General features: G+C 70.0%; 79 protein-coding genes and 6 pseudogenes (2 of these 85 running past the window's edge). 42 read left to right on the top strand and 43 right to left on the bottom strand.

Going from position 1 to position 115,343, the window contains the following annotated elements:
• The 5 genes and pseudogenes from OG700_RS35745 to OG700_RS35725 all read left to right on the top strand — a co-directional run.
• Positions 1-741: the 3' portion of a DeoR/GlpR family DNA-binding transcription regulator gene (locus OG700_RS35745; RefSeq protein WP_405622218.1), read on the top strand. Its footprint begins 90 nt before the window's first position; only the last 741 of its 831 coding nucleotides appear in the window; the start codon falls outside the window, past its left edge; the stop codon is at positions 739-741.
• The gene (locus tag OG700_RS35740; protein WP_405620948.1) at positions 738-1,235 is read left to right on the top strand and encodes an SRPBCC family protein; all 498 of its coding nucleotides are present in this window, start codon (positions 738-740) and stop codon (positions 1,233-1,235) included. Before OG700_RS35745 ends, OG700_RS35740 begins: the two co-directional genes overlap by 4 nt.
• A 171-nt stretch (positions 1,236-1,406) precedes the next feature.
• Positions 1,407-3,383: a hypothetical protein gene (locus OG700_RS35735; protein ID WP_405620946.1), complete on the top strand. Its 1,977-nt coding sequence runs from the start codon at positions 1,407-1,409 to the stop codon at positions 3,381-3,383.
• Between the two features lie 125 nt (positions 3,384-3,508).
• Complete coding sequence (locus OG700_RS35730; protein ID WP_405620944.1) at positions 3,509-3,667, top strand: hypothetical protein; 159 nt, start codon at positions 3,509-3,511, stop codon at positions 3,665-3,667.
• Positions 3,664-3,846: pseudogene (locus OG700_RS35725) on the top strand (SRPBCC family protein); the annotation flags it as partial. The gene OG700_RS35730 and the pseudogene OG700_RS35725, both read left to right, overlap by 4 nt.
• 144 nt (positions 3,847-3,990) lie before the next feature.
• On the opposite strand, the gene OG700_RS35720 reads toward OG700_RS35725, so the two are convergent.
• Positions 3,991-5,100 (bottom strand): PLP-dependent cysteine synthase family protein, encoded by a 1,110-nt coding sequence (locus OG700_RS35720; protein WP_405620942.1) that lies wholly within the window; start codon positions 5,098-5,100, stop codon positions 3,991-3,993.
• Between the two features lie 291 nt (positions 5,101-5,391).
• On the opposite strand from OG700_RS35720, the gene OG700_RS35715 reads away from it, so the two are divergent.
• Entirely contained in the window at positions 5,392-5,709 is a 318-nt protein-coding gene (locus tag OG700_RS35715; protein ID WP_405620940.1) for a hypothetical protein, read from the top strand.
• Positions 5,710-5,890: 181 nt separating this feature from the next.
• The gene (locus OG700_RS35710; protein WP_405620938.1) at positions 5,891-6,421 is read left to right on the top strand and encodes an ATP-binding protein; all 531 of its coding nucleotides are present in this window, start codon (positions 5,891-5,893) and stop codon (positions 6,419-6,421) included.
• Positions 6,422-6,434: 13 nt separating this feature from the next.
• Here the strand turns inward: OG700_RS35710 and OG700_RS35705 are convergent, their stop codons facing one another.
• Positions 6,435-7,865 carry an amidase gene (locus tag OG700_RS35705; RefSeq protein WP_405620936.1) on the bottom strand — a complete coding sequence of 477 codons (1,431 nt, stop codon included), beginning with the start codon at positions 7,863-7,865 and terminating at the stop codon, positions 6,435-6,437.
• A 132-nt stretch (positions 7,866-7,997) separates the two neighbouring features.
• On the opposite strand from OG700_RS35705, the gene OG700_RS35700 reads away from it, so the two are divergent.
• A complete protein-coding gene (locus tag OG700_RS35700) occupies positions 7,998-8,648 on the top strand; it encodes a TetR/AcrR family transcriptional regulator (RefSeq protein WP_405620934.1) in 651 nt (216 codons plus the stop codon).
• Between the two features lie 261 nt (positions 8,649-8,909).
• Here the strand turns inward: OG700_RS35700 and OG700_RS35695 are convergent, their stop codons facing one another.
• Both OG700_RS35695 and OG700_RS35690 read right to left on the bottom strand, forming a co-directional pair.
• Positions 8,910-9,770: a YhjD/YihY/BrkB family envelope integrity protein gene (locus OG700_RS35695; RefSeq protein WP_405620932.1), complete on the bottom strand. Its 861-nt coding sequence runs from the start codon at positions 9,768-9,770 to the stop codon at positions 8,910-8,912.
• 183 nt (positions 9,771-9,953) lie between these two features.
• Positions 9,954-11,177 (bottom strand): ROK family protein, encoded by a 1,224-nt coding sequence (locus OG700_RS35690; RefSeq protein ID WP_405620930.1) that lies wholly within the window; start codon positions 11,175-11,177, stop codon positions 9,954-9,956.
• Between the two features lie 76 nt (positions 11,178-11,253).
• On the opposite strand from OG700_RS35690, the gene OG700_RS35685 reads away from it, so the two are divergent.
• Positions 11,254-12,573, top strand: a complete 1,320-nt coding sequence (locus OG700_RS35685) for an MFS transporter (RefSeq protein ID WP_405620928.1) — start codon at positions 11,254-11,256, stop codon at positions 12,571-12,573.
• 179 nt (positions 12,574-12,752) lie between these two features.
• A pseudogene (locus OG700_RS35680) lies at positions 12,753-13,159 on the top strand (nitroreductase/quinone reductase family protein).
• 77 nt (positions 13,160-13,236) lie between these two features.
• On the opposite strand, the gene OG700_RS35675 reads toward OG700_RS35680, so the two are convergent.
• Positions 13,237-14,622, bottom strand: a complete 1,386-nt coding sequence (locus tag OG700_RS35675) for a geranylgeranyl reductase family protein (protein ID WP_405620926.1) — start codon at positions 14,620-14,622, stop codon at positions 13,237-13,239.
• 148 nt (positions 14,623-14,770) lie between these two features.
• Here OG700_RS35675 and OG700_RS35670 point away from each other — a divergent pair, with 148 nt between their 5' ends.
• The gene (locus OG700_RS35670) at positions 14,771-16,135 is read left to right on the top strand and encodes a dipeptidase (protein ID WP_405620924.1); all 1,365 of its coding nucleotides are present in this window, start codon (positions 14,771-14,773) and stop codon (positions 16,133-16,135) included.
• A 205-nt stretch (positions 16,136-16,340) separates the two neighbouring features.
• Positions 16,341-17,084, top strand: a complete 744-nt coding sequence (locus OG700_RS35665) for an MBL fold metallo-hydrolase (RefSeq protein WP_405620922.1) — start codon at positions 16,341-16,343, stop codon at positions 17,082-17,084.
• Here OG700_RS35665 and OG700_RS35660 read toward each other — a convergent pair.
• On the bottom strand, positions 17,025-18,071 hold the full coding sequence (locus tag OG700_RS35660) for an NUDIX domain-containing protein (RefSeq protein WP_405620920.1): 1,047 nt from the start codon (positions 18,069-18,071) through the stop codon (positions 17,025-17,027). The two genes, OG700_RS35665 and OG700_RS35660, sit on opposite strands and share 60 nt — an antisense overlap.
• Before the next feature lie 229 nt (positions 18,072-18,300).
• Between OG700_RS35660 and OG700_RS35655 the strand changes: the two genes are divergently transcribed.
• Positions 18,301-18,477 (top strand): hypothetical protein, encoded by a 177-nt coding sequence (locus tag OG700_RS35655; RefSeq protein ID WP_405620918.1) that lies wholly within the window; start codon positions 18,301-18,303, stop codon positions 18,475-18,477.
• Between the two features lie 30 nt (positions 18,478-18,507).
• On the opposite strand, the gene OG700_RS35650 is transcribed toward OG700_RS35655, so the two are convergent.
• The 4 genes from OG700_RS35650 to OG700_RS35635 all read right to left on the bottom strand — a co-directional run bounded on the left by OG700_RS35650 (position 18,508) and on the right by OG700_RS35635 (position 22,980).
• Positions 18,508-19,482 carry a carbohydrate ABC transporter permease gene (locus OG700_RS35650; RefSeq protein WP_405620916.1) on the bottom strand — a complete coding sequence of 325 codons (975 nt, stop codon included), beginning with the start codon at positions 19,480-19,482 and terminating at the stop codon, positions 18,508-18,510.
• Positions 19,479-20,396: a carbohydrate ABC transporter permease gene (locus OG700_RS35645; RefSeq protein ID WP_405620914.1), complete on the bottom strand. Its 918-nt coding sequence runs from the start codon at positions 20,394-20,396 to the stop codon at positions 19,479-19,481. The genes OG700_RS35650 and OG700_RS35645 overlap by 4 nt, the downstream gene beginning before the upstream one ends.
• Before the next feature lie 3 nt (positions 20,397-20,399).
• The gene (locus OG700_RS35640; RefSeq protein ID WP_405620912.1) at positions 20,400-21,758 is read right to left on the bottom strand and encodes an ABC transporter substrate-binding protein; all 1,359 of its coding nucleotides are present in this window, start codon (positions 21,756-21,758) and stop codon (positions 20,400-20,402) included.
• A gap of 238 nt (positions 21,759-21,996) precedes the next feature.
• Positions 21,997-22,980, bottom strand: coding sequence for an ROK family protein (locus tag OG700_RS35635; RefSeq protein ID WP_405620910.1), 984 nt, complete (start codon positions 22,978-22,980; stop codon positions 21,997-21,999).
• Between the two features lie 197 nt (positions 22,981-23,177).
• Here OG700_RS35635 and OG700_RS35630 point away from each other — a divergent pair, with 197 nt between their 5' ends.
• The gene (locus OG700_RS35630; RefSeq protein WP_405620908.1) at positions 23,178-24,221 is read left to right on the top strand and encodes a LacI family DNA-binding transcriptional regulator; all 1,044 of its coding nucleotides are present in this window, start codon (positions 23,178-23,180) and stop codon (positions 24,219-24,221) included.
• A 153-nt stretch (positions 24,222-24,374) separates the two neighbouring features.
• Here the strand turns inward: OG700_RS35630 and OG700_RS35625 are convergent, their stop codons facing one another.
• Positions 24,375-25,154, bottom strand: coding sequence for a TetR/AcrR family transcriptional regulator (locus OG700_RS35625; RefSeq protein ID WP_405620906.1), 780 nt, complete (start codon positions 25,152-25,154; stop codon positions 24,375-24,377).
• Between the two features lie 103 nt (positions 25,155-25,257).
• On the opposite strand from OG700_RS35625, the gene OG700_RS35620 reads away from it, so the two are divergent.
• The 8 genes from OG700_RS35620 to OG700_RS35585 all read left to right on the top strand — a co-directional run bounded on the left by OG700_RS35620 (position 25,258) and on the right by OG700_RS35585 (position 33,752).
• A complete protein-coding gene (locus OG700_RS35620) occupies positions 25,258-26,313 on the top strand; it encodes a polyamine ABC transporter substrate-binding protein (protein WP_405620904.1) in 1,056 nt (351 codons plus the stop codon).
• Between the two features lie 38 nt (positions 26,314-26,351).
• Positions 26,352-27,287, top strand: a complete 936-nt coding sequence (locus OG700_RS35615) for an ABC transporter permease (protein ID WP_405620902.1) — start codon at positions 26,352-26,354, stop codon at positions 27,285-27,287.
• 3 nt (positions 27,288-27,290) lie between these two features.
• Positions 27,291-28,100, top strand: coding sequence for an ABC transporter permease (locus OG700_RS35610; protein ID WP_405620900.1), 810 nt, complete (start codon positions 27,291-27,293; stop codon positions 28,098-28,100).
• Position 28,101: 1 nt separating this feature from the next.
• Positions 28,102-29,325, top strand: coding sequence for an ABC transporter ATP-binding protein (locus tag OG700_RS35605; protein WP_405620898.1), 1,224 nt, complete (start codon positions 28,102-28,104; stop codon positions 29,323-29,325).
• Between the two features lie 105 nt (positions 29,326-29,430).
• Positions 29,431-29,856, top strand: a complete 426-nt coding sequence (locus OG700_RS35600) for a cupin domain-containing protein (RefSeq protein WP_405620896.1) — start codon at positions 29,431-29,433, stop codon at positions 29,854-29,856.
• 20 nt (positions 29,857-29,876) lie between these two features.
• Positions 29,877-30,992 carry a hypothetical protein gene (locus OG700_RS35595; protein ID WP_405620894.1) on the top strand — a complete coding sequence of 372 codons (1,116 nt, stop codon included), beginning with the start codon at positions 29,877-29,879 and terminating at the stop codon, positions 30,990-30,992.
• A gap of 57 nt (positions 30,993-31,049) precedes the next feature.
• A complete protein-coding gene (locus OG700_RS35590) occupies positions 31,050-32,201 on the top strand; it encodes a M24 family metallopeptidase (RefSeq protein ID WP_405620892.1) in 1,152 nt (383 codons plus the stop codon).
• A 150-nt stretch (positions 32,202-32,351) separates the two neighbouring features.
• The gene (locus OG700_RS35585) at positions 32,352-33,752 is read left to right on the top strand and encodes an NAD(P)/FAD-dependent oxidoreductase (protein ID WP_405620890.1); all 1,401 of its coding nucleotides are present in this window, start codon (positions 32,352-32,354) and stop codon (positions 33,750-33,752) included.
• On the opposite strand, the gene OG700_RS35580 is transcribed toward OG700_RS35585, so the two are convergent.
• The 4 genes and pseudogenes from OG700_RS35580 to OG700_RS35565 all read right to left on the bottom strand — a co-directional run bounded on the left by OG700_RS35580 (position 33,749) and on the right by OG700_RS35565 (position 37,644).
• Positions 33,749-35,047, bottom strand: coding sequence for a DUF6986 family protein (locus OG700_RS35580; protein ID WP_405620888.1), 1,299 nt, complete (start codon positions 35,045-35,047; stop codon positions 33,749-33,751). The two genes, OG700_RS35585 and OG700_RS35580, sit on opposite strands and share 4 nt — an antisense overlap.
• A gap of 178 nt (positions 35,048-35,225) precedes the next feature.
• A complete protein-coding gene (locus tag OG700_RS35575) occupies positions 35,226-36,188 on the bottom strand; it encodes an electron transfer flavoprotein subunit alpha/FixB family protein (RefSeq protein ID WP_405620886.1) in 963 nt (320 codons plus the stop codon).
• 78 nt (positions 36,189-36,266) lie between these two features.
• On the bottom strand, positions 36,267-37,067 hold the full coding sequence (locus tag OG700_RS35570; RefSeq protein WP_405620884.1) for an electron transfer flavoprotein subunit beta/FixA family protein: 801 nt from the start codon (positions 37,065-37,067) through the stop codon (positions 36,267-36,269).
• A 197-nt stretch (positions 37,068-37,264) separates the two neighbouring features.
• A pseudogene (locus tag OG700_RS35565) lies at positions 37,265-37,644 on the bottom strand (TlpA family protein disulfide reductase).
• A gap of 391 nt (positions 37,645-38,035) precedes the next feature.
• On the opposite strand from OG700_RS35565, the gene OG700_RS35560 reads away from it, so the two are divergent.
• A complete protein-coding gene (locus tag OG700_RS35560; RefSeq protein WP_405620882.1) occupies positions 38,036-38,761 on the top strand; it encodes a lysophospholipid acyltransferase family protein in 726 nt (241 codons plus the stop codon).
• A gap of 63 nt (positions 38,762-38,824) precedes the next feature.
• Here OG700_RS35560 and OG700_RS35555 read toward each other — a convergent pair whose 3' ends face one another.
• From OG700_RS35555 to OG700_RS35540, 4 genes are all read right to left on the bottom strand, one after another.
• On the bottom strand, positions 38,825-39,517 hold the full coding sequence (locus tag OG700_RS35555; protein ID WP_405620880.1) for a B3/4 domain-containing protein: 693 nt from the start codon (positions 39,515-39,517) through the stop codon (positions 38,825-38,827).
• A gap of 83 nt (positions 39,518-39,600) precedes the next feature.
• A complete protein-coding gene (locus tag OG700_RS35550) occupies positions 39,601-40,680 on the bottom strand; it encodes a threonine aldolase family protein (protein ID WP_405622216.1) in 1,080 nt (359 codons plus the stop codon).
• Positions 40,677-41,462, bottom strand: a complete 786-nt coding sequence (locus OG700_RS35545; protein ID WP_405622214.1) for an SDR family NAD(P)-dependent oxidoreductase — start codon at positions 41,460-41,462, stop codon at positions 40,677-40,679. Before OG700_RS35545 ends, OG700_RS35550 begins: the two co-directional genes overlap by 4 nt.
• Before the next feature lie 89 nt (positions 41,463-41,551).
• A complete protein-coding gene (locus tag OG700_RS35540; protein WP_405620878.1) occupies positions 41,552-42,931 on the bottom strand; it encodes a DUF6421 family protein in 1,380 nt (459 codons plus the stop codon).
• A gap of 260 nt (positions 42,932-43,191) precedes the next feature.
• On the opposite strand from OG700_RS35540, the gene OG700_RS35535 reads away from it, so the two are divergent.
• Complete coding sequence (locus OG700_RS35535) at positions 43,192-43,875, top strand: glycerophosphodiester phosphodiesterase (protein WP_405620876.1); 684 nt, start codon at positions 43,192-43,194, stop codon at positions 43,873-43,875.
• A 36-nt stretch (positions 43,876-43,911) separates the two neighbouring features.
• Here OG700_RS35535 and OG700_RS35530 read toward each other — a convergent pair whose 3' ends face one another.
• Positions 43,912-44,472, bottom strand: a complete 561-nt coding sequence (locus tag OG700_RS35530) for a GNAT family N-acetyltransferase (RefSeq protein WP_405620874.1) — start codon at positions 44,470-44,472, stop codon at positions 43,912-43,914.
• A 308-nt stretch (positions 44,473-44,780) separates the two neighbouring features.
• Positions 44,781-45,428 carry a hypothetical protein gene (locus OG700_RS35525; protein ID WP_405620872.1) on the bottom strand — a complete coding sequence of 216 codons (648 nt, stop codon included), beginning with the start codon at positions 45,426-45,428 and terminating at the stop codon, positions 44,781-44,783.
• A gap of 379 nt (positions 45,429-45,807) precedes the next feature.
• On the opposite strand from OG700_RS35525, the gene OG700_RS35520 reads away from it, so the two are divergent.
• The 7 genes from OG700_RS35520 (at position 45,808) to OG700_RS35490 (ending at position 52,451) form a co-directional block, all read left to right on the top strand.
• Complete coding sequence (locus tag OG700_RS35520; protein WP_405622212.1) at positions 45,808-46,407, top strand: DUF5134 domain-containing protein; 600 nt, start codon at positions 45,808-45,810, stop codon at positions 46,405-46,407.
• A 177-nt stretch (positions 46,408-46,584) separates the two neighbouring features.
• Complete coding sequence (locus OG700_RS35515; RefSeq protein ID WP_405620870.1) at positions 46,585-47,520, top strand: M56 family metallopeptidase; 936 nt, start codon at positions 46,585-46,587, stop codon at positions 47,518-47,520.
• Positions 47,521-47,558: 38 nt separating this feature from the next.
• Positions 47,559-48,269, top strand: a complete 711-nt coding sequence (locus OG700_RS35510; RefSeq protein ID WP_405620868.1) for a phosphatase PAP2 family protein — start codon at positions 47,559-47,561, stop codon at positions 48,267-48,269.
• Between the two features lie 19 nt (positions 48,270-48,288).
• Complete coding sequence (locus OG700_RS35505) at positions 48,289-48,984, top strand: HAD family hydrolase (RefSeq protein ID WP_405620866.1); 696 nt, start codon at positions 48,289-48,291, stop codon at positions 48,982-48,984.
• Positions 48,985-49,087: 103 nt separating this feature from the next.
• Positions 49,088-50,026: an LLM class flavin-dependent oxidoreductase gene (locus OG700_RS35500; RefSeq protein ID WP_405620864.1), complete on the top strand. Its 939-nt coding sequence runs from the start codon at positions 49,088-49,090 to the stop codon at positions 50,024-50,026.
• A 198-nt stretch (positions 50,027-50,224) separates the two neighbouring features.
• Positions 50,225-51,595 carry a M14 family metallopeptidase gene (locus OG700_RS35495; protein ID WP_405620862.1) on the top strand — a complete coding sequence of 457 codons (1,371 nt, stop codon included), beginning with the start codon at positions 50,225-50,227 and terminating at the stop codon, positions 51,593-51,595.
• A gap of 214 nt (positions 51,596-51,809) precedes the next feature.
• Positions 51,810-52,451: a TetR/AcrR family transcriptional regulator gene (locus OG700_RS35490; protein ID WP_405620860.1), complete on the top strand. Its 642-nt coding sequence runs from the start codon at positions 51,810-51,812 to the stop codon at positions 52,449-52,451.
• Here OG700_RS35490 and OG700_RS35485 read toward each other — a convergent pair.
• Entirely contained in the window at positions 52,427-53,926 is a 1,500-nt protein-coding gene (locus OG700_RS35485; protein ID WP_405620858.1) for an LVIVD repeat-containing protein, read from the bottom strand. The genes OG700_RS35490 and OG700_RS35485 overlap by 25 nt on opposite strands.
• Positions 53,927-54,116: 190 nt before the next feature.
• Here OG700_RS35485 and OG700_RS35480 point away from each other — a divergent pair, with 190 nt between their 5' ends.
• A complete protein-coding gene (locus OG700_RS35480) occupies positions 54,117-54,791 on the top strand; it encodes a DUF305 domain-containing protein (RefSeq protein ID WP_405620856.1) in 675 nt (224 codons plus the stop codon).
• An 18-nt stretch (positions 54,792-54,809) separates the two neighbouring features.
• Here OG700_RS35480 and OG700_RS35475 read toward each other — a convergent pair whose 3' ends face one another.
• Positions 54,810-55,370, bottom strand: a complete 561-nt coding sequence (locus OG700_RS35475) for a DUF6214 family protein (RefSeq protein ID WP_405622210.1) — start codon at positions 55,368-55,370, stop codon at positions 54,810-54,812.
• 323 nt (positions 55,371-55,693) lie between these two features.
• Between OG700_RS35475 and OG700_RS35470 the strand changes: the two genes are divergently transcribed.
• The 3 genes from OG700_RS35470 to OG700_RS35460 all read left to right on the top strand — a co-directional run bounded on the left by OG700_RS35470 (position 55,694) and on the right by OG700_RS35460 (position 59,529).
• Entirely contained in the window at positions 55,694-57,121 is a 1,428-nt protein-coding gene (locus OG700_RS35470) for an FAD-dependent oxidoreductase (RefSeq protein WP_405620854.1), read from the top strand.
• 202 nt (positions 57,122-57,323) lie between these two features.
• Positions 57,324-58,250 (top strand): aldo/keto reductase, encoded by a 927-nt coding sequence (locus OG700_RS35465; RefSeq protein ID WP_405620852.1) that lies wholly within the window; start codon positions 57,324-57,326, stop codon positions 58,248-58,250.
• Between the two features lie 193 nt (positions 58,251-58,443).
• Positions 58,444-59,529 (top strand): WD40/YVTN/BNR-like repeat-containing protein, encoded by a 1,086-nt coding sequence (locus OG700_RS35460; RefSeq protein WP_405620850.1) that lies wholly within the window; start codon positions 58,444-58,446, stop codon positions 59,527-59,529.
• A 206-nt stretch (positions 59,530-59,735) separates the two neighbouring features.
• On the opposite strand, the gene dpgC is transcribed toward OG700_RS35460, so the two are convergent.
• From dpgC to OG700_RS35410, 10 genes are all read right to left on the bottom strand, one after another.
• Positions 59,736-61,028: a (3,5-dihydroxyphenyl)acetyl-CoA 1,2-dioxygenase DpgC gene (dpgC, locus tag OG700_RS35455; RefSeq protein ID WP_405620848.1), complete on the bottom strand. Its 1,293-nt coding sequence runs from the start codon at positions 61,026-61,028 to the stop codon at positions 59,736-59,738.
• A complete protein-coding gene (gene dpgB / locus OG700_RS35450) occupies positions 61,025-61,696 on the bottom strand; it encodes an enoyl-CoA-hydratase DpgB (protein ID WP_405620846.1) in 672 nt (223 codons plus the stop codon). Before dpgB ends, dpgC begins: the two co-directional genes overlap by 4 nt.
• A complete protein-coding gene (dpgA, locus tag OG700_RS35445; RefSeq protein WP_405620844.1) occupies positions 61,690-62,859 on the bottom strand; it encodes a 3,5-dihydroxyphenylacetyl-CoA synthase DpgA in 1,170 nt (389 codons plus the stop codon). The genes dpgB and dpgA overlap by 7 nt, the downstream gene beginning before the upstream one ends.
• A gap of 52 nt (positions 62,860-62,911) precedes the next feature.
• Positions 62,912-65,353 (bottom strand): aminotransferase class I/II-fold pyridoxal phosphate-dependent enzyme, encoded by a 2,442-nt coding sequence (locus tag OG700_RS35440; protein ID WP_405620842.1) that lies wholly within the window; start codon positions 65,351-65,353, stop codon positions 62,912-62,914.
• A complete protein-coding gene (gene hppD / locus OG700_RS35435; protein WP_405620840.1) occupies positions 65,350-66,375 on the bottom strand; it encodes a 4-hydroxyphenylpyruvate dioxygenase in 1,026 nt (341 codons plus the stop codon). Before hppD ends, OG700_RS35440 begins: the two co-directional genes overlap by 4 nt.
• Before the next feature lie 42 nt (positions 66,376-66,417).
• Complete coding sequence (locus OG700_RS35430; RefSeq protein WP_405620838.1) at positions 66,418-67,692, bottom strand: MBL fold metallo-hydrolase; 1,275 nt, start codon at positions 67,690-67,692, stop codon at positions 66,418-66,420.
• A gap of 311 nt (positions 67,693-68,003) precedes the next feature.
• Complete coding sequence (locus OG700_RS35425) at positions 68,004-68,501, bottom strand: cold-shock protein (protein WP_405620836.1); 498 nt, start codon at positions 68,499-68,501, stop codon at positions 68,004-68,006.
• Between the two features lie 437 nt (positions 68,502-68,938).
• A complete protein-coding gene (locus tag OG700_RS35420; RefSeq protein ID WP_405622207.1) occupies positions 68,939-70,084 on the bottom strand; it encodes an IS701 family transposase in 1,146 nt (381 codons plus the stop codon).
• 371 nt (positions 70,085-70,455) lie between these two features.
• Positions 70,456-71,877, bottom strand: coding sequence for an IS1380 family transposase (locus OG700_RS35415; protein ID WP_405608350.1), 1,422 nt, complete (start codon positions 71,875-71,877; stop codon positions 70,456-70,458).
• A 102-nt stretch (positions 71,878-71,979) separates the two neighbouring features.
• On the bottom strand, positions 71,980-73,065 hold the full coding sequence (locus tag OG700_RS35410) for a prephenate dehydrogenase (RefSeq protein ID WP_405622205.1): 1,086 nt from the start codon (positions 73,063-73,065) through the stop codon (positions 71,980-71,982).
• 710 nt (positions 73,066-73,775) lie between these two features.
• Here OG700_RS35410 and OG700_RS35405 point away from each other — a divergent pair.
• From OG700_RS35405 to OG700_RS35385, 5 genes are all read left to right on the top strand, one after another.
• Positions 73,776-74,168 carry a transposase gene (locus OG700_RS35405; protein ID WP_405620834.1) on the top strand — a complete coding sequence of 131 codons (393 nt, stop codon included), beginning with the start codon at positions 73,776-73,778 and terminating at the stop codon, positions 74,166-74,168.
• Between the two features lie 843 nt (positions 74,169-75,011).
• The gene (locus tag OG700_RS35400) at positions 75,012-76,091 is read left to right on the top strand and encodes a ParB N-terminal domain-containing protein (protein ID WP_405620832.1); all 1,080 of its coding nucleotides are present in this window, start codon (positions 75,012-75,014) and stop codon (positions 76,089-76,091) included.
• 448 nt (positions 76,092-76,539) lie between these two features.
• Positions 76,540-77,559, top strand: coding sequence for a transcriptional regulator (locus tag OG700_RS35395; RefSeq protein WP_405620830.1), 1,020 nt, complete (start codon positions 76,540-76,542; stop codon positions 77,557-77,559).
• 208 nt (positions 77,560-77,767) lie between these two features.
• Positions 77,768-79,645: a molecular chaperone HtpG gene (gene htpG, locus OG700_RS35390; protein WP_405620828.1), complete on the top strand. Its 1,878-nt coding sequence runs from the start codon at positions 77,768-77,770 to the stop codon at positions 79,643-79,645.
• Positions 79,646-79,710: 65 nt separating this feature from the next.
• Positions 79,711-80,367: a response regulator transcription factor gene (locus OG700_RS35385; protein WP_405620826.1), complete on the top strand. Its 657-nt coding sequence runs from the start codon at positions 79,711-79,713 to the stop codon at positions 80,365-80,367.
• Between the two features lie 75 nt (positions 80,368-80,442).
• On the opposite strand, the gene OG700_RS35380 is transcribed toward OG700_RS35385, so the two are convergent.
• A complete protein-coding gene (locus OG700_RS35380; protein ID WP_405620824.1) occupies positions 80,443-81,252 on the bottom strand; it encodes an alpha/beta fold hydrolase in 810 nt (269 codons plus the stop codon).
• A gap of 13 nt (positions 81,253-81,265) precedes the next feature.
• A complete protein-coding gene (locus OG700_RS35375; protein WP_405620822.1) occupies positions 81,266-82,858 on the bottom strand; it encodes an MBL fold metallo-hydrolase in 1,593 nt (530 codons plus the stop codon).
• Between the two features lie 302 nt (positions 82,859-83,160).
• Between OG700_RS35375 and OG700_RS35370 the strand changes: the two genes are divergently transcribed.
• Both OG700_RS35370 and OG700_RS35365 read left to right on the top strand, forming a co-directional pair.
• Positions 83,161-83,376 (top strand): MbtH family protein, encoded by a 216-nt coding sequence (locus OG700_RS35370; protein ID WP_405620820.1) that lies wholly within the window; start codon positions 83,161-83,163, stop codon positions 83,374-83,376.
• Between the two features lie 401 nt (positions 83,377-83,777).
• The gene (locus OG700_RS35365; RefSeq protein ID WP_405620818.1) at positions 83,778-85,016 is read left to right on the top strand and encodes a sensor histidine kinase; all 1,239 of its coding nucleotides are present in this window, start codon (positions 83,778-83,780) and stop codon (positions 85,014-85,016) included.
• Positions 85,017-85,028: 12 nt separating this feature from the next.
• On the opposite strand, the pseudogene OG700_RS35360 reads toward OG700_RS35365, so the two are convergent.
• From OG700_RS35360 to OG700_RS35325, 8 genes and pseudogenes are all read right to left on the bottom strand, one after another.
• Positions 85,029-99,623, bottom strand: a pseudogene (locus OG700_RS35360) (amino acid adenylation domain-containing protein); the annotation flags it as partial.
• A gap of 123 nt (positions 99,624-99,746) precedes the next feature.
• The gene (locus OG700_RS35355) at positions 99,747-101,609 is read right to left on the bottom strand and encodes a condensation domain-containing protein (protein ID WP_405620816.1); all 1,863 of its coding nucleotides are present in this window, start codon (positions 101,607-101,609) and stop codon (positions 99,747-99,749) included.
• Between the two features lie 86 nt (positions 101,610-101,695).
• Positions 101,696-102,652, bottom strand: coding sequence for an AMP-binding enzyme (locus OG700_RS35350; protein ID WP_405620814.1), 957 nt, complete (start codon positions 102,650-102,652; stop codon positions 101,696-101,698).
• Entirely contained in the window at positions 102,574-105,357 is a 2,784-nt protein-coding gene (locus tag OG700_RS35345; RefSeq protein WP_405620812.1) for a condensation domain-containing protein, read from the bottom strand. Before OG700_RS35345 ends, OG700_RS35350 begins: the two co-directional genes overlap by 79 nt.
• 337 nt (positions 105,358-105,694) lie before the next feature.
• Positions 105,695-108,985: pseudogene (locus tag OG700_RS35340) on the bottom strand (amino acid adenylation domain-containing protein); the annotation flags it as partial.
• On the bottom strand, positions 108,915-111,245 hold the full coding sequence (locus tag OG700_RS35335; RefSeq protein WP_405620810.1) for an AMP-binding protein: 2,331 nt from the start codon (positions 111,243-111,245) through the stop codon (positions 108,915-108,917). The gene OG700_RS35335 and the pseudogene OG700_RS35340, both read right to left, overlap by 71 nt.
• A pseudogene (locus OG700_RS35330) lies at positions 111,238-114,969 on the bottom strand (amino acid adenylation domain-containing protein); the annotation flags it as partial. The gene OG700_RS35335 and the pseudogene OG700_RS35330, both read right to left, overlap by 8 nt.
• A 333-nt stretch (positions 114,970-115,302) precedes the next feature.
• On the bottom strand, positions 115,303-115,343 hold the 3' end of the coding sequence (locus OG700_RS35325; protein WP_405620808.1) for an AMP-binding protein. Its footprint extends 502 nt past the window's final position; only the last 41 of its 543 coding nucleotides appear in the window; its start codon lies off the right edge, out of view; the stop codon is at positions 115,303-115,305.

The raw sequence follows: 115,343 nt of genomic DNA, 5'->3' as shown, positions 1-115,343 counted from the left end.
CTGACGCGCAAGCTCAACGTCTCGGACATGACGGTCCGCAGGGACCTCGACGCGCTCGCCCGCCTCGGCGTCATCGAGAAGGTGCACGGCGGCGCCGTACCGGTGGTCGATGCGAGTACGCACGAGCCGGGCTTCGAGGCCAAGTCGGAGCTGGAGTTGAGCGCCAAGGAGGACATCGCGCGGGCCGCGGCGGCCATGGCGGTGCCCGGCCGGGCGATCGCGCTGTCGGGCGGCACCACCACGTACGCGCTGGCGCACCATCTGGTGGACGTACCCGATCTGACGGTGGTGACGAACTCGGTGCGGGTCGCCGACGTGTTCCACGCCGCGCAGCCCGCCGGGACGTCGGGCGGTCAGCGCGCGGGCGCGGCCACCGTCGTACTGACGGGAGGGGTCCGTACGCCGTCGGACTCGCTGGTGGGGCCGGTCGCCGACCAGGCGATCCGCTCGCTCCACTTCGACGTGCTCTTCCTGGGTGTGCACGGGATCTCCGCCGAGGCCGGTCTGTCCACGCCGAATCTGGCGGAGGCGGAGACGAACCGCCGTTTCGTGCGTTCGGCGCGCCGGGTGGTGGTCGTGGCCGACCACACCAAGTGGGGCACGGTGGGCCTGAGTTCGTTCGCGACGCTGGATCAGGTCGACACCCTGGTGACCGACGCGGGGCTGTCCGCCGAGGTGCGCGAGGAGATCATGGAGCATCTGCCCGGCCTGGTGGTGGCCGGGGAATCGGCGGACCGGTGACCGTCTTCCGTATCGCACGGCGTACGGCGCTGCCCGCCGACGAGGCCTGGCGGCGGATCACCGACTGGCCGGCGCACGGGCGCCGGGTGCCATTGACGCGGATCCGGGTCGAGACGCCGGGACCGACCGGCACCGGGACGGTGTTCGTGGCGCGTACGGGGCTCGGGCGCGTGCGGTTCGACGACCCGATGGAGATCGTCCGCTGGGAGCCGCCCGCACCGGGGAGCCCGGGGCGCTGCCGGCTGGAGAAGCGTGGCCGGGTGATCACGGGCTGGGCCGAGATCGAGGTGACACCGGCGTCGGCGCGGGAGACCGGGGAGACCTGGCAGATTGGTCAGACGGACTCCGGAGCCGACGGCCGCACCGTGGTGTGCTGGGCCGAGGAGTTGCGCGTCAGCTTCCTGCCGCGCTTCCTCGACCGGGTGACGGCGCGCACGGGACGCGTCGTCTTCGGCCGCGTCGTCGACGGCCTTCTGCGTGGTCAGGAGCGCTGAGCACCCTCAACACCGGCCACAAGCAGGACGGTTGCCCGACGACTGCCCGACTGCCCGGGTGTCCGGGTGCCCGGGTGCCCGGGTGCCCGGGTGCCCGATGTGACGTTCGCACGATTCACTCGTTTACCCGTCGAGTGACCGCGCATCCGCACATCGGAAGGCTGAGCCTCGATGCCGACACACCGGCGAGCGACCGACGACACCCTGCCGGGGAAGCGCCCCGGCGTCGACGAGGCGGAGGCCGCCCTTGTCGAGCACTATCCACGGCTCGTACGGCTGGCCTATCTCACCCTCCCGCCAAGTCTCGGCCGCCACCGGCGAGTTCTGACCGCGCACGCCGTGGTCCAGCGGGTCCTGCCCCGCTCGCGCAAGGGTGACGCCTCCTCCCCCGTGCCCGCGCAGCGCGGTACGACGGGCGCCGCCTTCGCCTGGATGCGTGAACGGGTGGTCCGGGACGCCCTCGACAGGGACGGTCGCCCCCGCAGCCGGCGCGCGTTGGTAGCCCGGTGGCTGCCGCAGCTGCCCGCCGTCGTGGGGCTGCGGCTCTTCCCGCGCGCCGGTGGCGGCGACGAACTGGCCCTGGACCAGGCGCTGTTCGCGGTCGGCTCACCGGCCCGCGCCGCGCTGGCCCTGCTGGTGCTGGAGGGCATGGCGGCCGCCGAGGTCCGTGCGCTGCTGACGGCGGCCGGGGTACGGGACCCGGCGGGCGCGCTGCGGACCGCCGAGCGGCTGGCGTCCGAGCGCGGCGGCAGGACCGAAGCGCTGCTGGGCGCACCGGAGTTCGACCCGTGCACGGTGCAGACCCGGCCGACGGATCTGCTCCGGCGGCGGCATCGTCGGCGCGTGGCCGGCGCGGCGACCGTGGTGGTGGCGCTGGCGTGTTCGGTCCTGATCGCCATGCCCGGCCACGACGCGCGGGAGCCGACCGCCGTCGCGGGCAGGGCCGACGGCGCGGCCCTCGCACGGGCGTTGGACCCGGCGCTGCTGGAGCGCGCGAGCGGCGACGCGTGGTCCGACACCTCGCGGGTGGACTTCTCCGTCTGGCCGGCGCGCGGTGACCGTACCGGCGATCCGGCGCTGCTGGAGCGGGCACTGCGGGTCTGGGGCAAACCGGGCCCGGCCGTCCGGATCTCGGCCACCACGGGCACCGGCACCGTGCCGCCCGCCGCGCCGCCCCGGCTGCTGTACGCGGGCGAGGTCGGCGGCGCCGCGGTCGTCCTGCTGCACGACGGGCAGCGGGTGGCGCGGTACGCCGAGCCGGTGTCGGGTGACGGCGCGCCGGCGCTGGACTTCGCCCGTACGGACGACGCCGATGTGACGACGGCCGCCGCCGTGGTCGTGAGTCGCGGTCCGGACGGCGTGCGCTATCTCCTCGCCCCGTGGATCGCCGAGTCCACGACACGGGATCTACTGGCGCCCGAAACGCCCGATACGCCCGCCGATGACCTCGACGTGTCGCAGGACGGTGTCACCGGTCCGGTGCCGTCGCCGTCGCCGGGCGGCGACTGCTCGTCCTGGCCGGTGCTGCGACTGCGCTCGTCGGAGAAGATCGTGGAGCGGCACGCGTTCCTCGTCACCGATCTCGGTGATCTCTCGCCGGCGCATCTGACATACACACCGCTGCCCGGCACCGGCGCGCCCGCGCGTCAGCCGCGCGAGGCGACCGGCGGTGCGGCGCTGGCGAGTTGGGCGCGTACGGCGTGCTCGCTCAGGAGCCTGCGGGGATCGGGTGTCCGCGCGGTCAACAACTGGGCCTTCGCCGAACAGAAGCTGCCCGAGACCGGCGCGCGGTCCACCTGGGTGTGCACGCGGGCCGACTCCTGGCGGGGACCCGGCCGGATCATGGTGCAGTTCCAGCAGCCCGCCTCGTCGCCCGTCGAACCGAGCACGGTGGTGGCGCAGGACCGTGACACGGCGTCGTGCAGCAGGTTCGGCCAGCATGTGCTGGCCGGGACGCGCTGGAAGGCGCCGTCCGGTACGTGGTTCCTGCTGGCGGCGGGCAGCCGGGACGTCACGCGCATCACGGCCACGGGCGGTGTCCGGGCGGACGAGCCGGTCAGGACGCTGGCGGTCCGGGCGCCTCGGGAGAGTTCCGTGGACCTGACGGGGCGGCTGGCCGACGGCCAGGAACTCCGGTCGGTGCGCTGACCGGGCCGGCCACGGGCACGGAGCCGGGGGTGTGCGGGGGGGCTGCGGTGACGTGCGGCGCCTCCGCGCCATATATCGGCGGGGCCGCCACGTACGCCCGTCGATCTCCTGGGACGGTGATGCTCATGACGAATCGTCAGATGCGGTCCGTGGAGCTGGAGTTCGCCGAATCGGCGCCGGTCCGGCTGGTGTTCACCGCCGAGGTGGCCGCGCCGCCCGCCGGCAGTGAACCGGGCGCCGGCCGTGAACCACCGAGGCGTGGCCCCGGTGGTTCACGGCGATGAGCGCGGCGCGGGCGACACCCGGCGGCCGTGGGGTCCGCCCCAGGATGGGCGGTTCGTTCACGGAGACGGACCTGGTGGCCGAGCCGGGGATCCGCTGCGCGTACCGCGTCGACCGGACGGCCGCGCCCGGACCGCACGCCCTGCTGGAGGACTGGCGGCTGACACCCGCAGGCACCGGCACGCCGGTGCGCTGGACGTTCGCGGCGGACGGCAGCCGGCCCTTCCGCGTCTTCCTGCCGATGTTCCGCCCGGGAAGGGCGCGCACGTTCAGTGTGTGTCGATGCGGCGGCTGGACCGCAGGCTCGCCACCTAGGGTCTGTCGGTCAGTCGGACCAGACGCCGGTGCGCAGGAAGTCCTCGATCGTGCCGGTGTACGGCGCGATGTCGATGCCCTGCGCGACGAGCCAGTCGTCGGAGTAGTACTTGTCGAGGTAGCGGTCGCCCGGGTCGCAGATCAGTGTCACCACACTGCCCTTGCGGCCGTCGGCCACCATCTCGGAGACGATCTTCAGCGCGCTCCAGAGGCCGGTGCCCGTCGAACCGCCCGCCTTGCGGCCGATGTTCCGCTCCAGCACGCGTACGGCGGCGATGCTCGCCGCGTCCGGCACCTTCATCATCCGGTCGACGGCTCCGGTCACGAAGCTCGGCTCCATACGCGGTCTGCCGATGCCCTCGATGCGCGAACCGCGGTCACTGGACGCCTGAGGGTCGCAGTGGGTCCACCCGTCGAAGAAACAGGAGTTCTCCGGGTCCGGGACACAGACCATGGTGTCGTACTGCGTGTAGCGCACATAGCGGGCGATGGTCGCCGACGTGCCGCCGGTACCGGCCGTCGCGACGATCCACGCGGGCTCCGGGTAGCGCTCCAACCTCAGTTGCTGGTAGATCGATTCGGCGATGTTGTTGTTGCCGCGCCAGTCGGTGGCCCGCTCCGCGTAGGTGAACTGGTCCATGTAGTGGCCGCCGGTTTCGGCGGCGAGATTCGCCGCCTCCGCGTACATCCCGCGCGAGTCGTCCACGAAGTGGCAGCGCCCGCCGTGGAATTCGATCAGCCGGCACTTCGCGGGGCTGGTGGTGCGCGGCATCACCGCGATGAACGGCACACCGATCAGCTTCGCGAAGTACGCCTCCGAGACCGCGGTCGAGCCGCTGGACGCCTCGATGACGGGCTTCTCGGGGCGGATCCAGCCGTTGCAGAGCCCGTACAGGAACAGCGAGCGGGCAAGCCGGTGTTTGAGGCTGCCGGTCGGATGGGTGGACTCGTCCTTCATGTACAGGTCGATGCCCCACGAATCGGGCAGCGGGAAGAGCAGGAGGTGGGTGTCGGCCGAGCGGTTGGCGTCGGCCTGGACCTTGCGTACGGCCTCTTTGAGCCAGGCCCGGTACGCGGGGTCACCGCGGTTCACGTCGATGGTCTGCTGCCGCTGCGTCATGCGCGTCGTCCCCTGTCCCGCCGGTGCCGTGTCCGCCGGTGCCCGCCCGCTCCGGTCACCGGTGGGGCACGGGCGCAACAGTAAGCCCTCGACCTGCGCAAACCGTGCCTTTGGGGATCCATAGCCGCGCCTTGGACACCGGGGCCGCCGGGCTCCGGGCACGGGCGTGACGGGCTCCGGGCACGGGTCGTGAGGGGTCGCGCGGGGCGGCTGGGGAGGTCGCTCTGGCGCCCACGCGCCGAGTTGTGCAGACTTCCCTACAGGGAACAGCACGGAGGGGGCGGATCAGCCATGGCGGAACCGGAGTTCAGCGCGAGTGGCGTCGAGATAGAGCGCTGGCCCCGCTCGCTCACGAAGGCGGGCCGGGTACTCATCCAGGACGGCAGGCTGGCGCTGCTGACCAGCTACGGACGGGTCATCGACAGCGCGCCGCTGCGGGCCGTGCAGGCGGCGAAGCCATGGTTCCGGGGGGACGACAGCACGGTGGCGACCGTGAACGGCACGCGCTACCGGCTGACCATGGGCCGGGGCGGCCGGCGGCCGGAGGGCAGAGTGCTGGCCGGCCGTTTCCTGGAGACCGTACGCAGGGCGGGGGCGGCGAAAACCTGACCTCGGGCGCCGCGAGTTGCGGTCCCGTAGCGGGTGGTTCACTCTGGTGTACATCACTCAGGGTGAACCGGTGGTGACGCTGCGATCCAGCCCCGCCGGGCAAGACAGCGGCGAGCCTCGCGAGTGAGCTGCTGGATTTTGATCCATGCCTTCTTCCGGACTCAATCGGGGAGTCGCAGCCGTGATCAGCCAGCCAAGCAGGCAGTGCACGGTGGAGCTCCAGGCCCTGCCGTCGCGGATCCGTCAGGTCCGCAGAATCGTTTCCGCGCAATTGCGCTACTGGCAGCTCGACCCACTCATCGACCAAGCGGCGCTCGGCGTGACCGAGCTGCTCACCAACGTCCACCGGCACGCGCAGCCGGACAAGATGTGCACCGTCGACATCGAGTTGCTGCTCGACCGCCTCACGGTCTCGGTCCACGACCACGACCCGCGCCTGCCGACCATCAAGGAGGCCGATCCGCTCGACGTGTGCGGGCGCGGTCTCGCCCTGATCGACGCGGTCAGCGAGAGCTGGGGCGTGCGCGCGGAGGGCGACGCGGGGAAGGTCATCTGGTTCACGCTCCCCGCCCCGTCGGCCGCCGTTCCGCCCCGGAATCCGGTGTACGGCGCGACGACCGACGGCCCCTTCTCGTACGGCTCCTTCGCGGGGATCCGGGCCGTGGCCGGGGAGCGCGAGCAGACCGCCGCCCGGTCGGCCGTCGTCGGCTGACCGGACCAAGGGCTCAATAAGCCCGGTCTCCCACACGCGGGTCGACCGGTGTGAGAACGCCGAGCCGGTCCTCGATCGCCTGGGCCGCGCCCAGGCACAGGTCCTCCCGGAACGCGCGCCCGACAATCTGCACTCCACAGGGGAGCCCGTCGACCATCCCCGTCGGTACGGCCACACCGGGCACGCCCACGAAGCTGGTCACGCTGCACAGCCGCATCCCCGACCCGACCCGGTCCCTACCTGACCTGTCACGCGACTCCAGGCCCGGCTCGACCGGTGGCTCGGTGAAGACCGGGCCGAGCAACAGCGGGTATTCGTCGAGGAATTCGGCCCATGAGCGGCGGATGTTCATCCAGGTGCCCATCAACTTCACGAACTCGTCCACGCTCGCGGGCGGGGTCTGCTCCATCATCATCTCGATATAGCGGTCCCCGCCCCCGCCGAGCAGCTCGCGTACCACCGGCCAGGTCGGGGCGAACTCAGTCACAGTGATCCGGCCGTACGCCTCAAGGGCCTCGTCCAGCCGCGGCACGTCCCCCACCTCGCGCACGTCGTACCCGGCGTCGCGAAGCGCGTCGGCCGCGGTCGCGACGGCTCCGCGAACCGTGGGATGGACGCCGTGCCCGCCAGGGTCCGCCACGACCGCGATCTTCACGCGCCCGGGGAGCGGTTCGCCGTATGCGGGCACCGGCACGGCGCGTGGGTCTCGCGGATCGGTCCCGGCCAGCACCTCGTAGACAAGCCGAAGATCGCCCACACTCCGGGCCAGCGGGCCGTCGGTGACCAGTATCTGGGACGCCGGTCCGGGGTCGTCCGGGCCGAAAGCGCGGTGGTCGGCAGGGAACCGGCCCGTGGACGGCTTCAGCCCGGCCACACCACAGAACTGGGCCGGGATGCGCACCGATCCACCGGAGTCGTTGCCGAGCCCGAGCGCCGCCATGCCCGTGGCCACGGCCACCGCGTCGCCCCCGCTGGAGCCGCCCGGGGTCCGGCTGCGGTCCCACGGGTTGACCGTGTCGCCGAACAGCTCGCTGCGTGTGTGCATCCCCGCAAGGATCATGGTGGGGATGTTGCTGTGCCCGATGGGGATGGCCCCGGCCGCGCGCAGCCGCGCCACCGGGGGTGCGTCGGCCGACGCCACCAGATCACGGAAGCGCACCACACCGAACGTGGTCGGCACGCCTTCGATCGCGGTGCTCTCCTTCACCGTGAAGGGCACGCCGGCGAGCGGTCCCAGCGTTTCACCGGCCGCCCGCCGGCGGTCCGTCTGTGCCGCGGCCTCACGTGCGCGCTCCGCCAGGAGCTGGGTGACCGCGTTCACCTGCGGGTTGACCTCGGCGATGCGATCCAGGTGGCTGTCGACCAGTTCGACAGCTGAGACTTCTGCGCTGCGCACAGCCTCCGCCTGCGCGGCGGCTGTCATCTTCCACAGGGCGTCCGGCATGACTCTTCCCTTCTCATCCACGTACCGATGCGGTTGCATCGGAACTTGAACCGTACCCCTTGAATCGATACGAGCGCATCGCATAAAGTGCCGAGAAGACAGAGCGCCGCGAAACAGGGAGCAGACCGGGGCATGCCAAGGCAGGTGGATCACGCAGGCCGACGTCGCCTTATCGCCGAGGCCGTCTGCCACCTCGCCGACGAACGCGGGCTGGAGGGTGTGACCCTTCGCGACGTCGCGGCCCGCGCGCAGGTGTCGATGGGCGCCGTTCAGCGGTGCTTCCGTACCAAGGAAGAGATGCTCGTGTTCGCTCTCGGGCACATCAGTGAGCGGATCATGGAGCGCGTACAAGCCCGCCTGGTCAGGAGCCCGGCCCAGTCGGCCGGTACCGCCCTGGGGCACGCGGCCGCCGAGATCTCACTGCTTCGGGAGGAGCACCGCGCCGAGGCCAGGGTCTGGCTCGCCTTCGTCGCGCAGGCGGCTGTCAGCAAGGTGCTCGCAAGGACGCTGAAGGCGAACTACGCAACCCTGCAGGAGGCGTTCACCCACCTCATCTCGGAAGCCGGCGAGGGCGCCGACCGTGCCGTGCCACTCGATCCGCAACGCGAGGCCCGCACTCTCCTGGCCCTCGCGGACGGCCTCACCACGCACGTCCTCATCGGACACCTCACCCCGCAAGAGGCACACGACGTCCTCCACGCACACCTGGCCGGACTCTGGGAGCAACCAGTTCGGCCTCCTCGCACCGCCTCGAACCTCCCGAACCGCTCGACCGCACACTGACCCACCTGCACCATCAGGGTTGCCGACCGCACAGCCTCTCCCTTCCCCGGGCTCACCACTTCCGTGTGGACCGGCCGAGCCGCGTGAGGCGAGGAAGCGACAGGCGTATCGGGCTGCCCGCGTACAGCGTCGGCCGTCGCCGGGGGCGAGCAGGCCGGCGACCTCGGCGATCGCCTCCGGGGCCGGGCTTGCGATGGGTGATGGACACCGGCCGCGTACGGCCCTTGAGCGGGCGGGACAGGCCCCCTTGGGGCGTACCGCTCAGGTCTCGTCCAGATCTTTCAGACGCCGGAACACACGGCCTTCGTGGGCGAGACGGCCCACCAGCGCCCCTCCGTAGACGACGAAGCCGACGCCGACGAGCCAGGACTGGAGGACCAGGACCGTCCCGAAGGGGCCGTAGGTGACGGCGCTGGAGGCGATCAGCGGCGAGAAGACGAGCTGCGAGAAGCCCCGCAGGCCGAGCAGGCCGAGAGTGGTGGCCACGGCGCCCGGCAGCAGCGCCTTCCAGCGGACGCGCCCGCCGAGCAGGACCCACTGGGCGAACCAGAAGAAGAGGAACGTGCCGATGACGTCCAGCACGACGACCGTCAGCGGGCCGGTGACATCGCCGGAGGGGGACGGCGTGTTGACGAAGCCGAGCAGCGCGGCGACCAGCACGGCGAGGAAGACGACATGGCGCCACATGGTGTGCCAGCGCGCAGTGGGCAGCTCCCACACCTTCTCGTAGCCGGTCTGCACGGCGGAGCCGAAGGTCAGTCCGAAAACCGCGAGCGCGGCGAGACCGAAGGCGGTGGTCCGTTGAAGTGCCGTGTCGGGCACCCCGAACAGCCGCTCGACCTGGAGCTGGGACTCCTGGGTGACGCCGATGGCCTGGCCGAGCCAGCGCGCGAAGCCGTGACCGCTGTCGGGCTGGGCCGCCGCGACCAGCACCAGCACCGGGACGAGAGTGAGGAACCCGAGCGCCGCGAAGCCCATGGCCCGGTGCAGCAGTTCCATCTCGCGCCCGCGGGTCCAGGCGAGCCCGACCGGCGAGACGCGCAGCCGCCGGTCCAGGCGCTGGAACCAGCGTGGCGGAGACGGTGGGGGCGGCGGCTCGGTGCCGGACGACTTCTCGGTCATACGGGGTGACCTACCCGCGATGGTCTGGCGGGCCGTCAACGGTGCGGCCGGACGGGTGGTCGGACGGTGTTTGGACGGCGTTTGGACGGGTGGCCGGGTCCGGATGGCCGACTCAGGCGGCGGGTCAAGGCCGGCACCGGCGGTCGGCGTCGGGGTCGGCGGTCAAGGTCCGGCCCGCTCAGGTCAGGTCAGCGCGGCCAGGGGGTCGTCCAGGACCGGCTGCCAGGCCAATTCGGCGGCGCCGACCAGGCTGTTGTGGTCCAGGGTGCACGCGAGGATCGGCACGCTGCCGCTGCGCCCCCACAGGCTGCGGTCGGCGACGACGGCGCGCAGCCGGGCGGGGTCGGCGTCGAGCAGTTCGCGGTGCAGGCCGCCGAGGATGACGCGGTCCGGGTTGAGGATGTTGACCAGTCCGGCGAGCCCTTGGCCCAGCCGGTCGATGAGTTCTTCGGCCGCCGCCCGTACGGACCGGTCGCCGTACTCCCCACGGAGCAGGTCGCGCGACTGCTGGAGCAGGGACACCTCGGGGCCGGGGTCCCGGCCGGCCGCGTCGAGGAAGGCGAGCGGGTCGGTCTCGACGTCGAGACAGCCCCGGCTGCCGCAATGGCAGGGCCTGCCCTCGGGGTTGACGGTCAGATGGCCGACTTCGAGGGCGAGTCCCGAACTGCCCGTGTGCAGACGGCCGTCGACGACGAGCGCGCCGCCGACGCCGCGATGTCCCGTGGCGACACAGAGGAGTTGGCCGGCGCCCCGGCCCGCGCCGTGCCGGTGTTCGGCGAGGGCCGCCAGGTTGACGTCGTTGCCGGTGAAGGCGGGGCCATCGATGCCGGCGGCGCGCACCTGTTCGACGAAGAGGCCGCGTACGGGGGCGCCGGCCGGCCAGGCGAGGTGCAGCGGGTTGAGCGCGGTGCCGTCCGGTTCGGCGACCGCCGAGGGGACGGCGAGTCCGGCGCCGACGCAGCGCCGTCCGCTGTCGCGCAGGAGGGCGGCGCCTTCGGCGACGACCGCGCCGAGCACCTGGGCGGGGTCGGAGGAGACGGTGACGCAGCCGGGCGCGGTGGCGACGGTACGGCCGCCGAGGGCGACCAGCGCGGCGCGGAAGCCGTCGGCGTGGACCTGGGCGGCGAGGACCACGGGGCCGGTGTCGTCGACGGAGAGGCGGTGCGAGGGGCGGCCCTGGGAGCCGGCCGCGGCGCCGGGGCGGGAGTCGACCCGGATCAGGCCGAGCGCTTCCAGTTCGGCGGCGACGGCACCGGCCGTCGCGCGGGTGACACCCAGTTCGGAGGTGAGCACGGCGCGGGTGGGCGCGCGGCCCGTGTGAACAAGTTCCAGTGCGGGGCCCAGCGCGCTGCGGCCTCTCTCCAGTCGTGTTCTGGTCGTCGTTGCCTTGTCGGCCCTGCCGTTCATGGAGGTGAGTCTCCCATGATCCCGGCGCTGAACCGCCGTCTTGTACGGATCGGTCCCGAGCCCCTATCCTTCTTTTGTGCCGAACCTAAACAAACTCCGGGCGGCCATATCGGGGGGCCGTGGCGGAGATCCAGCCACCGGCTCCCCGCTGTCCCGCCTCACCCGTCTCCGTATCACCCTGACCCTGTTCTTCGCCCTGGACGGCTTCCTGTTCGCCGGCTGGGTCGTCCGGATCCCCGCCATCAAGCAGCAGACCGGCGCGTCCGCGAGCGACCTCGGGCTGGCCCTGCTCGGGGTGTCCGCCGGCGCCGTGGTGACGATGATGTTCACGGGGCGGATGTGCCGGCGGTTCGGCAGCCATCCGGTGACTGTGGTGAGTTCGGTACTGCTGGCACTGAGCATCGCCCTGCCCGCGCAGACGCATTCGGCGCTGACGCTCGGCCTGGTCCTGGTCGTCTTCGGCGCCGCGTACGGCAGCCTCAACGTCTCGATGAACAGCGCGGCGGTCGATCTCGTCGCCGCGCTGCGCCGCCCCGTGATGTCCAGTTTCCACGCGGCCTTCAGCCTGGGAGGCATGGCGGGCGCGGGACTTGGCGGTCTGGTGGCCGGCACCCTCTCCGCGTCGGCGCACCTTTTCGCCCTCACGGGCGTCGGTCTGCTCGTCACCGCGCTGGCCGGCCCTTCGCTGCTGCGCCACACGGTGCCGACGGCCGCCGGTCCCGCCGTCACCCCGATGGGGGAGTCGACCCCCCGGCGGCTCGACCGGCGTACGCGTCGGCTCGTCGTCCTGTTCGGCGTGATCGCGCTGTGCACGGCGTACGGGGAAGGGGCTCTCGCCGACTGGGGTGCCCTGCATCTCGCCCAGGATCTGGACGCCGGTGCCGGGTTGGCCGCCGCCGGATACTCACTGTTCGCCCTCGCCATGACGGTGGGACGGCTGTCCGGTACGGCCCTGCTCGAACGGCTCGGCCAGACCCGCACACTGGTCGCCGGCGGCGCGCTCGCCGCGCTCGGCATGCTGCTCGGCGCGCTCGCGCCGACGATCTGGCTCGCGCTGCTCGGCTTCGCGATCACCGGACTGGGCCTCGCCAACATCTTCCCGGTGGCCGTGGCCAGGGCCGGCGCGCTCGCCGGACCGAGTGGCGTCGCCGCCGCGTCCACGCTGGGGTACGGCGGCATGCTGCTGGGGCCGCCCGCGATCGGCTTCCTCGCCGACTGGTTCTCGCTGCCCGTCGCGCTGACCACCGTCGCCCTGCTGGCCGCCGCCGCGGCACTCATCGCGTACTCGGCGCGCAACGTCTCGGCGCCCGAACCGGCGACTTCCACGGAGGTCCCGGCCGACGATCAGGCGCGGCCGGGCGCACCGACGGAGGCGCCGGTCGTTCCGCGCCACTGAGGATGCAAGGCCAGCCACCCGCCAGCCGCGTCCCCAACCTCACGGGTCAATACACCTGGAACGGCCGAAGGGTCCCGGACGTCCGCCGGGCGTGGCGATCACGCGTACTCCCGGCGGAGTACGGCGTGGCGCGCCCGGGAGGCGTCGAAGGCCAGCACCCTGCCGGGCGGCAGTCCGGGATGAACAGCCTCGTGGGGATCCTCGCCCGGCGCGGCATGAGCTTCTTCGGCTCGGCCGAACTCTCCGTGCCCGGCCGCAGGAGCGGGCGGACGCAGCGCGTCCCCGTCAACCCGTTCATCCACGAGGGCCGGCGGTATCTGGTCCCGGCGCGCGGCCACACTCCCAGTGGTCGCTCAACATGCGGGCGGCCGGGGGCGGCGAACTGCGGGTCGGCCGCAGGGCGCGGGCCTTCACCGCCGTGGAGATCCCCGACGCCGAGAACCTTCCCGTGCTGCGGGGCTAGCTGAAGCGCTGGGGCTGGGAGGTCGCCGGGTACTTCGACGGGGTCACCGCCAAGTCCTCCGACGCGGAGATCCTGGCGGCGGCCCCCGACCACCCCGTCTTCCTGATCACGACGGAGTCCTGAGCGGAATCCTGAGAAGGACTCGCGAAGAGGACTCGCGAAAAACTCGTGACGAGAAAACCGTGACGACAAGCTCGTGACTACGTGGCGACCGCGCCGTCCTTCTGGTCCTTGTCCCGGTCGTCGTCGTCCCGCGCCGGCCCCCGCTCCTGCTCCCGCCGCCCCTTCTCCGCGCCACGTGCCGCGCCCGCCTGCTGCCGGTCGAGCACGTCGAGCGCGCGCCGGGCCAGTGGATGGGTCCGTACGAGACCGCCCAGGGACGTCACCCCGCGCGTGATGTCGGCGAACGCCTTCCAGGCGGGCCGGAATCCGGTGATCACCGCGTGCAGCAGACCCGGCCTGCGCTCGAAGACGGAGAGCATGCGCCGGCCGACGCTCATCTCCACACCGAGACCCGCCTTGATCGCGAAGGCGTAGTTCAGCGCCTGGCGGCGGGCGTCCACCGCGTCGTGCGCCTCCGAGATCCGTACCGCCCACTCCCCCGCGAGCCGGCCCGACCGCAGCGCGAACGAGATCCCTTCCCTGGTCCACGGCTCCAGCAGGCCCGCCGCGTCGCCGCACACCAGCACCCGGCCGCGCGACAGCGGCGAGTCGTCACTGCGGCAGCGCGTGAGATGCCCCGAGGAGACCACGGGCTCGAACCCGGCCAGCCCCTGCTTGGCGACGAAGTCCTCCAGATACCGCTTCGTCGCGGCGCCGTCGCCGCGCGCCGAGATGACACCGACGGTGAGCGTGTCGCCCTTGGGGAAGACCCAGCCGTAACTCCCCGGCAACGGGCCCCAGTCGATGAGGACCCGTCCGGCCCAGTCCTCGGCGACCGTCGGAGGCACCGGGATCTCCAGCTCAAGACCGAGGTCCACCTGGTCGAGCTTCACCCCGACATGAGCGCCTATCCGGCCGGCACTGCCGTCGGCGCCGACGACCGCCCGCGCCAGGATCGTCTCGCCGTCGGCGAGGACCACGGCGACCGTACGGCGGTCGGGCACGGCAGGGCCGTGCTGCTGGACCCGTGCGACCGAGGCGCCCGTACGCAGCACGGCACCCGCCTTCTGGGCGTGCTCCACCAGACTCGCGTCGAACTCGGGCCTGTTGATGAGCCCGAAGAGCATGCGCCGGGAGCGGCGGGTGCGGGACAGCCGGCCGTTCAGGGAGAACGTGACCGCGTGCACCCGGTCGCGCAGGGGCAGTTCGAAGCCGGGGGGCAGCGAATCGCGCGAAGGGCCGATGATGCCCCCGCCGCAGGTCTTGTAGCGGGGCAACTCCGCCTTCTCCAACAGCAGTACCTGACGGCCCGCCACCGCCGCCGCGTAGGCCGCGGACGCTCCCGCCGGGCCCGCGCCGACCACGACGACATCCCACACCGACCGGTCGTGCTCACCCGCCGGACCGGCCTCGGGACCGGGCTCAGGACCGGTCCCGGGCTCGCTTCCAGGTTCACTTCCGGCGTCTGCGTTCTCGCTGCTCACGATGGGCTTCTGCTCCTGATCCGACCAGTGGTCCTTGCTGTCGCACGGCATCCTACGGCGCCTGCGGGCCCGGTCCGTTGTGGGAGGATCGGGCCTGTCTTCGACACACTCACAAACACACAACGTCGCACCCGCCAGGAGCGTGCCCATGTCCGTCACTCCGATCGCCGAAACCGTTGCCGCGCTGATGCCGCGCGCCCGGACGGAACTCGCGGAGCTGGTGGCCTTCCGGTCCGTGGCGGATCCCGCGCAGTTCCCGCGCGGCGAGTGCGAGGCCGCCGCCGCGTGGGTCGCGGACGCGCTGCGCGCCGAGGGCTTCAGGGACGTCGCGGCACTCGACACCCCGGACGGCACCCAGTCCGTCTACGGTTTCCTGCCCGGCCCCGAAGGGGCCCCGACCGTGCTGCTGTACGCGCACTACGACGTGCAGCCGCCGCTCGACGAGAGCGCGTGGGCCACTCCGCCGTTCGAGCTGACGGAGCGCGACGGCCGCTGGTACGGACGCGGGGCGGCCGACTGCAAGGGCGGCTTCGTGATGCATCTGCTCGCGCTGCGCGCCCTCAAGGCCGCCGGCGGCGTGCCCGTCGGCGTCAAGGTGATCGTGGAGGGCTCGGAGGAGCAGGGCACCGGCGGGCTTGAGCGGTACGCAGAGGAGCACCCGCAGTTGCTGGCCGCCGACACGATCGTCATCGGTGACACCGGGAATTTCCGGGTCGGCCTGCCGACGGTCACGGCGACGCTGCGCGGGATGACCATGCTGCGCGTCCAGGTCGACACCCTCGAAGGCAACCTGCACTCGGGCCAGTTCGGCGGTGCTGCGCCGGACGCCCTCGCCGCGCTCATCCAGTTGCTGGCGTCGCTGCGCGCGGCGGACGGTTCGACGACCGTGGACGGGCTGGCCGCCGACGCCGACTGGGACGGAATCGACTACCCCGAGGCCGACTTCGCCAAGGACGCCAAGGTGCTGGACGGGGTCGGGCTGATCGGGCGGGGCACCGTCGCCGACCGGGTGTGGGCCAGGCCCGCGGTCACCGTCGTGGGCATCGACTGTCCGCCCGTGGTCGGCGCGACGCCGTCGCTGCAAGCGAGCGCCCGCGCGCAGATCAGCCTGCGGGTGCCGCCGGGGCAGGACGCCGTCGAGGCGACGAAGCTGCTCACCGCGCACATCGAGGCGCACACCCCGTGGGGCGCGCGGGTCGCGGTCGAACAGGTCGGGCAGGGGCAGCCGTTCCGCGCCGACACCACCAGCCCCGCGTACGCCTCGATGGCCGAGGCGATGCGCGTCGCCTATCCGGGCGAGGAGATGCAGACCGCCGGTATGGGCGGATCCATCCCGCTGTGCAACACACTGGCCGCGCTGTACCCGGACGCGGAGATCCTGCTGATCGGGCTGAGCGAGCCGGAGGCGCAGATCCACGCGGTCAACGAGAGCGTGTCGCCGCAGGAGTTGGAGCGGCTGTCCGTGGCCGAGGCGCACTTCCTGGTCAACTACGCCCGGTCGAAGCGGGGTTGAGCCGGGGTTCAGCCTGGGGTGGGCCTGAGGTGGGCCTGGGTTGCGCCTGGACATCTGCGTCACGGGCGGGTGGCGCGGGCCGCCCCTGACGCAGATGATGGCGCGACGGTTCACCCGGCGGTCCAAGCGGTCGTTCTGCGGACAGCGGAAAACGCCGTCGGCGAAGTGGCGCACACGGCCCTTCCCCACTGCATACATTCGACACATGGATCTCGTTGCGATCAGTCCACGGCTGCATATGCTCCGTTTCCCCATCGGTCAGGCGTACTTGTGGCAGGACGAGAACGAGCTGACACTCGTCGACTCCGGTCACGCCTACGCGGGACCGGACATCGAGCACGCCATCCGCGACCTCGGTCTCACCCCCGGGAACCTGCGCCGTATCGTCCTCACCCACTGCCACCGCGACCATGTGGGCGCGGCGCAGGAGCTCGCGGGACGGTACGGCGCCGAGGTGATGGCGCACCGGCTGGACGCGCCCATCATCCGCGGCGAGTGGCCCGTGCCCGACCCGCTGCTCCTCGACTGGGAGATCCCGCTGTACGAGCACGGGCTGACCGTGCCGCCCGCGCCGCCCACCCGGGTGGACCGCGAGCTGGAGGACGGCGACGAGTTGCCGTTCGGCGACGGCGCCCGGGTGGTGCACGTACCGGGGCACACGTACGGCTCGATCGCCGTCCATCTGCCCTACCACGGCGTGCTGTTCACGGGTGACGCCGTGGCCGCCGCCGAACGCCGGGTGACGCTCGGTGTGTTCAACGTCAACCGGGAGAGCGCCAAGCGGTCCATGATCCGGCTGGCCGCTCTCGGCCCGTCGACCGTCTGTTTCGGCCACGGCGATCCGCTGGTCACCGACGCCACCACGGACGCCGCGGCCGTGCTGCGCGTGTCAGCCGACCGGGACACCGGCCTCCAGATTGAGTACGGTCCGCCGCTCCCGGGCTCGTAGCGCCCAGCGCAGCCGCTCGCAGCGGGCGGGCGGCAGCAGCGACGCCGCCTCGTCCTCGGTGACGAAACGCCAGCCACGCAGCTCCGAGCCGGGCAGCAGCAGCCGCTCGGCGTCGTGGACGGGCAGCCGGCCGCCGTCGAAGAGCAGCCGCAACCCGCCGAAGCCGGGCGGCCTCGGCGGCTCCCAGTCGACCACCAACAGCCTCGGTACATCGGTGAGTTCGATCCCGATCTCCTCGGTGACCTCGCGCATCCCGGCCCGCGCCGGTGCCTCACCGCGCTCGACCACACCGCCGGGGAACTCCCAGCCCGGCTTGTAGGTGGGATCGACCAGCAGCACCCGGTCCCGCTCGTCGAAGAGGAGCACCCCCGCCGCGACGGTCTCCGCCGTCGGCTCGGGCGTCTGCACGATCTCGCAGAGCCCCGCCGAGCCGGCGAAAACGGCGTCGGCGACGACCGCCGCGCTCTGCGCCGGCGTGAGCCCGCCGGAGTCCACGACCAGGGCGTCGGCCCTGAGCCAGCCGAGCGCGGCACTGTACGGCTCGATGTGCTCGTACGCCCACTGCCGGGCGCGCTCGGTCCTTGCCGGGTCCTCGTCGTCCGGCGCGGTGCTCGCCCGCCCCGCTATTCGCCCGCGCAAAATCGTTTCGTCCGGCGCCAACAGCACATGCCGCACGGAAATGCGGCGGGATGCCAGACCGCCGAAGATCTCGTCCCGGTACTCCTGCCTGAGCAGCGTCATCGGGACGACGAGCACCCCGCCCACGTCGGCGAGCAGCGCGGCGGCCGTGTCCACGACCAGCCGGCGCCAGATGGGCAGGTCCTGGTAGTCGCTCACCTCGGCGAGTCTCTTCGGCGGCAGCAGCTCCCGCAGCCCGGAACCGATCAGTCCGGGATCGTACAGGGTGCTGTTCGGGATCATGTCGATCAGCTCGCGCGCCGTACTGGTCTTGCCCGCTCCGAACGCACCGTTGATCCATATGATCACGGTTCCCCCTCTTCCGTAGCCCCCTGTGGATTGCCCGCAACACCCGGCAGTGAAAACACGTGGCCGATTACGGCTCCCCCGTCGACACCCCGCTGTTGCCGGTCCGTGGCCTGTTCGCCATCTCCTACGAAGGCGGCGGAGCGCCCTGGTCCACGAAGCGTTGTCAGCCGGAGCCGTAACACATCCGGGCAGAAGGTCGTTGGAGACGGATGTGACGAGGGGGTACGCGATGCACCGCGACGTACTGGAGAGGTTCCCCGCCGGGGACCCGCGAGGAAGCCGGCCCGCCGAGGAGTTCGCGCGGGCGCGGCGGGACGAGGGCACTCCCGCCGAGGTCGTGATGGATCTGGAGTCGGACGTCTTCCTCGTGGTGGTGCCACGCCAGTCCAGCGAACCCGCCTCCTGAGGAAGTCACATCCTTGGCGCGCCCGCCGGCTCAGCCCTTGCTGGATCCGAGGGTGAGGCCGGCGATGAAGTGCCGCTGGAGCAGCAGGAAGACGATGATCGTCGGCAGGGCCACGATGAGCGAGCCCGCCGCCAGCAGGTTGTAGTCGGTGAAGAACTGCCCGCGCAGGTTGTTGAGCGCCGAGGTCACCGGCAGTTTGTCGCCGTCGGAGATGAAGACCAGCGCCCACAGGAAGTCGTTGTACATCCAGGTGAACTGGAGCGTGCCGAGGGCCGCGAGGGCCGGCCGGCACAGCGGCAGGGTGATCCGCCAGTACTGCGCCCAGACGCCCGCGCCGTCGACGATCGCGGCCTCCAGGATCTCGATCGGCAGCGTCCGCATGAAGTTGGCCAGGACGAAGACGCAGAAGCCCATCTGGAAGCCGATCTGGACGGCGACGACGGCCCAGTACGAGTCGTACAACGTCATCGAGTCGGACATCCAGTACGGCAGCGGGATGCGGTTGAACAGGACGTACAGCGGCGTGATGATCACCTGCTGCGGCAGCAGATTGCCCGCCGTGAACAGCATCAGCAGCACGATCGACCCGCGCATGCGCAGCCGCGCCACGGCGAAGGCCACGAACGAGGCGAGGAAGAGCGCGAGCAGCACTCCGGGGACGGCGATGATCAGGGTGTTGACGAAGTACTTCGTCATCCCGGAGTCGGTGAACGCCTGTCGGTAGTAGTCGAAGGACAGCGTGTCGGGCAGCGAGAAGTAGCCGCGCTCGGACGTCTCGTCGTACGGCCTGAGCGAGGCGTACACCGCCAGCAGCAGCGGCGCGAGGAACGCGAGCGAGACGGCCATCAGGAAGGCGTGCACGCCGAATCGGCCGGGGGTGAGGCGGCGCCGGCGGGCGGGCGGCCCCGACGAGGCGGGTCCTGCGGGAGCGGGAGCGGGCGTGGACGTGGACGCGGAAGTGGACGCGGACGCGCCGGTGTCGGCGGTGTCGGCGTGGCTGCTCATCGGGACTTCTCCCCTCGGATCTCCTGGACCAGATACGTCACGACGAAGCCCATGGAGACGACGAGCAGGACGACGGCGATCGCCGATCCGAAGCCGATCCGGCTCGCCTCTCCGATGATGTTGTCCGTGACGAGCACCGAGAGCAGTTCGAGTCCGTTTCTGCCCTTGTTGACGGCGTAGACGATGTCGAAGGCGCGCAGTCCCTCGATCACCGTGATCACGCCGACGATGACGTTGACCGGTCGCAGGGTGGGGAAGACGACCCGGAAGAATGTCTGAGTCTCGTTCGCCCCGTCGATGGCCGCCGCCTCCTTGAGAGAGGCGTCGACGGCCTTGAGGCCCGCCAGATAGAGGATCATCACATAGCCGGTGTGCCGCCAGGCGGCGGCCAGCAGCACCATCCAGATGTTGATGTCCGGATCGCCGAGCCAGTCGGTGGGATTCTCGGTGTCGCCGAGGATCGCGTTGAGCGCGCCCTGGTCGCGGGAGAAGACGAGTTGGGCGATGAAGCCGACGACGGCGAGTGAGAGTACGACCGGCAGATAGATCGTCGACTGGTAGAAGCGGCTGAAGCGCACACCGCGGTCGATGAGGACGGCGAGCAGCAGCCCGAACGGGGTGGCGACCAGTCCGAGGAAGGCCAGCCACAGGAGATTGTGCTGGACGGCGGGCCAGAACTGGGGGTAGTTGGTGAACAGGTTCTCGTAGTTCTCCGTGCCGACCCACTCGATGTCGCCGATGCCGTCCCAGCCGGTGAAGGACAGCACGATCGAGGCGACGGTCGGGCCCCACACGATGACGAGGTCGAGCAGGAGCGGTACTCCCAGCAGTACGCACAGGACGGCACGGTCCCGGGCGGAGAACCGCCGCGCGCCGCGCCGGCGCCGGGTGCGCCGCGTCGTGGGGAGCGTCACGGATCAGCTGTCCGCGTCGGAGGCGAAGAGGGTCTTCTTCTGCCGCTCGATCCCGTTGACCAGCCCGTCCACGTCGTCGGGGTCGTTGATGAAGCTCTGGATGGCCTGGATCATCACCGTGGACGCGAAGTCGGGCCGGGTGTCGCGGTCCATGAACTGCGATATCTGCTTCGATCCGGCGATCAGCTCCACCGCCTTCCTCTGCAGCGGCGTGTACGCGGAGACGTCGGCGTCGGCGCTGACGGCGACGTTGTTGGGGTCACCGGCGAGATAGTGGTCCTCGGCCTCGCCGGTGGCCAGCCAGGACAGCAGGTCCCTGGCGCTCTCCATGGTCCGGTCGTTCTTCAGACTCTTGGAGTTCTTCGCCAGCAGGAATCCGTCGATGGGCGCCTCGACCGCGTCCTGGCCGTGCTCCGGGTTGATCTCGGGGAAGGCGAAGAAGTCGATGTCGTCCTGCTCGTCCTCGGCGAACTGCTGGCCGGGGTGCGGGAGTCCGAAGACGCCCATCCCCGTCTGCTTCTTCTGGAGACTGTTCGCTGCCTCCTGCCAGGTACGCCCGTTGGCGCCCGGCTGGCAGTGGGCGAGGATGGAGCGCCAGGTGTCGAAGACGTCCTTGACGCGTCTGTCGGTCCACGCCTCCTCGCCCGCCATCAGCGACTTGTGGAACTCGTAGCCGTTGGTGCGCATGTTGATGTAGTCGAAGGTGCCCATCGCGGGCCAGCCGTCCTTGTCGCTGAACGCGATGGGGGTCAGCTTGTCCTTCTTCATCCGCTTGGCGAGCGCCAGGTACTCGTCGAGGGTGCGCGGCGCCTCGTAGCCGTACTGCTCGAAGACGCTCTTCCGGTGGAAGACCGCCCACGGGTAGTAGTAGTACGGCGTGAGGTACTGCTTGTCGTCGGAGCCGGTCGACTGGGCCTTGAGCGCGGCGGAGAAGCCGGTGTATTCGCCCCAGAGGTCGCTGATGTCGTGCAGCAGCCCCTTCTCGGCGAAGAACTGCATCCGGTAGCCGGCGAACCACATGAAGGCGTCGTCCGGCTTGCTCTGGAGATAGCGGCTGATGTTCTCCTGGAAGCTGTTGTGGTCGACGGTGTTGACGTCGATCTTCCGCTTGTCCTCGGACTGCTTCTCGTACGCCGCGAAGGCCTCGGCGAACGCCTTCTTGGGGACCGGGTCGGAGGCGTTGGACCCCATCGTGACGGTCTTTCCGTCACCGCCGGGACCGCCGCCGCAGGCGGCGAGCAGCGACGGCAGTGCGATCGCGCCCGCCCCTGCCGCCGCACCGCGCAGAAGATTTCGCCGGGAGATCCGATGACCGGCCAGACTCGCCGGGACCGCCGAACCGTTGAACGGAGACTGAGACATGTCCCCCTCCTCAGGGGTGCAACCCAACACAACCGAACGCGAGGATTGGATCCCACTCCCCTGAGGGGGAGTCGTCAAGGGTTCTGACGGGATACGACCAACCGTTACCCGGCCTCACTCAACAGAGTCGAACAGGCTCTACCGCAAACGCGCGCAATGACACATTCGTGAAGAGGCGTGCGGTGCACCCGACTTGACGGGCCGTCATATCCCTTTCGCTCAGGCCTCGTTACATTTGTCACCAGGTCGTCGGAGCGGTCATCGCCTTGTTGTCGTTCGTCGCGCCGGCGGGACCACGCCCCAGCGAGGCAGCCGCCGCCGCACCCACCAGACCGGCGTTCGTACCGGTCAACGCCGGTGCCACGGTGAGGTTCTGGACGAACGACAGCGTCGCGTACTCGCGCAGCGCCCGGCGCAGCGGCAGGAAGAGCACGTCGCCCGCGTTGGCCACTCCCCCGCCCACGACCGCGATCTTGATCTCCACGAGCGTCGCCGTCGCGGCGATCCCGGCGGCCAGCGCCTGCCCGGCGCGCTCGAACGAGGCGATCGCGACCGCGTCGCCGGTACGCGCCGCCGCCGCGACGGCCGCAGCGGAGGTGTCACCGTCCGGTCCCGGCCGCCAGCCGCCCTCCAGGGCGCGGCGCGCGATGTTGGGGCCGCTGGCGATGCGCTCGACACAGCCGCGTCCGCCGCACGGGCAGGGGTCGCCGTCGAGGTCCACGCTGATATGGCCGATGTGGCCGGCGTTTCCCGAGGGGCCGGGGTGGAGCTTGCCGCCGAGCACCAGACCGCCGCCGACGCCGGTGGAGACCACCATGCACAGGGCGTTGTCGTAGCCGCGGGCCGCGCCCTGCCAGTGTTCGGCGGCCGTCATGGCGACGCCGTCGCCGACGAGCGTCACGGGCAGTCCGCCGGTGGCCCGCCGGACCCGCTCCACCAGCGGGAACCCGCGCCAGCCGGGCACGTTCACCGGGCTGACGGTGCCGGCCGCCGCGTCCACGGGACCCGCGCTGCCGATCCCGACGGCCGTCGCACGCGCCCACAGCGGCGACGCCCCGATCTCCGCCAGCACCTCCGCGACCGCGCGCATCACCGACTCACCGTCCTCGGTCGCCGGGGTCGGCCGGCGGGCCCGTACGAGGATCCTCCCGCCGCCGTCCACCAACGCGCCGGCGATCTTGGTACCGCCGATGTCGAGAGCGGCTACGAGGTCCGTATGCATCAGTGTCGGATCTCCAGTGGACGAGTGTTCCCCGCGGGTGATCCCGTGGGTGGTCGCCGCGGGCGGGGGCGGCGCGGACGCGCGTGGGACCTGCGCGTTCGTGGAACAGTCTCCATTCACCTGACAACGTTGTCCAGGGCCTATGCTCAACGGCACAAGCCCCGCACGACAACCGAACGACGACAGGACAGCGCACTGTGGCCGACACCGCCCGTCACCCTGAGCCCCGCTACGGTAATCGGCCCACGATGAAAGATGTGGCAGCCCGTGCCGGTGTCGGACTCAAGACGGTGTCCCGGGTGGTCAACGCGGAGCCGGGCGTGACACCCGACACCGAACGGCGCGTCCAGGAGGCCATCGACGCGCTGGGCTTCCGCCGCAACGACTCGGCGCGGGTGCTGCGCAAGGGCCGTACGGCCAGCATCGGGCTGGTGCTCGAAGACCTCGCCGACCCGTTCTACGGTCCGCTGAACCGCGCGATCGAAGAGGTCGCCCGCGCCCACGGCGCGCTGCTGATCAACGGGTCGAGCGCCGAGGACCCGGACCGCGAGCAGGAGCTGGTACTCGCCCTGTGCGCGCGCCGTGTGGACGGCCTGATCATCATTCCGGCGGGCGACGACCACCGCTATCTGGAGCCGGAGATCAAGGCCGGAGTCGCCACGGTCTTCGTGGACCGCCCCGCCGGACAGATCGACGCGGACGCCGTCCTCTCCGACAGCTTCGGCGGCGCGCGCTCGGGCACCGCCCACCTGGTCGCCCACGGCCACCGGCGGATCGGCTTCATCGGGGACCAGCCCCGGATCCACACGGCGGCGGAGCGGCTGCGCGGCTACCGCGCCGCGATGGCCGAGGCCGGTCTGCCGGTGGACGACTCCTGGGTGTCGCTGGGCACGACCGTTCCCGAGCGGGTCCACGAGGCCGTCGTCGCGATGCTCAAGGCCCCGGAGCCGGTCACGGCGATCCTCACCGGCAACAACCGGGTGACCGTGACGGTCGTACGGGCGCTGGCCGCGCACGAACGGCCCGTCGCCCTGGTCGGCTTCGACGACATCGAACTGGCCGACCTGCTGGACCCCGGGGTCACGGTCATCGCGCAGGACGCCGCCACCCTGGGGCGTACGGCGGCGGAGCGGCTGTTCCGCAGGCTGGACGGGGCGGCCGAGGCGCCCGGCCAAGTGGTGCTGCCCACCCGGCTCATCGCCCGCGGCTCGGGTGAACTCCCGCCGCCGGCCGACCAGTAGGGCCTGTCCGGCGGCCGGTCGACCGGCCGCCGGTCGCTGTCGCCGCGGTCCTGGCCACCGGACGTTCGTCCGGCGGCCGGTCGTCGCGCGGGGGTTGCCGCACGCGCGAGGGGCGACCTCCCGAACTCCGCCCCTCGCACGGCGTTCATGCCGTCATTCGCCGAGCGACCCCATCAACGGACCCCAGTCGATTCCGTCCCCGGGCTCCGGCTCCTCCGGGTAGTGCGGGCTGATGATGCGGGGCAGTTCCCGCAGGGCGCGGTCGCGGACCTCGTCCTCGATACCGAGGATGCGGCACGCCATGTCGATGAGCAGGTCGAACATGCCCTCCTCGTCGAACGAGTCGCCGGCCATCAGGACGTGCACGGCGGCCCCGTCGGCGAGTGACATCAGGATCAGGCTGAGCCGGTCGGCGGGCACGTCGGGGCGGAAGTCCCCGGTCGCCACGCCCGCGTCGATGGCGTTGTGGAACGGCCCCTCCCAGCGCTGGTAGACGTCCTGCGCGTAGGTGTGCAGCGTCGCGTCACGGTTGGCGGCCGACCAGAACTCGATCCAGAACGACCAGCGCTTACTGAAGGGCGCCCACCCGGCCACCTGGAAACGCAGCAGTGCGAAGAGCCTGCGGACCGGGTCGGGTTCCCGCTCGGACACCGACCGCCAGGTCGCGAGGGTCAGTTCGAGCATCGAGCTGATCGTTTCGGTGATCAGTTCTTCGCGCCGCCGGAAGTAGTGCTGGACCATTCCCAGGGAGACCCCCGCCTCCTGCGCGATGTCTTTCAGCCGGGCCCCGTCCACGCCGTTACGGCAGATCACTTCGCTTGCCGCGCCGATGAGTTGGAGTCTTCGCCACGCCGTCAGGTCGACTTCGGCGGCGGCCGGACCGGCTCGCAGGAAGCCGTCCTGCCCCCCGGCCTGCGCACTCTGTGGAGCCATCTTCTGTGTCCTCCTGGGTCTCACGAGTTGGCAGGAGGCTATTGCCAAGCGGAACTCCATGGCAATAATAAGCGCTTATTGCCACTTCGAGGGAGGATCAGCCGTGCACTTCCCATCGCGCCGCCTGGGCGTGACAGCTGTCGCCGTCGCGCTCACCATGATCACCGCAGGATGTTCCATAGGCTCCGACAGCGCCGGTGGCGGGGGCAAGAAGCTCACCTTCACCTCGTACGGAAGCGGGTACCAGGAAGCCCAGGCCAAGGCATGGCTGACACCCTGGGCCAAGGCTGAGGGCGTCACGGCGGTCCAGGACCAGCCGACCGACTACGCCAAGATCAAGACCATGGTCGAGTCCAAGCGCGTGAGCTGGGACGTCGTGGACACCGAGCCGTTCTTCCCGGTCGGCGCCTGCGGCAAGTACGCCGAGAAGCTCGACTTCGACAAGATCGACAAGTCGAAGTTCCCCGAAGGCACGGTGAGCGACTGCGCCGTGCCGGACGCGATGTACTCGCTGGCCCTGGTGTACGACCCGAAGAAGTACCCGGACGCGAAGCCGACCTCGGTCGCCGACTTCTTCGACACCAAGAAGTTCCCCGGCAAGCGCCTGGCCCCGGGCTTCGCCACCGGCGGCGCCATCGAGGCCGCCCTCGTCGGCGACGGCGTCACCCCCGACAAGCTCTACCCCCTCGACTACGACCGCGCGTTCAAGAAGCTCGACACCCTCGGTGACAACCTCAGCTTCTGGGACACCTCGGCGCAGAGCCAGCAGGCCCTGGAGTCCAAGCAGGCCGACATGGCCCTGGTGTGGTCGGGCCGTGCGTACATGGCCGCGAAGAACGGCTCCGTCTACGAGCCGGTGTGGCAGGACAACATGCTGGCCTACGCGGTTCTCATGGTCCCCAAGGGCGCCCCGAACAAGGACCGCGCCATGGACTTCATCGCGTACGCCACCAGTGCCGAGCCCCAGGCCGCCTTCGCCGAGGACCAGCCCTACGCGGCCGTGAACTCCGACGCCGAGCCGAAGCTCGACAGCCTCGCCGAGTCGTGGAACACCGCCCGCCCCGACATCCAGGACAAGGGCTTCTACCAGAACGTCGACTGGTGGGCCAAGAACCAGGACCAGGCCACCGAGCGCTGGACCGACTGGGCCACGGGCTGAGCCGCCGGACCCCGATCCAGAGGACGAGGTAAACCACCATGACCGACCTCATGACCGGTACGGGGACGCCCCGCGCCCCCGGCCCGGCCCCGGGTCCCGACGGCCGGCGCGCCCCGGCCCGTGCGCCGCGCCGCCCGGCGCTGGGCGGCCGGAGCCGGCAGTTGCTCCTGCTGGCGCCCGCCGCCCTGATGCTGCTGGTGTTCTTCGCCTATCCACTGGCGGGCATCGTCTGGCAGGCGTTCACGGACCCGGAGCCGGGGCTCGGCAACTTCGGCGATCTGCTGTCCGACCCGACCACCACCCGGGTCGTGGGGCGCACCCTGCTCACCTCGCTCGTCGTCGCCGTCGCCACGCTGGTGCTCGCGTACCCGTACGCGTATCTGATGACGGTGTCCGGGCCGCGCACCCGGGCGGTGCTCATGGCGCTCGTGCTGCTGCCCTTCTGGACCAGTCTGATGGCGCGCAACTTCGCGTGGATCGTGCTGCTCCAGGACGGCGGACCGCTGGGCATGCTGGGGTCGCTGTTCGGCCGGGACGGGGGGCTGCTCGGCACCGCGCCCGGCGTGGCGATCGGCATGATCCAGGTCCTGCTGCCGTACATGGTCCTGCCGCTGTACAGCGTGATGAGCGGGATCGACCGGCGGCTGCTGAGCGCGGCATCCGGTCTCGGCGCGGGGCGGTTCACCAGCTTCCGGCGGGTCTATCTGCCGCTGTCCATGCCGGGGGTGATCTCGGGGGCGACGCTGGTCTTCGTCCTCGCCCTCGGTTTCTACGTCACTCCGAAGCTGCTCGGCTCGCCCAAGGAGTCGATGGTCGCGCAGGTCATCGGCACCAAGGTCGAGAAGCTGCTCGACTTCGGCGGGGCCGGCGCGTTCTCCGTGATCCTGCTCGCGATCACCGCGCTGCTGCTGCTCGTGGTGGCCCGGGTGAGCCGGGCCGGCGCGGCACTCGGTCTGTCCGGTAAGGAGCGCTGATCCGTGGCGAACACGAAGAACACCCTCTTCCGGGGCGGGATCGGGCTCAGGCTCTGGGCCGCCCTGGTGGGCGCCATCCTGGTGGCGCCGACCCTCGTCGTCATCCCGCTCTCCTTCACCGGCAAGCGCAGCTTCGCCTTCCCGCCGGAGAACTGGTCGCTCCAGTGGTACCGGAACTTCTTCACCAACCCGGTCTGGCGCGACTCGCTCGTCACCTCGCTCCAGATCGCGGTGGCCGTCGCGGTCCTCGCCACGGTGCTCGGCACCCTGGCGGCGCTCGCCCTGGACCGGGGCCGGCTGCCCGGCAAGGCCCTGATCAACGGTCTGCTGATGGCGCCGATGGTGGTGCCGCAGATCGTCGCCGCCATCGCCGTGTACGCGGCGTTCCTCAGCTGGGGCCTGTCCGGTACCGCGATCGGGTTCATCATGGCGCACACCGCGCTCGCCGTGCCGTTCGTGGTGGTCGCCGTCTCCACCAGCCTGCGGGGCTACGACCGCCGGCTCGACCGGGCCGCCGCGATGCTCGGCGCGAACCCGTTCACCACCTTCCGGCGGGTCACGGCCCCGCTCATCGCGCCGGGCGTGCTCTCCGGAGCGGTGTTCGCGTTCGTCACCTCGCTCGACGAGGTCGTGATCGCGTTCTACCTCCAGAGCCCGACCCTGCACACCCTTCCGGTGACCATGTTCAGCAGCGTCACCGTGGAGACCGATCCGACGATCGCCGCCGCGTCGAGCATCGTGCTCGTCGCCACGACCGCGCTGATCCTGCTGCCGCAACTGCTGCGGCGCACCGGGCGCGAGGGGAAACGCTGACATGGCCGACACCGCCGCCGAGATGGCCGACACGACCGCCACTTCGCACGACACTCCGACCGCCGGGCCCCCGCCCGGCGCGTCCGGCGCCGTCCCGTCCCGGTCCGCCCCGTCCCGGTCCGGGCAGGCCGCCGGGGCCGCGTCGGCCAGCGGCGCCGCGGTGCGGCTGCGGCAGCTCACGAAGCGCTACGGGGGCCGGGCCGCCGTGGACCGGGTCTCGCTGGACATCGAGGTCGGGGAGTTCATGACCTTCCTCGGCCCGTCCGGCTCCGGCAAGACGACGACCCTGGACATGATCGCCGGGTTCAGCTCGACCACCGAGGGCAGCATCACCGTCGACGATGTGGATGTCGCCGCACTGCCGCCGCACCGACGCGATCTGGGCATGGTCTTCCAGCACTACGCCCTGTTCCCGCACATGACGGTCGCGAAGAACATCGCCTTCCCGCTCCAGCAGCGCAAGGTACCGAAGGCCGAGATCGCGGAGCGGGTCACCGAGGCCCTGCGGATGGTACGGCTGAAGGGGCTGGCCGACCGGCTGCCCAGCCAGCTGTCCGGCGGGCAGCAGCAGCGCGTGGCGCTGGCGCGGGCCGTCGTGTTCAACCCGCGCGTCCTGCTGATGGACGAACCGCTGGGCGCCCTCGACAAGAAGCTGCGCGAACAGCTCCAGGGCGAGATCTCCCGGATGCACCGCGAACTGGGCATCACCTTCGTGTTCGTCACCCACGACCAGGAGGAGGCACTGGCCCTCTCCGACCGTATCGCCGTCTTCAACGAGGGCCGTATCGAACAGGTCGGCACTCCCGAGGAGTTGTACGAGCGGCCCGCGACCCTCTTCGTCGCCCGCTTCCTCGGCGAGTCCAACGTGTTCACCGGGCGGTGCACGGCACCGGGCGTCCTGACCGGCGACGGCTACGAGTTGGCGGTGCCGCCCCGTACCGCGTCCGGGGCGGACGAGGTGGCGCTGGTGGTGCGGCCCGAGCGGATGCGGCTGCTCGTCCCGGACGAGAAGGCGCCGCAGGGGCACAACGTCCTCGACGGCACGGTCACCGAGATCGTCTACTTCGGTGCGCACCGGCGGGTCGCCGTCGATCTGGCCTGCGGCGAACGCGTCCAGTTGCGGGAGGCGGCGGGACAGGAGCAGCCACTGCGGCCCGGCTCCCCCGCGCGGGTCGCGTGGCCCGTGGAGCGGGCGGCACTGGTGCCGGTCGCGCCACCGGCGTAGGGGACCCGGACCGGCTCCTCCCGTACGCGTCGGCGTGCGGGGGCGGTCCGGTATGTCCCGCGGTCCCTCCGTAATGCCCCACCCACACCACCTGAGGAGAGAGTCATGTCCCACGACACCAGCGCCGTCCCCGGCCGGGTCCCGCCCAGTGTCGTCGCCCTCGCCGACGTACCGGTCACCCCGGCCGCCGAAGCGGTGACCAAGGTGCGGATCGCCCGTGTCATCACCAAGCGGCGCAGCGGCTCCAATCTGATGCTCGGCGCCGCCTGGATGGACCCGGGCGAGCGCACCAACGTCTGGTCCTCACGCGGGAACGACGACGGCGTCGCCGAAGGCGACCACTGGTACGGCCCCGTGGAGGAGACGTACTTCATCATCCGCGGCCGGCTCCGGCTCACCTGGGACGAGGGCCACTTCGACCTGGTCCCCGACGACTGCGTGTATCTCGCGCCGGGCTGGACCTACCACCTGGAGAACACCGGCGACGAGCCCGCGTTCTTCACGTACTCGATGACCCCCTCGCAGGAGTAGCGGGAGCGGCAGGAGGAGAAGTGAGCGAGAACATCCATGTGTTCTGGGACGAGCGTGTCCTGGACCACGACACCGGGTCCGGCTTCTGGGAGGCCGCGCCCTCCGATCTGCTCGCCGAACAGGAGCCGCACCCCGAGAGCGCCCCCCGGGTACGCAACATGAAGGCGGTCCTGGAGCGCGGACCGGTCGCCGGCCATGTCGTCTGGCACCCGGGACGCCTCGCGACCGAGGCCGAACTGACCACCGTCCACACGCGGTCGTACGTCGAGGAGGTGCGCGCCCTGTGCGAGAAGGGCGGCAGTGCCCGGCACTGGCTGACCTCCACGACCACGATCACCCCCGGCTCGTGGGAGCCGCTGCTCGCCGCCGCCGGAACGTCCCTCGCCGCCGTGGACGCCGTGCTCGACGGCTCCTGCGACGTGGCGTACGCGCTGGTGCGGCCGCCGGGGCACCACGCGCAGCCCGAACAGGCCGACGGTTACTGCGTGTTCGGGCACGCCGCGCTGGCCGCCCAGCGGGCCCGGGACCGGGGTGTGGAGCGGGTCGCCGTCGTCGACTGGGACGTCCATCACGGCAACGGCACCCAGGAGATCTTCTACGACCGCCCCGACGTCCTCACCGTCTCGCTGCACATGGCGCACGGCGCTTGGGGCAGCACCCACCCGCAGACCGGCTCACCCGGCGAACTCGGACGCGGCGCGGGCGCCGGGCACAACATCAACGTCGAGCTGCCGGTCGGCTCGGGCGACCGCGCTTACGCCGACGCGATCGAGCGGATCGTGTGGCCCGTCCTGCGGCAGTACCGGCCGGGGCTGATCGTCGCCGCGTCGGGCCAGGACGCGGCCACCTTCGACGCCAACGGTCAGCACAACGTGACCATGGCCGGCTTCCACCGGATCGGCACCCTGCTCGGCGAGATGAGCCGGGAGCTGACGGACGGCCGGCTCGTCCTGACCCAGGAGGGCGGTTACGCGCGCAGTTACGCCGCCTACTGCCTGCACGCCACCGTCGAGGGACTGCTCGGCCAAGAGCCCTCGCTCGCCGACCCGATCGCGTACGTACCCGACGACATCACCCGGGGCGACGCGGCGCTCGACCGCGTACGGGAAGCACTCGCACCCCACTGGGCCCTCTGACACCGACACCGACACCGCACCACCGACACCCGCACACCCCACACTCCGGAGATCACCATGGAACTCCCCTTCACCCTGCCCACCTACGACAAACGGCTGCGCCGGGTCCGGGCCCGGATGACCGCCCAGGGCCTCGACGGACTCGTCGTCACCATGCCCGACGTCGTGAACTGGCTGACCGGTGTCAGTTCCGTGGGCTATCTGTGGCCGCAGGCGCTGGTCATCGACTCCGGTGACGGCGAGCCCGAGTACGTCACCCGCACCACCGAGGAGCCGGGGGTGCACATGCTGTCGTGGCTGCGCTCCCCGCGCGTCTACGACATCGCGACGCAGGACCCGATCGAGGTCATCGCCGAGACCGTCCGCAAGCACGGCCTCGACCAGGCCACGGTCGGTGTCGAGTTGGAGGCGTTCACGCTGCTGCCCGGCAACTGGGACCGGCTGCGCGCGCTCCTCCCCGGTGTCCGCTGGGTCGACGCGAGCCACCTCGTGCCGGAGGAGCGGTTGGTCAAGTCCGCAGCCGAGATCGCGTATCAGCGGCAGGCCGCCGAGATGGCCGACCACGCCATGGAGAAGGTCTTCGCGGCGATACGGCCCGGTGTCTCGGAGACCGCGCTCGCGGGCATAGCGAGCCAGGCGCTGGGTGAGGCGGGCAGCGAGTTCGCCGCGATCCCGCCGATGGTCGTCTCGGGTGAACGCAGCGCCCTGGTGCACGCGATGGCGTCCCGGCGCACGCTCTCGCGCGGTGACGTGGTCTGTATCGAGTTCGCCGGTGTCGTGCACCGCTACCACGCGGTCCTGATGCGGACCGCCGTGGTGGGCCGGCCGTCGCCGCGGGTCCAGGAGGTCGCGGACTGCGTCGAGCGGGCCACCGAGGCGGCCATCGCCGCCTGTGGACCCGGCGCCCCCGCGCCCGCCCCGGACGACGCCTGCAACGCGGTCCTGGGCGAGCTGGATCTCGTACGCCGCCGCTGCCACCGCATCGGCTACAGCCTCGGCGTCGCCTACCCGCCCGGGTGGCTGGAGCCGATGACGCTGGTGGCGGGCGACGAGCATGTGCTCGCGCCGGGGATGTCGTTCACCGTCGAGCCGAATCTGCATCTGCCCGACGAGGGCTTCGGGATCAAGATGGGCGACACCGTGCTGTGCACGCCGGACGGTGCCCGCAGCTTCTCGCGGCTGCCCCACAACCTGCACATCGCCGACTGACCGGCGCCCCGTGAGCCGGGGGCGGGGCGGCGGCGCACCCGAAGCCCGCCGCCCCGCCCCCTCCCATCCGGCCTCTCCCCCGCAACTCCCCCGCGACCTACGAATCCCCTTCCTTCACCGCCCTTTCCGCTCCAGACCGGAGGCCCCACCATGAGCGTCCCGTACGCCGACGCCCTCGCCGAGGCCAAGCCCCTGAGCCACTGGCTCGACAGCCGGGACGCGCCGGCGCCGCGTCCGGCACTCACCCGCGACACCACCTGCGATCTCGCCGTCGTGGGCGGCGGATTCAGCGGCCTGTGGACCGCGCTGCTCGCCAAGGAGCGTGACCCGTCGCTGGACGTCGTCCTGGTCGAGGGGCGCACCGCGGGCTGGGCCGCGTCCGGCCGCAACGGCGGCTTCGTCTCGGCCAGCCTCACCCACGGCCTCGGCAACGGCGCCGACCGCTGGCCCGACGAACTGGCCGACCTGGAGCACATGGGTCTGGAGAATCTCGCCGAGATCGACGAGACCCTGCGCCGGTACGGCATCGACTGCGGTTTCCGGCGTGACGGCAAGCTGTGGGCGGCCACCGCCCCGCACCAGGTCGACGAGGTCCGCGCGATGTGCGACCTCGCGGCGGCGCACGGCCGCTCGATCGACTTCCTCACCCGCGACGAGATCCGCGCGCAGGTCGACTCACCGACGTACCTCGCGGGCGCGTTCGACGCCGAGGGCTACGCGCTCACCGACCCGGCCCGGATGGTCTGGGGTCTGCGCGAGGTGTGTCTGCGCCTGGGGGTGCGGATGTACGAGAACACTCCGGTACGGCGGATGCGCGACGCCCACCGGGGTGTCGTCCTCGACACCGCGTACGGCAAGATCGGCGCCCGGCAGGTGGCCCTCGCGACCAATGTCTTCCCCGCGCTGCTGCGCCGGCTGCGGCTGTACACGGTGCCGGTGTACGACTACGTCCTGACGACCGAGCCGCTGACCGACGACCAACTCGCCTCGGTGGGCTGGAAGGGCCGCCAGGGGATGTCCGACATGGGCAACCAGTTCCACTACTACCGGCTCACCGACGACAACCGGATCCTGTGGGGCGGCTACGACGCGATCTACCACTACGGGAACGGGCTGCGGGACGAACTCGACCAGCGGCCCGAGACGTTCGCGAAGCTGGCCGAGCACTTCTTCACCACCTTCCCGCAGTTGCGGGGGGTGAAGTTCAGCCACACGTGGGGCGGCGCCATCGACACCTGCACCCGCTTCACCGCCTTCTACGGCCGGGCGATGGGCGGGCGGGTGGCGTACGCGCTCGGGTACACGGGGCTCGGGGTGGCGGCCAGCCGCTTCGGCGCGAACGTCATGCTCGACCTGCTGTCCGGGCGGGAGACCTCACGTACGCGCCTGGAGATGGTGCGCACCAAGCCGCTGCCGTTCCCGCCGGAGCCGGCGCGGTACGTGGGCGTCGAGCTGACCCGGCGCTCCCTGGACCGCGCCGACCACAACGGCGGGCACCGCGATGTGTGGCTGCGCACGCTGGACCGGTTCGGGCTGGGCTTCGACTCCTAGGACATCGTCGGGGCCGTGCGGCGCGGGGCGGTGAAGCTCTCCAGGTCGGCGCGGGTGAGTCCGGTGAGCCGGGTGACCTCGGCGCTGTCCAGGGCGCCGCAGTCCAGTCCGCGCAGCAGATGACCGCTGAGCGCCTTGGCGGTGGCGGGCTCGTCCATCACGTCGCCGCCGGTCTTCGCGACGTACGCGGCGAGTCGCGCGGCGGCGGGCTCAAGTCCCTCGCGGTAGAAGGCGTAGACGGCCGCGTAGCGCGTGGGCAGGTGACCGGGGTGCATGTCCCAGCCCTGGTAGTAGGCGCGGGCCAGGGCGCGGCGGGTGAGCCCGTAGTGCAGCCGCCATGCCTCGTGGACCTGGCTGGTGGGGCCGACGGGCAGCACGTTGGTCGAGCCGTCGGAGACCCGTACGCCGGTGCCCGCGGCGGCGACCTGCATGACGGCCTTGGCGTGGTCGGCGGCCGGGTGGTCGCTCGACTGGTAGGCGGCGCTGACGCCGACGCAGGCGCTGTAGTCGAAGGTGCCGTAGTGCAGTGAGGTGGCGCGGCCGTCCGCCGCGCCGATCATCCGGGCCACGGCGGCGGTGCCGTCGGCGGCGAGGATGGACTGGCTGGTCTCGATCTGGATCTCGAAGCCGATCCGGCCGTGCTCCAGGCCGCGCGCCTTCTCGAACTCCTCGGCCAGCCGCACCATCGCGGTGACCTGTTCGGGATAGGTGACCTTGGGCAGGGTGAGGACGAGCCCTTCGGGGAGTCCGCCGGCGTCCATCAGTGAGCTGAGGAAGATGTCGAGGGTACGGATGGCCCGGTCCCGTACGGGGGCTTCGAGGCACTTCATCCGGATGCCCGTGTACGGGGCGGCGGTGCCGTCGCGGTACGCCGCGTGGACGAGGCGCCCGGCGCGGGCGGCGGCGATGTCCTCCTGCGCGTCGGGGTGCGGCCCGTAGCCGTCCTCGAAGTCGATCCGCAGGTCTTCGACGGGCTCGCGCTCCAGCTTGGCCCGGACCCGCTCGTACACCGGTGCGGCCAGTTCGTCGGAGAGGCCGAGGGCGCGGGCCAGGGAGGCGGCGTCGGGGGCGTGTTCGTCGAGGGCGGCGAGTGCCTTCTCGCCCCAGGAGCGGACGGTGCCCGCGTCGAAGGCGTCGGCGGGGACGTAGACGGTGTGGACGGGCTGGCGGGTGCCGGGGTCGCCCGGGTACCGGCGGGCGAGTTCCGCGTCGACCGGTGCGAGCGAGGCGCTGATGTCCTCGCCGACCGCGCCCGGGAGGCTCGTCGCGACCTTCTCCTGCTGACCCTGACCCATTCCCGCGCCTCCACATTTCGCCATACGGAATACGTCATCCGCATGGTGAAGTTAATCGCCCGGTCTGGGCTGCGTCAATGGTCGCCCGGAGCGGTCCGGGAAGCGAGCGCACACGCACGGGGGCCGCGCGGTGACGATCCACCGCGCGGCCCCTGTGCGTGTGCGGCCCGACAGGCTCTCAGCCCTTGCGCGCCTTGATGGCCTCGGTGAGCTGGGGGACGACCTGGAAGAGGTCGCCGACCACGCCGTAGTCGACGAGGTCGAAGATGGGCGCCTCGGCGTCCTTGTTGACCGCGACGATCGTCTTCGAGGTCTGCATGCCCGCCCGGTGCTGGATCGCGCCCGAGATGCCGGAGGCGATGTACAGCTGCGGCGAGACCGACTTGCCGGTCTGGCCGACCTGGTTGGCGTGCGGGTACCAGCCGGCGTCGACGGCGGCGCGCGACGCGCCGACGGCCGCGCCGAGGGAGTCGGCGAGCGCCTCGATGATCGCGAAGTTCTCGGCGCCGTTGACGCCGCGTCCGCCCGAGACGACGATCGCGGCCTCCGTCAGCTCCGGGCGGCCCGTCGACTCGCGCGGGGCGCGGGAGACGACCTTGGTGCCGGTGGCCGTCGCGCCGAAGGTGACGGCCAGCTCCTCGACGGTGCCCGCGGCCGGGGCCGGCTCGACGGGGGCCGCGTTGGGCTTCACGGTGATGACCGGAGTGCCCCTGGTGATACGGGAGTTGGTGGTGTACGCGGCGGCGAACACCGACTGCGTCGCCACCGGACCCTGGTCGCCGGCCGTCAGGTCGATCGCGTCGGTGATCAGACCCGAGCCGATGCGCACCGCGAGGCGGGCGGCGATCTCCTTGCCCTCGGCGGACGAGGGGACGAGTACGGCGGCCGGGGACACGCTGTCGTACGCGGCCTGGAGCGCGTCGACCTTCGGGACGACGAGGTAGTCGGCGAACTCGGGGGCGTCGGCGGTCAGCACCTTCACCGCGCCGTGCTCCGCGAGCGTGGCGGCGGTGTCGGCGGCGCCCGCGCCGAGCGCGACGGCGACCGGGTCGCCGAGACGACGGGCCAGCGTCAGCAGCTCCAGGGTGGGCTTGCGGACGGCACCGTCCACATGATCGACAAAGACGAGGACTTCAGCCATGGGATGTGTTCTCCTGCGAATGCGTGTGCGTGAAGGATCCGGGACCGGCTACAGCGTCGGGGCGGTGGGCCGCACCCGTCAGATGAACTTCTGGCTGACGAGATACTCGGCCAGCTGGTCGCCGCCCTCGCCCTCGTCGTTGACGATCGTGCCCGCCGTACGGGCCGGGCGCTTGGTGGCCGCGTCGACCGCCGTCCACGCGCCTTCGAGGCCCACGTCCCCGGCCTCGATGTCCAGGTCCTCCAGGTCGAGCGCCTGCACCGGCTTCTTCTTCGCCGTCGTGATGCCCTTGAACGAGGGGTAGCGGACCTCGCCCGACTGGTCGGTCACCGACACGACGGCGGGCAGGGAGGCTTCGAGCTGTTCGGTCGCCGCGTCGCCGTCGCGGCGGCCCTTGACGGTGGCGCCGTCGAGGGAGACCTCGGAGAGCAGCGTGACCTGCGGGACGCCGAGCCGCTCGGAGAGCATCGCGGGCAGCACGCCCATCATGCCGTCGGTGGAGGCCATGCCGCAGATCACCAGGTCGTAGCCGGTCTTCTCGATCGCCTTGGCCAGAACCAGCGAGGTGCCGAGGGCGTCGGTGCCGTGCAGGTCGTCGTCCTCGACGTGGACCGCCTTGTCGGCGCCCATCGACAGGGCCCGGCGCAGGGCGTCCTTCGCGTCCTCGGGGCCGACGGTCAGCACGGTGACCTCGGCGTCGCCGTCGCCGTCACTGTCGTGGGCCGCCGCGATCCGCAACGCCTGCTCGACCGCGTACTCGTCCAGCTCGGACAGCAGACCGTCCACATCGTCACGGTCCAGCGTCAGGTCATCGGCGAAATGCCGGTCACCCGTGGCGTCGGGCACGTACTTCACACAGACAACGATCCTCAGGCTCACGCCGGCTCTCCTACTGCGTCGTCATTTCTGGGCTGCCTTGTGCTCGCAGCATAGGCGCCCGAAGCGAGGTTTTCCGGTCAGGTCGACCGGCGTACCGACCATAATATTACTCGTCAGTACATCGACCTGATGCCCGCTGAGCAAGCGCTTTGAACTGTGACCTTCCCAACGCCCCACGGCCCGCCGACCGGGAACTCTCAGCCGCCGGGAGTCCCGCCGGACACGGCCGCACCCAGCGCGGCGATCACATCGGCCTTGCGGGGTACTCCCGCCGCCCTGCGGACGATCCGGCCGGCCGCGTCGAGGACGAGCACCGTGGGCGTCTTGAGGATGCCCAACTCGCGTACCAGCTCCAGATGGTCCTCGGCGTCCAGCTCCACATGGGCGACGCCGCCGACCATGCCGGTCACCTCGGCGAGGGTGCGCCTGGTCGCGCGGCAGGGCTGGCAGAACGCGCTGGAGAACTGGACGAGCGTGGCCCGCTCCCCCAACTCCGCGCCCAACTCGGCTGCGTGGAGCCGCTTTTCGCCGTCACACCCGCGCACCGTGAGTCTCCCGTTCGTACGAGGTGCGGCACGCCGAAGAGGCTCGCCGCCGCCGAGCACCGCCGCACACCATCGGCCCTGTCGCCGTTGTCCCCCGTGGAGCGTTCACACCACGGCGGAATATTCCGCGGCCCCCTGGCCGGGCGGCCGTCGCCACCAGCAACCTGGCCGCTGATCGAGGACGGGCGCGGCGCACCGGCCGCGCGACCCGGCCAACGCTCCCGAGCCGCGCGACCCGGCCTCCCAACTGCGGCAAACGCCCTGATTACCTGGGAATGACGTGATGAGAATCTCGCTCCGCGCCGTCGGCAGGACTGGCCACAAGGCGTCGTTTGGGGCACGATCTGCCCAATGCCGAAAACCTACGGCTGCGTAACTTCCGTCGGGAGAACCCTCCCCGGGAACAAGAAGGGTCTCCTCCAGATGGCAGAGCTCGTCTACCGGCCGGTCGTCGGCGCCGCCCGCACGATGTTCAAGGCGCTGGACCTCAAGATCGAGACCCAGGGGGCCGAGAACATCCCGCGTACCGGCGGTGCCGTGCTCGTCAGCAACCACATCAGTTACCTGGACTTCATCTTCACCGGGCTCGCCGCGCTCCCCCAGAAGCGGCTCGTCCGCTTCATGGCGAAGGACTCCGTCTTCCGGCACAAGGTCTCGGGGCCGCTCATGCGCGGCATGAAGCACATCCCGGTGGACCGTAAACAGGGCGAGGCCGCCTACTCGCACGCGCTCGACTCACTGCGCTCCGGCGAGATCATCGGTGTGTTCCCCGAGGCGACCATCTCGCAGTCCTTCACGCTCAAGTCCTTCAAGTCCGGCGCGGCGCGCCTGGCGCAGGAGGCCGGCGTGCCGCTGATCCCGATGGCGCTGTGGGGCACCCAGCGGCTCTGGACCAAGGGACGCCCGCGCAACTTCCGGCGCAGCCACATCCCCGTGACGATCCGGGTCGGCGAGCCGGTGGCGGCCCCCGGCGACCAGTACGCGGGGGCGATCACCCGGCGGCTGCGCGAGCGGGTGCAGGAACTGCTCGAAGCCGCCCAGCGCGCCTATCCGGTACGGCCCAAGGACGCGAGCGACACCTGGTGGGTACCGGCGCACCTGGGTGGTACGGCTCCGACGCCGGCCGAGGCCCACGAGAGCAGCAGCTGAGCGTCGCGCCCCCTGCGGGCGACCGGACCGAAACGTCACTGCGGGCGGTCGCCCGGCTCTGTGTCAGCGCGCGGGGTGGACGGTGACGCGGGCTCCGGGGCTCAGCTTCTCCAGGGATTCGGCGAGTTCGGTACCCGCGGCGTCGAGTTCCACGCGGCTCATCGGGTCCAGGCCCTCCAGCAGGAAGACGGCGTTCACCGACTCCTCGGTGAGCCGGGTGCGCACGCCCTGGCGCCAGTTCCAGCGCCGGCAGGTGACGCCCTCGTCGTCCCGCCACACGACTTCCCCCGCGTCCGGGTGCTCGACGACCGGCTCGCCGCCCGCCGCGGTGTGGAACGGCTCGTCGCCGCCGGCCCGTACGAGCCGCATGGCGCCCGTGATGTGGTCGATGTCCTCACCGCCGACGGGGATCAGATGGGCCACGCTGATCGCGTTGTAGAGGTCCACGAGCAGATTGATCCGGGGCAGACCGCCGTCGGCGAGCGCCCTTCTGGCCAGCGCCTCGGCGGAGTTGCGGGTACGGGACGGCTTGCTGCCGAAGGCCGTGTACGCCGCGCGCCAGGCGGCCATGTGCGGGTCCTCGTGCGGGGCGCGCCCGTCGAGGCGCGCGGCGAGCCGCCGGGCCGCGTCGTCCAGCAGCGCCGAACTCGCCTCGTCGCTGGGGCCGTTCACCAGGCCGTGGGCCTCGACGGCGAGCAGGGTGAAGCCGGGGACGAGGGTGTGCACCTCGTCCGACACGGTGAGCGTCAGGGTCATCGTCAGCCTTGCCTCGGGACGTACGGAAGCGGTGCATCACAGCACACCGGAAGGTCTACTGTAATGCACCGCCGGGCGCCGGGTCAGTACACCTGGCGTGCCATCTCCTCCTTGAGCGCCTGAACGAACGCGTCGACGTCGTCCTCGGTGGTGTCGAAGGCGCACATCCAGCGAACGTCGCCGGCCGCCTCGTCCCAGAAGTAGAAGCGGAAGCGCTGCTGGAGTCGCACGCTCACGTCGTGCGGCAGCCGGGCGAAGACGGCGTTGGCCTGGACGGGGTGCAGGATCTCGACGCCGTCGACCGCGCGTACGCCGTCGGCGAGCCGCCGCGCCATCGTGTTGCTGTGCCGGGCGTTGCGCAGCCACAGATCACCGGCCAGCAGCGCCTCCAACTGCACGGAGACGAACCGCATCTTGGAGCTGAGCTGCATCGACAGCTTGCGCAGCCGTTTCATCGCGCGCACCGCGTCCGGGTCGATCACGACGACGGCCTCACCGAAGAGCGCACCGTTCTTCGTGCCGCCGTAACTCAGCACGTCCACACCGACGGTGTTGGTGAAGGTGCGCATCGGTACGTCGAGGAAGGCCGCGGCGTTGGATATCCGGGCCCCGTCGAGATGGACCTTCATGCCCCGCTCGTGGGCGTGTTCGCACAGCGCGCGGATCTCGGCCGGGGTGTAGACCGTGCCCAGTTCGGTGTTCTGTGCGATCGACACGACCTGTGGCATGGCCCGGTGCTCGTCGTCGAAGCCCCATGCCTGCCGGTCGACCAGCTCCGGGGTGAGTTTGCCGTCCGGGGTCGGCACGGTCAGCAGTTTGAGCCCGCCGACCCGCTCGGGCGCCCCGCCCTCGTCCACGTTGATGTGCGCGGACTCGGCGCAGATCACCGCACCCCAGCGGTCGGTCATGGCCTGGAGCGCGACGACGTTCGCCCCGGTCCCGTTGAAGACCGGGAACGCCTTCGCGGTGGGGCCGAAGTGGCCGTGCATGACGCGCTGGAGATGGTCGGTGTACTCGTCCTCGCCGTACGCGATCTGGTGGCCGCCGTTGGCGACGGCGAGCGCGGCCAGCACCTCGGGGTGCGCGCCCGCGTAGTTGTCGCTGGCGAAGCCGCGCGTCGCGGGGTCGTGGTGCGCACGCGCGGCCGTCGTACGGGACCTCATGACTCGGGGGTCAGCCACAGGCGGATTCCGTTCACTTCACCGGCGGGCCGGTCCCAGACTCCGGCGATGGCGTCGGCCAGCTCTCCGGCGTCCGTGAAGCCCGCGAACTTCGCATTCGGGCGCTCGGCGCGCATGGCGTCGTGCACCAGTGCCTTGATGACCAGGATGGCAGCCGCCGCGTGCGGCCCTTCGTCGCCCCCGGCCTTGCGGAAGTCGTCGCCCAGCGCCAGCGTCCAGGCCTCGGCCGCCGCCTTGGCCGCGGCGTAGGCCGCGTTGCCGGCCGTGGGCTTGCTCGCGCCCGCCGCGCTGACCAGCACGTAGCGGCCGCGGTCGCTGCGCAGCAGGCCGTCGTGGAAGGCGAGGGAGGTGTGCTGGACGGTGCGGATCAACAGCTTCTCCAGCAGGTCCCAGTCGGCGAGGTCGGTGTCGGCGAAGGTCTTGCCGCCGCGCCAGCCGCCCACGAGGTGGACGAGACCGTCCACCCGGCCGTTGTCCTTCTCGGCCCTGGCCGCCCACGCGCGGGTGGCCGCCGGGTCGAGGAGGTCGACGGTGTCACCGGTGACGTTGGCGCGGCCGTGCGCGCGGCGGGTGGCGTCGACGGCCTCGGCGAGGCTCGCGGCGTCCGCGTCGGCGGCGACGACGGTCGCGCCGGCCCCGGCCAGCCGCAGCAGCGTGGCGCGTCCGGCGGGGCCGCCCGCTCCGGCGACGGCCACGACGGCACCGTCCAGTCCGCCGCCCGCTCCTGTGCTGCCGCTTCCGCTCATGGTCGTCGTCTCCGTCATCCCGGTGTCCCCCGTGTCCGCGTTCGTGTCCGCGTTGTCGTTGGTGTCGTCGGCCCGGCCGGTGTGGTCGGTTTCGTCGGCGTGGTCGCTCACGCCGCCGCCGTGATACCGCGGGTCGACGCGATCACGGTCTTGAGCTTCTTGGCCAGTGCCTCGTAGAACATGCTGAGTGGAAACTCGTCGGGAAGCACGTCGTCCACCAGCTTGCGCGGGGGCAGATCCAGGTCGAGGGCGTCCGGGCCCTTGGCCCAGCGGGATCCGGGGTGCGGGGCCAGATAGGTGGACACGAGGTCGTAGGCGGCGAACCAGTGGACCAGCTTCGGGCGGTCGATGCCGGCCCGGTAGAGGCTCTCGATCTCGCCGAGCAGTCGCTGCGTGACCTCCGGGGCCCGGTCCCAGTCGATGCGCAGGGTGTTGTCGGTCCAGCGCACCACGTCGTGCTTGTGGAGGTACGAGAACAGGAGCTGGCCGCCGAGGCCGTCGTAGTTGCGCTCACGGGCGCCGGTGACCGGGAAGCGGAACATCCGGTCGAAGAGCACCGCGTACTGCACGTCGCGGCCCTGTGTGACGCCGTCCGCCTCCAGCTTCACGGCCTCCCGGAAGGCGGTGAGGTCGCAGCGCAGCTCCTCCAGGCCGTACATCCAGAACGGCTGGCGCTGCTTGATCATGAAGGGGTCGAAGGGCAGGTCGCCGTGGCTGTGGGTGCGGTCGTGGACCATGTCCCACAGGACGAAGGCCTGCTGGCAGCGGTCCTGGTCGCCGACCATCTCGCGGATGTCGTCGGGGAGTTCGACACCGAGGATGTCGACGGCGGCCTCGGTGACGCGGCGGAAGCGGGCGGCCTCGCGGTCGCAGAAGATACCGCCCCAGCTGAACCGCTCGGGGGCCTTGCGGACGGCGATCGTCTCGGGGAAGAGGACGGCCGAGTTCGTGTCGTACCCGGCGGTGAAGTCCTCGAAGGTGATGCCGCAGAAGAGGGGGTTGTCGTAGCGGGTGCGCTCCAGCTCGGCGAGCCACTGCGGCCAGACCATGCGCAGGACGACCGCTTCGAGGTTGCGGTCCGGGTTGCCGTTCTGTGTGTACATCGGGAAGACGACCAGGTGCTGGAGCCGGTCCACGCGGTCGGCCGCCGGCTGGAAGGCGAGCAGCGAGTCCAGGAAGTCGGGTACGCCGAAGGCGCTGTCGGCCCATTTACGCAGGTCCGAGACGAGCGCTCCGTGGTAGGCGGCGTCGTGCGGCAGCAGGGGCGACAGCTGATCGACGGCGGCGATCACCCGGTCCAGGGTGACCTCGACGAGGGCGCGTGCGGGCGCTTCCTCGGCGTCGAAATCTATGGAGCCGTCCTTGGACTGCCAGGGCCGGATCTCCTCGACGGCGCTCTTGAGCTCGGTCCAGGCGGGGTGCTCGACCACTCGCTCGTCGTCGTCCGTATGCCGTGCGGGCCGGTCCTGCACAAGAATTTCCGTCATGTCACGTCCTCCACGGGAGAAGCAGGCGTCAAAACACCGTATCGGTCTCCGATTCTCCCGTACAAGGGAGTACGAAACAAATTATCCTGCCGCATCCCAGGTTTACGGGGGTTTTTACGGCCGCGAGCAGCGTGGGCGACAGGCTTCGGCGCGCACGGTTCCGACCCGGGTCCGACCGGCGCGGTGGCCGTTAGGCTGCGGCCGTGCCGCGTGGGCACCAGCACCGCGCGGGAGCCGCCGACGACGGAAGCGAGTCAGTCTTGACTTTCCTCACCATCGGTCATCGTGGAGTGATGGGTGTCGAACCGGAGAACACCCTGCGCTCCTTCCTGCACGCCGAACGAGCCGGCATGGACGCCATCGAGCTCGACCTTCATCTGAGCAAGGACGGCGCACTCGTCGTCATGCACGACGCGGAGCTGGACCGCACGACGGACGGAACGGGCCCGATCGCCGACCGGACCCTCGCCGAGCTGCGGGAACTCGACGCGGGGCGGGGCGAGCGCGTGCCGGTCTTCGAGGAGGTCCTGGACGCGGTGCGCTCCCCGCTCCAGGCGGAGATCAAGGATGTGGCGGCGGCCCGCGCGCTGGCCGAGGTGATGCACCGGCGGAAGCTGGTCGGGCGGGTGGAGGTGTCCTCGTTCCACGACGAGGCCGTCGCGGAGATCTCCGCGCTGGTGCCCGGCGTACGGACGGTGCTGATCGCCAGTCGCTGGGGCGCGGACGTGGTGGACCGGGCGGTCGCGGTGGGCGCGGACTCGCTCGCGCTGAACATCCGGCGCCTGACGCTGGAGGTCGTCGAGCGCGCGCACGCGGCGGAGCTGGGGATCATCGGGTGGGTGGTGAACACCCCGGACCAGTTGCGGCTGGTCCGGGCGTTCGGCCTGGACGGGGCGACCACCGACTTCCCGGAGATCCGGCGCACCGGCCGTTTCACGGCGTAAGGGTCGGCGCCTGACGCGGTCGGGGCCTTGGCCGCGTCAGGCGTTCTGGTCCAGCGCCTTGACCAGCAGCTCGAACGCCAGGTCGTCGCGCTGCGGGATACCGAAGCGCTCGTCGCCGTACGGGAACGGGGTCAGCTGTCCCGTACGGCGGTAGCCCCGGCGCTCGTACCAGGCGATCAGGTCCTCGCGCTGGATGATCACGGTCATATGCATCTCGCCGACGCCCCAGTCCGCGCGGGCGCGGCGCTCCGCCTCGGCGATGACGCGCTTGCCCAGCCCGCCGCCCTGCGCTGCCGGGTCGACGGCGAACATGCCGAAGTACGCGGCGGGGCCCCGGTGTTCGAGCTGGCAGCAGGCGACGAGCGCGCCGTCGGCCTCGACCATCATCAGCCGGCTGCCGGCGGCCTCGATCACGTCGAGCACCCCCTGCTCGTCGGTGCGCCGGCCCTCCAGCAGATCGGCCTCGGAGGTCCAGGAGGCACGGGCGCTCTCGCCCCGGTAGGCGGACTCGATGAGCGCGACGAGCGCCTTGACGTCTTCTGCGGTGGCGTCCCGGTAGCTGAGCTGACCGGGGGCGGGGCGTGGTGCGGTGTCCATGGTGCGCGTTCTCCGATTCTCCGCTGCGGGCGGGCGGCGCGCCCGAGCCTAACCCGACCTCCCGGTGGCGTGTCAGTGGGGTGCGGGCAGCCGGATCGTACGGTGTCGACCAGGGTGTGGAGGGTCGGGTTCTTCGGGATCAGATGACCGCCGCTGACCACTTCGAGCTGGTCCTTGAAGACGGCCGACACCATCCACAACAGGAACGGGTAGACGCTCACCGGTCCATAGCCGGCGAGCAGCGCGCCGACGACGACGCGGGCAAGGGTCCGGCGGGTTACGTGCCCTCTTCTCGGCGGGCCGCTCGGTCAGTGCGTCGGCACGCCGCCGATGACGTAACAGCCTTGCGCCTTGAACCAGTTGATGACGTCCAGGTACTCCGGGGGCGCGAACGGACGCCTGTCGTCGGCGAAGCCGAAGCCCCGGATACGGACGACGGGCTTGGCGTTCCGCTTGGCGTTCCGCTTGGCGTACACGTCCCGCATCGGGCCTTCGCCGCCCACGGGGTTGAACCGCTGGAGCGCGGCGGTGTCGCAGTTGTTCTCGCGCATCCACCGGAAATGGGTGTCGGCGGTCCGCTGGTCGTGCGAGGAGAACAGCACGGCCGGCTGGGCATTTCTCAGATTCGGATACGCCGTGGGGAACGAACGGGTGTACTCCCGCATATCCGGCCAGGTCTTGATGGTGTTGTTGCCGATCGACGGCGGCCGGCCGCTGTCGTGGCGACGGTTCCCCCATCTGTCGATGGGGGAACCGTCGCCCTTGCAGGCGAACCAGCCCTGATATCCGACGCTGGTTCTGCCGACCACGTCGCCCGGGGGACTCGCGGCGGGTGCCGCTTGCGCCCTGCCGCGCGGCGCGGGCGCGGCGCCCGCCTGCGAACTGCCGAGGACACCACCGGCCGCTGCGGTGCCGGCCGGCGCCGATGCGATGACGGCGCGTCCTGAAATACTCACGGAGTTCCTCCCACTGGAAATCTGCCTGAAATACGCGGATCCACGCGGGTGGGGGAATTACGGGCGGCGGCAGCCTGCCCGCCTCCGTGGCGCACCCTCGCAGAGAAAACGCTTTCCGAGTGCCACCACAAGGTTCGCGCGAAGGCTTCTGTCCAGACTGATTCGGAGGACTTGTCAGCCTGGTTTCCTTACGTTTTCCATTTCCAGTGGAATACGAAAAGCAAGCGGTTTCCGCACCTCCCGGCCGCGGCCCGTGTCACCCCCGGTGCGCTCCCCCCGTGTCTCTCTGCGCTCGCGTGCGCCTCGAACGACAGGGGCATTTCACCGTTGACACCGTTTGTGTGGACATCGTTGGAGCATGGCGAGAGGGAGGTGCACGGTGCACGGACCGGCGACGGCCGGCTGGCTGGTCGTGGCGCTCTGCGCGGCGGCCGGAACCTACTGTCTGCTCCGGCTGCGCGGCCCCACGGGCGCGGGGCGCGGCACGGCGGGCGGCGAGGCTCTGATGGGGTTCGGGATGGCGGCGATGGCCGTACCGGCCGCGGCGATCACGCCGCCGCGCTGGGTGTGGCTGGTGTACGCGGCGGTGTTCGGGGTCGCGGCGCTGCGCGCGGTGGGTCCGGCCCGCCGGACGTCGCACCATCTGCACCATCTCGTGGGCATACTCGCCATGGTCTACATGTCGGTGGCGATGGCCCTGCTGCCGGGCGGCACGCACGGCGCGCACAGCGCGGGCGGTACGCCGCTGGCCACGGGTCTGCTGCTGATCTATTACGCGGGATACGTGCTGTGGACGGGCGCGCGGCTGCTCCCGTTGCAGGCCGTGACGGCGCCGGAGGGCGGGGGCACGGCGGGGGCGGGACCGACCCCGGTCGGCGGCGGCACGGTGACCGACGTCTGCGAGGGCCGGCCGGAGCTGGCGCTGGCCTGCCGGCTGTCCATGGGCATCGCGATGCTGGCGATGCTGCTCACGCTGTGACGCCCGACTTCCTGCCGTGCGGCAGGTACGGCAGGTGCGGTCTGTGCGTCAGATGGGGCAGATGGGGCAGGCGCGCGACCTCCGCGACAACCCCGGCACCCACGACGACCGTGTCCTGCGTCACTTGACGCCCGCGGCCGACCCCGTGAGTGGCACCACACTCATAAACTGGTGACCATGATGGTCTCCCTCGCGCTGCTGACGCTCGCCGCGCTGGCCGCCGTGGTCGCCCCGCGGCTGCTGGCCCGCGCCGAATGGCCCGAGCGCGAGCCCGTGGTGGCGCTCTGGGTCTGGCAGTGCGTGGTGGCCGCCGTGCTGCTGTGCTTCGCGCTCGCCATGACCCTCAGCGCGGCGGCGGCCTGGCTGGCCGTACGAGGCCAGGTCTTCGCCCCGGCGCCGAGCGGGGTCGTCGAGGCGTACGCGCTCGGCGCGCACCGCCCCTGGTCGGCGGCGCTGGCCCTGCTCCTGGCGGCCGGCGGGGTGTGGACGGGCGCGATGCTCACGCGGGAGATCCACCGGGCGCACCGGCGCCGCAAGCAGCGCCGTACCGAACTGCTCGTCCGCTCACCGCTGTTGCCCGGCGAGGAGCCCGGCGGCGGCCCGCTGGTCGTCCTGGAGGGCGAGCGTCCCGGGGCCTGGTGGCTGCCGGGCGCCGCGCCCCAACTCGTCGTCACCACGGCCGCCCTGCGGCGGCTGAAGGGCCGCCAGCTCGATGCCGTACTGGCCCATGAGCAGGGTCACGCCCGCGCACGCCACGACTGGTTGCTGCACTGCTCGTCGGCGCTGGCCAACGGCTTTCCGCAGGTGCCGGTATTCGCCGCGTTCCAGGGCGAGATGCACCGTCTGGTCGAGCTGGCCGCCGACGATGTCGCCTCACGCCGGTTCGGCCGGCTGACGATCGCGCTCGCCCTGGTCGAACTGAACGAGGACCGTGGGGTGTTCGGGCCGTGCCCGACGCCCGGCGCCGAGTTGCCGCGCCGGGTGGACCGGCTGCTGACGCCGCTCCCGCGACTGACGGCGGGCCGTCGGCTACGGCTGACGGCCGCGGCGGCGCTGGTGCCCGCCGTTCCGCTCGTGGTGGCCTTCATTCCGGCACTACGCGCGCTGGGATAGCTTGGCGGGGGCCGCCCGTCGTCAGTGAGGATCCCCCCATGCGCTCCCCCGCGGTGCCCCCGTCGTCACGGCCGGCCTCGCCGCCACCGTCCCCGTCCTCGTCTCGGGGAATCGCGACGCCGGCCCGCGTCGGCGCGGTCCTGGGCGTCGCCTCCCTGATCCTGCTCGCGCTCGTCGCCGCCAGGTGGAGCCCGCTGCTCTCCCTGGACCGGACCGTCTCCGTGGATCTGCACCGGTGGGCGGTGGCCGACCCGGGACTGACCCACGCGAACCGGATTTTCACGGACTGGATGTGGGACCCGTGGACGATGCGTCTGCTGACCGCCGTCGTCTTCGTCGTCCTGTGGTTGCGCGGCGCGCGTCTGCTCGCCTGCTGGCTCGCCCTGACGAGTCTGGTGGGTGCCCTCGCGTCGCAGGGCCTGAAGGCCGCCGTCGGGCGCGAGCGCCCCACCTGGCCGGACCCGGTCGACTCGGCGCACTACGCGTCGTTCCCCTCGGGCCACGCGATGACCGCCACCGTCACCGTCGGGATGCTGCTGTGGCTGCTGCGGCGGTACGGCGTGCGCGGCCCGCTGTGGCGCGTCGCGCTGGTGGTGGGGGTCGTGTCGGTGCTCGGCGTCGGGTTCACCCGGGTCTGGCTGGGGGTGCACTGGAGTTCGGACGTGGTGGCCGGCTGGCTGTTCGGCGCGTGTCTGGTGGCCCTGTCCGTCGCCACGTACGACGGACGGGCCTTGTCCCGGTGGCGGTGACCCGGCGAGGATCGGGTCCATGAAGATCAAGGGTGTGCTTTTCGACTTCTCAGGGACGCTGTTCCGCATCGAATCGGCCGGTTCCTGGCTCCGGGCCGTACTCGACGAGTTGAACGTTCCCGTGCCGCCCGCCGAGGTCCGGCGGTACGCGGTCGAGCTGGCCGTCGCGGGGGCGCTGCCCGGCGGTCCCTCACCGCAGCAGTTGCCGCCGGAACTGGCCGGACTGTGGGCCACGCGCGACGAGAGCGCCGAGCGGCACCGGGCCGCGTACACCGGCCTCGCCCGGCGGGTCGCGCTCCCCGACCCCCGGCTGTACGACGCGCTCTACGAGCGCCACCGGACGCCGGACGCCTGGCGGCCGTACGCCGACACGGCGGAGGTGCTCGGCACCCTGAAGCGCGAGGGCATCGGTGTCGGCGTGATCAGCAACATCGGCTGGGACCTGCGTCCGGTCTTCCGCGCGTACGGCCTGGACGACCTGGTGGACGCCTATGTGCTGTCGTACGAGCACGGCGTCCAGAAGCCGGACGTACGGCTCTTCGGCGCGGCCTGCGAGGCCATCGGACAGGATCCGCGCGATGTGCTGATGGTCGGCGACGACCGGGAGGCGGACGGCGGCGCGGCCGAACTGGGCTGCGCCGTGCACTTCGTGGACCATCTGCCGGTGGAGGAACGCCCGGCGGGGCTGCGCCCCGTCCTCGGCCTCACGCGCTGAGGAAGCCTCCACCGCGGCCCGCGGCGGCGGGTGTTGACCTCAAGCGTGGTTGATGTTGTTGCCTCATGAGCGACAACGTCAAGCATGGGAGGGGACGACAGAGATGACCGACATCGGCATCTACCTCGGAACCGAGGAGATCACGGAGAGCGCACGCGACGCCGAGCGCCTGGGCTTCGAATCGGTCTGGGTCTGGGACCACCTCGCGGGGCGGTATCCGATGCTCGCCCCGGAGGTGGTCCTGGCGACGGCGGCGGCCGTCACGGAGCGGGTGCGCCTCGGGTACGGCGTGCTGCTCGCCGCCGTACGACCGCTCCCGCTGCTGGCCAAGGAGCTGGCCTCGCTCCAGTACGTCTCGCGGGAACGGCTGCTGGTGGGGATCGGGGACGGGCGGGGCGCGTGGGAGCGCTGGCACGGCGGGCTGCGTGACGCGCCCGCGTGGGACGCGCTGGGCGTTCGCCGTGCGGACGCCGAGGCCCGAACGGAGGACGCGCTGCGGCTGCTGCCCCGCCTGGTCGGGGGCGAGCCGACCCGGATCGCCCCCGAGGGTGGGGCGGGTGACGCGGCGGGGGCCGAGATCACGCTGGCGCCCGCCGTGTCCGCGCCGCCCCTGTTCGTCGCCGGTGGCCCGGAGGAAGCCGTACTGCGGCGGGCGGTCACCTTCGGCGCGGGTTGGTTCCCGGCGGTGCTCTCGCCGGCCCAACTCGCCGACGGCGTAAGGAGACTGCGGCAGTACGCCGACGAGGCGGGCCGTCCCGCGCCGCCCGTGACCGTGGCCGTGCCGATCCAACTGGACATCCCCGCGGCCTCCCTGGCCGCGGCCAGGGAGGCCATGGCCCGGATGGTCGTCGACGGGTACGAGGTCGACCCCGGCCACGCCGCGGACGCCGGGATCGTGGGCACACCCGAGCAGGCGGCGGAGCGGCTTGCCGCGTTCGTCGCGGCGGGCGCCGACCGGATCGTGCTGAGCGGCGGCTCGGCGACGGACTGGCGTGCCGGTCACGAACTGCTGGCGCGGACGGCCACGCTCCTGAACACCTGAGTCGGCGGGGGCGACGAGGGCGACGAAGACCGAGACGCGCGGCCGGGACCACCCCGGCCGCGCGTCCGTGCGAACCGCTTCGGCGAGTGGCCGAAGTTCACCACTTGACCGGAGCATGCCAGCCCTCCACGATGTGCGCGAACAACCGGCCGCCACCGCGGCCGAACCCCCCACACGACTCCCCACTCAGGAGACACCATGCGACTTCGCGTACGCGAGACCAGATGGAAGGCCGCCACCCTCGCGGCCGTGCTGGCACTCGCCGTGGCCGTCCCCTTCACCGCCGAGGCCGCGCCCCCGGACCCGAAGGCCACGCCCGAACGCACCACGACAGCCACCACCACCGCCGCCGCCGCCACCGAGGAGCAGATCCGGCAGTACGAGATTCCCGGCGCCGCCGACGTCGCGGCCCGTACCGCCCTCGCCGCCACCGGCGTATCGGTGGACGAGGCGGGCCCGCGCTCGACGGTCGTCAGCGCCACCGCCGCCCAGGCGGAGCGGCTACGCGCGCTGGGCCACCGGCTCGACGTGCTGCCCGCGCCGCCCGCCAGGACGAACGGCAGAGCAGTCGAGCCGTTCGACTTCCCCACGGCCGACGCGCGCTACCACAACTACGCCGAGATGAGCGCGGAGATCGACCAGCGGATCGCCGCCCACCCCACGCTCATCAGCAAACGCGTCATCGGCAGGAGCTACGAGGGCCGGGACATCGTCGCGGTCAAGATCAGCGACAACGTGACGGCGGACGAGAACGAGCCCGAGGTGCTCTTCACGCACCACCAGCACGCCCGCGAGCACCTCACGGTCGAGATGGCGCTGTATCTGATACGCGAACTGGGCGACACCTACGGCACGGACTCACGGGTCACCAGCGCCGTGAACAACCGCGAGATCTGGATCGTCCCGGACGTCAACCCGGACGGCGGCGAGTACGACATCGCCACCGGCTCCTACCGCAGCTGGCGCCTGAACCGGCAGCCCAACTCCGGCTCGTCGAGGGTCGGTACGGACCTCAACCGCAACTGGAACTTCCAGTGGGGCTGCTGCGGCGGCTCCTCCGGCACCCCCGGCTCCGAGACGTACCGCGGCGCGCGTGCCGAGTCCGCGCCGGAGGTCAAGGTGGTCGCGGACTTCGCGCGCAGCCGGGTCGTCGGCGGCAAGCAGCAGCTCAAGGCGGCGATCGACTTCCACACATACAGCGAGCTGGTGCTGTGGCCGTACGGCTACACCAGTGCCGACACCGCTCCCGGTATGACGCTGGACGACCGGAACGCCTTCGCCGCCGTCGGCGGGAAGATGGCCGCGAGCAACGGCTACACGGCGGAGCAGGCGAGCGACCTCTACATCACGGACGGGTCGATCGACGACTGGCTGTGGGGGAACCAGAAGGTATTCGCGTACACCTTCGAGATGTACCCGGGCAGTTCCGGCGGCGGCGGTTTCTACCCGCCCGACGAGGTGATCGAGCGCGAGACGAGCCGTAACCGGGACGCGGTGCTGCAACTGCTGGAGAACGCCGACTGCATGTACCGGTCCATCGGCAAGGAGTCGCAGTACTGCGCGGCCTGACCCGAGCCGCCGGCCCCGGCCCCGACCCCGATCGCCGGATTCGCCGCTCGGGAAGAGTCAGGAAGGGGAGATGAGGTGGGCGTCGGCTGTCCTGGGCGATCCCCCGCGTCGCCCAGGACAGCCGGTACCCGCCCTCGCCGACCAGGCCCGACGGGCGGTCCGCGAGAACACGCTGAGTATACTGGCTAAGAGCCAGTCAACGCAGGAGTTCAGCATGTCCCCGCGAAGCGCATCGGTCAATGAAGAACTCCGTCGGCGTTCCCGCGAACGGCTTCTGGAGGCCACCGTGGAGCTGGTCGACGAACGCGGATTCGACGGGACGACCCTGGCCGACATCGCCGACCGGGCGGGAACGGCGCGCGGACTGGTCTCGTACTACTTCCCCGGGAAGCGCCCGATGTTCCAGTCGGCCGTGCACCGGCTGATGCACCGCACCGTGGCGGCCGCCCTGGAACGTGAGCCGCGTACCGACGACGGCCGGGTGGTACTGGCCCGCGCCATCGACGCCGTCCTCGGCCTCACGGTCGACCATCCGGTGGCGATGCGCGCCCATATGGCGGGCATTCTCCAGGCCGAGGGCTTCGTCCAGTGCCCCGAGCAACAGCGGCTCGCGGAGCTGCTGCGCGAGGCGATGGTGCGGTACGGGTCGGCGGACGTGGACAGCGACTATCCGCTGCTGCGCGCGCTGATGATGGGCGCGGTGTTCGCGATCCTGCTGCCGGGGGCGGGGATGCCGCTGGCCAGCCTGCGGGGCGAGTTGTTCCACCGCTTCGGTCTGGACCCGGCGTACGACCTTCCGCCGGGCGGGGAGCCCGCCCGGCGGAACGCCGGTCAGTCGCGGAAGTCCTCGAAGTAGTCAGGCTGCGTCTGGACGTTGAGCTCGTCCATCTTCACCTTCTTCGCCTCGTCCGTCCGGCGGTCGTCGAGCTTGATGACGTCCAGACCCTTGGCGATGTCGTTCGAGTAGATGTAGCCGTTGTAGTAGTACGCCGACCACGGGCCGGCCGTGGTGACCTGGTCGAGGGTGACCGGGCCGCGCTCGAAGTAGCCGATCTCCTTCGGCTTCGACGAGTTGGTGAAGTCCCAGACCGAGATACCGCCCTGGTACCAGGCCTGGACCATGATGTCCTTGCCCTTGACCGGGATCAGCGATCCGTTGTGCGCCACGCAGACCTCGGCGTCCGCCTGCGGACGGTCGATCTTGAAGTAGCTCTTGAACTCCAGCGTCCGCTTGTCGCCCTTGCCGAGGATGTCGTAGATGCCGTTGGCGCCGCGCTTCGGGCCGATCTCCTCGTTGCAGGTGGCCGCGCCGCCGCCGCCCAGCTCGTCGGTGAAGACGATCTTGTTGGCCTTCTGGTTGAAGGTCGCGGAGTGCCAGAAGGCGAAGTTGACGTTGTCCTGGACCCGGTCGATGACCCTCGGCCGCTCCGGGTCCTTGATGTCGAACAGGATGCCGTCACCCATGCAGGCGCCGGCGGCGACGTCCTTGGAGGGGAGCACCGTGATGTCGTGGCAGCCGGTGGTCGCCGAGACGCCCGGGTTGGTGGGCGCGCCGGGGTTGCCGCCGTCCGGGAAGAGGACCGGGAAGTCGACGATCTTCGACTTCTCGGGCGCCTTGCGCGGCACCTTGATGATGCTGATGCCGTCGTGCGGCGGCTGGCAGTCCGGGAAGGCGGCGCTGGGCGAGTACGAGGACACGTAGACGTACACGTCCTTGCGCTCAGGCACCAGCGTGTGGGTGTGGGAACCGCACGCGGTCTCGACAGCGGCGACGTATTCGGGGTTGCGCTTGTCGCTGATGTCGAAGATCTTCATGCCCTCCCAGGAGGACTTCTCCGTAGCGGGCTGCGAGACGCTGGAGCAGGAGTTGTCACTGCGCGAGGCGTCCGTCGACAGGAAGAGCAGGTCGCCCGAGACGGAGATGTCGTTCTGCCCGCCGGGGCACAGGACCTGCGCGACGGTCTTCGGCTTCGACGGCTTGCTGATGTCGAAGATCCGGAAGCCGTCGTAGTTGCCGGAGAAGGCGTACTTCCCCTGGAAGGCGATGTCCGAGTTGGTCCCCTTCAGGTGCTCCTTGGGGACGTTGGCGACATGGCTCATGTTGTCGCTGTGGATGATCTCGTCCACACCGGGTATGTCGTTGTTCTCGATGGCCTTCTTGGCCTCGGCCTGCTGGCTCTTGGAGGTCTTCTCCCTGGCGGGCGTGTCACCGGGGTCGGGTGTGGCGACCGCCGGTCCGGCGGCCAGCAGCGTGGCGAAGAGCCCGGCGGCGGCGGCTGCCGCCACGCCCAGGCGTCTGCGCCGCACGCGGGTGGTGTGCAACGAAGTCACTGCGTCCTCCCTTGTATCCGTTCCCAGTTGAACGGCCTTACGGACCTGGGCAGTATCGTCCTTCGCATGTACATCTCAACAGATGGCAACCGAGATGTAATGAAAGTTTCTGATCACTCGTGTCCGCAAGCGTGTTAGGAAAGTGCCTAACAACGTGCCCGATACACGTCAAGTACCACAGGAGGTCACCGTGTTGATCCGGACCAGGCGTCCACGTGCCCTCCGGGCCGTCGTGGCCGCCGCAGCCATGACCGCCCTACTCGCCCTGGGCGCCTGCGAGTCGGGCGACGCGAAGAGTGAGACCAAGAGCGCGGCCACGGGGCAGGTGGTCGCCCCGGGCAAACCCGGCGAGAAGTCCAGGACCCTCTCCCCGGAAGAGGCGGCCAAGGAAGTCCCGGACAACACGCCCAACTCCTCGGACTACGGCTACGCGACGATGATGATCACGCATCACAGCCAGGCGCTGGTGATGACCGCACTCGCCCCGGACCGCGCCGGATCCGGCCAGGTGAAGCGGCTCGCGGAACGCGTCAACGCGTCGCAGAAGCCGGAGATCGGCGCCATGGAGGGCTGGTTGAAGCTCAACGGCGGCGAGGAGAAGGCGGAGAAGGAGGGCGGCCACGGCGACCACGGCGCGATGGAGATGCCGGGCATGGCCACCGACGCCCAGTTGGCGAAGCTGCGCGCGGCGAAGGGCAAGGCGTTCGACGACCTCTTCATCAGCCTCATGGTCACGCACCACCAGGGCGCGGTCACGATGGCGACCGAAGCTCTCTCGGGGGGCAACAACGTCCAACTCGAAGAGATGGCGAGCGATGTGATCGCGCAGCAGACGTCAGAGATCAACCGGATGCGCTCGCTGTGACGCGGGGCCTCCGCGGCATCAGCGACGGCGGTGACGCGGTGTCAGATAGCCGTCGTCGCGGGCGCTCGCGATGAGGCCGAGCGACTTGCGGCGCCCGTAACCCGTCGCGCACATCACCGCGAGGACCGGGTCCTGGCCCAACTGCTGCGCCCTGCGGTACGTCTGCGCCACAGCGCGCCGGTCCGCGCTGTCGAAGGACACGGGGTCGTCGGCGCGGTGCCGGCCGGTGGGCGCGGGCTCCTCGTCCTCATTCTGGCCTTCGCCCTCGCCCTCCGCCGTCACGGCCGCCACAGCCGTGGCCTCCGTGCGCGAGGTGGCCCCGACCGCCGCGTCATCGTCCGTGAGCGGGTCGGCCGCCACGTGGTGCTGGCCCGCCACCACCCGGCAGGCGTACGCGAGCGGTGCCTCGATCCAGCCACCGAGCTCGGTCAGGTCGTCGAGGGGCAGCGGCGGGTCGGCCTGCGCGTCCTCGACGGCGATCACGCCGTCCCGCAGGACCGCGAGTACGTCGACGCGGGCCCCGTCGGCGAACGTGAGCCGGATGTCGACCCAGGGCGGCACCAGTTCGTGGCGCTCCAGCTCGCACCGGCCGCCCGGCGGCGTGCCGCAGCTGACGGTGCCGTATCCCTGCACCTCCCACCGGGGCCAGACAGGTGTCGAGGGCTCGGCAGCGGAAGTAATCTCAAGTTCTGACACATTCACCACTTAATCAGCCAATTCTTCCTTATCGTCCCGGCACACCCGCCCCGGCGCGCATCGCACTCGTCCAGCGCACTGCCGTACCGCCGTCGCCCACCGCCACCACCCACCGACACCGCCACCCGAGACGCGGCGGTCCCGCTTACTCCCCAGCCCCGCGCGCCGGTGCGATGCTGGAAGCCTCTCGCCGGAAGGAGTGCGCCGTGCCGCGCATCGCCGTCGTCGGGTCGGGCCCCAGCGGGGTCTACACCGCCCAGGCTCTCGTCCAGCAGCCCCTGGTCCCCGGCATCCTGGTGGATGTCCTGGACCGGCTCCCTGCCCCGTACGGACTGGTGCGCTACGGCGTGGCGCCGGACCACGAGAAGATCAAGTCGCTCCAGAACACGCTGCGTTCGGTGCTGGAGCACGAACGCGTCCGGTTCCTGGGCAACGTCGAGACCGGTACTCACGGCCTCACACCCGAACGGCTGCTGGGGCTCTACCACGCGGTCGTCTACTGCGTCGGCGCCGCCCGGGACCGCCGGCTCGGCATCCCCGGCGAGGAGCTGGCGGGCAGCCACTCGGCGACCGACTTCGTCTCCTGGTACAGCGCGCACCCCGACGCCGCGCCGGCCGGCTTCGGGCTCGGCGCGCGGTCGGCCGTGGTGATCGGCGTGGGCAACGTCGCCGTCGACGTGGCACGTGTCCTGGCCCGTGGCGCGGAGGACTTCCGGCCGACGGATGTACCGCACCCGGCGCTCGGGGCGCTGGCCGGAAGCGCGGTCCGGGACGTGCACATGGTGGGCAGACGAGGGCCGTCGCAGGCCAAGTTCACCACCAAGGAGCTTCGTGAGCTGGGCGCGCTGCCCTCGGCCGAGGTGCGGGTGGAGCCCGCGGATCTGGCGCTCGATCCGGCGTACGCCCCGGTCCCGGCCACCGGCACGCCCCGGCCGGGTCGGACGGCCGTACCGTCCGCGTCGTCCGCACCGGCCGCGTATCCGCTCGCCGCGGTGAACCGGCGCAACGTCGAGGTCGTACGCGGCTGGGCTTCCATGCCCGACCAGGGCCGGGAGCGCCGTATCCACCTGCGGTTCTTCCTGCGCCCCGTGGAACTGCTCGGCGCGGACGGGCGGGTGACGGCCGTACGCTTCGAGCGCACCGCCCCGGACGGGGCCGGCGGGGTGCGCGGCACCGGGACGTACGAGGAGATCGAGGCGGGGCTCGTCCTGCGGGCGGTCGGCTACCGCGGGGTGCCGCTCGCGGGACTGCCCTTCGACGAGACGACGGGCACGGTGCCGCATCTGGCGGGCCGGGTACTGCGGCACGGCGTGGCGTCGCCCGGCGAGTACGTGGCGGGCTGGATCAAGCGCGGGCCGACGGGGGTGATCGGCACCAATCGCGCCTGCGCGAAGGAGACGGTCGTCTCGCTCCTCGCGGACGCGCCGGCACTGTCCGCGCGCCGGATCACCGAGAACCCGGTCGACGCGCTGCGGGCGGCCGGGCACCGCCCGGTCGAATGGCCGGGCTGGCTGGCGATCGAGGACGCGGAGGCGGCGCTCGGAGTCTCGCTGGGGCGGCGGTCGGTGAAGATCCCGGACTGGGAGGGCCTGCTGGCCGCGGCACGCGGGGAGGACGGGCCGCGACGCGGGTAGCCGGGCGGCCCTTGCGCGGCCGGGTCAACCTTTGCGAAGCCGCCCGGCCGTGGACGCGGGACTGCTAAGATGGATCATCGTTCAGGCCTCCTCCGCCACGGATTCGATCCGCCGGGGAGGCCTTCTTCATGCCCGAAGCCGGCTCGCGTCCGGCCGGACGCGAGCCGCCCGAACCTCCCGTTCCCACCCGCAGAGGAGACTTATGTCCGACAAACGTACGCGCCCCGCGACGGCCGCCGGCACCTGGCAGCTCGGTGACCTGACCGTCAACCGCGTCGGGTTCGGCGCGATGCGCCTGACCGGCGGCACCATCATCGGCCCCGGCGGCGGGCTGCCCACCAGCGACCGCGAGAGGTCCATCGCCGTACTCCGGCGCGCCGTCGAACTCGGGGTGAACCACATCGACACCGCCGCGTTCTACTTCTCCTCGACGCGCTCCGCCAACGAGCTGATCAACCAGGCGCTCGCGCCGTACCCCGACGATCTGGTCATCACCACCAAGGTGTGGCCCGCCCGGGACCCCTCGGGCGAGTGGTGGTGGGCCGAGCCGGGGCAGTTGCGCGGCCAGGTGGAGGAGAACCTGCGCCAGCTCGGCCGTGATCACCTGGACGTGGTGAACCTGCGTCTCCCGCCGAGCCGGGCGACCGGCTCGCTCGCCGAGCACTTCGGCGCGCTGGCCGAGCTGCGGGACGCGGGGCTCGTCCGCCATCTCGGCATCTCCAACGTGACCTCCGCGCACCTGGCCGAGGCCCGGTCCATCGCGCCCGTCGTGTGCGTGCAGAACGCCTACAGCGTCGACGCGCCGGGCTCGGAGCAGGAGTTCCTGCGGGAGTGCGGTGAACTCGGCATCGCCTTCGTACCGTTCTTCGCGATCGCGGGCGGCCGGCGCGAGGCCGCCGCGAACGACGCAGCCCCGGCCGACGACGAAGCGGTGCTCGCCGTCGCCCGCGCGCACGGCGCGTCACCCGCGCAGATCCGGCTGGCCTGGACGCTGGCGCAGGGTCCGCACGTGCTGGCCATCCCCGGTACCGGCGATCCGGACCACCTCGCCGAGAACGTGGGGGCCGGGGCGATCCGGCTCTCGGACGAGGAGATCGCGCGCCTCGGATCCGTCCGGAGCGCCGGCTAGAAGCCACCGGGTCCGTCCGGCGGCTTGTTCGTCCTCGATCGCCGAACGGGCTCACGGAGCCGTCCGGCGATCGAGGACAGGGGCGGCCCGGGAGCCGGGCGACCCCGCCGGCGCCCCGTCCGGAGGCCACTGTCAGTGGGTGGGTGCAGACTGGCCGAAGTCTGGGACAAAGGCGTCTTCGGAAGGTTTCACCATGACCGATGTACTGCTCACCGTGGGCACACGCAAGGGACTCTTCATCGGCCGCAGGCGCGGCGGGCGGTGGGAGCTGGACGGACCGCACTTCAACGCCCAGGCGGTCTACTCCATCGCGATCGACACCCGCCGCCCCGTGCCGCGCCTGCTGGTCGGCGGCGACAGCGCGCACTGGGGTCCGTCCGTGTTCCATTCCGACGATCTCGGCGCGACCTGGACGGAGCCGAGCGTTCCGGCCGTGAAGTTCCCCAAGGACACCGGGGCCTCGCTGGAGCGGGTCTGGCAGCTGCACCCGGCGGGCCCCGCCGCGCCGGACGTCGTGTATGCGGGCTCCGAGCCGGCCGGGCTGTTCCGGTCCGAGGACCGGGGCGAGACCTTCGAGCTGGTCAGACCGCTGTGGGAGCACCCGACGCGGTCCCGGTGGGTGCCCGGCGGCGGCGGTGAGGCGGTGCACACGGTGGTGACCGACCCCAGGGACGCGAACGCGGTGACGGTCGCGGTGTCGACCGCCGGGGTGTTCCGCTCCCGCGACGGCGGTGCGAGCTGGGCACCGTCCAACAAGGGCGTGTCGGCGGTCTTCCTGCCCGATCCCGACCCGGAGTTCGGCCAGTGCGTCCACAAGATCGCCCGGGACGCGGTCGATCCGGACCGGCTCTACCTCCAGAACCACTGGGGCGTGTTCCGCAGCGACGACGCGGGGGCCAACTGGACGGACATCGGCTCCGGCCTGCCGTCCGACTTCGGCTTCGCCGTCGCGGCCCATCCGCACCGGGGCGACGTCGCGTACGTGTTCCCGATCCAGGCCGATTCCGACCGGGTCCCCGCCGACCGGCGCTGCCGGATCTACCGGACGACCGACGCGGGCGCGAGCTGGCAGGCCCTGGCCTCGGGGCTCCCCGAAGGCGACCACTTCGGGACGGTGCTGCGCGACGCGCTGTGCACGGACGACGCGGACCCGGCGGGGGTGTACTTCGGCAACCGCAACGGCGAGGTGTACGCGAGCGCGGACGACGGCGACAGCTGGCGGCAACTCGCCTCGCACCTTCCCGACGTGCTGTGTGTGCGGGCGGCCGTTCTTGGCTGATTCGTTGATCACGACGCCCCGCGGCACGATCCTTGCGCGCAACGCCAGATAGCGCGCGGTCTTTGCCCGCCTCGCCCACCGGGTGAGCTGATCCCGCTCAGCCGTACTCAGGACCGGATCAGCCCTCGGCCGACCGATACGAGCGGCATCATCAGGCCCGCTGCGGCGCCCGGCGCTCCATCAGCCGGCCCGGCCGGGTACCCGCGTCAGCTCAGGGGTACCGTGCCCCGCGTGGTGAAGCGGCCGACCTTGTCGATCACATCGGCGCTGTGCAGTCGCAGCGCCTGTTCCAGCGCGAACTCCGCCATGTAGCGCCGGAACGCGCCGAGGTCCTCTTCCGCGACGTTGAGCATCTTCCGGTTGACGGCGACCGCCGGGCCCCGCAACCTGTCGAGGCTGCGTTCGACGGCGGCGTCCAACTCGTCCGGGCTGTGCACCTCATCGACGAGAAGCCGGGCCTCCGAGTCCGTCGCCCGGATCCTGTGGCCCTCCAGGATGATCTGACGAGCCAGGCGCGGCCCCGTGTACCGGGACAGCCGGAAGTTGGCGGCTCCGGGGATGATGCCCTCCTGGGCCGCGGGCAGGCTGAGGTACACGTCGGAGGCGGCCAGGACGTGGTCGACGACCAGCAGCAGCTGCATCCCGCCGCCGATGGCGAAGGTGTCGACGGCCGCCACCCAGGGCTTGGACCGGGTCGGCGAGCGCCAGGACGCGCCGTCGTCGACGCGGACGCCGCGCCAGATCTTGTGCAGGTAGCCGAGCTCACGGCGCAGCAGGAAGCCGACGAGCGAGATGCCCCCGGAGTGCAGGCTCTTGAGGTTGATGCCGGCGCTGAACACCCGCTTGCCCACGTAGCGTGGATGGGTCATCTCACCCCCGCGGATCAGGCAGAGTTCGACCGCGTCATCGAGCAGGGCCAGGTCGACCGCGGTCTCCATGTCGTCGACCTGCCGGTCGTCCTCGGCGTTGAGGCAGTCGTCGCGGCACAACGTGAGCCGGGCGACTCCGTCGCGGCGCTCCATCCGTACGGAGCCGAGGTCGGCCCGCCCGGTGGCGGTGAACCCGGGCAGCAGGTCCAGGGCCCGTGCGGTGGGACGAAGCAGGGTGTCCACCAGGTGACCGCCGGAGCGCGGCGAGCGCAGGATCCGGCAGAAGAAGATACCCAGGTCGATCTCGTGTCCCGCCTTCCGCGCCTGTGCCAGCGCGCGGTCCGCGGCCAGCTCGGCCGCGGTGGGGACGAGACCCGGGAACGCGCCTTCGGCCGCGGCGGCCAGCTCGGCCAGTCGCAGGCCGCGGGTGTGGCCTGCGGTGAGTTCGGCGTAGACAGCATCGGTGTGCGCGTCCAGGAAGGCGCTGCGCAGCGCCCTCAGCCGGCCGGGGGGCGACGCCGCCTGCCGCTGCGCCGCCCGCGCGAGCGCCGCCCGCGCACGGGGAAAGCTCGCCTGCGTCTCCCCCCGGTCCGCCGTCGGCTGTACGAGGGCCGGTACGTGGCCGGTCACGTCGCCACCTCGGCCGAGGTCCGCCGCAACACACGGTCGCAAGCCGCCAGATGGGCCCCCAGCGCCTCCTCGAAGAGGACGGCAGGGGCATCGAGCAGCAGCTGCCGCCTGATGGCCAGCTCGGATCCGACGTACACCGCGGTGAGCTCGGCCGCCGCCGCTGCCGAGCCCACCGCGTCGTCCGTCACCTCGTCGACCAGGTGCAGCGCCAGTGCCCGCGCAGCGTCGAGCGGGGTGCCGAACAGCACCGCGCGACGGATCGCCGCCGTGCCGGCTGTCTGCTGGGCAAGCCGGTGCAGCGCCATCCCGGGCCAGGTGGCCCCGTCGGCCACGGGCAGCACCAGCCGCAGCGAGGGGGTGGCGATGCGGATGTCGGTGACCAGCAGGGCGTCCAGGGCGGGGCCGCCGCAGTCACCGTCGGCGACCGCGATGGTGGTCGTGGGCAGCCGTTCCAGTCGGCGCAGGACGCGCTCCCACTTGCTGACCAGCCCCACTGTGAGTTCGCTGGTCCAATCACCTTCCGGGACCCCGGACAGCTCGACGACCACCGGGCCGTGCCCGCCGGAGTCCTCGGCGCCGTCGCACACCATCCCGATCGCCGCGATGGCCTCCGGTGACGGCGGTTGCGCACCGTCGATCCGAAGTCTCCACTCCGCGGCCCTCACCATTGGACCAGCGCTGTCTCGATCGTGGAGCCCGGCCCCATAGTCATGAGCACGCCGAAGTCCCCTTCTCTGGCGAGGCGTTCCTGGAGCAGCCGCTCGTAGGAGAACAGGAACGATCCGCTCGACAGGTTGCCGTAGTCGCGCAGTACCCCACTGGTGTGGCGCAGGTCGTGACGGCTGAGGCCGAGGTTGACCCGGACCGCGTCGATGACCTTCTTGCCGCCGGAGTGCACGAGCCAGTGTGCGATGTCGCTGCGGCGCAGCCCCGCGCCGGCCAGCAACCGGTCCACGACCCGCTCCGCGTGGGCTCCGACCACGTACGGGATGTCCGGGTCCAGATAGAAGCTGAACTTGTGCTGATCGTCGTCCCAGTCGTAGCGCATGGCGTCGATCGCGTCGGGGATGAGGAGGCTGGAGAAGCCCAGCAGGCGCGGGCCGGCGGAAGAGCCGATGTGGCCTTCCGGCAGTTCCCCGAGTGCGAGCCCGGCGGTGTCGGGCGGATCGGCGAGCAGGGCGATGGCGGCGGCTCCGTCGCCGAAGAGGCTGTTGACGACCGCGGTTCGCATGGTCGAGTCCATGACGTAGGCGGCGGAGCACGCCTCGGCGCAGAGCAGGACGGCGACCTGCCCGGGGTGGGCAACGGACCAGGCCGCGGTCGCGTTGAGCGCGTTCAGGCCCGCGTTGCAGCCCATGCCGACCACGTCCACCCGACTGCATCCGGCGCCGATGCCCATGTCCCGGATGAGCAGCGCGCTGAGGCCGGGGGTGAGGAAGCCGGTGGTGGTCACGCAGCACAGGTAGTCGATGTCCGCGAGCTCGATGCCCGCTGCCGCCAGGCACTTGCGCACGGCGCGCGCACCCATGTCGAGGGCGAGCCGCTTGTGCTTGGCAAGCAGGTCTTTCTGGGACTCCTGGAGGAAGGCGCCCTCGGTGTCGCGGGGTGGGGGTGTGAGGTAGCGCCGCTCGATGGCGCTGTTGAGGAAGACGGAACGGACCTTGGGGTCGGTGATCCGGAAGAGGTCGAGCAGCGCGCGCTGCGAGTAGGAGTCCTCGGTCACGGCGGTGCCGACACCGATGATGCGGCTGGGGTTGACACGGTGCTTCGGCTCGGGCTCCAGGCGTGCGGGCGAAATGCCTCCGCCCGGACGCGCGACGGTGGTGGTCATCGGTAGGTCCACCCCCACATACGGGACCTGCTGCGCAAGTGGTGTACGACGGTCAACACTTCGTCGTCCTTTCAGAACGGGCCGCCGCCCTGATGAACTTCGCAAGGCGGGCGGTTCCCTCATGGATGCCGGCGGGAGTGAGGTAGCTGACGGACAGCCGGAGCACGCGCTCCCCTCCGCCCTGCGGATAGAAGTAGGACATGGGCGTCCAGATGACGCCGAACTCCTCGGCCGAGCGCGCGAGCGCGTCGTTATCGGCGAGGAACGGGACGGTGACGGTGAGGAAGAAGCCGCCGCTGGGCCGGTTCCAGCGGACACCCAGCTCGGCCCGCTCGACTTCGGGGAGCGAGGCGTCGAGCTGCCGGATGGTGGTCCTCATGGCTTCCCCGTAGTACTGCGTGGTGTCGGCGTTGTGCTCGGCGGCGCCGCCCGCGCCCGCGAGCAGCATCCCGCCGACGACGGCCTGGCTGAGCGTCGAGGTGTTGACCGTCACCATGCTCTTGATCCGGGTGAATTCATCGGCGAGCAGGCAGGTGTTGCCCGAGCGGTCCGTGACGAGCTGGTCCGCGACCGCGTAGCCCACCCGGGCGCCGGGGAAGAGGGATTTGGCGAAGGAACCCAGCTGGACGACGCGCCGTTCCCGGTCGAGCGATTTCAGGGTCGGCAGTTGCCGCCCCGGGCTCACCAGCCGGTAAGGGCTGTCCTCAAGGATGAGGAAGTCCTCGCGGGCGGCGAGTTTCAGTAGCTCGTGCCGCTCGTCCAGCGCCATCGTGGCGCCTGACGGGTTGGAGTGGTCGGGGATGACGTAGAAGGCGCGGGGGCGACGGCCGCGACTGCGCTCGGCCCGGATCGCCGCCTCAAGGTCGGTGCAGCGGATCCCGTCGGGGCCTTCCGCCACCGCGGTGGGCTCGATGTCGAGCAGGCGCGCGGCACCGGTGATTCCCACGTAGCACGGGCTGGAGACGAGCAGTGCGTCGTCGGGGCCCGCGATGAGGGCCCGCAGGGCCAGGAGCATCGCCTCCTGACAGCCCACGGTGACAACGACGGACTCCGCCGACACGTCGATGTTCTCGTCCAGGCGCAGCGACTCGGCGACGAGCTCGCGGATCTGCCCGCTGGTCGGCCCGTACTGGAACAAGGCATCGCGGACCCGGGCAGGCGAGTAACCAGACGTGGTCAGGTGCTCCATGTAGCGGCGCATGTGTGTGAAGAGCTGCTCGGGGTCGAAGAAGCCGTCGTACGGGCGCCCCGGAGCGAAGGAGATCGCGTCCGGGTAGCGGTGCGTGACCTCGTTCAGGAAGTTCATGGTGTCCAGCACCGGGTCGGAGACGCTGCCGTGCAGCTCCTCCTTCAGCAGCCCCGAGACCGCTGCGCGCGGCCGGCCGGCCGCCGAGCGCTGGTCACTGCCCGGGACGGGCACGGCGCTCCGAGAGACCAGTGCGGGGCCGGCGTCGGCGACCGAGGGGCAGCCCGACAACGTCATCGCGTCCGCCAGCTCCTCGGTCACGATGCCGAGCACGTCCGCGACACCGTCCTGCCCCGCCGCCGCCAGGCCGTGGAGCACGGGACGGCCCAGGAGAACGGCGTCCGCCCCGAGTGCCAGAGCGGCCAGGACATCGGCGCCGCGCCGGACGCCGCCGTCCAGCAGCACGGTGCAGCGGCCGGAGACCGCCGCCGCGGTCTCCGACAGCACTTCGAGCGTGGCCGGGGCTCCGTCCAGCTGCCGACCGCCGTGGTTGGACACGACGACTCCGTCCGCGCCCGCCTCCGTCGCGCGGCGGGCGTCGGACGGCGTGAGGATGCCCTTGAGCAGGACGGGCAGCGGGCTGATGGAGCGCAGCCACTCGACGACCGTCCAGTCGAGGGCCGGGTCGAACGCCTCGCGGGCGTGCTCGCTGGGTGAGACGGAGCCGGAGCCGGCCAGATTGGCCGGCTCGACCCCGGGCGGCAGTCGGAAGCCGTTGCGCACGTCCCGCAGCCGGCGGCCGAGGCGGGGGGTGTCGACGGTGAGAACCAGCGCCTCGAAGCCGGCCTGTGCCGCGCGCTCGATGAGCCCACGGGTCACGCCGCGGTCGCGGAAGCAGTAGACCTGCAGCCACAGGGGGGCCGTGGCGGCGGCGGCGATGTCTTCGAAGGTGCGTCCGGCGAAGGTGCTGACGACGAACGGCACCCCGGCCGCGCCGGCGGCCGCGGCCGTGGCCACTTCACCGTCGAAGTGGACCAGCGTGTGGTAGGCCACGGGCGCCACGGCCAGCGGCGCAGCCCATGTACGGCCGAGGATCCGGGTGGTGAGCGCCGGCCGCACGACGCCGGAGAGTACCTGCGGGCGGAACCGGACGCAGTCGAAGGCCGCGGTGTTGGCGGCGAGCGTCCGCTCGTCCCCCGCGCCACCGGTGACGAAGTCCCAGACGTCGGGCTCCAGGCGCCGGTGGGCCAGCTCGGCGTAGTCGGTCAGGGTCAGGGGGCCGCCCGGACCGCTGCCGCCGTGGTTCATTCGGACGCCAGCCGGTCACGCTCCACCGCTTCGTACAGGGCGCGGATGTTCCCGCTGCCGAAGCCACGGGAGCCGCGGCGCTGTATCAGCTCGTAGAACAGCGTGTTGCGCTCGTACGGTGAACGGCTGAACAGCTGAAGGAGATCGCCCCACTCGTCGCGATCCGCCAGCACCTGCGCCGAGCGCAGCATAGCGATCTCCGCCTGCATGCCCGGGAGGCGTTCGTCCAGGCTGTCGTAGTAGGCGTCCGGAACGGTCAGGAACTCCACGCCCCGGTCCCGGAACTCGTGGACCGCCGGAATGATGCTTTCGACGAGGAACGCCAGATGCTGCACGCCCGGGCCGCCGTTGCGCTCGAGGAAGGCGTTGAGCTGGCCCGATCCCTTCCGTGGATCAGGCGCGACGAGGGTGAAGGTGACCCGGCCCGAGGAACTGCGCACCACGACGGAGTCCATCGCGTGCTCGCCCACGTCCACGTACTCGGAGGAGTAGCGGGACAGCCCGAAGGCTTCGCGGTAGAAGTCGCCGTACATGTCGAGGGTGGCGCCCTCGACGCATACCGCGATGTGGTCGAGCAGCCGGATCCGGCCGGCGGGCGCTGCGCTCGAACCGTCCGGCGTGACGGCCCAGTTGCGCCCGGGCGGCGGGCCGGCGGCCTCGCCGGTCGGGCGGGGGAGGAGGGTGTGCGCGACGCTGCCGAATCCGGAGACTGTCGGGTTGTCCGGCGCGGAGCCGCTCACCGTGGCTCCCGCGGCCACCGCCGACCGCATGCTCCGGCCGACGTCGTCACAGGTCAGGGCGATGTCGGCGATGCCGTCCCCGTGCGAGCTGAGGAACTTCCACGTCGCCGGGCCGGTGGTGACGATGAGCTGCACGGTGCCCTGCCGCAGCAGGGCGGAACTCCGGTCGACGCCCACCGACTCCGCCGTCTGTGTAAACCCCATCGAGGAGACGAAATAGTCGACGACGGACTTCCTGTTGCTCGTGTACAGCTCGATGTACGCGACGTCGTGCACAGCCATGAGTTGCCTCCGGGGCGGGCGTGTTACGAGGTTGGTGGGGCGTTACCAGCGCCATTCCTGCCGGCGAACAAGACGTTCGGCCTTGATTCCGTGATCCGCGCACCACTTCATGAGCTCGTCGATCTGCTTGGCCTGGTACGTGCCCTCGTTGCCCGCGGCGGCCATGACGTTCCACGGCCAAGGCTCCTCGCCCACGGGATGGACATACGTCTCGCCAACTCCGAGATCGGTCATGATCGCGACGGCCTGCTCGGCGCTCAAGCCCGGCGCTTTCCGCGAGTTGCTCGTCTTCTCCGCCCCCAGCTGGGGCAGCAGAGCCTGATAGAGCCAAGTCAGTGGGGCGCCCTCGCGCTCCATTCCGAGGAAGGCGTAGTCGGCCGTGCCCAGGTTCTGCCGGATGCGGCGGTAGGGCGCGGGATCCATGCCCGACGAGTCCGTGCCGACGAACGCCGACCGCCCGGCCAGCCTCACCCAGTACGTCGACTCTCCGCGGACGTCCTGGGCGCCGTGCTCACCCAGGAACGGTGTGGCCACCACACTGCCGCCGGGGAAGGTGAACTCGTCGTAGTCGTCGGCCTCGACCACGGGGAAGCCGAGGCGTCTGAGGAACAACCCGGTGGAGGTGCCCTCCGGGTCGCTCTGGGAGGAGCGGGGCGCGACGATCGTCCCGATCCGGCCGCGCAGTTGCAGAAGTGTCTCCAGCACGATGCGGTCCTGATGCCCGTGGGTGACGAGCACCAGGTCGATGAAGTCCGGTAGGTCGTCCAGCGTGTAGCGGTCCCTCGCGCCGCTGCCTGTGCCGATGAACGGATCCGTCACCACTGCGCCCTCGGGGGTCTGCAGCACCAGGCAAGCGCGCCCGAAGTAGCGGATGCGTCCGCCGGCTTCGACGTGCCGGTGGGGCGGCGGACCGGCTGTCTCGCTCACCAGCTCGGCTGGCTGCTCCGCCCGGGCGTCATCCGGTTCGAGCACGTCGCGCGGGCTGCCGAGCAGCACCGGCACCCGGGTCCCGCACAGCCTCTCGAGGCCTGTGGAGCTCATGGAGAACGGTGGCTCGGGCACATCCGGCGGGGGCTGCCAGGGCGAGCTCCGCTCCTCAGCGACATCGAGGAAGAACCCGCCGTGCGGTTCTGGATTTCGGTTCGCCTCGACGTGCACTTCCGGGGACTTCAAATACGACTCAAGGTTGGGAAATCGCAGGGATATCAGATTCATCGTGTCCGGTTCCGATGCCACCGTGTGAGACCAGGCAGAGAATGTTTCCACCAGCGGCTCGACTGGCGCCTTCAGCTGGGAAAACAACAACTCATCCGCCATGTGCGCCATTCACCTCCCAGAACAGAACCGGCGCTCGACGATTCAGTACCCCCAGCGCCGAGCAGGCGCCGCCCAGGACTCGCGGCGCTCGTCCATCGAACTATGGCGTGCGACGGTTCGGGAGAACAAGGTTGCACTGACGTGTTCAACTGGCGCGGCACGCCACTTGAACGGTCGCCGGTGGGCGTTTCCGCGGTTATTCGCGCACAGCATTCCCTGCGGCGAAAGCACGGTCGGACCGACAGCAGCGAACCGGACGCCGCTGCGGCGTCCGGTTCGCTGCTTCACCCGCGGGGCGAGACCTGCTTCGCTCAGTCCTCGATCCAGCCGTGGCTCTCGCTGAACTTCACCAGCTCATGGCGGAGCCGCAGGATCTGGTCCGCCGTCAGGGAAGGCGCCGCCGTCAGCAGGAGCTCGGTGATGTCCCGTGCGTACTCCTCGCCAGTGAGCACGTCACACATCGGATAGTCACCGTCCGCGGCCCTGGCCGCTGCCGCCTTTCCCTTCCCGTTGGGCGACGAGGGACCCGTGGTCGCCGGAGCGGCCGACGTAGCCCTGGCCGGCGCGGCGCCTCTCCCCGCAGTGGACGCGGCAGGCGCTTCGGCCCCCTGAGCGAGCTTGATGTTCGACGCCTTCAGCCCACGGTCGCCCTCCTGGACCTCGAATTCGACCGCCAGTCCCGAGTGCAGCTGCTCCTCGGGGATCAGCAGGTCGTTCACATGCAGGAAGATGTCCTCTCCACTGCTGTCGGGAGCAATGAACCCGTAGCCCCGCATGCCGTCGAACCGCACCACACGTCCGGTAGCCATACAAACCCCCAAAACACCCCGGGCCCCTTGCCCGGCCACGCAGGGATCGTAGCTCCGCATCCGGCGCGACGGCGATCTGCGCACCGTGCGCTTCACCAACCCCGGCCCGGCGCCCCTTGGACGGTGTTCGTCCTCGATCGCCGGACGGGCTGCGATCGCAGCCCGTCCGGCGATCGAGGACAGGCGCGGCCTGTGGGCCGCGCAACCCGGTCAACGTTCCCGGCCACGGCCTAGTACTGCAACCGTGTTTGCTGTGACGATGGTTTAGTCACGGGCTGTGGCCTCGTCGTTTGTAGTGGCTGACGCGTGCTCGGTGCTGTGCTCGTCGCCGCCAGTGGGACCAGTGCAGGACCTGGGCGAGTGAGGGCAGGAGGCGTGCGGTGAGGTGGGCGGTCAGGCGGCGGATTTCGGGCAGGCTCAGTGGGACAAGGTACTGGTCAGCGGATCGTGAGCCCCTTTTTCAGCTCCTGCGCACGGACCGTTGCCAGGTAGGCGTGGGCCGCCATGGCCAGCGTGATGTGCCGATACCAGGCGTGGTACTTGCGGACCTGGTAGTGGTCCAGGCCGCACTCGTTCTTCGCGGTCTGGAAGCATTCCTCGATCGTCCACCGGCGGCCGGCCACCACCAGCAGTGTGTTCAAGGTGGTGCCCTCGGGTGCGAAGCACACGTAGTAGGCGATCCCGGTGGGATCGGTGACGCTGCGACGGGCCAGAACCCAGTGCTCGACGCCCTCCTCACGCCAGGGCCGGATCGGTGCCCGGGCCCAGTCGTAGACCCGCTCGCCGTGGGCGCCCGACCCGCACGAGCGGCGTTTCCATGCCTGTCGGGGCAGGCCCGCCACCAGTTCCTCCACGACATGGTCCATGCGGGAGGCGGTTACGACAGTGTCGGTCCGACGGGTGGCCAGCACGTGGAACACCCCACGCTGTTCCAGCCAGTAGCGCAACCCCTTGACCTGCCCATATGCCTCGTCGGCCGTCAGCCACGCGAACGGCACCCGGGCTGCGAGGGTCCGTTCGATCATGGCCTTGGCGTGCTCGATCTTCGTGGCGAAGGTGACCTCGTCGGGGATCGCCGCGGTGCGGCAGCGGTCCCGGTCCTCGGTCCAGGACGCGGGCAGGTACAGCTCCCGGTCGATCAGCGTGTGGCCGACCTCGGTGGCGTAGGCCAGGAACGTGCCGACCTGGCTGTTCTCGATCCGGCCCGCCGTGCCCGTGTACTGGCGCTGGACACCGGCCGAGCGGACCCCCTTCTTCAAGAACCCGGTGTCGTCCACGACCAGGATCGCCTGCCGGTCACCGAGATGTTCCATCACGAACTCCCGCACATCGTCGCGGACTTCGTCGGCATCCCAGTCACACGTATTGAGCAGCCTCTGCAAACGGTCCGGCCGGTCATGCCCCGCGCGCTCAGCGACCGTCCACGCGTTCTTCCGCTCCAGCGACGACACCAACCCGCGCATGTAAGCCAGCGCCGACTCGCGGGGCTCCGAACGCTGAAAACGGTGCACAAACCGCTCGTGCACCTCTTCCAGCCCCACCGCCCACCGCCGCACGTCACCGATTTCGAGGTCCCCACCCATGACAAGCACAACGACCACGACGTCACGTCGTCACTGCAAACGCGGTTGCAGTACTAGGGCGTGTTGCGAAAGTAGCGCCGTCCGCCCGAAGGGCGGGGTCGACGGCGTCTGGTGCGTGCGATCGCAAGGCGGAGGATCGTTCTCGTACTGGACGTACTTGGATGATTCCGACAACGCGGCGAGTGCGCGTGCCAGGCGTCGTCGGCCAGGCGGGACTTTCGAAACACGCCCTAGCCTCGCCGTTTCAGTTGGGGTTGCTGGGCGGCTGAGCGAGGTTGTTTGAGGCTGGGTCGGCCGGTGGGCATGGTGAGGGCCCGACGCGGGGTCGGGTTCTCCGAGGTCCTTGGGTTGAGGTGGGCGGGGGTGGTGGGTCAGCCGGCGGGGCGGGGTAGTGCGGCCAGTCGGTGGAATGCGGCCGTGAGCTCGTGTCGCCAGGGCCAGGTCGCCGATATCCGGAGGCGGAGGCGGCGGCTGCCCCGGGTGATTCTGGCGGCGACGTGCAGGAGCCGGTATCGGAGTTTCTTGGGTTCGGCCGTGGCGAGTTCGCCGTCCAGGAGGAGGGTGCGGGTCCAGGCAAGGAGGTCGATCGCCGCGAGGCTGAGTTCGAGCCAGGCGGCGTTGACGCCGAAGCGGCGGGAGGGGAAGCGGCCGAAGCCGGTGGTCTTGCCGCACCGGATGTGGTCTTCGACGGTGGCGTGCTGGCGGTGGCGGACCTCCAGGAACTGGGCGGAGCCGGAGGTGAACGGGGTGTCGGTGAGAAAGACCTGGTGCCGCATGCCTTCGTCCTGGTCGAAGAGTGAGAGCTGGGCTCCGGGGTGGGGATGTTCGCGGCGGACGATGATGCGGGTGCCGTCCGGGTAGCCGGCAAGGTCGGTCATGCCGGTCAGTTCGGCGACCTCGGCGGACTCGCGGAGGGTGCCGTCCTGGTCCAGGGCGGGGTGCCAGACCTGCTCGGGCAGGGCCCGGATCGCGCGGCGGACTGGTTCGGTGACCGCGTATCCGACTGAGAAGAAGGTGCGGATTCCGCGTGTTCGCAGGTCTCGGATGTGGCTGAGGAACGCTTTCGCGGATCCGGCGCTGTCGGTGCGGATCAGGATGTCGGTGCCGTGCCGGTGGGCGTCGGGGATCTGCGCGAGAGCGTCGTCCAGAACCGCGATGTGATCCGCGGCCGTGTTGGCTCCGGAGTTTCCGGGCCGGAGGCGCCCGGACATGGCCTCGCCGGTGTTGGCCAGGAAACACAGCAGGGGGTGGAAGCCGAAGCCGCCTTTGTAGGTGGGTGCGGCCTGGACCTTCTCCGAGTGGCAGGTGATCAGCGTGGCGTCGATGTCCAGGACCAGTCCGGGCACTTCCCGCCCGCCGGCTTTCGCCGCCGGTATGCCGCAGCGGGTCTCGGATGCCTGGAGCCAGGCCACTTCCCGAGCCTGAGCCCGGGCTGAGCGCAGGCGGCCCAGTACGCGTTCATCGACGGCGGCCAGCACCCGCCAGGCAGTCGGTGTCGAGGCGATGGGGCCGAACACCTCGCGCTGGTCGCGCAGGACGGCCAGATCCGTGATGGTCTCGCCGCCGGCAGCCACCATCACCGCGAGGTCGGTCGCGATCCGGCCCGGGTCATGACCAGTACCGCGTGGCCGGAGCGGTCCGAGCGCGGTGGAGTACGCGCTGGTCAGTCCGGTGACATCGGCGAGATCAGCCAGCAGCCGTGCCCCGGCATGACCGATCACCCCCGCCCCGTCAGCAGAGACATGAAGCCTGGGACGCGAACCGATACCCTGCACGCAGAAAGTGCCTTCCACCTGGACCGACAGAACCCCTCGACAAGGTTCATCGTCCCAGCTCGGAAGGCACTTTCGCGTTCACGGCCAGCAACTGGTCGCACGCCAACTGAAACGGCGAGGCTAGCGGTGGTGCCGCCACCCGTCGTTCCGGAGGGCCTCCGCAAGCACCTCGACCAGGTCCCGGGTCACACTGAGATGGGCCAGGCCGGTCGGCTGGCCGGCCGAGTGTTCCAGCTGCACGTCCTCGACGTTGACGCCGGCGCGGGAGGCGTTGGTGAAGAGCCGGGCCAGCTCGCCCGGTTGGTCGCCGATCGCAACCGTCACCGTCTCGTACTGCTCGGGTTGCGTGCCGCGCTTGCCGGAGATCCGGGCACGCCCGGACTGGCCGCGGCGCAGCAAGCTCTCGACTGTCCGCACTCCGCTGCTGCGCTTGTCGTCGTCCGTGGCCGCCATGGCCCGCAGGCCCGCGACGGCGTCGCCCAGGCCTGCCGACAGCTCATCGAGAAGGTCGGCCACCACCAGCGCATTGGCGCTGAGGATGTCCACCCACAGGCTCGGATCCGCGGCGGCGACACGGGTCAGGTCGCGCACGCCCGGGCCCGCGAGGCTCACGGCGCGCTCCTCGGCCTGGTCCAGGAGGGTGGCGACCAGGCTCGCCATCACGTGCGGAGCGTGCGAGACGAGGCCGACCGCGCGGTCGTGGGCCGCCGCCTCCATCACCACGGGCACGGCCCCGCACATCGCGACGAGTTCGAACGTGGTGTTGAGTGTCTCGGTTTCCGTGTCGGGCGTCGGAGTGAGTACCCAGTTGCACCCCTCGAAGAGGTCCGGCCGGGCGGCGAGCGGCCCGCTGCGCTCACCACCAGCCATCGGGTGGCCGCCGACGTAGCGCGCGGTGTCGCAGGCGAGATCGACAATGTCCTGCTGCGGCCCGGCCTTCACACTGGCGACATCGGTGTAGTGCCGTGCCACGCCTTCGGCCTGCAGGCCGGCGAGGACGTGGGGCATCAGTGCCGGCGGCACGGCCACGACAGCCAGGTCCACTGTCTCCGGCGCGGCTTCCACCGTGCCGGCGCCGAGGGCGGCCGCGATTCTGGCCGTGACGGGATCCGTGTCCCGCAGGTGCACTCTCACGCCACGGGCTTGCAGAGCGAGCGCAGCCGATGTCCCTATCAATCCGGTGCCGACCACTAAGGCGTCTTCCATGGTGACCCTATCCATTCCCTTGGCCGACGACGGAGATGCTACGGGTGGACCCGGACATGCTCAATATTCCGATGGCTGCACGCACAGCCCAAGCGGCTGTACATGTGCGGCGCACTTTCCCGTCCCGTTTCATCATCCTGTCGGTAATGTCGGAATCTCTTCGCCGACGCCTTTCGAAATCCACGCCCCTCCTCCCGAGGTTCCGGCAACGGCGGCTTTATGCCTTGGTAGTTGAGACGCCCGCACAGGTCGTGATCGTTCGTGGCGCTCAGCCTCGCCGTTTCGCTCGGGTACGGCGGCGTTTGCGGCGGAAACGCGAAAGCGCCTTCCTGATCTTGGGCGATGAACCTTGCTGAGGGATTCTGTCGGTCCAGGCGGAGGGCCCTTTCTCCGTGCGGGCTATCGGGTTGCGTCCCAAGGTCCATGTCAGTGCCGATGGTGCGGGGGGGGCGGGCATGCCGGGGTACGGCTGCCGGCAGATCTCGCTGATGCCACCGGGCCGACCGCCGCGTACTCCGCCGCGCCCGGACCGCTTCGGCGGCGCGGGACCGGACATGATCCGGGCCGGATCGCCACCGACCCGGCAGTGACGCTCGCCGACGGCGGCGAGACCATCGCGGACCCGGCCGTGCTGCGGGACCAGGCAGGGGTGTTCGGCCCGATCGCCTCGACACCGACGGCCTGTCGGCTGCTCGCCGACATCGACGAGAGTGTGCCCTCCTCGCCGGCTTCCGCCCGCGCTCAGGCCCGGGAAGCCGCCTGGCCGCAGGCCGCCGAAGACGGTCGGTGGTGGTTCCGCCCAGTTCCTGGAGTTCCGTCACCGCGGCCACGCATGCGGCGAGGACCACATCCGGTGCGCGAAGACCACCGGCTTCGGCCGCTTCCCCTCCCGCGACTTCAACGTCAATGCCGCCTGGCTCGAACTCGGTCTCGCGGCGATCGACCTGCTGTCGTGGATGCGCGTCCTGCCGCTGGACGGCGAACTTGCCTCTGCCGAGCCGAAGAAGATCCGCTACCGGCTGCCGCACGTGACCGCACGCCTCACCCGCGGCGGCTGGCTTCCGCGCTTGCGGATATCAGCGGCCTGGCCCTGGAGACACTAACTCGCCACGGCTTTCCCCCGCCTGACCGCACTGCCCCGTCCCGCCGGCTGACCGGTGACTCCCTGCCCGCCCACGACACGAAAGATCTTGGAGAACCCGGCCACCGCGCCGGGCCTCCACCATGCCCAAGCAGCGAGAACACCTCACCCACCCGCCACCTGACGATCAGTGACGCCCCATCACCCCAACCGAAACGGCGAGGTTGACGCGTGGCCCCGGCGCCGCAGAGGTCACGCGCGGGGCCGGCAGAAGACAGCCGGGCGCGGCGACCCTCGGCAGCCGGCCTGTCGACCGGTCGACAGCCCGACAGGAAAGAACCTGCCATCTACACCGGGCACCCGTTCAACATGATCACCACCGCGACAAAGGGATTCACGAATTCCGCTACGCCGTCGAACACACCAGCTACCTGCTTCACAGTTCAAGCGATCGCCATCGCCGGGAATACACCCCTCACCTCAGTCAGGCTCATCTGCCGACGACTCCTGAAAGATCGCCCCCCATGATCGCATTACGTGTTCTTGCAGCTTTTGCGCTACCCGCCCGGTTGACATCGCAACACTCCAGGCTAGGCTCAGAGCGAGGGGCGTCGACGCATGATCGACGATACGCTGACGGGGGCTTGCGAGTGTTTACGGGTGTTTGAGAAACGGTCGGCTGAGTAATCAGATAGCTGATGCGCATTCACTGGCAAATGCGATCTCTTTATTTACGCACAGCCTATCCATTCCCTCATCCGGCGCGTTCAAGTACCCATCCGCGACAGTCGCGGATGGGTACGTTTTTTGCGCCGATTCGCAAAGCGTCTGCATGCCTGCACCCACTACACCACAGGGGGATGGCGTGAATAGGTTGGATTCCGGATCAAATAAGTTGCACATCGACCCAGCGAACTCATCGACAGAAACCGGGGGCTGGACGGACGACCCGTCCGGGAAATTAGTGGAGCTCCCAATATCCCTGCTGCAATTCGGTGACTCGCCCCGCCTGGCCGGGCAGGACAAAAAGTACACCGAGCTACTCGCGGAGAGTGACACGCCCCTTCCACCGATCCTGGTGAACCGGCGGAGCATGCAGGTCGTCGATGGTGTGCATCGTGTTCTGGCCGCCATCCTCAAAGGGCGGGAGACGATCGAGGTAATCCTCGTGGACGTATCACGGGATGACGCCTTCCTGCTCGCCGTCGCGTCCAATACGCAACACGGCCTACCGCTGTCGCAGGCGGACCGGCGAGCCGCGACGGCGCGACTCATCGCCTCTCACCCCCACATGTCCGATCGGGCGATCGCGCGGGCGTCCGGCCTTGGGGCGAAAAGCGTGGCGGCCATCCGGCGTTCAAGTGCCTCCGAGACACGGTTGAACAGCCGTCTCGGCAGGGACGGAAGGCTCCGGCCGGTAGACCGAGTGGCGGGCAGGCAGCGGGCGGCAGAGGTCATCGCCCGGAATCCGAAGGCGTCCTTACGGGAAGTGGCCAGGCTGGCCGGGGTCTCGCCGGCCACAGCGAGCGATGTCCGAAAGCGGCTCCTCGCGGGCGAAAACGCCGTCGGCGAGTCGACGCATTCGGCGGCTACCGCTCCACAGCCGCCCGAGTCACTCCCAGAGCCCCGGCGGAGCCAGGCGTGGAAGCCACGGGAGAAGCCCGCTTCCCTGTTGAAGCCGCTGCTGCACGACCCCTCCGTCCGCGAGGCGGAACCGGGACGGCGACTGCTGCGTTTAATGCAGTTGAACGGCATCGACGTACACAAGTGGTTCGAACTGGCCGAGGCCGTTCCGCCCCACTGCGACGCCCTCGTCATCGCTCTGGCGCGGCGGAACGCGGACACCTGGATGGAATTCGCGCAGGCGCTGGACGAGCGGGTGCCCCCATCACCTCAACTCGCCGGAGGCCAAAAGCCGGGCGGCTCCGGCGAGTTGAGGCGATAACCGCACCGTCGGCCGGTGTGGACACCCTCTCAGTGGGGGCATGGGATGTCTCGTGAAGTCAATCCCCTGGCAGCGTGAAGACCTTGCCGTGTGGCCGGCCTCCCATTGAGAGGCCCCAGTGCTCGTGGTCGACGGCCCGGCCGTCGACCACGAGCAAGACCTGCGAACCGCCGCACCCGCGGCGGGCTCCTCTCCTGCGCGTCCTCGCCGGACAGCCCTTCGCCGACCCCGACGAGATCCCCCGCACCACGAAAGGCACCACCGCCCAGCTCAACGTCCACGCAAGGCACGGAATCCGGAGCCGCTTCCCCATCCGCCGACCCGCCGCCTGCGACGCCGTTTCAAGCACCGTATGCACAGGAAGCGGTACTGGACACCGCTTATCCGACGTGTGACATTGGGGCTACCCCCCGCGAAATGGCCGCTGCCCGCACGCGAGGTGATCTGATTGCATCAGTCCGACGCCACCGCCTCTGCCCCTGTCCTGAAACAGTCGCACATGCACTGTCTCGAACCCGAGGAGGAGGCTGTCACCGTCGCGATATCGGCCCTTTTCCTAGGAGAATCGCCGCGTCTCGAGGGGCACGACCAGGAACATATCATTCGCTTGGCGGAAACCGGAAGCCCGCTTCCGCCCATTGTCGTCAACAGACGCACCATGCAGGTGATAGACGGAGCACATCGCGTATTCGCCGCCATCTTACGCGGCGAAGAAAAGATCAGAGCGGTCTTCTTCGACGGCAGCACGGAAGATGCCTTTCTTTGTGCCGTCAAAGCCAATATGGCCCACGGCCTTCCGCTGTCACTCGCGGACCGCCGCGCCGCGGCTGAGCGAATTGTCGTCTCGCACACGCAAATATCGGATCGCGCGATTGCGCGTGCCACCGGTCTGGGTGCCAAGACGGTCGCCGCCCTCCGGCGTCGTCTGGTCTTCTCCGCACCGCACCTGCACGCCCGTGTCGGCATCGACGGCAAGGCCCGCCCGTTGAACAGCGCCGAGGGGCGGCGGCGGGCCGCCCAAGTACTGGCCGCGCGCCCGCAAGCCTCGCTGCGCGAGGTCGCCAGGCTCGCAGGGATATCGCCCGCGACGGTGAGTGATGTCAAAAGACGGCTGGCGGTCGGCGAGCCACCGGTGGGGACACTTCCTTCCGCACCCGAGGCGGACACCCACGCTCGGGGGGCGGTCACGGAAGAGCCCGCTCGGCCTCGGAGCCAGCGCCGCGCAGTCCCGGTGAACCCCGACCCTGGCCACACCTTGGAGAAATTGCTGCGCGATCCCTCGCTGCGCCAGAAGCAGCTCGGTCGCGAGCTGCTGCGGCTCCTTCAGCACAACACAATTGTCATGAAGGAGTGGCCTGAGTTAATGGCCGCAGTGCCGCCGCACTGCGCAAGGACGACGGCCGACCTGGCGCGGCAGTACGCGGAGAGCTGGGTGAAGTTCGAGGAGCAGTTGCGGGGCGCCAATTGAGCCTGAACGCAGAGTGCGGTGCTGGTGGAGCAGACGTCTGTTTGCGTTCAACGGCGGACAGGTGAAAACGGCTCACCGAGCCACGCGGACACAGAGCCAAACCCACTGTCCAGGGTCGCCCTGACCCTGCGACGGTCTGTTGACCATCCAGCACAGCGCTTCCTATTCTTGATCGGATTCTTCGACCGTTGGTGCAAGAGGGGAAGCTATGACAGTGATGTCGGCCGCAGAGACGTACAGCTTTCAGGCCGAGGCGGCCCAGATTCTGGACCTCATGGCCCGTTCGCTCTACAGCAACAAAGAGATCTTTCTGCGCGAGCTGGTCTCGAATGCCTCCGACGCGATCGACCGGCTGCGGTTCGAGCGGTACGCGCAGCCCGAGTTGGCCGGCGATGAACAGGACGACGCGCCGCAGATCCGGGTCACATTCGACAAGGACGCGGGCACGATCACGATCGCCGACAACGGCATCGGCATGAGCCGTCAGGAAGTGATCGACAACATCGGCACCATCGCCCGGTCGGGCACCGCCGAGTTCCTCCGGGCGCTCACCGGGGACCAGCGCCGTGACGTCGAACTGATCGGCCAGTTCGGCGTCGGCTTCTACTCCGGGTTCATCGTCGCCGAGCGGGTGGTGCTGACCACGCGGCGGGCCGGACTGCCCGCGTCCGACGGTGTGCGCTGGTCGTCGGACGGCAAGGGCGAGTACGCGCTGGAGGCCGTCGAGCGCGCCGAGCGCGGCACCACGATCGTGCTCGAGCTGCGTGAGGGCGAGGACGAGCTGCTGAACGAGCACCGGCTGCGCTCGATCATCCAGAAGTACTCGGACCACATCAGCCAGCCGATCGTCATGGCGCAGGACGAGGCCGCGGTCAACCAGGCGTCGGCGCTGTGGGCGCGCCCGAAGAGCGAGCTGAGCGAGCAGGACTACCACTCCTACTACCGGCACCTCACCAACGACTTCGCCGATCCGCTCGCCTACGTGCACACGAAGGTCGAGGGGCGGTACGAGTACACGCTGCTGTTGTACGTGCCGTCCCGCGCACCGCACAACCTGTGGGTCCCACAGGCGCGCCAGGGCGTACGGCTGCACGTCCGGCGGGTCTTCATCCTTGAGGACACCGGGCAGTTGCTCCCCAACTACCTGCGGTTCGTGCGCGGAGTCGTCGACTCCGCCGACCTTCCGCTGAACGTCTCCCGGGAGATCCTCCAGGGCAGCCATGCCGTCGACCACATCCGGTCCAGCGCGGTCAAGAGGGTACTGAAGCTGTTCAAGGAGTTGGCGGACGAGGAGCCCGAGAAGTACGCCGCCTTCTGGAAGCAGTTCGGCGGCGTACTGAAGCAGGGCATCTCCGACGACCCTCCCCACCGGGAGGACATCACCGAGCTCCTGCGCTTCACCTCCACCCTCTCGGGCACGCAGGACGCCGACGTCTCGCTCAGCGACTACGTGGCCAGGATGAAGGAGGGCCAGGACAAGATCTACTACCTCCTGGCACCCAGCCCGGCCGCCGCCGCGGCCAGCCCTCACCTGGAGGCGTTCCGCGCCAAGGGCATCGAAGTGCTCCTGTTGGGCGAGGCGGTGGACAGCTTCGTCGTATCCGGCCCGCTGCGCGAGTACCAGGGCAAGCAGCTGCAGTCCGTCGCCCAGGGGCCGCCCGACTTCGGCGACTTGACGGACGACGCCGAGAAACAGGCCGCCGACCAGGCGGGCTCCGACTACGCCGCGCTTCTCGGCCAGCTCAAGGCGCACTTGGCGGGCAAGGCGTGGGACGTACGCGTGACCAGCCGGCTGACGACCTCCCCCGCCTGCATCGTCACCGACGGGGCGGAGACCGACTTCACCGCCGTACAGCGGCTGCGGGGCTCGGGGCTGCCCAACCAGCCGATCCTGGAGATCAACCCCGGCCACGTCCTGGTCGAGCGGCTCAACCGCGGACAGGACGACCCGCGCCTGCCCGCCTGGGCACACGTCCTGTTCGACCAGGCGGTCCTTGCCACGGGTGCCCAGATCGAAGAGCCGGCCACGTTCGTCACCCGGCTCAACGAGCTGCTGACATCTCTGACCGCGGACGCCTCCACCTGATCTCCGTCTGCTCGAACTGTGTTTGTTCACCGCCGCGTTGTCGCGGATGTGTGCCACTGTTGAGTATGCGAATTCTGGTGGCCGAGGACGAGCATTTTCTGGCGGACCTGGTGGTCGAGGGGCTGCGTGATGAGGCGATGGCGGTCGATGTCGTCTATGACGGTGCCACCGCGTTGGAGCGTCTCGCCGTCAACGACTACGACGTACTGGTCCTGGACCGTGACCTGCCCCGGGTGCACGGCGACGAGGTCTGCCGCGCCCTGGCGCAGCAGCTCGGGGGGCACGTACGCATTCTGATGCTGACCGCCTCCAGCGCGGTACACGAACGGGTCACGGGACTGAACCTGGGGGCCGACGACTACCTGGCCAAGCCCTTCGCCTTCGACGAACTGGTGGCGCGGGTCCGTGCGCTCGGCCGCCGCGCCGGGCCGCTGCTGCCCCCGGTGCTGGAGCGCGGCGACATCACACTGGACACGGCGCGTCGGCAAGCGTCCCGCGACGGGCGCTATCTGCCGCTGTCCCGCAAGGAGTACGCGGTGCTTGAAGTGCTGATGCAGGCTCAAGGCGCTGTCGTCAGCACCGAGCAACTGCTGGAACGGGCCTGGGACGAGCACACGGACCCGTTCACCACCGTCGTCAAGGTGACGATGAGCAAGCTCCGGTCCAAGCTCGGCGATCCGCCCGTCATCGTCACCGTACCGGGAAGCGGGTACAGGCTCTGAGCCCGGTACGGATGGCGCCGGAACGCCCGTCGGCGGGCCGGCGCCGCTTCCCGGCCGGCCCGCCGACGACATTGCTCAATACTTGTTGAAGAACTCCACAATCGCCTCGTTGACCGGCTCCGGGCGCTCCAGATGTCCCAGGTGCCCGCAGCCCGGAATCTCCACCAGGTCGCAGTTCGAGATGGCGTCCGCCACTTCGGCGCCGAGGCGCGGCGGGGTGACGGTGTCATCGGCGAAGGTGATGACGCGACAGGGTGCGGTGATCTTGCTGAGGTCCGATCGGCGGTCCTGGTCGGTGTCGATCCACTGCTGGCCCGCGGCGACGGTTTCCCCGTCACCGCCGGCCAGCTCGAATATCTCCAGCCAGGAAGCCACTGCCTCTTCGTCGTTGAGGGTGTCCGGGGACAGCATGTGGAGCACCGAGTTGACCGCCCGGTACTTCGGCGGCAGCTTGATCCCGCTCTCCAGTAGGGCCCGGTCCGCCGCGGACTGCGCCCGGCGCAGCACGTCTGACCGGGCACGGGTGGCCAGGAGCACCGCCGAGTGGACCAGGTGGGGGTCGCTTATGGCAATTTCCTGGGCGATCAGCGATCCCATTGAGGTGCCGACAATCCGGCACGGTGCCAGATCCAGCGCCTCGATCAGGCCCTTGGTGTCGGCGACCACGTCCGCCAGCGTGTACTTGCCCGGTGGGGCGTCCGACGGCGCGATCCCGCGGTTGTCGAAGGTGACGGTCGCGTAGCCGGCCCGGTGCAGCGCCGGCGTCTGGTGCATGTCCCATGCGTAGCCGGCCGCGGCCGACCCCATGATGAGCAGGATCGTCCTGCCGCCCCGCCCCGAGTGCTGGTAGGCGAGCCGGATCCCGTTGGATTGCAGATATGGCATCGTCGAAGACCTCTTACCAGCGCCACTCGCGCTTGTTGAACAGGTGTTCCGCGGAGACGTTCTGCGCCTTGCACCAGGTGAGGAACTCCTCGATCTGCTGGATCTGGTAGGTGTCGGGCGTGTACGTCGTCGCCATGACGTGGCCTTGCCAGCTCTCCTCACCCATGGCGTACACGTACGCCTCTCCCGCACCGAGTTCGGTCATGATCGCGGCTGCCTGCTCCGCGTTCGAACCCGACAACTTGCGCGAGTCGCTCATCTTCTTGGTCACCGGCCGGGTCAGCAGTCCCTGGTAGAGCCAGGTCAGTGGGGCACCGTCGCACTCCATGCCGAGGAACGCCTTGTCGACGCCGCCCAGGTGCGAGCGGATGTACCGGTACAGCACCGGGTCGATGCCCGAGGAGTCCGCGCCGATGAACGCCGACAGCCCGGCCAGCTGCACGAAGTAGGTCGACTTGGAGCGAATGTCGAGGTCGGAGTGCTCGCCGAGGAATGGCGTGGCCACCACCCGGGCGCCGCCCGGCAGCGGCACCTCGTCGAAGTCGTCGACCTCGATCACCGTGAAGCCCATGGACTTGAGGTAGAGGCCGATCGACGGGTCGCACAGGTTGCCCCGCGACGAGCGGGGGACCACGACCGCGTCGGTGCGTGCGCGCAGCTGCAGCAGGGTCTCCAGGACGATGTGGTCCTGGTGCCCGTGCGTGATCAGCGCCAGGTCGATGTGGTCCGGCAGGTCGTCGAGGGTGTACCGGTCGCCGTGACGGTTGTCCGTGCTGATGAAGGGATCCACCACGACAGCGGCCTCCGGGCTCTGCAGCACCAGGCACGCGTGCCCGAAGTAGCGGATCCGGCCGCCGCTGTCGATGTGCCGGTCCGGCGCGAGGCTTGGCTCCGGGACGAGCAGCCGGTCCAGCTGGGCGGCCTGGGCGCCGTCGAGCCCGAGCGCCTCGTGCAGATGGGCGGCGGTCGTACCTTCGACCCGCGCCCTCATCAGCTCGTCGAGACCGGGGTGGTCGAAGGGGATCTCCAGCTCCAGCACGTCGGGTGAGGGCAGCCGGGGGGTGCTGAGGATGAACGGTCGCTCCACACCGTCGTCGAGGGAGAGCTGGACGGATTGGCGGCGCCGGTCAAAGGCATTGCTGTGGTACAGCAGCGGCTCGATAAGGTGCGCGGACGCCTGGTTGCTGGTGTCGTAGGCCAGCTCCACCAACCCGTTCAGCGCCGCCGGCAGCTTCGGGTACAGCGGCGTGAGATCGAAGCCGGTGGCGTTCTGCCGCAGCAGCTCGTCCACCTCGGCCACGGCAGCGGCGAACGCGAGCATGTCCGCGCGCTCGCGCTTGATCGTGTCCAACAGCTCGCCGACCTCCGCCGCACGCGACTCCTCGACGTTGACGAAGTATCCGCCGCGCAGAGCCGGGTTGCCGCTGGCCGAGATGTGCACCTGCGGAGACTGGAGGTACGACTCGAGCAGCGGCACCTGCACATTCGCCAGGTTCATGGATGCCTGAGCGGGCGCAACGATATGCATCCACGCATAGAACCTGTCGACCAGTGGTTCGATGATCGTATTCGAGCGGAGAAATACTCGGTCTCGGCTGTCAGGCATCTGTGCCCTCCTGTACGGAATTTGCGCTGCCGCTTTGCCGGCGCCCGGCTCGCTGTGAACTGATTCCGCGCATACACCTACGCCGCGCGTGGTTACTAACGCACCACAGCACCCCAGTTGCGTCAACGCCGGCCTGTCTTTGTTCAACCGGCGAGAAGCCGCAGTTGAACAGCTCCGAGGTCAGCGGCACGGGCCGGTAACGCTGTATGTTCCGTCGCCTCTTGATGGGCCACGAGTGCCTATGCGAGAGTGGATCCGCTCGTCGCTGCGGTCCCTTGTCGCCGAGAAATAAGGACGGTGTGGTGCCAAATCCTTTTGAGGATCCCGACGCAAGCTATCTGGTCCTGGTCAACGATGAAGGCCAGCATTCGCTGTGGCCTGTCTTCGTGGATGTACCCGACGGTTGGAAGACCATGTTCGGCGAGGCGCCGCGGGAAGATTGCCTCGATTACATCGAGAAATCGTGGACCGATATGCGGCCCAAAAGCCTAATTGAAGCCATGAAGAGTGCTGACTGAGCTTCAGTCTTCCGTGATCGGCCGTCAGGTTCGCCTGGCGGCCGATTCACGTTCCGGTCGGTCGTGGGGAGAGAGGCAGGTATCCGGATGCACCAGGCGGTCGAGGGTCCTGGCCTGGCGCGCGACGCGACACTCGGCCTCGGCGATGGAGGGCGGCCGTCACGGCTGGACTGCGGCGTCGGCACTCCAGGCTTCGGGGTATGGCGGGAGGCCGCCACTCACACCATGACCACGAACCGGGTGCCGGCGGGGCAGTACCAGGGATTCCGCTGACGTAGCACTCGCGCATCCTGCCGGACACGGTGCTCAACGGGCTCACCACCTCTTTACCAGGGACCTGCGTCAATTGAAACCTCGGATACTGGACACCGAGTCAGCGTCCCAGGAAGCAGGTACAGGGTATGAGGCCGGTACGGATCGTGCGGCGCGTCACCTCGGTGGTCAACGGCTCGGTGCAGGCCAAGATGACGCTGCTCTACGGCGGTGTGTTCACGATCATTACCCTCGCGGTACTCGGCACCGCGCAAATGCTCCAACAGCGGGTCGTCGACAGCAAGTTCGCTGATTTCGTATCCACCGGCCCGGCATCCACGATCCAGTGCCAGACGCGGCCCCCGGCCGCTCCCTGCCCGACCGTGCCGCACGATCCGTCCCAGACCAGCCCCGCCGACGTGGCGCCCGGCCCGGGCCGCATCTCCGGCGGGACCAAGGAGCTCCAGCAGGACCTGGTATCCGCCCAGCAGATCTTCGCCCTGATCGCCATCTCGGTGATCGTGATGCTGGCCTTCACGGTGTGCTGGTGGCTCACCAAACGGATCCTGCGCCCGCTGCACCGCGTCACCGCCACCGCCCACCGCCTGTCACTGTCCACCCTGCACGAACGCATCGCGCTGACCGGACCGCAGGACGAGATCAAAGACCTCGCCGACACCTTCGACGCGATGCTCGATCGACTGGATCGCGCCGTGACGAGCCAGCGCCGTTTCGTCGCCAACGCCTCCCACGAGCTGCGCACTCCCCTGGCCATCCAGCGAACCGCGATCGAGGTCGGACTGGCCAAGCCCTCTCCCGAGCGGGTATCCCGGATCCGCGGCGAACTGCTGCGCACCATCGAGCGGTCCGAGCGGCTCATCGAGGGCTTGCTCGTCCTCGCACAGGGAGAACAGGAGCTCATCGACCGGGACCCGGTAGATCTCGCCGCCGTGGTCACTCAGGTCGTCGGAGAGCACCTCCCCTTCGCCGAGCAGCGCGGCATCACCCTCACCACCACCACCCAGCCAGTCATCGTCGCGGGCGACGAGACGCTGCTCACCCGTCTCGTCGCCAACCTGGTACAGAACGCGATCCGGCACAACAGTGCTGGTGGTTACGTCATTGTCGACCTGTCTCCCGACGGTGGGCTGGTGGTCTGCAACTCCGGCCCGCACGTCCCCGCGGAGCAGGTCGACGAGCTGTTCGAGCCGTTCCGACGGCTGGCCGCAGACCGGACCGCATCGTCCGAAGGCTCGGGCCTCGGGCTGTCCATCGTCGCCGCCATCACCCAGGCCCACGACGGCACCGTGCACGCGACGGCCAACTCCGAGGGCGGGCTCTGGGTCACCGTGGCCCTCCCGGCCCACGCCCCGGTGCTGGCCTCCTGAGCCACGGACGACTCACGCTCCGGGTTCCGCGCTCCGTGTCTCCATCCATTCCGCTATCGCCTGCCATGCCCGGCTCAGCATCTCGGGGATCATAAGGTCGGTGTGCCGGCAAGGCAGGCCGACCGCTGTCATCGCGCCGCGGACGTACGGCTCCCAGAGCCGCAGCCGTTCGTCCGGCGGGTCGCTCTCGGCGCCGGCCTCGGCGACGATGAGCAGCAGGTCGCCCCCGAAGACACCGGGCTGGTGCCGTCTGCGCATCGCTGTGTTGTTGCGGAAGATCTTCGCGATGAGGCGCAGTTCATCGTCGGAGATGCCGTCGATGACCTCGCCGATCTCCTCCCGGAACCGAGCCGCCATCTCCCTCAGCTGCGTCTCCGGGTCGCGCTCTTCGGGAGCCGGTCGCGTGGCGATCTCATCCTCCGCGACGCCGACGGGTTCTTCGGGCCCGGCGGCCTCGGAGGGCCGGGCCGACTCATCACTCCGAGCCTGGGTCGGGTAGGCGTCCATGACGACCAGGGCCGCAACAGTCTCACCCGCCGCCTCCAGCCGCACGGCCATCTCGTGTACGGGGATGCCACCGAACGAGAAGCCCACGAGGTGGTAGGGGCCGTTCGGCTGGACGGCACGGATCTGCTCGATGTATTCCGCCGCCAGTTCCTCGATGCTGCCCGGTAGCGTGCCGTTGCCGTCCATCCCGGCGGCCTGCAGCCCGTACAGCGGGATGCCGTCCGGGACGAACCGTGTCAGCGGCCGGTAGCACCAGCTCAGGCCGGACGCGGGGTGGACGAAGAAGAACGGCGGCTGATCGCCTTCGGCCCGGATCGGCAGGACCCTGCCGAGCGAATCGCCCATGGACGCCAGGTCCAACTGACGGACGACTCCGGCGACGGTCGGCGCAGCGAACACGTTGCGCACCGTGGTGGAAATCCCCTTCTCCCTCAGCCGCGCTACAAGCGTGACCGCCAGCAAGGAATGTCCGCCGAGCTGGAAGAAGTCGTCCTCGAAGCCGACGTCGTCGACCCCGAGGACTTCAGCGAACGCCTCGCTGACGAGGTACTCCAGGCTCGTGGCGAGATTTCTCGTGGTGGCCGTAGCGGTGCTCCCGGCGGTGTAGTCAGGGGCGGGCAGGGCCTTGCGGTTGAGCTTGCCGTTGGCGGTCAGTGGCAGGTCGTCCAGCGTGACGAACGCGGCCGGGACCATGTGCTCGGGCAGCCGCCGCGCCACGAAACCACGCAGCTCACCGGTATCAACATCGGCATCGGCGGCCGCGGCCACTACATAGGCGACCAGTCGCTTGTCGCCCTCGGTGTCCTCACGCGCGATCACCACGGCCCGGGCCACCTCCGGATGCGCCGACAGCACCGCCTCGACCTCACCCGGCTCGATCCGGAACCCACGGATCTTCACCTGGTCGTCCGCACGCCCGCCGAAGACCAACTGCCCGTCCACCGTCCACCGCACCACATCACCGGTGCGATACATCCGCTCCCCGCCCGACCCGAAGGGGCAGGCCACGAACCGCTCACCCGTCAACCCCGCACGACCCACATACCCGCGCGCCAGCCCAGCACCCGCCACATACAACTCCCCTGCCACACCCACCGGAACCGGCCGCAACACCTCATCCAGCACAAACAGACGCGTATTGGCGATCGGCGTGCCGACCGGCACCACACCCCCCGCCACCCCATCCGCAGTCAGCTCACCAGTGACCACCCCGACCGTGGTCTCCGTCGGCCCATAATGATTGAACACCCGCCGACCACCACCAGCCGCGGCCACCACCAACTCCCGCACCCAGCCCACCTGCGCGGCCTCACCACCCAGCACCACCGACCGCGCCGGCAACAACTCCTCCACACCCACCACAGCCGTCAACGCCGCCAGATGCGACGGCACCACCTTCACATGATCAATCCGCTGCTCAGCCACATACCGCGCCACCGCGACCGGATCCGTCACCGCCTCCGCACCCAGCACATGCAACTCCCCACCCGTGACCAGACTGCAGAACACCACCGTGTTACCCAAATCCGTCACCTGCGCCTGCAACAGCCCATACCGCGCCCCCGGCTCATCCCAGCCCAACCGCACCGACACCGAAACCACATAATTGGCCAGCGACCCATGCGTCACCGCCACACCCTTCGCCACCCCCGACGACCCCGACGTATACATCACATACGCCAAACCAGCCGCATCCACCACCACGGGCGGCACCACGCCCTCGGCGTCCGGGGCATTCCACAGTTCATCAATCCACGCCACCGGCACTCCCGCCGCCTGGACTGGCAACTCCGCACCGAATTCACGATCAGCCAAGACGACCTGCGCACCACTATCGGTGAGCATGAACGCCACCCGCTCCGCCGGCAGATCCCCATCGACCGGCAGATACGCCGCCCCCGCCCTCCACACCGCCAAAATCGCCGCCACCATCTCCACACCACGCGGCAGACACAACCCCACCACCGACTCCGCACCCACACCCAAATCCCGCAAATAGCACGCCAGACGATCCGCCTGCGCATCCAACTCCCGATACGACAACTCCGCACCATCAGCCACCAACGCCACCGCATCCGGAACCGCCCGCACCCGCTCCTCGAACAACCCCACCACCGACACACCCACCGGCTCCACCGCAGTGTCATTCCACCGCACCAACAACCGATCCCGCTCCCGCGCATCGAGAACACTCACCTCGGCCAGCCGCACCTCCGGAGCCGCAGCCACCGCCTCAAGCACCCGCACGAACCACCGCGCGAACCGACCCGCCGCGGCCTCATCGAACAGATCCGCCGACACCGTGACCACCCCGCGCAGGCCCGCCGGACGATTCTTGTCGTCGAACATCTCGGCGATCCCGACGTTCAGGTCGTACTTCGCCGATGCCGATACTGCCGCTCCGTCGGGCGAATCGGCGCCCGTACCGGTGCCGGTGCCCGCGCCCGGCAACTCCAGCGACGCCTCGCTGGTGTTCTGGAGGGTGAGAAACACCTGGAACAGCGGATGGCGGGACATCGACCGGGTTGGTGCCAGCTCCTCCACCAGACGTTCGAAAGGCACATCCTGATGCGCGAACGCCCCCAGGCTCGCCTCCCGCACCCGCCCCAGCACCTGCCGGAACTCCGGATCACCCGACAGATCCGTCCGGATCACCAGGCTGTTGACGAAGAACCCGACCAGGTCGTCCAGCGCCTCATCGTTGCGCCCCGCTATCGGAGACCCGATGGGAATGTCGGTACCGGCCCCGACGCGCGACAGCGTCACCGCCAGCGCGGCCTGCAGCGCCATGAATGCCGTCACGCCCTCGGCCCGCGCGAGCTCCGCCAACCGCTGGTGCACCTCCGTCGACACCCGCAGCGGCACCCGATGTCCTCGGTGGCCGGCCACAGCCGGTCGCGGGCGATCCACCGGCAGCGCCAGTTCCTCCGGCGCTCCGGCCAACGTGCTCCGCCAGTACGCCGTCTGTATCGACAGCAGGCTGTCGGGATCGGACTCCTCGCCCAGCAACTCCCGCTGCCAGAGGGTGTAGTCGGCGTACTGCACCGGCAGCGGCTCCCAGTCCGGGGCCTGGCCCCGCAGCCGCGCCGCGTAGGCCGTAGAGAGATCGCGGCCCAGCGGTGCCATCGACCAGCCGTCGCCGGCGATGTGATGCATCACGACCACCAGGAGCTGCTCGTCCCCCGACGCGAACAGCCACGCCCGGATCGGCACGTCCACCGCCAGATCGAACGCATACCTCGTCGCCCGCGCGACGGCTTCCGACTGTTCGGCGCGGTTCACGTGGGTGACCCGCAGTTCCCATTCCAGGTCCCGCAGGTCGAGGATCTGCTGGTACGGCTTGCCGTCCACCGCGGGAAAGACGGTCCGCAGCGACTCGTGCCGGGCGATCACATCCCGCAGTGCCGCTCCCAGCGCGGCGACATCCACGTCGCCGCTCAGCCGGATCGTCGTGGGCAGGTTGTACGTCGGACTCGGGCCTTCGAGCTGTGCGAGGAACCACAGCCGCCGCTGCGCGAACGACAACGGCACCCGCTCCGGACGCACCCCGGCCCGCAACGGCATACGAGCCCGCCCCGAGTTCTCGGTCATCCAAGCCGCCAGACCGGCCACCGTCGGGGCCTCGAACAAGGTCCGGACCTCGACCTCCACTCCCAACACGGCACGGATCCGCGACACCAGGCGCACCGCCAGCAGCGAATGGCCACCCAGATCGAAGAAGCCGTCGTGCACCCCCACCGACTCCAGCCCCAGCACGTCGGCGAACGCCGCACAGAGAATCTCTTCCTGCACCGTCGAGGGCCTACTGCCCGCTCCTGAGACGTACTCGGGGGCCGGCAACGCCATACGGTCGAGCTTGCCGTTCACCGTCAACGGCAGCACCGGCAGCGGGACGACTGCAGCCGGAACCATGTAGTCCGGCAACCGCCCCGCCATGAACTCCCGCAGACCAGCGAGGTCCACATCGTCGTTGCCGTCGTCGGCGGGAACGACGTAGGCGACCAGCCGCTGGTCCCCAGGCATGTCCTCGCGCACCACCACCACCGCCTGCCGAACCTCCGGGTGAGTCGAAAGCACGGCCTGGACCTCGCCGGGCTCGATCCGGAAGCCGCGCACCTTCACCTGCTCGTCGGCCCGCCCGACGAACACCAACCGGCCGTCCGGGGTCCACTTGACGACGTCCCCGGTGCGATACATCCGCTCACCGACAGAATCGAATGGACACGCCACGAACCTCTCGCCCGTCAACCCGGGACGTCCCACATATCCGCGTGCCACACCGGCACCGGCGACATACAGTTCGCCGGCGACCCCTACCGGGACAGGGCTGAGCGTGTCGTCGAGCACGAACAGGCGCGCGTTGGCGATCGGCGTACCGATCGACGGCTCATCACCGGGTGCAAGCGGCATCGACATCGACGCACACACGGTGATCTCTGTCGGACCATAGGCGTTGATCAGACGGCGGGCCGGCGCCCACCGTTCGACCAAACTCGCGTCCAGGGCCTCGCCGGCGGATACGAGCGTGGTCACCGAGTCCAGGTCGGCGGCGCCGAGAGCCCTCAAGACCGCCGGCGGCAGCGTCGCATGCGTGATGCCGTGACCGGCTATCAGATCGACCAGCCCACCACCAGGCAGCAACTCGTCCGCCGACGCCATCACCAGTGCCGCACCCGAGCACAGCGTCACCAGCACTTCCGACACCGCCGCGTCGAACCCGGCCGAGGCGAATTGCAGCACCCGCGAGCCCTGTTCCACCGCGAACCGCCCGCCCTGGGCGGCCACCAGGCTCACGACCCCGGCGTGGGCAACCGCCACACCCTTCGGCGCCCCCGACGACCCGGACGTGTAGATCACATACGCCAGGCCGGCCGGGTCGATCGACACCTCTGGCGCGGTCTCCGGATGAACGTCCACAAGCGCGGACGTCGTCCGGTCGTCGAGGGCGACCAACGGCACCCGGCCGACCGGCAGGTCATCCAGCAGATCCTGGGTGCCCAGGACGAGCTGCGCCCGGCTGTCGGCCAGCATGTAGGCCACCCGGTCCACCGGAAGCCGCCCATCGATCGGCAGGTATGCCGCACCCGCCTTCAGCACGGCCAGGATCGCGGTCACGAGGCCGGCGCCGCGCGGCAGGCACAGGCCCACCACCGACTCCGGCCCCACGCCCATGGCGCGCAGATGATGGGCCACCCGGTTCGCCGCCACGTCCAGCTCCCGATACGACAACTCCGCCTCATCAGCCACCACCGCGACCGCACCCGGCGCAGCCGCCACCTGCCGCTCGAACACCTCCACCACCGACACACCCACCGGCTCCACCGCAGTGTCATTCCACCCGCCGATCAGCAGCTCGCGCTCCTGCCCATCGAGAATGTCCACCGCTCCGAGCCGCACATCAGACGTCGTGGTCACCACATCGAGCACCCGCGTGATCCAGCCGGCGAACCTGGCGGCTGCCGGTTCGTCGAACAGGTCCGCCGCCACCGTCACCATGCCGTGCCATCCCGCCGGCCGGCGCTGACCATCGAGCTGCTCCACCATCGTCACGTCGAGATCGAACTTCGCGGGCACCGGCACCGAGCCGTCCACCGTGGAAGCTCCACGGCCGGTCCGCCGCCCCGGCATTTCGAGCGACGCGCGCTCCATGGTCTGCACGGTCAGCGTGACCTGGAACAGCGGATGGCGGGACATCGACCGGGTTGGTGCCAGTTCTTCCACCAGACGTTCGAAAGGCACGTCCTGGTGCGCGAACGCCCCCAGGCTCGCCTCCCGCACCCGGCTCAGCACCTGCCGGAACTCCGGGTCCCCGGACAGGTCCGTACGGATCACCAGGCTGTTCAGGAAGAACCCGACCAGGTCGTCCAACGCCTCGTCATTGCGCCCCGCTATCGGAGACCCGATGGGAATGTCGGTACCGGCCCCGACGCGCGACAGCGTCACCGCCAGCGCGGCCTGCACCACCATGAACGGCGTCACGCCCTCGGCCCGCGCCAGCTCTGTCACCCGCTGGTGCACCTCGGCCGACACCCGGAATCCCACGGCGTGACCGCGGTGGCTGGCCACCACGGGCCGTGGCCGATCCACCGGCAACGCCAGCTCTTCCGGAACTCCGGCCAACACCCCGCGCCAGTACCGCACCTGCTCCGACAGCCGACTGTCCGGATCGGACTCCTCGCCCAACAACTCCCGCTGCCACAGGGCGTAGTCGGCGTACTGAACCGGCAGCGGCTCCCACTGCGGGGCCTGGCCCCGCAGCCGCGCCGCATACGCCATCGACACATCCCGGCTCAGCGGACCCATCGACCAGCCGTCGCTGGCGATGTGATGCATGACCACGACCAGCACCTGCTCGTCAGGACCGGCCTCGAACAGCCACGCCCGAACCGGAAGCTCCGCTGACAGATCGAACGCATACCCCGAGGCCTGCCCCACGACCGCAGGCAGTTCACCGGGCGCCACCTGGGTGACCTGGAGAGCCCAGTCCAGTTCCCTCGGGGCAAGGATGCGCTGGTAGGGCTCACCGTCCACGGCCGGGAATACCGTCCGCATCGACTCATGACGTTCGACCACATCCCGCAGCGCCGCACCCAGCACCGCGGCGTCCACCCCGCCCAGCGATACCACCATGGGAATGTTGTAGGTCGGGCTCGGCCCCTCCAACTGCCCCAGGAACCACAGCCGCCGCTGCGCGAACGACAACGGCACCCGCTCCGGACGCACCCCGGCCCGCAACGGCATACGAGCCTGCCCCGAGTTCTCGGTCATCCAAGCCGCCAGACCGGCCACCGTCGGGGCCTCGAACAGCGTCCGGACCTCGACCTCCACCCCCAGCACCACACGAATCCGCGACACCAGGCGCACCGCCAGCAGCGAATGGCCACCCAGATCGAAGAAGCCGTCGTCCACACCCACCGACTCCACCCCGAGGATGTCGGCGAACGCCGCACACAGGATCTCCTCCTGGACGGTGGCCGGACCCCGGCCCACCCCGGTGGCGTACTCAGGCGCGGGCAGGGCCTTGCGGTCGAGCTTGCCGTTGGCGGTCAGCGGCAGCTCGTCCAGCGTGACGAACGCGGCCGGGACCATGTGCTCGGGCAGCCGCCGCACCAGGAACTCCCGTACGCCGCCACTGTCCACATCCTCGGCATCGGCGGCGGGGACCAGGTAGGCGACCAGCCGCTTGTCACCCTCGGTGTCCTCACGCGCGATCACCACAGCCCGGGCCACCTCCGGATGCGCCGACAGCACGGCCTCGACCTCACCCGGCTCGATCCGGAAGCCGCGGATCTTCACCTGATCGTCCGCACGCCCGCCGAAGACCAACTGCCCGTCCACCGTCCACCGCACCACATCACCGGTGCGATACATCCGCTCCCCGGAACCGGTCCCGAACGGACAGGCCACGAACCGCTCACCGGTCAGAGACGGGCGACTCACATACCCGCGCGCCAGCCCAGCACCCGCCACATACAACTCCCCGCCCACACCCACCGGCACCGGCCGCAACACCTCATCCAGCACGTACAGCCGGGTGTTGCCGATCGGCGTCCCGACCGGCACCACACCCCCCGCCACCCCATCCGCAGTCAGCTCACCAGTGACCACCCCGACCGTGGTCTCCGTCGGCCCATAATGATTGAACACCCGCCGACCACCACCAGCCGCGGCCACCACCAACTCCCGCACCCAGCCCACCTGCGCGGCCTCACCACCCAGCACCACCGACCGCGCCGGCAACAACTCCTCCACACCCACCACAGCCGTCAACGCCGCCAGATGCGACGGCACCACCTTCACATGATCAATCCACTGCTCACGCAGATACCCGGACACCGCCTCCGGATCCGTCACCGCCTCCGCACCCAGCACATGCAACTCCCCACCCGTGACCAGACTGCAGAACACCACCGTGTTACCCAGATCCGTCACCTGCGCCTGCAACAGCCCATACCGCGCCCCCGGCTCATCCCAGCCCAACCGCACCGACACCGAAACCACATAATTGGCCAGCGACCCATGCGTCACCGCCACACCCTTCGCCACCCCCGACGACCCCGACGTATACATCACATACGCCAAACCAGCCGCATCCACCACCACACCCGGCGACGCATCCGGCGACGCACCCACGTAACCATCCAGCAGTGCAGCGGTCATCGGATCATCGACCGCGACCATCCGCACCCTGCCGACCGGGAGGTCGTCCAGCGCTTCCCGAGTGCCAAGGAGCAGCTGCGCCCGGCTGTCGGCCAGCATGAACGCCACCCGCTCCGCCGGCAGATCCCCATCGATCGGCAGATACGCCGCCCCCGCCTTCCACACCGCCAAAATCGCCGCCACCATCTCCACACCACGCGGCAGACACAACCCCACCACCGACTCCGCACCCACACCCAAATCCCGCAAATGACACGCCAGACGATCCGCGGACGCATCGAGTTCACGGAACGTCAGACCCGCACCATCAGCCACCAGCGCCACCGCATCCGGAACCGCCCGCACCCGCTCCTCGAACAACCCCACCACCGACACACCCACCGGCTCCACCGCAGTGTCATTCCACCGCACCAGCAGCAGGTCCCGCTCCTGCGCATCCAGCACCTCGATCGCATGCACCGCGACATCCGGGCCAGCCGTCACCGCCTCAAGCACCCGCACGAACCACCGCGCGAACCGACCCGCCGCGGCCTCATCGAACAGATCCGCCGCCACTGTCATCGCCCCACGCAGCCCCGCCGCCCCTCCCTCGGCGTCATACGCCTCGCCAAGAGAGACCCACACGTCGAACTTCACCGAGGCCGTGCCGTCGGCGCCCAGCTGCGCATTGCCACCGCCGGCCCGGGCCCCGGGCAGATCAAGGGCCGCGCCTCCGGTGGTCTGCATGGTCAGCACCACCTGCGCCAGCGGGTGCCGGGCCATCGACCGCTCCGGCGCCAGCTCCTCCACCAGCCGCTCGAACGGCACATCCTGATGCGCGAACGCCCCCAGACTCGCCTCCCGCACCCGCCCCAACACCTGCCGGAACTCCGGATCACCCGACAGATCCGTCCGGATCACCAACGTGTTCAAGAAGAGCCCGACCAGGTCGTCCAACGCCTCATCGGTGCGCCCGGCAACCGGCGCCCCGATCGGAATGTCCGTACCCGCTCCGATCCGCGAGACCATCACCGCCAGCGCGGCCTGCAGCACCATGAACACCGTCACGCCCTCGGCCCGTGCCAGCTCCACCACCCGCTGATGCATCTCACGGGGTATCAGCAGCGGCACCGCGTAGCCACGGTGACTGGCCGCCGCCGGACGCGCCCGGTCCACCGGCAGCGCCAGCTCCTCCGGCGCACCCGCCAGCGCCCGTCGCCAGTAACCCACCTGCTGCGACAGGACGCTGTTGGGATCCGAGTCTTCCCCCAGCACATCCCGCTGCCACAACGCGTAATCCGCGTACTGCACCGCCAGCGGCTCCCAGCCCGGAGCCTCGCCGCGCAGCCGCGCCGTATACGCCGCAGACAGATCCCGGCTCAGCGGGCCCATCGACCACCCGTCACCGGCGATGTGATGCACCACCACCATGAGCAGCCGCTCACCCGGCCCGGACTCGAACAGCCAGGCCCGGATCGGCACTTCCGCCGACAGATCGAACGCATACTCCGCCGCCTGCCGCACCGCCCCGCCCAGCTCACTGGCCGCCAACCGGACCACGTCCAGCTCCCAGCCCAGCTCCTCCGGACGCAGGATCTGCTGGTACGGCTCACCGTCCACGGCCGGGAACACCGTCCGCAGCGACTCGTGCCGACCGATCACATCCCGGAACGCCTCTTCCAGCACACCGGCATCGACACCGCTGAGCCTGATCGGCACCGGGATGTTGTAGGTCGGGCTCGGTCCCTCCAGCTGGGCCAGGAACCACAGCCGCCGCTGCGCGAACGACAACGGCACCCACTCCGGACGCGCCCCCGCTCGCAGCGGCATGCGAGCCGCCCCCGCGCCCTCGGCCACCCGGGCCGCGAGCCCGGCCACCGTCGGGGCCTCGAACAGCGCCCGAAGCCCGACTTCCACCCCGAGCACCGTACGAATCCGCGCAGTCAACCGCACCGCCAGCAGCGAATGGCCGCCCAGCCGGAAGAAGTCGTCATCGACCCCCACCGACTCCAGACCCAGCACATCGGCGAACACCCCGCACAGGATCTCCTCCTGCACCGTCGCCGGGGCACGGCCGCCGCCCGCGACGTACTCCGGCGCCGGCAGCGCCTTGCGGTCCAGCTTGCCGTTGACCGTCAGCGGCAGTTCCGCCAGCACCACCACCGCGGCGGGCACCATGTAGTCCGGCAACCGCGCCGCGACAAACTCACGCACACCGTCCGCGTCGAGCGCGGTGCCGTCCTCCTCGTCGGCAGGCACCACGTAGGCCACCAGACGCTTGTCACCCGGCACATTTTCACGCGCCACGACCGCGACCTGCCGCACGTCCGCATGCGTGTCCAGCACCGCCTCGATCTCACCAAGCTCGATCCGGAAGCCACGCACCTTCACCTGTTCATCGGTACGCCCGACGAACATCATTCGCCCATCGGCCATCCACTTCACCAGGTCACCGGTCCGGTACATCCGCTCACCGGCCGACCCGAACGGACAGGCCACAAACCGCTCACCCGTCAGCCCCGCCCAGCCGACATACCCCCGTGCGACACCCGGTCCTGCCACGTACAGCTCCCCGGCCATCCCCGCCGGCACCGGCCACAGCGCGTCGTCCAGCACGTACAGGCGCGCGTTGGCAACGGGCGTGCCGATCGTCGGCTCATCACCGGCGGCCAGCGGCGCCGACATGGAGGAGCACACCGTGATCTCAGTCGGACCGTATGCGTTGATCAGCCGCCGGTCCGGCGCCCACCGCTCCACCAGCCCCGCGTCCAACGCCTCACCGGCAGACACCAGCGTGGTCACCGACGCCAGATCCGGCACGGCCAGGGCGCCCAGCACGACCGGGGGCAGCGTCGCATGGGTCACCCCATGCCGGGCCACCACGTCTGCGAGCCCACCGCCCGGAACCAGTTCGTCCGCCGACGCCACCACCAAGGCGGCCCCCGCGCCCAACGCCATCAGCACTTCCCACGTCGCGGCGTCGAAACCGATCGACGCGAACTGCAGCACCCGCGCGTCACGTTCCACCTCGAACCGCTCGATCTGGGCGGTCGCGAGATTCACCGTTCCGCCGTGGGTGAGCGCAACGCCCTTCGGCGTGCCCGTCGACCCCGACGTATAGATGACGTACGCCAGCCCGGCAGCGCCCACGGTGAAGTCGGGCGCGGTCTGCGGACAGGCGTCGATCCGGTCGCGCACACGTCGGTCGTCCAACTGCGCCACGGGCACCCCGTCCAGCGCGTCGGCCGGCACCGCCTCCGAACCGCTGGTCAGCACGACCGAAGCGCCGCTGTCAGCGATCATGAAGCGGATACGCTCCGCCGGCTGCCGGGCGTCGATCGGCAGATATGCCGCTCCCGCCTTCCACACCCCCAGGATCGCGGTCACCAACTCCGCACCACGAGGCAGGCACAACCCCACCACGGACTCCATGCCCATGCCCATGCCCATGCCGCGCAGATAGTGCGCCAGTCGATTGGCCGCCGCATCCAGCTGCGCATACGACAGTTGAACCCCGTCGCCGACCACCGCCACCGCACCCGGAGTTCGCGCCACCTGCGCCTCGAACAGCTCCACCATCGACGAACCGGCCACCTCGACCGCCGAGTCGTTCCATCCGCGCAGCAGCTGCTCTCGTTCGTCGACCCCCAGTACGTTCACGGCACCCAGCCGGGTGTCGGGCGCCGCGGTCACCTGCTCCAGCGCCCGGCTCCACCGCTGAGCGAGGGCCTCCACCGAGCCGAAGTCGAACAGATCCACCGCCCCGATGACCGACCCACGCAACCCCGCCGGAGAACCGTCTTCGTCGTAGACCTCCCCGACCATCACATCCACATCGCACTTCGCCGACGCCGTCATCGCGCCCTCGACTCCGGCGACCCCGCCCGTCCGCACACCAGGCATCTCCAGCCCGGCCCGCTCGACGTTCTGCAAGGTCAACGACACCTGGAACAGGGGATGCCGGGCCATCGACCGCTCCGGCGCCAGCTCCTCCACCAGCCGCTCGAACGGCACATCCTGATGCGCGAACGCACCCAGACTCGCCTCCCGCACCCGCCCCAGCACCTGCCGGAACTCCGGATCACCCGACAGATCCGTCCGGATCACCAACGTGTTGATGAAGAACCCGACCAGGTCGTCCAACGCCTCGTCGGCGCGACCGGCCACACCGGACCCGATCGCGACATCGGTGCCCGCGCCGAGCCGCGACAGCGTCACCGCGAGGGCGGCCTGTACGACCATGAACACCGTCACGCCCTCGGCCCGCGCCAGGTCGACCAGACGCTGGTGCACCTCCGCGGAGACCCGCAACGGCACCTGGTGCCCCACATGCGTCGCCACGGCAGGACGCGGCCGGTCCACCGGCAGCGCGATCTCCTCCGGCGCACCGGCCAGCGCCTGCCGCCAGTAGCCGACCTGTGCCGCTATCAGGCTGTCGGGGTCGGACTCCTCGCCCAGCAGCTCTCGCTGCCAGAGGCTGTAGTCGGCGTACTGCACCGGCAGCGGCTCCCAGTCCGGGGCCTCACCACGCAGCCGCGCCGCATACGCCGCCGACAGATCCCGGCCCAGCGGGCCGCGGGACCAGCCGTCGCTGGCGATGTGGTGCATGAGTACCACCAGCACCTGCTCCTCCGGCCCGGCCTCGAACAGCCACGCCCGGATCGGCAACTCCCCCGACAAATCAAACGCATAACGCGACGCCTCCGCCACCGCATCGGCCAGGTTCTCGGGAGCGACCTCGGAAACCTCAAGCCCCCAGTCCAGGTCCAACGGGTCGAGGATCCGCTGGTAGGGCTCACCGTCCACGGCCGGGAACACCGTCCGCAACGACTCATGCCGCCCGATCACATCCCGCAACGCGGCATCCAGCACAGCAGTGTCCACACCGCTCAGCCGGAGCGGCACCGGGATGTTGTACGTCGGGCTCGGCCCCTCCAACTGGTCGATGAACCACAGCCGCTGCTGCGCGAAGGACAGCGGCACCCGCTCCGGCCGCGACTCCGCCACCGCCAACGCCCTTCGGGCCTCCCCTGCACCCTCGGCCAGCCGCGCCGCGAGGCCGGCCACCGTCGGGACCTCGAACAGCGTCCGGACCTCGACCTCCACCCCCAGCACCACCCGAATCCGCGAGGTCAGCCGTACCGCCAGCAGCGAATGCCCGCCCAGATCGAAGAAGTTGTCGTCGACGCCGACCGACTCCACACTCAGCACGTCGGCGAACACCGCGCACAGGATCTCCTCCCGCACCGTCGCCGGGGCACGGCCGACACCCGTGGCGTACTCCGGCGCCGGCAGGGCCTTACGGTCGAGCTTCCCGTTAACCGTCAGCGGCAGCTCGCCCAGCGTCACGAACGCGGCCGGCACCATGTACTCCGGCAACCGGGACGTGGCCGACTCTCGCAGCCCATCTCCGTCAAGAGCATCGACATCCCGGTCCACCGGCACCACGTAGGCGATCAGACGCTTGTCGCCCGGGGTGTCCTCCCGCACGATGACCGCGGCCTGCGCCACCTCGGCATGCATCGACAACACGGCCTCGATCTCGCCGGGCTCGATGCGGAAGCCGCGGATCTTCACCTGCTCATCCGCACGGCCGCCGAACAGCAGCTGACCGCCCGGCGTCCACTTCACCAGGTCCCCGGTGCGGTACATGCGCTCCCCGGAGCCGGTCCCGAACGGGCACGCCACGAACCGCTCCCCGGTCAGCGACGCACGCCCCACATACCCACGTGCCACACCGGCACCGGCCACATACAGCTCGCCCAGGACCCCGACCGGCACCGGCTGCAGCGCCTCGTCCAACACGAACGCACGGACGTTGGCGATCGGCCCACCGATCGACGGCACATCACCCGGCACCAGCGGCTGCGACATCGACGCACACACCGTCACCTCCGTCGGACCATACGCATTGACCAGCCGACGCCCCGACGACCACCGCTCCACCAACCCCGCGTCCAACGCCTCACCCGCGCGACCTCACCAACCAGTCGTCACCGACCACGCCAGCATCACCCTCCACACCCACACGCCCCCAACGCCGCCGGGCGGCAACGTCACCACGCGTCACCGACAATGCCGCGCTCAGCCACCTCCACCAACGCCACCACCTCCGGCAACAACTCCTCCACCGGCACCCACCACCAACGCAGCCCCCGAACACAACGTCACCAACATCTCGGAAACCGCCGCATCGAACCCGACCGACGCAAACTGCAACACCCGCGCACCCGACCCCACCACAAACCGCTCAACCTGCGCCGCCACCAAATTCACCACCCCTGCATGCACCACCCCCACACCCTTCGGCACCCCCGTCGAACCCGACGTATAAACCACATACGCCAACCCAGCAGACTCCGGTACCACCCCGGGCGACGTGTCCGAACAACCGTCGACCAGCATGGTGGTCATCGGGTCATCGACCGCAACCATCCGTACCCGCCCCACCGGCAGATCATCCAACGCCTCCTGCGTCCCCAGCACCAACTGCGCACGGCTGTCAGCCAGCATGAACGCCACCCGCTCCACCGGCAGCCGCCCATCAACCGGCAGATACGCCGCCCCCGCCTTCAACACCCCCAGGATGGCGGTCACCAACTCCCCACCACGCGGCAGACACACCCCCACCACCGACTCCGCACCCACACCCATCCCACGCAGATAGTGCGCCAGCCGATTCGCGCGCACATCCAACTGCGCATACGACAACTCGACACCGTCACCGACCACCGCCACCGCACCCGGAGCCCGCGCCACCTGCGCCTCGAACAACTCCACCACCGACGCACCCGCAACCGGGGCCGCAGTGTCATTCCACTCGACGAGAACCTGATCCCGCTCACTCGCGTCGAGGACAACGACCGCGCCCAGCCGGGTGTCGGGCGCCGTCGTGACCAGCTCAAGCACCCGGTTCCACCGCTCGGCCATGGCCTCCACCGAACCGGCGTCGAACAGATCCACCGCCCCGGTCACCGACCCACGCAACCCCGCCGGAGAACCGTCCTGGTCGTAGGCCTCCCCCACCATCACGTCCACATCACACTTCACCGACGCCGCCACGGCCGCCTCCATGCCGGCCACCGACCCCGCCCGCACACCAGGCATCTCCAACCCCGCGCGCTCCACGTTCTGCAACGTCAGGACCACCTGCGCCAGCGGATGCCGGGCCAGCGACCGCTCCGGCGCCAGCTCCTCCACCAACCGCTCGAACGGCACATCCTGATGCGCCAACGCACCCAGACTCGCCTCCCGCACCCGCCCCAACACCTCCCGGAACTCCGGATCACCCGACAGATCCGTACGAATCACCAACGTGTCGACGAAGAAGCCCACCAACTCGTCCAACGCCTCATCCGTGCGACCCGCCACACCGGACCCGATCGCGACATCGGTGCCCGCGCCGAGCCGCGACAGCGTCACCGCCAACGACGCCTGCAGCACCATGAACACCGTCACGCCCTCGGCCCGCGCCAGCTCCACCACCCGCCGATGCACCTCGGCCGGCACCCGCAACGGCACCTGGTGCCCCACATGCGTCGCCACCGCAGGACGCACCCGGTCCACCGGCAACGCCAGCTCCTCCGGCACCCCGGCCAGCGCCCGCCGCCAGTAACCCACCTGCTGCGACAGCACACTGTCCGGATCCGACTCCTCCCCCAACAACTCCCGCTGCCACAGCGTGTAATCGGCATACTGCACCGGCAACGGCACCCAGCCCGGAGCCTCGCCACGCAACCGAGCCGCATACGCAGTGGACAGATCCCGCGCCAGCGGCGCGGTCGACCAGCCGTCGCCGGCAATGTGGTGCACCACCACCAGCAGCACATGTTCATCCCCCGACGCGAACAGCCACGCCCGGATCGGCACTTCCACCGACAGATCGAACGCATATCGCGTCGCCTGCTCCACGGCATCGGCCAGCCGGCCGGACTCCACCTGGCGCACGTCCAGTTCCCAGTCCAGGTCCCTGCAGGTCGAGGATCTGCTGATACGGCTCACCGTCCACGGCCGGGAACATCGTCCGCAGCGACTCATGCCGCCCGATCACATCCCGGAACGCCTGCGCCCAAGGCCGCGGGCTCCACGTTCCCCGTCAGCCGAACGACCGCAGGAAGATTGTACGTCGGGCTCGGCCCCTCCAACTGGTCGATGAACCACAGCCGCCGCTGCGCGAACGACAACGGCACCCGCTCCGGACGCATCACCGCCGCCCGCAACGGCGTCCGCGACTGCCCCGCGCTCTCCGCCAACCGGGCCGCGAGCCCGGCCACCGTCGGCGCCTCGAACAACACCCGCAGTGGCAACTCCGCACCGAGCACGGTCCGGATCCGCGAGACCAGCCGTACCGCCAGCAGCGAGTGACCGCCCAGCTCGAAGAAGCCGTCGTCGACGCCGACCGACTCCAGGCCCAGCACCTCGGCGAACACCCCGCACAGAATCTCTTCCTGCGCCGTCGAGGGTCCCCGCCCCGTACCGGCTGCGGCAGCATATGCGGGGGCCGGCAGGGCTTTGCGGTCGAGTTTGCCGTTGGCGGTCAGCGGCAGCTCCGCCAGCGTGACGAACGCAGCCGGGAGCATGTAGTCCGGCAACCGCGATGCGGCAAAGTCCCGCACGTCATCGCTGACCGCTTCCGCGTCGCCGTCGGCGGGGACGACATAGGCGACCAGACGCTTGTCACCTGGAGTGTCCTCGCGGGCGATGACCGCGGCCTGCGCCACCTCGGCATGCATCGACAACACGGCCTCGATCTCGCCGGGCTCGATGCGGAAGCCGCGGATCTTCACCTGATCATCCGCACGGCCGCCGAACAGCAACTGACCGCCCGGCGTCCACTTCACCAGGTCCCCGGTGCGGTACATGCGCTCCCCGGAACCGGTCCCGAACGGGCACGCCACGAACCGCTCCCCGGTCAGCGACGCACGCCCCACATAGCCCCGCGCCACCCCCGCACCGGCCACATACAGCTCGCCCAGGACCCCGACCGGCACCGGCGGACAGCAGTCTCGTCCAACGACGAACAGCACGGACGTTGGCGATCGGCCCACCGATCGACGGCACATCGGACCCGGCCGCCAGCGGCTGCGACATCGCCCACGCCACCATCACGGTCACCTCCGTCGGACCATACGCATGTGCACCAGCCGACGCCCCGACGACCACCGCTGCGCACCAACCCGCGCGTCCAACGCCTCACCCGCCGACCACCAACGTCGTCGACCGAACCCAGATCACCCACACTCCAACAGGCCCCAACACCGCGGACGGCAGCGTCACATGCGTCACCGAATGACCGCGCCAGCCACCTCCACCAGCCCACCGCCCGGCAACAACTCCTCGGCACCGACCACCACCAGCGAAACCGCACCCGCAACACAACGTCGGTACTCACCTCAAGCACGGATGCGTCGAAGCTGAACGACGCGAACTGCAGCATCCGCACCCCCGGCCCGGCGCCCATCACCGGACCGAACTCCGCTGCCAGATTCGCCAACGACCCGTGCGAGACCCCCACGCCCTTGGGGACACCCGTGGACCCGGATGTATAGATCACATACGCCAGCTCCATCGGCAGACTCCGGTACCAGCCGCGGCGCGAAGTCTCCGACATGGCCGCTATCTGCGCCTGCACCTGTCGGTCGTCCAATCCCACCGGCATTACGCCGCGTAGTGGCAACTCATCCAGCACATCCTCGATGCCGAGTAACACGGGTATGCGGCTGTCGGCCACCATGAACCCGATCCGTTCCGCCGGATGCCCTGTATCAATCGGCAGATATGCCGCTCCGGCCTTCAAGATTCCCAGAACCGCAGTGACCATCTGCGCACCGCGCGGCAAGCAGAGCCCGACTACCACCTCCGGCCCCACCCCCAGACCCCGCAGGAAATGCGCCAAGCGATTCGACGCGACATCAAGCTCGCGATACGTCAGCACGTCCTGACCAGCGACCACAGCAGGAGCGTCAGGATCAGCCGCCACCTGCCGCGCGAACACCTCCACGACAGTCCCGCCTAGATCACCGACAGCAGTGTCGTTCCACTCCACGAGCACCTGCTCGCGCCCCTGCTGATCGAGCACATTCACCGCAGTGAGCGGCACATCGGGCCCGCCGTGCAGCGTGCCGGCCAAGGCATTGACCGCGTTCTCAATCGCGGTGCACCACAGACGGCAGACCTCCCGCGGATCGATGGGATCAACCGCCAGCGCACTCACGCGCAGTCCAGCGGCACCGTTGTCATTGACGGCCACGGCCAACGGGTAGTTGGTCTGGTCCCGTTCAAAGACATACCGAACGCCTTCAATCGAACGCTGCTCCACAGCATCCGATTCCTGCTCGGCAGGGCGGTAGTTGAAGAGAGAGGTGAACAGCGGGGTGTCGCCCGCGATCCCGCTGGCCTGTTGAGCCAGCGCCAGCGGGGCGTGCTCGTGTTCGAGCAGCGCCGCCAACTGGTCCCGCATCCCATCGACCGCAGCCCGCACACCGACCCCACCGGTCCGCACCCGCACCGGGAGGCTATTGATGAACGGACCTACTACCCGATCGGCTCCTGCACCGGCGGTCATCCGTCCGAGTAGCACCGTGCCGAACACCACGTCATCCCGACCCGACAGCACCGCCAGCACGCGCGCCCACACCACATGCAGCACAGTGGCCGGGCTGACCCCCATCTGCCGCGTCACCTGCCGCAGCGTCTCCACCACCTCATCGGAGAGCGGCATGCTTTCAGCCACCACATCGCTGCCGTCACCGCGTACGTCGAGCGCCCCGTACGGGGCGGTCGGCTCGGTCACATCAGACAGCAGCTCGGCGAAGTACCGCTCATGCTCCGCCCGAGGCACCGCCCGCATCTGCGCCACAAAGTTCCGGAACGGCAGTGCGGGCCTCAGCTCCTCGGGCTGCCCAGCCAGGATCGCCCGCAGCTCCTGCAACATCATGTCCATGCCCAGGTGGTCCTGCAGCATGTGGTGCATCCGCACCACACCCAGCCACCGGCCCTCCGCCACCTCGGCCACATGCAGGTCCGTCAACGGCGCCCGGTCGAGATCCATCACCGACCCTGCCAGGGCGGTCAAGTCCTCCACCCGCTGCGCAGACTCGCCGGAATCAACCTCGAGGACGTGCTCGACGACCGGCAGTACGGCCCGACGCCATACGACCTGGACCGGCTCCGCCAGCCCCTGCCACACCACACTGGTGCGGTAGATGTCGTGCCGGTCCATCACCTGCTGCAGGGCCTGTACGAACGTCTCCAGCCGGGCCCGCGAGTCGAACTCCACCACACGCGCGGTCAGATAGACGTCCCCACCCTCACCCGCCATGAGGTGGTGGAAGAACATCCCCTCCTGCAGCGGAGCCAGCGGATAGATGTCCGCCACATTCGCCGCTCCGCCGTCGACCGCCGCGACCACCCGGTCGACCTCGGCCTGCGACAGCTCCACCAGCGGCAGCATCTCGGGCGTGATCCGCTCCGCACCAACCGGAATCAGATTCTCCGGCACCTCCACCGCTTCGCTACCGGTAGCCATGGCCAACCCGGCCGGCGTCGGCGCTTCGAACAGCGCCCGCACCGACACCGACACACCCCGAACCCGCAACCGCTCCACCAGGGTCACCGCCAGCAGCGAATGCCCACCCAGCCGGAAGAAGTTGTCGTCGACGCCGACCGACTCCAGTCCCAGCACGTCGGCGAACACCGCGCACAGGACCTCCTCCCGCACCGTCGCCGGGGCACGGCCGACGCCCGTGGCGTACTCCGGCGCGGGCAGGGCCTTGCGGTCGAGCTTGCCGTTGACCGTCAGCGGCAGCTCGCCCAGCGTCACGAACGCGGCCGGCACCATGTACTCCGGCAACCGCGACGCCACGAGGTCTCGTAGCCCATCTCGCGTCCATGCCGCATCGACCGATGCCCGCGTCCACCGGCACCACGTAGGCGATCAGACGCTTGTCGCCCGGGGTGTCCTCCCGCACGATCACCGCGGCCTGCGCCACCTCGGCATGCATCGACAACACGGCCTCGATCTCGCCGAGTTCGATGCGGAAGCCGCGGATCTTCACCTGCGCATCCGCACGCCCGCCGAACAGCAACTGACCGCCCGGCGTCCACTTCACCACATCCCCGGTGCGATACATGCGCTCCCCGGAACCGGCCCCGAACGGGCACGCCACGAACCGCTCCCCGGTCAGCGACGCACGCCCCACATACCCCCGCGCCACCCCCGCACCCGCCACATACAGCTCGCCCAGGACCCCGACCGGCACCGGCTGCAGCGCCTCGTCCAACACGAACGCACGGACGTTGGCGATCGGCCCACCGATCGACGGCACATCACCCGGCACCAGCGGCTGCGACATCGACGCACACACCGTCACCTCCGTCGGACCATACGCATTGACCAGCCGACGCCCCGACGACCACCGCTCCACCAACCCCGCGTCCAACGCCTCACCCGCCGACACCAACGTCGTCACCGAACCCAGATCACCCACACCCAACGCCCCCAACACCGCGGGCGGCAACGTCACATGCGTCACCGAATGCCGCGCCACCACCTCCACCAACCCACCACCCGGCAACAACTCCTCCACCGACCCCACCACCAACGCAGCCCCCGAACACAACGTCACCAACATCTCGGAAACCGCCGCATCGAACCCGACCGACGCAAACTGCAACACCCGCGAACCCGACCCCACCACAAACCGCTCAACCTGCGCCGCCACCAAATTCACCACCCCTGCATGCACCACCCCCACACCCTTCGGCACCCCCGTCGAACCCGACGTATAAACCACATACGCCAACCCAGCAGACTCCGGTACCACCCCGGGCGAAGTCTCCGACATGGCCGCTATCTGCGCCTGCACCTGCGGCTCATCGAGCCACACCACCGACACACCAACTAGAGCTTCAACCACACCCTCGGCCGCCGAGCGCTCCGCCACCACGAGCTCTGCACCACCGTTGCCAAGCATGTACGCCACCCGCTCAGCAGGCAGCTGACCATCGATCGGCAGATACGCCGCCCCCGCCTTCAACACCCCCAGGATCGCGGTCACCAACCCCCCACCACGAGGCAGGCACACCCCCACCACCGACTCCGCACCCACACCCATCCCACGCAGATAGTGCGCCAGCCGATTCGCCCGCGCATCCAACTCCCCATACGACAACTCAACCCCGTCGCCGACCACCGCCACCGCACCCGGAGTTCGCGCCACCTGCGCCTCGAACAGCTCCACCATCGACGAACCGGCCACCTCGACCGCCGAGTCGTTCCATCCGCGCAGCAGCTGCTCTCGTTCGTCGACCCCCAGTACGTTCACGGCACCCAGCCGGGTGTCGGGCGCCGCGGTCACCTGCTCCAGCGCCCGGCTCCACCGCTGAGCGAGGGCCTCCACCGAGCCGAAGTCGAACAGATCCACCGCCCCGATGACCGACCCACGCAACCCCGCCGGACGGCCGTCCTCGTCGTAGACCTCCCCGACCATCACATCCACGTCGCACTTCGCCGACGCCGTCATCGCGCCCTCGACTCCGCCGACCCCGCCCGTCCGCACACCAGACATCTCCAGCCCGGCCCGCTCGACGTTCTGCAAGGTCAACGACACCTGGAACAGCGGATGCCGGGCCATCGACCGCTCCGGCGCCAACTCCTCCACCAACCGCTCGAACGGCACATCCTGATGCGCCAACGCACCCAGACTCGCCTCCCGCACCCGCCCCAACACCTCCCGGAACACCGGATCACCCGACAGATCCGTCCGGACCACCAACGTGTTCACGAAGAACCCGACCAGGTCGTCCAACGCCTCATCCGTACGACCCGCCACACCGGACCCGATCGCGACATCGGTGCCCGCGCCGAGCCGCGACAGCGTCACCGCCAACGACGCCTGCAGCACCATGAACACCGTCACGCCCTCGGCCCGCGCCAGCTCCACCATCCGCCGATGCACCTCGGCCGACACCCGCAACGGCACCTGGTGCCCCACATGCGTCGCCACGGCAGGACGCACCCGGTCCGCCGGCAGCGCGATCTCCTCCGGCGCACCGGCCAGCACCTCCCGCCAGTAACCCACCTGCTCCGACAGCAGACTCCCCGGATCCGACTCCTCCCCCAACAACTCCCGCTGCCACAAAGCGTAATCCGCATACTGCACCGGCAACGGCTCGAACACCGGAACCTCACCACGCAACCGAGCCGCATACGCAGTGGACAGATCCCGACCCAGCGGCGCGGTCGACCAGCCGTCGCTGGCAATGTGGTGCATCACCACCACCAACACCTGCTCCTCCGGCCCGACCTCGAACAACCACGCCCGAACCGGCAACTCCCCCGACAAATCGAACGCATAACGCGACGCCTCCGCCACCGCATCGGCCAGGTTCTCGGGAGCGACCTGGGAAACCTCAAGCCCCCAGTCCAGGTCCGACGGGTCGAGGATCCGCTGGTACGGCTCTCCGTCCACGGCCGGGAACACCGTGCGCAACGACTCATGCCGCCCGATCACATCCCGCAACGCCTGCTCCAGCACAGCGGCGTCGACGCCATTGAGCCGGATCGGCACCGGGAGGTTGTACGTCGGGCTCGGCCCCTCCAACTGGTCGATGAACCACAGGCGCCGCTGCGCGAACGACAACGGCACCCGCTCCGGCCGCGACTCCGCCACCGCCAACGCCCTGCGGGCCTGCCCTGCACCCTCGGCCAGCCGCGCCGCGAGCCCCGCCACCGTCGGGACCTCGAACAACGCCCGGACCTCGACCTCCACCCCCAGCACCACACGAATCCGGGAGATCACCCGTACCGCCAGCAGCGAATGCCCGCCCAGCTGGAAGAAGTTGTCGTCGACGCCGACCGACTCCAGTCCCAGCACGTCGGCGAACACCGCGCACAGGATCTCCTCCCGCACGGTCGCCGGGGCACGGCCGACACCCGTGGCGTACTCCGGCGCCGGCAGGGCCTTGCGGTCGAGCTTGCCGTTGACCGTCAGCGGCAGCTCCGCCAGCGTCACGAAGGCGGCCGGCACCATGTACTCCGGCAACCGCGACGCCACGAGGTCACGCAGTCCAGCCGTGTCCATGCCGCCGCCACCAGTGCCAGCGTCCGCAGCCACCACGTAGGCGACCAGCCGCCTGTCACCCGGCGTGTCCTCACGTGCGATCACCGCCGCCTGCGCCACGTCCGGCTGCGACAGCAACACAGCCTCGATCTCGCCGAGTTCGATACGGAACCCGCGGATCTTCACCTGCTCATCCGCACGCCCGGCGAACAGCAACTGCCCGTCCGCCGTCCACCTGGCCAGGTCCCCGGTCCGGTACATCCGCTCCCCGGAACCGCGTCCCGAACGGGCACGCCACGAACCGCTCACCCGTCAAACCCGGCCGGCCCACATAGCCCCGCGCAAGCTGCGCCCCGGCGACATACAACTCGCCCGCCACACCCACCGGAACCGGCCGCAACACCTCATCCAGCACATACAGACGGGAGTTGGCGATCGGCCGCCCGAACGGCACCTGACCCGGCCGCTCCGCGTCCACCACCCCGATCGCCACGATCACCGTCGCCTCGGTCGGCCCATAGGCATGCACCAACCGACGCCCCACCGACCACACCCGCGCCACCGCCTCACTGACCGCCTCAGCACCCACCACGATCGCCTCAACCCGCACCAGATCGCCGGGCTCCAGCACCTCCAGCAACGACGGCACCACACTCGCCGCCCGCACCCCCTCCAACTCCCCAAGCCGCCGCGGCTGCTCCCGCTGCCCCTCAGACGCCACCCACAACACCGCCCCCGACGACAACGCCACCGCCACATCCAACACCGACGCATCAAAACCGAACGACGCAAACTGCAACACCCCCACACCCGGCCCCACACCCATCACAGGACCAAACACCGACACCAAATTCACCAACGACCCATGCGACACCCCCACACCCTTCGGCCACCCCGTCGACCCCGACGTATAGATCACATACGCCAGACCAGCAGCATCAACCACCACCCCCGGCGACACATCCGAACACCCCGCCAGCCCATCAAGGACACCCCCATCCACCACCACACTCACGCCGGCATCCGCCAGCATGAACTCCACCCGCTCCACCGGCAGCCCACCATCCACCGGCACATACGCAGCCCCCGCCTTCCACACACCCACAATCCCAACCACCATCTCCACACCACGCGGCAGACGAAGCCCCACCACCGACTCACGGCCCACACCCCGGCCCATCAGATAGCGCGCCAACCGATTCGCCGACGCGTCCAACTCCCCATACGACAACTCCACACCCTCAAACACCACCGCCACCGCACCCGGAGCAGCCGCCACCCACTCCTCGAACAACCCCAGCACCGACGAGCCAACTACCTCCGACCCCGTGTCATTCCACTCCGACAAGAGCCGATCCCGCTCTCGTGGGTCCAGGATGTCCACCGCAGCCAGCTGCGTGTCCGGGCCACCGTCCAGCACAGCCGCCAGCGCGTCGACCACATTCCGCAGCGCAATGACCACAGAACGGCCGACACTCTCAGGATCGATGCCCTCGGCCGTCTCCAGGCTCACACTGAACCCGGCGACGCCCAGATCGTTGACCGAAACCGTCACGGGATAGTTGGTCCGCTCCTGGGCGAAGACCGTTTGGATGCCCTCAACGGGCCGCCGCTCGTCCGGCTCCCCGCCGGTCGGACTCCCGCCGGCACCGGTAATGTGCCGGTAGTTGAACAACGACGTGAACAGCGGCGTACTGGCCTCAACGCCACTGGCCTGCTGCGCCACCGCCAGCGGCGCATGCTCATGCTCCAGCAACCCCGCCAGCTGGTCCCGCATCCCCTCGACCGCAGCACGTACCCCCACCCGGCCGGTCCGCACCCGCACCGGAAGCGTGTTGATGAACGGGCCCAGCACCCGGTCAGCACCCTCACCGGCATTCATCCGGCCGAACAGCACCGTCCCGAACACCACATCGTCGCGCCCCGACACTGCCGCCAGCACGCGCGCCCACACCACGTGCAGAACAGTGGCCGTGCTGACCCCCAACTCCCGCGCCACCCTCCGCAACCCTTCAGCGACCTCATCGGCGATCGCAACCGATGCCTCGCCAACCCCGCTGCCGTCGCCGCGTACGTCGAGCACCCCGTACGGAGCGGTCGGCTCGGTCACATCACCCAACAGCCCGGCGAAGTACCGCTCATGCTCAGCCCGCGGCACTACCCGCGTCTGCGCCACAAAGTTCCGGAACGGCAGTGCCGGGGCTATCTGTTCGGCCTCACCGGACAGCACCGCCCGCAGCTCCTGCAGCAGCACGTCCATGCCCAGGTGGTCCTGCAACATGTGATGCATCCGCACCACAGCCAGCCAACGCCCCTCCGGCACCTCGGCCGCATGCACATCCATCAACGGCGCCCGACCCAGATCCATCACCAACCCCGCCAGGGCGGTCAAGGCATCCACCGCGTTCATGGTCCGGCTGTCGATCTCGTGCTCGATGACCGGCAGTTCCGCCTGCCGCCACACCACCTGGACCGGCTCCGCGCAACCCCTCCCACACCACACCCGTGCGGTAGATGTCATGCCGGTCCATCACCTGCTGCAACGCCCCGGTGAACGTCTCCAGCCGGGCCCGCGAATCGAACTCCACCACACGCGCGGTCAGATAGACATCCCCACCCTCACCCGCCATGAGGTGATGAAAGAACAAACCCTCCTGCAGCGGAGCCAGCGGATAGACGTCCGCCACATTCACCGCTCCGCCGTCAACCACCGCGACCACCCGGTCAACCTCCGCCTGCGACAACTCCACCAGCGGCAACATCCCCGGCGTGATCCGCTCCGCACCAACCGGAATCAGATTCTCCGGCACCTCCACAGAACCGACACCCGCCGCCGCCCTCGCCAACCCGGCCGGCGTCGACGCCTCGAACAACGCCCGCACCGACACCGACACACCCCGAACCCGCAACCGCTCCACCAGGGTCACCGCCAGCAGCGAATGCCCACCCAGCCGGAAGAAGTTGTCATCGACACCCACCAACTCCACACCCAGCACCTCGGCGAACACCGCACACAGGACCTCCTCCCGCACCGAAGCCGGACCCCGACCGCCGCCTGCGGCAAACTCCGGCACCGGCAGCGCCTTACGGTCCAACTTCCCGTTGACCGTCAGCGGCAACTCGCCCAGCGTCACGAACGCGACCGGCACCATGTACTCCGGCAACCGGGACACAGTTGCTTCTCGCAGCCCATCTCCGTCAAGAGCATCGACATCCTGGTCCACCGGTACCACGTAGGCCACCAGACGCTTGACCCCCGGCGTGTCCTCGCGCACGATCACCGCCGCCTGTGCCACGTCCGGCTGCGACAGCAACACAGCCTCGATCTCACCGGGCTCGATACGGAACCCGCGGATCTTCACCTGCTCATCCGCACGCCCGGCGAACAGCAACTGCCCATCGTCCGTCCACCTGGCCAGGTCCCCGGTGCGATACATCCGCTCCCCCGAACCGGTCCCGAACGGGCACGCCACAAACCGCTCCCCGGTCAGCGACGCACGCCCCACATAGCCACGCGCAAGCTGCGCCCCGGCGACATACAACTCCCCCGCCACACCCACCGGAACCGGCTGCAACACCTCATCCAGCACATACAGACGGGAGTTGGCGATCGGCCGCCCGAACGGCACCTGACCCGGCCGCTCCGCGTCCACCACCCCGATCGCCACGATCACCGTCGCCTCGGTCGGCCCATAGGCATGCACCAACCGACGCCCCACCGACCAGGTCCGCGCCACCGCCTCACTGACCGCCTCAGCACCCACCACGATCGCCTCAACCCGCGCCAGATCGCCAGGCTCCAGCACCCCCAGCAACGACGGCACCACACTCGCCGCCCGCACCCCCTCCAACTCCCCAAGCCGCCGCGGCTGCTCCCGCTGCCCCTCAGACGCAACCCACAACACCGCCCCCGACGACAACGCCACCGCCACATCCAACACCGACGCATCAAAACCAAACGACGCAAACTGCAACACCCCCACACCCGGCCCCACACCCATCACAGGACCAAACACCGACACCAAATTCACCAACGACCCATGCGACACCCCCACACCCTTCGGCCACCCCGTCGACCCCGACGTATAAATCACATACGCCAGACCAGCAGCATCAACCACCACACCCGGCGCAATGTCCGAATACCCCGCCAGCCCATCAAGGACACCCCCATCCACAACCACACTCACGCCGGCATCCGCCAGCATGAACTCCACCCGCTCCACCGGCAGCCCACCATCGACCGGCAGATACGCAGCCCCCGCCTTCCACACACCCACAATCCCTACGAGCATCTCCGCACCACGCGGCAGACGAAGCCCCACCACCGACTCACGGCCCACACCCCGGCCACGCAAGAAATGCGCCAGCCGATTCGCACGCGCATCCAACTCCCCATACGACAACTCCACACCCTCAAACACCACCGCCACCGCACCCGGAGCAGCCACCACCCACTCCTCGAACAACCCCAGCACCGACGAGCCAACTACCTCCAACCCCGTGTCATTCCACTGCTGCAGCAGGTCACGCCCATCAGCACCCAGCACATCCACCCCATGCAGCCGGACATCAGGCACAGCCGTCACCTGCTCCAACACCCGCACCAACCAGCCCATCAACCGCTCAGCAGTCCCCACATCGAACAGGTCAGCCGAAACAGTCAGGCCACCCCACAACCCGGCCGGACGCCCCTGATCGTCCAGCACCTCCGACAACGACACATCGAGGTCGAACTTCGCCGAGCCGGTGGCCGATCGATCCGCGACCTGCGAATCCCCTCCCACAGGCTCCACGTTCTGCAGGGTCAGCATCACCTGGAACAGCGGATGCCGCGCCAGCGACCGCTCCGGCGCCAGCTCCTCCACCAGCCGCTCGAACGGCACATCCTGATGCGCCAACGCACCCAGACTCGCCTCCCGCACCCGCCCCAACACCTCCCGGAACACCGGATCACCCGACAGATCCGTCCGGACCACCAACGTATTCACGAAGAACCCGACCAGATCGTCCAACGCCTCATCAGTACGACCCGCAACCGCCACACCCACCGGAACATCCGACCCGGCCCCCAGCCGCGACAACGTCACCACCAGCGCCGCCTGCACCACCATGAACACCGTCACACCCTCGGCCCGCGCCAGCCCCACCATCCGCCGATGCACCTCGGCCGGCACCCGCAACGGCACCCGATGACCCACATGACTCGCCACCGCCGGACGCGCCCGGTCCACCGGCAACGCCAGCTCCTCCGGAACCCCGGCCAGCACCTCCCGCCAGTAACCCACCTGTGCCGCCATCAAACTGCCGGGGTCGGACTCCTCCCCCAGCAACTCCCGCTGCCACAGCGTGTAGTCCGCATACTGCACCGGCAACGGCACCCAATCCGGGGCCTCACCACGCGACCGAGCCGCATACGCCACCGAGAACTCACGCCGCAGCACACCCAACGACCACCCATCGCCGGCAATGTGATGCACCACCACGACCAGCACCCGCTCATCCGGCCCGGCCTCGAACAACCACGCCCGAACCGGCAGCTCCACCGACAGATCAAACGCATACCGCGTCGCCTGTCCCACAGCCGCGCCCAGCTCGCCAGCCTCCACACGGCATACCTCAAGTCGCGACTCGAGCTCGCGCGCATCCATGATCTGCTGATACGGCTCACCGTCCACCGCCGGGAACACCGTCCGCAGCGACTCATGCCGGACGATCACATCACGCAACGCGTCATTCAACGCGACTGTGTCCAGCTCACCGGCCAACCGCACCTGCAGCGGAATGTTGTAGGTCGGGCTCGGCCCCTCCAACTGCCCCAGAAACCACAGCCGCCGCTGCGCGAACGACAACGGAACCCGCCCCGGACGCACCTCCACCACCCGCAAGGGCTGCCGTGTCGGTTCGACCCCGAAGCTCCCAATACGCGCGGCCAACCCGGCCACCGTCGGCGCCTCGAACAACGCCCGCAACGACAGCTCCACGCCGAGCACGACACGGATCCTCGACACGAGCCGGACCGCGAGCAGCGAATGCCCACCCAGCTGGAAGAAGTCACCGTTCACCCCCACCGACTCCAGCCCGAGGACATCGGCGAACAGTCCGCACAGGATCTCCTCCCGCACCGACGCCGGACCCCGGCCCCCACCCGTGGCGTACTCCGGCGCGGGCAGCGCCTTACGGTCGAGCTTCCCGTTGACCGTCAGCGGCAACTCATCCAGCGTCACGAACGCGGCCGGCACCATATAGTCCGGCAACCGCGCCCCCGCGAAGCTCCGCAGACCAGCCGTGTCAAGATGCCAGAGCCACCATCACCACCGGCCGCGACCACATACGCGGCCAGCCGCACATCTCCCGGCGTGTCCTCGCGCACGACCACCGCGACCTGCAGCAACGCCCGGATGCATCCGCCAACACCGCCTCGATCTCGCCCGAGCTCGATCCGGAAACCCCGAACCTTCACCTGATCATCCGCACGCCCGACAAACACCAACTGACCATCCGCCGTCCACCGCGCCAGGTCCCCCGTCCGGTACATCCGCTCACCACCCGACCCGAACGGGCACGCCACGAACCGCTCACCCGTCAAACCCGCACGACCCACATACCCCCGCGCCAC

This window comes from Streptomyces sp. NBC_01508 (assembly GCF_045040315.1).
Classification (GTDB): Bacteria; Actinomycetota; Actinomycetes; order Streptomycetales; family Streptomycetaceae; genus Streptomyces.
Note: the sequence above shows the minus strand (reverse complement) of the source record. Positions and strands in the feature narration are given on the sequence as shown.

Excerpts from the sequence above, each read along its gene's own strand:
- OG700_RS35735 (WP_405620946.1), top strand. The coding sequence starts at position 1,407 with ATGCCGACACACCGGCGAGCGACCGACGACACCCTGCCGGGGAAGCGC.
- OG700_RS35730 (WP_405620944.1), top strand. The coding sequence starts at position 3,509 with ATGACGAATCGTCAGATGCGGTCCGTGGAGCTGGAGTTCGCCGAATCG.
- OG700_RS35720 (WP_405620942.1), bottom strand. The coding sequence starts at position 5,100 with ATGACGCAGCGGCAGCAGACCATCGACGTGAACCGCGGTGACCCCGCG.
- OG700_RS35715 (WP_405620940.1), top strand. The coding sequence starts at position 5,392 with ATGGCGGAACCGGAGTTCAGCGCGAGTGGCGTCGAGATAGAGCGCTGG.
- OG700_RS35705 (WP_405620936.1), bottom strand. The coding sequence starts at position 7,865 with ATGCCGGACGCCCTGTGGAAGATGACAGCCGCCGCGCAGGCGGAGGCT.
- OG700_RS35700 (WP_405620934.1), top strand. The coding sequence starts at position 7,998 with ATGCCAAGGCAGGTGGATCACGCAGGCCGACGTCGCCTTATCGCCGAG.
- OG700_RS35695 (WP_405620932.1), bottom strand. The coding sequence starts at position 9,770 with ATGACCGAGAAGTCGTCCGGCACCGAGCCGCCGCCCCCACCGTCTCCG.
- OG700_RS35690 (WP_405620930.1), bottom strand. The coding sequence starts at position 11,177 with ATGAACGGCAGGGCCGACAAGGCAACGACGACCAGAACACGACTGGAG.
- OG700_RS35670 (WP_405620924.1), top strand. The coding sequence starts at position 14,771 with ATGTCCGTCACTCCGATCGCCGAAACCGTTGCCGCGCTGATGCCGCGC.
- OG700_RS35665 (WP_405620922.1), top strand. The coding sequence starts at position 16,341 with ATGGATCTCGTTGCGATCAGTCCACGGCTGCATATGCTCCGTTTCCCC.
- OG700_RS35655 (WP_405620918.1), top strand. The coding sequence starts at position 18,301 with ATGCACCGCGACGTACTGGAGAGGTTCCCCGCCGGGGACCCGCGAGGA.
- OG700_RS35650 (WP_405620916.1), bottom strand. The coding sequence starts at position 19,482 with ATGAGCAGCCACGCCGACACCGCCGACACCGGCGCGTCCGCGTCCACT.
- OG700_RS35640 (WP_405620912.1), bottom strand. The coding sequence starts at position 21,758 with ATGTCTCAGTCTCCGTTCAACGGTTCGGCGGTCCCGGCGAGTCTGGCC.
- OG700_RS35635 (WP_405620910.1), bottom strand. The coding sequence starts at position 22,980 with ATGCATACGGACCTCGTAGCCGCTCTCGACATCGGCGGTACCAAGATC.
- OG700_RS35625 (WP_405620906.1), bottom strand. The coding sequence starts at position 25,154 with ATGGCTCCACAGAGTGCGCAGGCCGGGGGGCAGGACGGCTTCCTGCGA.
- OG700_RS35615 (WP_405620902.1), top strand. The coding sequence starts at position 26,352 with ATGACCGACCTCATGACCGGTACGGGGACGCCCCGCGCCCCCGGCCCG.
- OG700_RS35605 (WP_405620898.1), top strand. The coding sequence starts at position 28,102 with ATGGCCGACACCGCCGCCGAGATGGCCGACACGACCGCCACTTCGCAC.
- OG700_RS35600 (WP_405620896.1), top strand. The coding sequence starts at position 29,431 with ATGTCCCACGACACCAGCGCCGTCCCCGGCCGGGTCCCGCCCAGTGTC.
- OG700_RS35590 (WP_405620892.1), top strand. The coding sequence starts at position 31,050 with ATGGAACTCCCCTTCACCCTGCCCACCTACGACAAACGGCTGCGCCGG.
- OG700_RS35585 (WP_405620890.1), top strand. The coding sequence starts at position 32,352 with ATGAGCGTCCCGTACGCCGACGCCCTCGCCGAGGCCAAGCCCCTGAGC.
- OG700_RS35580 (WP_405620888.1), bottom strand. The coding sequence starts at position 35,047 with ATGGGTCAGGGTCAGCAGGAGAAGGTCGCGACGAGCCTCCCGGGCGCG.
- OG700_RS35575 (WP_405620886.1), bottom strand. The coding sequence starts at position 36,188 with ATGGCTGAAGTCCTCGTCTTTGTCGATCATGTGGACGGTGCCGTCCGC.
- OG700_RS35560 (WP_405620882.1), top strand. The coding sequence starts at position 38,036 with ATGGCAGAGCTCGTCTACCGGCCGGTCGTCGGCGCCGCCCGCACGATG.
- OG700_RS35555 (WP_405620880.1), bottom strand. The coding sequence starts at position 39,517 with ATGACCCTGACGCTCACCGTGTCGGACGAGGTGCACACCCTCGTCCCC.
- OG700_RS35550 (WP_405622216.1), bottom strand. The coding sequence starts at position 40,680 with ATGAGGTCCCGTACGACGGCCGCGCGTGCGCACCACGACCCCGCGACG.
- OG700_RS35545 (WP_405622214.1), bottom strand. The coding sequence starts at position 41,462 with ATGACGGAGACGACGACCATGAGCGGAAGCGGCAGCACAGGAGCGGGC.
- OG700_RS35540 (WP_405620878.1), bottom strand. The coding sequence starts at position 42,931 with ATGACGGAAATTCTTGTGCAGGACCGGCCCGCACGGCATACGGACGAC.
- OG700_RS35530 (WP_405620874.1), bottom strand. The coding sequence starts at position 44,472 with ATGGACACCGCACCACGCCCCGCCCCCGGTCAGCTCAGCTACCGGGAC.
- OG700_RS35515 (WP_405620870.1), top strand. The coding sequence starts at position 46,585 with ATGATGGTCTCCCTCGCGCTGCTGACGCTCGCCGCGCTGGCCGCCGTG.
- OG700_RS35510 (WP_405620868.1), top strand. The coding sequence starts at position 47,559 with ATGCGCTCCCCCGCGGTGCCCCCGTCGTCACGGCCGGCCTCGCCGCCA.
- OG700_RS35505 (WP_405620866.1), top strand. The coding sequence starts at position 48,289 with ATGAAGATCAAGGGTGTGCTTTTCGACTTCTCAGGGACGCTGTTCCGC.
- OG700_RS35500 (WP_405620864.1), top strand. The coding sequence starts at position 49,088 with ATGACCGACATCGGCATCTACCTCGGAACCGAGGAGATCACGGAGAGC.
- OG700_RS35495 (WP_405620862.1), top strand. The coding sequence starts at position 50,225 with ATGCGACTTCGCGTACGCGAGACCAGATGGAAGGCCGCCACCCTCGCG.
- OG700_RS35490 (WP_405620860.1), top strand. The coding sequence starts at position 51,810 with ATGTCCCCGCGAAGCGCATCGGTCAATGAAGAACTCCGTCGGCGTTCC.
- OG700_RS35465 (WP_405620852.1), top strand. The coding sequence starts at position 57,324 with ATGTCCGACAAACGTACGCGCCCCGCGACGGCCGCCGGCACCTGGCAG.
- OG700_RS35460 (WP_405620850.1), top strand. The coding sequence starts at position 58,444 with ATGACCGATGTACTGCTCACCGTGGGCACACGCAAGGGACTCTTCATC.
- dpgB (WP_405620846.1), bottom strand. The coding sequence starts at position 61,696 with ATGGTGAGGGCCGCGGAGTGGAGACTTCGGATCGACGGTGCGCAACCG.
- dpgA (WP_405620844.1), bottom strand. The coding sequence starts at position 62,859 with ATGACCACCACCGTCGCGCGTCCGGGCGGAGGCATTTCGCCCGCACGC.
- OG700_RS35440 (WP_405620842.1), bottom strand. The coding sequence starts at position 65,353 with ATGAACCACGGCGGCAGCGGTCCGGGCGGCCCCCTGACCCTGACCGAC.
- hppD (WP_405620840.1), bottom strand. The coding sequence starts at position 66,375 with ATGGCTGTGCACGACGTCGCGTACATCGAGCTGTACACGAGCAACAGG.
- OG700_RS35430 (WP_405620838.1), bottom strand. The coding sequence starts at position 67,692 with ATGGCGGATGAGTTGTTGTTTTCCCAGCTGAAGGCGCCAGTCGAGCCG.
- OG700_RS35425 (WP_405620836.1), bottom strand. The coding sequence starts at position 68,501 with ATGGCTACCGGACGTGTGGTGCGGTTCGACGGCATGCGGGGCTACGGG.
- OG700_RS35420 (WP_405622207.1), bottom strand. The coding sequence starts at position 70,084 with ATGGGTGGGGACCTCGAAATCGGTGACGTGCGGCGGTGGGCGGTGGGG.
- OG700_RS35410 (WP_405622205.1), bottom strand. The coding sequence starts at position 73,065 with ATGGAAGACGCCTTAGTGGTCGGCACCGGATTGATAGGGACATCGGCT.
- htpG (WP_405620828.1), top strand. The coding sequence starts at position 77,768 with ATGACAGTGATGTCGGCCGCAGAGACGTACAGCTTTCAGGCCGAGGCG.
- OG700_RS35385 (WP_405620826.1), top strand. The coding sequence starts at position 79,711 with ATGCGAATTCTGGTGGCCGAGGACGAGCATTTTCTGGCGGACCTGGTG.
- OG700_RS35380 (WP_405620824.1), bottom strand. The coding sequence starts at position 81,252 with ATGCCATATCTGCAATCCAACGGGATCCGGCTCGCCTACCAGCACTCG.
- OG700_RS35375 (WP_405620822.1), bottom strand. The coding sequence starts at position 82,858 with ATGCCTGACAGCCGAGACCGAGTATTTCTCCGCTCGAATACGATCATC.
- OG700_RS35365 (WP_405620818.1), top strand. The coding sequence starts at position 83,778 with ATGAGGCCGGTACGGATCGTGCGGCGCGTCACCTCGGTGGTCAACGGC.
- OG700_RS35335 (WP_405620810.1), bottom strand. The coding sequence starts at position 111,245 with ATGACATCTACCGCACGGGTGTGGTGTGGGAGGGGTTGCGCGGAGCCG.